Raw genomic sequence first — 84,030 nt, forward strand, 5'->3', positions numbered from 1 at the left:
CCCTCGACGTCGTCACCGACGACCGCGGGCAGCCAGTCGCCGGGGTGCCGGTTCGTCGCGATGATCGGGACGGGCAGTTCGGCCAGACGCGGTGTCCGCGCGGACAGGTGCAGGGAGCTGACGATCAGCCCGTCGACCTGACGAGAGAGCAGGAAGTCCACGGCCTCGAGCTGCGCGCCCATGTCGTCCGGCGGCGTGGTGAGCAGGACCTGGTACCCGGCGGACCGCGCGGCCCCGCACCTGCCGCTGGCGACACGGCGCGGTCTGCGCTACCGTCGGCGCCAGAGGGAAAAAGCCTCCGGTCCCGATCGGCGGCAGCGCGTACGTGACTCGTGGGAGTCGCCACTTCTTCGTCGAAGGAGTGCGCCCGTGTCCGTACCGATCACCCGTCCGGGGTCACCGCAACGCCTGCGTGACGCCTGGGTCGCCCTGGCGGGGCTGTCCGCCGTGTTCCTGTTCGAGATGCTCGACAACTCGGTCCTCACCGTGGCCCTGCCGACCATCGGCCGCGACCTCGGCGCGTCGACGTCCGCGCTGCAGTGAGTCTCCGGCGCGTACTCGCTGGCGTTCGGCGGCCTGATGCTCCTGTTCGGCGCCGTCGCCGACCGGTTCGGTCGCCGCCGGGTCATGCTCGTCGGACTCGTCCTGCTCGCCGGGGTGAGCGTCGCGACCCTCGCCGTCACCTCGGTCGAGGGGCTGGTCGTGGTCCGCGCGCTCACGGGCGTCGCGGCGGCGATGACCACCCCGGGTGCGATGGCCCTCGCGTTCCGCCTGTTCGACGCCGAGGACCTGCGCGTCCGGGCCCTCACCGTGATCTCCACCGCGGGCCTGGTCGGGCTCGCGGTCGGACCGACGGTGGGCGGGCTCGTCCTCGCCGTCGCCCCGTGGCAGGTCCTGCTCGTCGCGAACGCGCCCGTCGCCGTGGTCGCGTTCGTCGGGATCCGCGCCGGCATCACCGCCGACCACGTGACGGACCTGCGGTGGGACCCGGTCGACGTCCTCGGGGCGGTCCTCGGCACAGCCACCGTGGCCGGGGTCCTCGTCACGCCGACCGTCGCGGTCGCGGCCGGCGGGCAGGCCGACGGAGCAGCCGGCGGGCCAGCCGGCAGCCCGCTCCTGTGGTGCATGGTCGCCGCGACGCTCGCCGCCGCGACCGCGTTCGTCGCGCGGCAGCGGACCGCCGCCGCGCCGCTGCTCGACCTCCGGCTCGTCGCGCGTCCGCTCGTCGCGAGCGGACTGCTCTACAAGGCCGCCGCTGGGCTCGCGACCGCTGGCCTCTCCTGGACCGTGACCCTCCAGCTGCAGGTCGTGTGGGGGTGGCCGCCCGCCCTCGCCGCGGTCGGGACCCTGCCGCAGGTGGTCGTCCTGCTCGTGAGCGGACGATTCGTCGGGCCGTTCGTCCGTCGGGTCGGCCTGCGCACGGCAGCCTGGACGAGCTCGGTCGCGATCGTCCTCGGGCTCGCCGTCTCCGTCACCGCGACACCGCTCGGCTACCCCGTGGTCGTCGTGGCGCTCGTGCTCGTCGCAGCGGGCATGCGGGTCGTCGGCGCGGTCGCCGGGGCCGAGGTCCTCGCCGGGCTCCCCGCGGACCGCACCTCGGTCGGTGCCGCGCTCGTCGACACCGCGAGCGAGGTCGCGACCGCCGCGGGGGTCGCCGTCGCGGGGACCGTCCTGGCGGCGCTCGTCCCCGGGGCCGTCGCCGCCGCGCACCTCGACGCGGCCCACCGTGCGGCGGTCGGCGGTGCACTGTCCGTCGCCGGCGTCGCCCTCACCGTGGTCGCCGCCGCACTCGTGGCGGCCGGGATGCTCCGCGCCCGACAGCACGCACCCGACCGCCACCAGCCCGTCACCCCGTCCCGCCACACCGACCAGGAGTCCGCCGATGTCTGAGTCCACCGTCCGCCCGCCGTTCGACCCGGAGCTCGACGTGTTCCTCACCGCCCCGCAGGCCCGGGGTCCGATGGCCCTCACGCCCGAGGCGCTCCCCCGCATGCGTGCCCTCGAGGTCCCAGAGGCCGTGCTCGACGCCCACCTGCACGAACTCGGCTACCACCGGCGGAGCGTCACCGTGCCGGGCCGCCTCGGCGACCCGATCGACCTCGCCGTCATCCGGCGCACCGACTCGACCGGCCCCGTCCCCGCCGTCTACTCGATCCACGGCGGCGGCATGATGTTCGGCCACCACCTCGGGAACCTGGACTCGTTCGACGACTGGCTCCTCCGCGACCACGACGTCGTCCTGGTGAGCGTCGACTACCGGCTGGCCCCCGAGCACCCGGACCCCTACCCGGTCGAGGACGCCTACGCCGGCCTCGTCTGGCTCGCGGAGCACGCCGTCGAGCTCGGCGTCGACCCGACGCGGATCGTCGTCGCCGGGCAGAGCGCCGGTGGCGGGCTGGCAGCAGGCGTCACCCTGCTCGCCCGCGACCGGCAGGGTCCGGCGGTGGCGGCGCAGGTCCTCGTCTCCCCCATGCTCGACGACCGCGACGACACGGTGTCCGGCCGCCAGTTCGACGGGGTCGGCGTCGCCGACCGACAGATGATGCACGTCGCGTGGGACGCGTACCTCGGCGAGCGCCGCGGGACCGACGCCGTCGATCCGTCGGCCGCGCCGGCACGTGCGACGGACCTGTCCGGGCTGCCGCCGACGTACCTGGACTGCGGGAGCGCGGAGGTGTTCCGCGACGAGACCGTCGCGTACGCGAGCGCCCTCTGGGCCGCCGGGGTCGACGCAGAGCTGCACGTCTGGCCGGGTGCCTTCCACGGCTCCACGAGCATGGTCCCGGACGCCGTCCTGTCACGCGCGGCGGTCGCCGCGCTGGCAGGGTGGACCGCCCGCCTGCTGGCGCGCTGACCCGGGTTCCCACCGACGGACGGGAGGCACGGTGCCGGCTGGCACCGTGCCTCCCGTCCGACGGGTGGTGACGGTCGTGACCGGTGCGGACGACCGCACCAGACGATCGTCTGGCGGGGCAGACTGGAGGCGACGTCGCGGACCCGCGACGCGCACCAGGAAAGGAGCGGACCCTGTCCGGACCGACCATCTCCCTGCGCCTCGGCGCCCCCGTGTACGCACAAGCCCTCCGCTACACGGCGATGTTCCACGCCAAGCCGTTCGCCGAGGCCCTGCTGGTCTACCGCGAGGGCGGGACCTACACGATCCTGTCGCCGGGCGAGGACCACCACGGCTGCTACGTGTCCGCGACGCTCCCCCTGGACCCGCCGAGGCGGGTGCAGTTCACGTCGTTGCCGTCGACCGACTGGAGCGACGACGTCGCGACGCACGTCCTCGGGTTCGCGCCGGACACCGGGGGCTTCACGCAGGAGCTCCACCTGCCCGGGGAGCCGGTCCCCCGGGTGCAGCACGGGTTCGCGGCACCGGTCGACGGACCGCGGTCGATCGACACCACCCGAGGCTGGTCGATCCTCCGCACGGAGCACGCGGCGGCCTTCGACCGCGCTCGGGTCCTGGCGGGCGCTGCCGCGCGGTAGCCGTCGGGCACCGGGCCCCCGGCAGGGTGCGGGCAGACCGCCCGAGCGCTTGTTGATAATGATTCTCAACAGGCGCTACAGTTCGGTACGCGGCAGCCAGCCGCGTTCCCCGTTCTCCTCCGTCTCCCCAGAAGTGGACCCCATGCGCCCACCCCTCGTCCTCGGAGCACTGGCCGTCACCGCCGTGCTCACCGGAGCCCTCGCGCTCCACCCCGTCCCGCCGGACGCTCCCCTCCGGCCGCTCGCCGGGTCCGTTCCCCACTGGCCCGCGGGCGTGCAACGCACCGGCACGGCCCGCACCGGCTCCGTCTCGTTCTCGGTCCTCCTGGCTCCCGATCGGCTCGCCGGAGCCCCGTCGATCCGCGGGTGGCTGCAGGACCACGGACTGCACGCGGCACCCGTGCGCCCCGCCGCGGCGTCGATCCCGGTCGAGGGTCCGGTCGACCAGGTCGCCGACGCGTTCCACACCACCTTCGCCCGGTACCGCACCGCACAGGGCACCGTCGTGACCGCACCGGAGCGCCCGCTGTCGGTCCCTCGCGAGCTCGCAGCAGTGACGGGCATCGCCGGGGTCGTGGTCGCGGACACCATCCGCCCGACCGAGGTCGCGAGGGGCACCTCCCCGACCGTGCGGGGCCACGTCCTCGCGGACGACGGGACCTGCGCGGCCTACTGGGGCGAGAAGGTCACGACCGACTGGCCCGCCTCGGTCGTCGTCGATCACCGGTCGAACGCACTGTGCGGCTACGGGCCGGCGCAGCTGCGCGAGGTCCACCACCTGCCCGCGGACGTCACCGGTCGCGGTGCGCGCATCGCGATCGTGGCGGCGTTCGACGACCCCGACGTGGAGCAGGACACCGACACCTACGCCCGGGCGACCGGAACACAGCCCTTCACCGCAGGGCAGTACCGGAACCACGCCCCGGACGCCCCCGACGTGGACCGCTGCGGCGGCCCGGAGGCCTGGACCGAGGAGCAGCACCTGGACGTCCAGGCGGTGCACGCCATGGCGCCGGACGCCACCGTCGACTACTGGGGCGCGGCCGACTGCGGGACGACCGCCATGTACTCGCGCATCCTCGACGCCGTCGAGGACGGCCACGCCGACGTCATCAGCCTGTCCTTCGGGTCGACCGAACAGCTGGACACCGCGGACGACCGCGCCCTCCTGAACAGGGTGCTGGTGGAGGCCGCGAGCCAGGGCATCTCGGTGTTCGCGTCCTCCGGCAACGACGGCGACTACAGCGACGCGGGTGACCACGGTGCAGGGGCCTCCGTCGCCTCGCCGGCCTCCAGCCCGTACGTGACCGCCGTCGGGGGCACGAGCACCGGCCTCGCTGCGGACGGCTCCGTCGCGGTCGAGGCCGGATGGGAGACGCAGACCCGCTTCGCCCGGAACGGCGCCGTGATCCCGCCCGGGTTCGCCTACGGCGCCGGCGGTGGCGAGTCCGGCACCTCCGCCCGACCCACCTGGCAGCGGGACGACATCCGTCGCGGCGGCACCGGGCGCCTCGTCCCGGACGTCGCCTCGATCGCCGATCCCGACACCGGGTTCGTGACCTACGGACCGCACCACGGGCGGACGGAGTACGCGGCGCACGGGGGCACGAGCCTCGCGACGCCGATGGTCGCGTCGATGGTCGCCATGTCGAAGGCCGTCACCGGACGTCGCATCGGCCTCGCGAGCCCCGCGCTCTTCGCGCTCCGCGGCACCGCGGCACTCCGCGACGTCCACCCGACCTCCGCCGCGACGTGGTCGCCGCGCGGCCCCGACGCCGGCGCACTCTGGCCGGAGACGATCGCGATGTGGGACACACGACCGCAGAGTCTGCAGTCGGGTCCTGGCTGGGACGACGTCACCGGCCTCGGCGTCCCGGACGGACGCGCCTTCATCGAGCGGTTCGGTGCGACGGAGGCCGGACGGTGAGCCGGATGACGCATCGTCGCGCGAACCGCAGCGACCGCATCGCCGTCGTCGTCGGCATCGTCGTCGCCGGGCTCCTCGGCATCGGCGTGACCGTCCCCGCGATCGCCGCGGACAGCGCGCCGCTCGCCCGGGCAGCCGGCGTCGAGGTGGTCGACATCGACGGCGGCTCCTTGATCGACCCGACCCCGACCGCCGCCTGGCACGACGGACCCGCGGCGACGGCGGACGCAGCCGGCACCGGTGACGTCCTCAAGCTGAACACCACCCGGACGTCCGGCCTGCACGTCAGCGCTGGGCCAGACGGCGCGGAAGCGACCATCGCTTCGGGGACCTTCACACTCCGGGACCGGCCCGCGGTCACCTTCACCGACCTGCGCGCCACCTGCAGCCCCGACGGCGAACAGACCGTGACGTTCGGCCACCTCGCGATCGGCGGGACCGACGTCACCGCCGCCGCCAGCGGTCACCTCGGATGGAGCACCGATCTGCCGCCGTCGGTGTACGGCGCGACGAAGGTCCTCGTCGGCAGCACCACGACGGACGGTGACGGGTCCAGCACCACGGTCGGGCTCCGCATCGAGGCCGAGGCCGGCGCGTCGGAGATCTGGCGGATCAGGGCCGGGTCGGTGACCTGCGCCGGTGCCGCAGCCTGGCCGACACCGACACCGACACCGACACCGACACCGACACCGGGCGGTGGGTCCGGAGCGCCCGGCGGATCCGGAACAGCGGCCGGCCGGTCCGTCAGCGGCGTGACGGTCACCGCGCCGGACGGCACGGTCCTGATCGACGGGCAGCCCGCCGTCCGCGGCACCGGAACACGGACCGTCGCCACGGCACGGGCATCGGACGGCTCACCCTCCGTCGCGACGGGGGTCACCGTCTCGTCCGACGACGCGGGCGGCTCGGACGTCGCGGTGTCGTCCTTCCAGCAGCTCCCGGGAGCACCCACCGACCCGCTCGCGGAGTACCGGTGGACAGCGCTGCGGATCGCCGGGCTGCACGCACACGTCGACACGTCGGGCGCGATGACCGTGACTTTCGACGACACCGCCGACGCGGTGTTCGCGAACGGCATCTGGGTCAACACCTCCACCGACGTCTACACGGGTCTCGCCCCGGACGGCACCCCGCGCGTGCGCATCGACTTCGGGGAGCGCGTCCGACACGACGACGGCAGCGTGACCCTCACCGCGCTGCACTACCGCGACCTCACCGGCGAGTATCCCGACGTCCGCCTCGGCGTCGTGTCGATCCCGGCGCAGCACAGCGGTGGGACCACCCCGACGCCCACCCCGACCCCCACGTCGACTCCGACCGCCACTCCTGGTGAGGGCGGAGTCGGAACGTGGTCGGCGTACGGTGTCCGGACGACCGGCCCGAGCGACGTCTCTCCGCGGCCCCTCGTGGGCCCCGCGGCCGGGACAGCGGCCACCGACTCAACGACCGCGGTCGTCGGCGACGGCACCCTCGGGCAGGTCAGCGCCAGCGACGCCGAGGTGCACTCGACGCGGGACCGCGGCGAGGCCCGCCTGGCACACCTGGTCCTCTACCCCGGGACACGGGCAGCCGTCGACCTCCGCGACGTCCACGTCGTCGTCACGCCGTCCGCCACCGTCGTCACCACCGCCGGCGGGTCGGTGGCCGGGACCCGTGTCGCCGCCGGCGCCGTGGCGGCCGGGACGAGGATCACGGTCCCGGGCGGCACCGGGACCTTCGTCCTGAACGACCAGCAGACCGGCCCCCGGTCCCTGTCGGTCCGCGCACTGCGGTTCACCGACGTGGCCGGGCTCGGAGCGGACGTCACGGCCGCGGTCGTGACCACCGAGCACGTCCGCGCCGACCCAGGCGGTACGCCGGGAAGCGGCGGGTCGAGCGGCGGGTCGAGCGGCGGTGGTCCGGCGGGCGGAGCCGACCGGTCACCCGGCGCGCTGAGCGGCGACGGATCGAGTCCCACCGGGACCAGCGGGTCCCGCGCCCGCGGACTCGCCTTCACCGGCGCCTCCGTCGGTGCGGGCACGATCGCCGCCGCAGTGCTCCTCGGCGCCGGTGGCCTCGTTCTCACCGTGCGACACCGGCGGCGGCGCGCTCGATGAGCGGTCTGCACCGACCCCCGTGCGGACCGGACGCGCCGGTGCGCGGTGACCGGGAGAACCGCTCGTGGGTCCTGTCGCTGGCTGCTCCCCGACCCCGGTCACGAGAGCGGAACGTGCTCCTCGAGGGTGTGCGTCACGGCATCCGCCACGATGTGTGCGACGTGCGCGTCGGCCAGGGAGTACTCCGCCTCGCGACCGTGTCGGACCACCGCGACCAGCCCGGCAGCCCGGAGCGTCCGGAGGTGCTGGGACACGAGGGGCTGCGAGAGCCCAGCGGCCTCCGCGAGGCCCCCGACCGTCGTCGGGTGGTCCCGGAGCAGGCACAGCAGGTGCAGTCGCGACGCTGACGACAGGACCTTGAAGAGCTCGGCCGCAGGTTCGAGGTTCGCTCGGGGTGTCACACGGAAACAGTAGTCCGCGGACATGCGTCGCCACAGCACGGGCGCCCTCCCGTCCGGGAGAGCGCCCGTGCTGGAACCGGCTCAGTGCTCGTCGTAGTGTCCGTCGTGCTCGGCGTGCTTGTGACCGTCGTGCAGGTAGTCGACGTGATCGTCGTGCTGCACGGCTTCGTGGCCGCAGTCAGCCGCGTGCTGGTGTTCGGCGATGGTGTGCTCGGCGTGGGTCTCGGTCCCTGCCATGGGGTCCTCCTGTGCGTGTGACAACGGTGTGGTGCCATTGAACTCGACACATGCATCGATTGCAATGCTTTCATGTGAGAGCTCGACAAGCTCGTGACACAGGGACCCGCGCGCCTCGATCAACGGCGCTGCTCAGCGGAGGCGTCGAGCCCGTCGCACACCCACGCGAGCGCGTCGTCGGCCGCATGGATCCGCCGTCGACGTGCGAGTGCCGCAGCATGGTCGTCGCGCACGTACCCGAGCGCGTGGACCGCCTGCTGGACGCGAGCCCGCGTGGTGGGGCGGACGTTGGTGGCGCCGTTGAGGACGCGGGACACGGTCTGGTGGGAGACGTGCGCCGCGGCAGCGACGTCGTGGATGGTCGGTGGTCTCGTCACTGCTGGCTCCTCGCGAGGGATCGTGTGCGAGCACCGCCGGTGGACGACGCGACGGTGCCCGCCGCGAGGCCGGTGGATCAGGAACCGGCCTCGCTGCGCCGCCCGTTCACTCGGTGCCCCGGGTCGGGGCCGGGCGGAGGTCTGTCAGGTCAGTGACCGGTGCCGAGGTTGCCGGCGAGGCGGCCGTGGAAGGCCTGGCTGGCGTCGTTCATGCCGCGGATCTCGACCCGCTTGCCGTGCTGGTGGTACTTCGTCTCGATCGAGTCGAGCGCGGCGACGGTGGAGGCGTCCCACACGTGCGACTTCGTCATGTCGATGATCACGAGCTCGGGGTCGCCGGAGTAGTCGAACTGGGTGGTGAGGTCGTTGGAAGAGGCGAAGAACAGCTCACCCTCGACCGCGTAGAGCGCGTGCTGTTCACCGTTCGGGAGCGTCTCGATGCTCCGCGAGACGTTGGTGAAGTGGGAGACGCGGCGGGCGAAGACGATCATCGCGGCGATGACACCGATGATGACGCCGATGGCGAGGTTGTCGGTGGCGACGACGATCACGACGGTGAGGGCCATGACGATCGTCTCGCCGATCGGCATCCGCTTGAGAGTGGAGGGCTTGATGCTGTGCCAGTCGAAGGTGCCGACGGAGACCATCACCATGACGGCGACGAGGGCTGCCATCGGGATGATCGCGACGATGTCACCGAGCCCGACGACGAGGACCAGCAGGAACACGCCGGACAGGAACGTCGAGATGCGGGTGCGGGCGCCGGAGGCCTTGACGTTGATCATCGTCTGGCCGATCATCGCGCAGCCGCCCATCCCACCGAACAGGCCGGAGGCGATGTTCGCGACACCCTGCCCGAGGGCCTCACGGGTCTTGCGGGAGCCGGTGTCGGTGACCTCGTCGACGAGCTTCGCGGTCATCAGCGACTCCAGGAGTCCGACGAGCGCCATGGCGAGGGCGTACGGGGCGATGATCGTGAGGGTCTCGAGGTTCAGCGGGACGTTCGGGATGAACAGGGTGGGGAGGCTGTCGGGCAGCTTGCCCTCGTCGCCGACGGTCGGGACGGCGATCGACGCGAACACGGTCACCAGGGTCAGGACGACGATCGCGACCAGGGGTGCGGGGATCGCCTTTGTGAGGCGTGGCAGCAGGACGATGATCGCGATGCCGGCGGCGGCGATCGGCCAGACCAGCCAGGAGACGCCGATGATGTTCGGCAGCTGCGCGGTGAAGATCAGGATCGCGAGCGCGTTGACGAACCCGACCATCACGGACCGGGGCACGAACCGCATCAGCTTCGCCGCACCCAGTCCGCCGAGGATCAGCTGGAAGATCCCGCCGAGGAGGACGGTCGCGATCAGGTAGTCGAGGCCGTGCTCCTTCATCACGGGGGCGACGACGAGGGCGATGGCTCCGGTGGCACCGGTGATCATCGCAGCGCGGCCGCCGACGAACGAGATGACGACAGCCATCACGAACGCCGAGAACAGCCCGACGCGGGGGTCGACGCCGGCGATGATCGAGAACGAGATCGCTTCGGGGATCAGGGCGAGGGCGACGACGAGGCCGGCGAGGACCTCGCGGAGCAGGATCCTCGGGTTCCGCAGTGCGGACAGGACGGTGGGACTCGGATGTGCCTGCACGGGCACGGACTGCGTGACGGTCGTCACGGTTCTCCTTCGGATGGGGGATGCGGGCGCTGCGCCCGCGAGAGCTGTTCGTGGGGCGCGTCATCGCGCAGGGCCGGCGGCGTCGAAGCGTCCGACCGGTCCCGACTCTTCCGTTGCGGAAAGGTTGGAACGTCCCAACCTTACCGCAACGGAAGGGTTGCTGCGCAAGGGGGTGCTGCGCGCCGCCGGGCACTACGCTCTCCAGGACGCACCACAGCCAGGGGAAGGCACGCACGATGACGGACGACCCGGCACCGACGACGATGCACATCGGCGAGCTCGCCGACCGCACCGGCCTGTCGAACCGCACGATCCGCCACTACGACGAGGTCGGGCTCCTGCGCCCGTCCGGCCGCACCGAGGGCGGCTTCCGCCTCTACACGGAGACCGACCTCGCGCGATTGCTCATCATCCGACGCATGAAGCCCCTCGGGTTCACGCTCGACCAGATGGCCGACCTCCTCGCGGTCGTCGACGCGCTCGAGGACACCGCGGACACCACCGAGCGGGCTCGTCTCCGGACACAGCTCGACGAGTACGTCCGCGACACCGAGGAGCGGCGCGCGCGGCTGCGACAACACCTGGCCATGGCCGACGAATTCCTCGGCATCCTCCGCAGTCGGTAGCGGTCCCGAGCGGCGCCGCGCGCCGCGCCGTCGAGCGGCCGCCTGCTGGCTCGCGTTGGTGGTGATCCCACCACCAACGGACGGGAGGCACGGTGCCGGCTGACACCGTGCCTCCCGTCCGTCCGTGGCCACGTCGGGGCGGACGCCCGTCAGGCGAGGGTGAGGAAGAGCTTCTCGAGTTCGTCGACGGTCAGCCGCTCGGGGGTTTCCTGCCCGCCTGCCTCCGGCGCATCCGTGATGCACTCACGCATGGCGGTGGAGATGATCGCGAAGCCGGCGCGGTCGATGGCGCTGCTGACCGCGGCGAGCTGGGTCACGACGTCGCGGCAGTCGCCGCCGCCCTCCACCGCGGCGATGACCGCCGCGAGCTGGCCCTGGGCGCGCTTGAGCCGGTTCGCGACCTTCCGGACGGCGGCCCCGTCGTGCAGGGAACGGTCCGCGCCGCTCATGCCACGTCCACCGGGTGTCCTGCTGCCCGCCAGGAAGCGGTGCCGCCGGCGACGTCGACCGCGGCGAACCCGGCTGCGGTCAGCACCTCGGAGGCCCGGGCACTGCGGCCACCGGACTGGCAGACGACGTGGACCGGCGCACCGGTCGGGATCTCACCGAGGCGGTCGCCGAGCTGCGCGAGGGGGATGTTCGCGGCGCCGGGCACGTGGCCGGCGCGGTACTCGTCCGGTTCCCGGACATCGATGACATGCGCGCCGGGTGTCGTGGCGAGTTGGTCGACGGTGATCTGCTGCATGGTGTCTCCAGTCTGGTGCGTGGCGGTCGGGAGCACGTCGGGTCAGGCGGCGGCGGTTCCCGCGGTCCAGGTCTTGTAGCCGCCGTCGAGGTTGCGGACGTCGTACCCGAGCTGCGTGAGGAGTCGGGCGGCGGTGTGGCCGCGCTGGCCGACCTGGCAGTGCACGACGACGGGCCCGTCGGGGAGTTTTCCGAGACGGAGGCGGAGCTCGTCGAGCGGGATGTTCACCGAGCCTGGGATCGCGCCGGCGGCGTGCTCGGCGGGGCTGCGGACGTCGACCAGCACCGCACCGTCGTCCAGCGCGGCGGCGAGTTCGTGCCACTGCACGGTGCGGGTGGCGCCGGTGGCGGTGTTCTCGGCGACGTAGCCGAGCATGTTGACCGGGTCCTTTGCGGATCCGTACTGGGGTGCGTACGCGAGCTCGAGGTGGGACAGAGCGGTCGCGGTCAGTCCTGCTGCCATCGCCACGGCGATCACGTCGATTCGCTTGTCGACCCCTTCGCCACCGACGATCTGCGCGCCGAGGATCCGATCGGTCGCCGGGTCAACGAGGAGCTTCATCGCCATGGACTCCGCGCCCGGGTAGTAGGTGGCGTGCAAGGCCGGGTGAGTGTGCACGACGCGGTGGGGCCGTCCCGCCGCGACGAGTCGGCGTTCACTCCAGCCCACGAGCGCGAGCGTCGTCCCGAGCAGGCCCAGGATCGCGGTGCCGAGCGCGGGGACGGCGTCCTCGGGTTCGGTACCGGCGATGTCGTCAGCGACGGCGCGGCCGTGCCGGTTCGCGAGTCCGGCCATCGTCACCAGGGTGGGAGCACCGTCGAGCTGATCCAGTTTCTCGACCCCGTCGCCGACCGCCCACACGTGCGGCTGCGAGGTACGGTGGCGTCCGTCGACCGCGATCCCGCCGGTCGGACCGACGGCGATGCCCGCGGCGTCGGCGAGCGAGCGGTCCGGCCGGACACCACTGGCCTCGACGACGAGCACCGTGTCGATGCTGCTGCCGTCGCTGAGGTGGACGCGCCCCGGCTCTGCCCCGGTGACCGTCGTCCCGAGCCTGACGTCGACGCCAGCACGCCGGAGGGTGCGCAGGACCGGCGCGGCCATCTCGGGGTCGAGCGGCGACAGCACCTGTCGGCCGCGGGAGACCAGGGTCACCTGCGCACCGCGCGCACGGAGGTTCTCGACGGCCTCGAGCCCGACGAACCCGGCGCCGACGACGACCACTCGGGGTTCGGGCCCCGCCTGCTCGAGGACCGCGAGGATACGGTCGACGTCCTCGACGCTCCGGAGCGTGTGCGTGGGGACGTGCTCCGCAGACGGACCCGGCGAGGCCGTGGCGCCGGTCGCGAGCACCAGCTCGTCGTACGCCTCGATCCGCTCGGCGCCCGTCGTGAGGTCACGGACCGTGACGGTCCGTGCCGTCGGGTCGATCGAGACCACCTCGTGGCGCACGCAGACGTCGAGGGCGAACCTGCTGGCCAGCGACTCCGGCGACTGGAGCAGCAGCGACGACCGCTCCGGGATCACCCCACCCACGTGGTACGGCAGGCCGCAGTTGGCGAACGACACGTGCGTGCCCCGCTCGAACACCGTGATCTGCCGGGCCTCGTCGAGGCGTCGGAGCCTCGTCGCGGTGCTCATGCCCGCCGCCACACCACCGATGATGATCGTCCTCATGTCGAGAAAGATACCCCCGGGGGTATATTCCTGCAAGTAGTCGCGCTCGCGACCACGTCGAGACGGATGGAGTGACGATGTGCCGACAGGTGACCTGCAGGACGTGCGGGAAGACGACGTGGGCGGGGTGCGGGCAGCACGTCGACCAGGTGATGCGCGGGGTGCCACGACAGGACCGTTGCGTGGGCCACGAACGGCAGCAGTCCGGCGGCGGGATCTTCGCTCGGCTCTTCGGGCGATGACGGGACGGCGTGGATCACGGCGTGCCGGTCGGCCCGCCGCGATCCACGCCGGGATCACATCGCCGCGAGCATGTCCTGCATCCGGATGATCTGCTCGGTCTGACTCGACACGATCGACCTCGCCATCGCGACCGCCTCGGCGTTCCGGCCCTCGTCGACCTCGGCCTTCGCCATCTCGACGGCGCCCTCGTGGTGCTGGATCATCTGCTCGAGGAACAGCTTCCCGGCGTCCTGCGCAGACGCCTGGTCGAGGTCGGTCATGTCGGAATCGGACATCGTCCCGGACATGGCCTCGCCCGTCCCGGAGTGCTTCGACGCTGTGGGCGCACCCCATGCCCGGAGCCAGCTGGTGAGCTGCTCGATCTCCGGCGACTGTTCGGTCTTGATCTGCTCCGCGAGGGCAGCGACGTCCGGATCGACGCCGTCACCCTTCGCGAGGAGCATGTCGCTCATCTCGATGGCCTGCTCGTGGTGCGGCAGCATCATCTGCGCGAACGTCACGTCATGGTCGTCGTGCGCCGACGCGGCCGGCGTCGACGACGAGGACGAATCGGCCTCGGAGCGGGTGTTGCTGGTGGAGCACCCGGCGAGGGTGAGGCCCAGGGTCAGCGCGGCGGCGATCGCGAAGGTGCGTGTGGTCGTGGTGGTGTGCATGGTCTTCCGTTCCCGTGGATGCGTCAGGTGTTCCGGGCAGGCGGACGCCTCCCGGATCCGGGCACGCGGGAGCCACCCTCCGCGGGTGGGGTCCCGCAGGGCGGATCAGATCCGGATGACCTGCAACGCCGTGGGTGACGGTGGTCTCGGTGCCGCCATGCGGCGTGGCTGCCGGCCGGCCAGCGCGAGCAGCCGCGACAGCAGCGCGAGGACGCCGCCGGTCCGTGCGCGCAGCAGCACCCACGTGAACAGCGTGATCGTCAGCGCGCAGGCCATCCCCATCAGGGAGCACATCAGTGCGCACAGGCCACCGTCGCAGCCGGCGTCGGCGAGGACGGTCATCATCGCGGTCTGGGGCGCCGCGTGCTCGCCGTGCTCGGCGGTCGCGACGTGGCCGTGCTCGGCGGTGGCCATCGGAGCAGCCGTCGAGTGCTCGTGGGCGGCGGTGTGCCCGGCCATCGAGTGCATCAGGACCGTGAACCCGACCAGCAGCAGGAGTGCCAGCGTCGCCGTGGTCTGCAGCAGCAGCCGGCGACGCGGGGAGGCGGTGGTGGTGAGCATCAGTCTTCCGAGCGGACGGATCGGGCGCGCGCTCCCATGGTGCGGCACGACCGCGGGCTGCGGCAACCCACCGTCAGATCATGGTCACCGGTGCTGCACGTGGACGGCGGGCGTGACGGTGAACTCGTCGACGTTGCCCATCACCTCATGCACGTGTTCGGCAGCGTGCTCCGCGATGTGCTCGGCGTCGTGCAGGGACGACGCCGTGACCGCGACCGTGGCGGACCCGGTGAGCCGGTGCCCGACCCAGCGCAGCCTGATGTCCCGGACGGCTTCGACACCGGGAGTGTGCTCCAGCGCGTGCTCTGCCCTGCCGAGGAGCGCGGGATCGATGGCATCCATGAGCCGGGCACCGATCGACTTCACGGTCCCCCAGAGGAGCACCATGATCGAGACGGCGATGAGCAGGCCGATGATCGGGTCAGCGATCGGGAACCCGAGGAGCACACCGATCGCGCCGAGGACGACCGACAGTGACGTGAACCCGTCGAGACGAGCGTGCACCCCGTCGGCGACCAGAGCGGCTGAGCCGATCTTCCGGCCGACGCGGATGCGGTAGATCGCGACCGCTTCGTTGCCGGCGAAGCCGATGAGACCGGCGGCGACGAGCAGCCACGGGTTCTCGATCGGTCGCGGGGTGATGAACCGGTCGATGGCCTGCCACCCTGCGACGACGGCAGAGAGAGCGACGACGAACACGATGAACATGCCTGCGAGGTCTTCCGCGCGGCCGTAGCCGTAGGTGTAGCGGCGGTTCGCGGCCCGCCGGCCGACGACGAACGCGATCCACAGCGGCACCGCGGTCAGGGCGTCGGCGAAGTTGTGGATCGTGTCCGCGAGCAGCGCGATCGATCCGGTGAACGCGACGATCACCGCCTGCAGCACCGTGGTGGCGAGGAGGACGAACAGGCTGATCTTCAGGGCGCGGACGCCGGCGGTGCTGGCCTCCATCGCGTCGTCGATCGAGTCCGCGGAGTCGTGCGTGTGCGGCACGAACAGGTCGTGGAGGAACCCCTTCACCCCACCGTGCGGATGCGAGTGGCCGTCCCCACCGTGGTCGTGGTCGTGGTCGTGTCCGGCGTGGGCCACCGTGCGGTCGTGCCCGCTCATGCGCTCCCCCGCTCTCCACGGTGGTGGTGCGCAGACCCGACGACGTGCTCGGCCTGCTTCACGGCGTCGACCACCAGCTCCGATGCGTGCTCGTCGGTCAGGCGGTAGTAGACCGTGGTCCCGTCGCGACGTGTGGACACCATCCGCGCGAGACGGAGCTTGGCCAGGTGCTGCGACACCCCGGCGGCGCTCTTGTCGACGACCTCGGCCAACCGGTTGACGGACAGCTCCTCGGCGTCGCGCAGCGCGAGGATGATCTTCACGCGGGTGGCGTCGGCGAGCATCGCGAACACCTCGACGGCGAGCTCGACGTACTCGGACTCCGGGCTCAATCCGCAGGGTTGCTTGTCTACGTGCACACGCAGATAGTACACAATGGTGACCGCTCTGGAGCCGGAGGCCCCGGAGGCGAGCCCGTATCCTCGCGGCGTGACCGATCACCTGTGGCACCAGCGCGACCCCATGCAGGCGCGCGGTCCGGCCGGGGCGGGACGGACGTCCGCCGGCTGGTTCGCGCTGGCCCTCGTGCTGGTCTGGTCAGCAGCGATGGCACTCGCGCTGTCGGTCGCGAACAGTGTGTCTGCGGCGGACCTCGCCAGCACCGCGGTGCCGCGGCATCCGCTGGACGACCCTCCCGTACCGGTCGCGCGAGCAGAGTTCCTCGCCGGGCTCATCGGCATCACGGCGCTGCCGAGCGCGCTCGTCGTCATCGGTCTCGGGTACCGAGGCGTCGTCCGGGGCTGGGTCGCGGGGCACCGCGTCGGATGGGTCGCCCTGTGCATCGGCGCGCTCGGCCTGCTCCCGGCGCTCCTCGCGACCATCTTCGGCGTGGTGATCTGCGTGTTCGACGGCGGGGCGCTCACGGCGGGGTGACACCGCATCGGCCTCGGCCAGCGGCGGGACAGGCGGACGGGAGGCGCGGTGCCAGCTGGCACCGCGCCTCCCGTCCGCCCTGTGGTCGGCCGCTCGGGCAGTTCGCTCCACACGAGCACCTCCGGCCATGAGCCGACGCGCCCTCGGCTCAGCCAACGGGCCAGCGATCGCCGACGAGCTCCGTCATGGGCACGTCCCGTCGACTGCTGCGCTCTGGGTCCTTGCCCTCCGCCGTGAACAGCGGCGGGTAGAGCGACATGCCGCGGTCCAGCGCGAGTGCAGCGACCTCCTCGCGCCACCCGTTCCACCGGAACGGCTCGTAGAACTGACCGATCGCATCGGAGAGCATCGCCGCGAGGAACCGGCTGTGCGGGATCTCGAGGTCCTCCCACTCGAGGCTGTCCGGCGCGAAGTAGTGCACGCTGCCGTCACCCGCACCGAGCGCACCGCCGTCGAGTGCGAACACCCCGCCGAGGACGTCGAACGCGACGACGCAGAGCCCGGAGGAGCGCGCGTTGGCTTCGACAACGGACGGGAGGCCCGAACCCGGTCCGCCGAGCAGCCGGAGCCAGCCGTGGTCGACGATGACTCCGCCGGTGTGCGCCACCAGCGCGCCGAGGAATGACCGCTCGGTGAGACCGAGGGAGTCGAGGTCCTCGCTCGACCCGCCCGGCAGGACCTGTGCCGTCGGTGCAGCAGCGAGCGTCTCGGTCAGTTCCGGCCACGCGTCCTGAGCAGCGTTCGTCACGCGAGCGATCGTCCCACGACCCGTGCGGAGCGGTGACCCTCGGCCCGGGATGGCCCCTCCGCACGGTTGTCGTCCTACGCTGGGCAGGTGGGGACGTGGAGCGCAGAACCGGTCGGGAACGACGACGCGGCCGACTTCGTCGCGGAACTCGACGGTCAGCAGCGGTGGACGGTCGTCAAGCGGGCCCTCGCCCGAGCAGAGCGAGCCGGTGAAGGACTCGACAGCGACGACGCCGCCGTCGCCGTGGCTGCGGCAGAGGTCGTCGCGCACGGACTCGGTCGACCGTCGCAGACCGACGCGTACACCGAGGACGTCCAGGACTTCGTCGGCCGCGCACGCAGACCGACGCGTACACCGAGGACGTCCAGGACTTCGTCGGCCGCGCACGCAGACCGAGCCGCCGTCTCGCGGACCGGGCGCTCCGTGCAGTGGCGATCGCCGCGCAGCCCGACGGCGAACTCGCCGAGCTGTGGGCCGAGACCGGGACAACCGAGTGGCAGGACTCGATCGACCGCCTGGTCGCGAACCTCGCGCAGCGCTGACCGAGCAGCCGAACGGGCGAGCCACCGCGGTCGCGTGGTCGGCTCCACGGAGGAGACGGAACCGAACCACTTCTTCCTGCGAACCACGAAGGACTCCGGGACCGCGGCCGCAGCGCACACGACGAAAGCCCCGACGGAACCTGCGTTCCATCGGGGCTTATCGGTCGGGCTGACAGGATTTGAACCTGCGACCCCTTGACCCCCAGTCAAGTGCGCTACCAAGCTGCGCCACAGCCCGTGAGTCCTGACGGACCCGGACCCCATGAGTGGGACCCACCGCCGCGTCCGACCGGAGCGCGAGCAGCCCGTCAAGCATAGCGGACGCCGGACCCCCTCCGCGCCACGGCGCGTCGCGCCGAGGCCCGCCACCCACTGGAACCCACCGTCACCGCCGCCGGACGACCTCCCGCGACGCCGCCAGCCACGGCAGCGCGAACCCGACGAGCAAACCGCCGAGCCCGTCCGCCGCCAGGTCCCCGATCGTGTCGTCGTAGCCGACGAAGATCGCCGAGTCGACGTAGTTGTGCCCGAGCCACTCGCACATCTCCCACACGGCTCCGATCGCGAGCCCCGCGCAGAACACCAGGAGCGCCACGGCCATCCGTCCGGCCTCCGGGGCGTGCGGCACGAGCCGTAGGTCGGCGGCGATCACCGCGAGCAGCGCCGCCAGCAGCCCGGTCAGCACGACGTGCACGACCTTGTCCCACAGGAACACCGACGTGTACCACTCGAGCGCGCTCGACCACCCTGCGAGCAGCACGAGCAGGCAGACGGCCAGGTCGAACGCGGGCCGCAGCCCGAGCGCGCGGGGCACGACGACGCCGAAGAGCGCGAGGGCCATCACCGCGAACGAGGTGCTCCCCCACCCGACGGCGGCGACCGGCACGCTGACGAGCGTCGCAAGCCGCACCACGTCGGCGACGGTGAAGCGCGGCCGCAGGAACGTCGGTCCGAGCGCCGCGATCACGACGCCCACCGCACGACGGCGTGCACGGCCGCGTGGTCGGACGGCCAGACCCCGCCGGGCCTGCGCACGGACACGGCGGCCCGCTCGACGACGGCGTCCTCGGTCACCAGCACCCCGTCGATGCGCCGGCCCCCGACACGCGGACTCCGGTAGTGCGGGTACGTCCCCCACTCCTCGCCGACCAGCCGGGAGGCACGGGGCACGCTGTCGACGACCCCCGCCTCCGCCAGGGCTCGCCACGGCGCGGAGCCCGCAGGACAGTTCCAGTCCGCCATCACGACGGCCGGCAGGCCCCGCTGGCGGACGATCCGGCCGAGGAGCTCCGCCTGCCGCAGGCGCGCCCACGGGGACGCGACGTCGAGGTGCGTCGCGACGGCGAGGAACACGGCGCCGGTCGCGCGGTCCTCGAGGACCGCGCCGACGGCGTGCCGCGGGAACGCGGTCGCCCACGAACGCGACCCGGGTCGCGACGGCGTGCGGGAGAGCGCCCAGGTGCGCCGCTCGACGACCCGGACCCGCTCCCGGTCGAGCAGCAGGCCGACGGCCTCGCCGCCCCCGCGCGCGCCGCGGCCGACGACGACGGGTTCCCAACGCGACCCGAGACGCGACGTGAGGTCCGCGGTCTGCGTGGGCAGCGCCTCCTGGACGGCCAGCACGGTGGGCGCTTCGGAGGTGACGAGCGCGACCACGGCGTCCCGGCGCCGCGCCCACGCGTCCGGGTGGGTCGGCGGTCGCGGGACGCGCCGCCGCAGGTTGAGCGTCATGCAGTGCACGGCGGGAGCCGGGACCGGTCCGATGGTGGGCTGGTCGTCCGGCGGGGCCTGCATGCACCCTGTCTACGAGACGACACCTGTCGGCTTCCCAGGTCGCGCTCCCCATGACCCAGCCATGAAGCGTCCAGCAGTCGGCACAGAGACCGGACAGCGACCGCTCCGGCGACCTACAGTCGAACCCATGCCCTCGACCCGTCCGCTCCTCGCCGCTGCGCTCGTCGCGGTCGTCGCCGGCGTCGGCGTCCTCGGTTGGCACGCCGCCGTCGGACACGAGTCCGTCGCCTCCGCCGCGCGCACCACCGCCGCCGCGAGCCCGACCCCGAGCGCATCGCCCACGCCGACCCCGCCGTCCTTCACGGTGGACAGCGACGTCGTGACGATCGGCGACTCGATCATGGCCGGCTACGGGCTCGACGACTCCGCGGACGCGTGGCCGTCCCTGGTCGGCAAGCAGACCGGCGCGGTCGTGGCGAACGACTCGTGCAGCGGCGCCGGGTTCATCTCGGTCGGCGACTGCGGGACGGACTACGCGGGGCTGATCCAGGGCGCGGTGTCCGCGAAGCCCGAGCTCGTGGTGATCCAGTCGTCGGACAACGACCTCGGCGAGGACCCGACTGCCCTCGCGACGGCCACGATGCAGACCGTGACGCAGCTGCACCAGGCGCTGCCCGACGCGAAGATCGTCGGGTTCAGCACGCTGTGGGACCAGCCGGGCGACGTCCCGGACGAGGTGGCGCAGAGCAGCACCGACCTGCAGCAGGCGCTCGCGACGGTCGGTGGGACGTACATCGACGTCGGCCAGCCGATCGCCGGGCACGCCGACTGGCTGCAGGACGACAGCGAGCACCCGACGGTCGCCGGGCAGCAGCAGCTCGCGGCGGCCTTCCTCGCGGACCTGGAGCGCGCCGGCTTCCACCTCTGAACCGAGCGTTGACGGAGCGTCCAGGTCGCACCCGTGGCCCCCGTTAGGGTGGCCCGATGCGTTCCGGTCGTCCCCTCCGTCCCCTGCTCGCACTCGTCGTCTCCGGGCTCCTGCTCGGTGCCGCCGGGTGCACGGCGGACGCAGCAGACCCGACGGCGACCGAGCTGACCCGTCCCGCCGCCGACGCCGTGCGGGTCGCGGCGTCCGACGACCCCACGACCCGGTCCGTCCAGGTGAGCCGCGCCCTCTTCGCGCATGCACGGGGCGCGGTCGTGGCGCCCGCGGGCGACGAGCGCGCGGTCACCACGGCGGCGAGCGCCGCCCGTCGGGCGCACGTGCCACTGCTGGTGACGCCGTCGGCCGGCCATCCGGCGGCGGCCGAGCGCACTCCGGGCGAGGACGGTTCCTCGCGGGGCGACGCGGCCGTCGCCCCGGAGCTCGCGCGGCTCGGCGCGGACTGGTGCCAGGCCGAGGGCGACGTGTCGGTCGACACCGACGTGCCGGAGCGGGACGCACCGGAGGCGGGCGACGCTGCGGCGGTGGGGCGTGCCTCCCGTCCGGCGACCGTCGTCGTGGCGGACCGCCGGTCGGACGCGCCCGCCGTGGCGACGGCGGAGGCGGCCGGGGCGCACGTGGTCGTGATGCCCGCGGGCGTGACCGACCCCGCGGCGGCGCCGGACGTCGTGTCGACGCTGCACGAGCGCGCGGGGCACCCGACGGTGTTCGCGGGCGCGACGTTCCGCGCGCTGTCGGACCCGGAGTGGACGGTGCGGGCCGCGCAGGGTGGCTGGCAGTTGCCGCACGGCGGGCAGCGGCCGTTCGACGGGCACCGCTGGACGGCGCTGTACGGGGCGCCGGGCGCGCCGGTGCTCGGGGTCCTCGGCGAGCAGGACCCGACGGCGACGGTGCAGCGGGCGGAGCAGCTCGCGGCCTCGTACGACGGCCTCGGCGACGAGCCGGTCTCGCCCGCGCTCGAGGTCATCGCGACCGTCGCGGCCGGCGACCCCGGGGCGGACGGGGACTACTCGCGCGAGCTCCCGGTGTCGACGCTGCAGCCGTACGTCGACGCCGCGCGGCGGGCGGGGATGCCCGTGGTGCTCGACCTGCAGCCCGGGCGCTCGGACTTCCTGTCGCAGGCGAAGCGCTACGAGTCCCTGCTGCGGGAGCCGAACGTGTGGCTCGCGCTCGACCCGGAGTGGCGGCTCGGGCCGGACCAGGTGCCGCTCCGGCAGATCGGGAGCGTCTCGGCGGACGAGGTCGACCGGGTGTCGTCGTGGCTCGCCGCACTCGTCCGTCAGCACGGCCTGCCACCGAAGGCCCTGGTCCTGCACCAGTTCCGGCTGTCGATGATCCAGGACCGGGCGTCGCTGACGCAGCACCCCGAGCTCGACCTGCTCGTGCACGTCGACGGGCAGGGGTCGCAGCCGGACAAGCAGGCGACGTGGAAGGCGCTGCACCAGGACGCGCCGGCGGGGGTGCACTGGGGCTGGAAGAACTTCATCGACGAGGACACGCCCATGCTCACCCCGGAGCAGACGATGGCGGACGTGACGCCGACGCCGTCGCTCATCACCTACCAGTAGCGGGTCGCGTCGCCGGGTTGTCCACAGTCGGGAGGATCGGGGCTGGTTCCGTCGGTCGGTGCTGACAGCATGGGGGCATGGACACGACCACCGCGCAGCCGTCCGCCGCGATCGCCGCCGAGGCACAGCAGGCCCTCGCCGCCCTGACCGGCCGGCCGGACGCGGTCTTCCACCCCGGCCAGCTCGAGGCGATCTCGGCCCTCGTCGAGCACCGGCAGCGTGCGCTCGTCGTGCAGCGCACCGGGTGGGGCAAGTCCGCCGTGTACTTCCTCGCGACGCTGCTGCTCCGGCGTCGGGGCGGTGGGCCGACCGTGCTCGTCTCCCCTCTCCTGGCGCTCATGCGGGACCAGGTCGCCGCGGCCGCCCGGGCCGGGGTGCGTGCCGTGTCGATCAACTCCGTGAACGCGCACGAGTGGGCGGACACGCAGGCTGCCCTCGCCCGGGACGAGGTCGACGTGCTCCTCGTGTCGCCGGAGCGGCTCAACAACCCCCGGTTCCGCGACGAGCAGCTCCCGACGCTCGTGGCGCGGATGGGGATGCTCGTGGTGGACGAGGCGCACTGCATCTCGGACTGGGGCCACGACTTCCGGCCGGACTACCGACGGCTCGCGGAGCTCATCCGCTCCCTGCCGCACGGGGTCCCCGTCCTCGCCACCACCGCCACCGCGAACGAGCGCGTGGTCGAGGACGTCGCCGAGCAGCTCACCGCGGGCCCCGCCGACCCGGTGTTCACCATCCGCGGGTCGCTCGCCCGTGCGTCGCTCCGGCTCGGGGTCCTGACGCTGCCGGACGCCCGACAGCGGCTCGGGTGGTTGCTCGCGCACCTCGCCGAGCTGCCCGGGAGCGGGATCGTCTACACGCTCACGGTCTCCGGGGCCGAGGACATCGCGCGGCTCCTGCGCGAGAACGGGTACGCCGTCCGTGCGTACACGGGGCGCACCGACAACGAGGAGCGCGAACAGCTCGAGCAGCAGCTCAAGGCGAACGAGCTCAAGGCCCTCGTCGCGACCAGCGCGCTCGGGATGGGCTTCGACAAGCCGGACCTCGGGTTCGTCGTGCACGTCGGGGCGCCGTCCTCCCCCGTGGCGTACTACCAGCAGATCGGTCGCGCTGGACGTGCGACCGACAACGCCGACGTCCTGCTCCTGCCCGGGCGCGAGGACCAGGAGATCTGGCAGTACTTCGCCAGCGCCTCCATGCCGACCGAGTCCCGCGCCGCCGCGGTGCTCGGCGCCCTGTCCACCGACACCGCGATGTCCACCGTCGCGCTCGAGGGGCTGGTCGACGTCAAGCGGTCGACGCTCGAACTCCTGCTCAAGGTGCTCGACGTCGACGGGGCCGTGCGCCGCGTCGCCGGGGGCTGGGTGTCCACTGGCCAGCCGTGGCAGTACGACGCCGCCCGGTACGAGCGCGTCGCTGCCGCCCGCGCGGCGGAGGCGTCCTCGATGCTCGCGTACGAGTCGACCACGGCGTGCCGGATGCAGCTGCTGCAGCAGGACCTCGACGACCCGTCGGCCGAGCCGTGCGGTCGGTGCGACAACTGCGCGGGCGTCTGGTACCCGACCGCGGTCTCGGACTCCGACACCTCCGGTGCTGCCGCCGCCCTCGACCGGGTCGGGGTCGAGGTCGCACCGCGCGCCCAGTGGCCGTCGGGCATGTCGGCGCTCGGCGTCCCGGTGAAGGGGCGGATCCCGGCCGGCGAGCTCGTGGAGCCGGGTCGGGCGATCGCCCGGCTGACGGACCTCGGGTGGGGCGGCCCCCTGCGCACGCTCTTCGCGCCGTCGACACCGGACGACCCCGTGTCGAAGGCGCTCGTCGACGGGTGCGTCCGGGCGCTCAAGGACTGGCCGTGGGCCGAGCGGCCGACCGGTGTGGTCGCGATGTCGTCGCGGTCGCGGCCGGAGCTCGTGGCCTCGCTCGCGCAGGCGCTGTCGACGATCGGTCGCCTGCGGTTCCTCGGCACGCTCGGGCGGAGCGGGGGCGAGCCGCGCGGGGACGGTGCGACGAACAGCGCGTACCGGTTGGCCGGGGTCTGGGACACGTTCGTGGTCGACCCCGAGCTCGAGGCTGCGCTGCAGGCGCACGAGGGGCCGGTGCTGCTCGTGGACGACCTGGTGGACAGCCGGTGGACGGTGACGGTCGCGGGGCGGGAGCTCCGGCGGGCGGGGGCGGACGCCGTACTGCCGTTCGCGCTCGCCACGGTCGCCTGACACCGAGTTCGGTCGGCCGGGCTCGGCCGGTCGGGCTCCGGCGGTCGGGCTCCGGCGGTCAGGATCCGGCGGTCATGCGGCGGCGATCGCGTCCAGTTCGGCGAGTGCGTCCGACGGCAGGGTGATGCCTGCGCCGGCGACGTTCGCGCGGAGGTGCTCCACCGACGACGTCCCGGGGATCAGCAGGATGTTCGGCGAGCGCTGCAGCAGCCACGCGAGCGCCACCGACAGCCGCGACTCCCCCAGACGCTCGGCGACGGCGTCGAGGGCGCCGGACTGGATCGGCGAGAAGCCGCCGAGCGGGAAGTAGGGCACGAAGGCGATCCCCTCCGCCGCGGTCAGGTCGACCAGGTCGTCGTCCGCCCGCTGCGCCACGTTGTACATGTTCTGGACGCAGACGACGGGCGCGATGCGGAGCGCCTCGAGGAGCTGCGCGGCGGTGACGGTCGACAGGCCGAGGTGACGGATCAGCCCCTGCTGGCGGAGTTCCGCGAGCGCCTCGAACTGCGGTGCGATGCTCCCGGCCTCCGGGGCGTCGAACCCGCCGACCCGGAGGTTCACGACGTCGAGCTGCTCGAGCCCGAGTCGCTCGAGGTTCGCGTGCACGTCCTCGACCAGCTGCTCGGGCTTCCGCGCCGGCGGCCACTGCCCCTTCGCGTTCCGCCGCGACCCGACCTTCGTCACGATGTGCAGGTCGTCCGCGTACGGGTGCAGTGCCTCGCGGATGATCTCGTTCGTGACGTGCGGGCCGTAGAAGTCCGCCGTGTCGATGTGGGTGATGCCGAGCTCGACCGCCGTGCGGAGCACGCGGACGGCCTCGTCCCGGTCGGCCGGCGGCCCGAACACCTGCGGTCCGGCGAGCTGCATGGCGCCGTACCCGAACCGGGTGACCTCGAGGTCGCCGAGGTCGTACGTGCCGCCGGGGAGCGTGTCGTTCGTCATGCCTCGACGATGCTCCTCGCTCCCCGGTCGTGCCCGGCAGCGCGTACCCCGAGTCTCGGGTTCCGCGACGAGTCTCAGCGCCGGCGGCGCGTGACTCGTCGGTCAGGGTGAGACTCGGCCGCCGCGAGTTCCGTGTCGCGCCGGCTTCGGGAACGTCGCCCGCATGTGGTCGCTCGTCAGCACGTCCCCGATGCCGATCATCAGCAGCGAGAACACGATCTGCTCGATCACCATCCAGAACGGGTACAGCCCCGGGATCGCCGCGACGACGAGCGTCACGACGGGGAAGATCCGGCTGAACAACCGCAGCCGCTGGTACGCCCAGTAGTAGCCGAGCTGCGCCCGCCAGGCGAACACGTACAGCGTCAGGGTGATGAGGAGCACGACGGTGGCGCGGAACCAGACCGCCCACGGGACCGTCTCTCCCGCACGGGTCAGCAGCACGGCCACGACGATCGCCGCCAGGCCGACCACGGTCTCGGCGACGAGCAGCCACCGGATCCACCGGAAGGACCGGACCGTGTCGGGGTGCGCGAGCATGTCCTCGCGGATGACGTAACCGGCCTGACGGCCGCCGGCGAGACGGTCCAGCTGCAGCCGACACCACAGACGGTCGGCGAGGACGGGGAGACGCACGAGTCCATGGTGCCGCATCCGGCGGGGCGGACCCGCACCTCGCCTCCCGGTCGGACCGGCGGGCCGCACGACAGGCGGCACGACATGCGGCACGACCGGCCGCGCGACGGCCAGCAGGACAGGCCGCACGAGCGCCGCGGTCGTCAGGCGGGGAGCAGGACGGCGCGCCCCAGCACGACGCCGCTGGCGGCGTCCGCCACGACGACCGACCGGACGTCCGTCGGGATCCCGGACAGGTCCGACAAAACGATCGGCGAGGACAAGTCGTCGGCGGAGAGCTCGACCAGCGCGTCGGCGACGTCGATGTGTCCCGGCGACGGGCCGTCGCCGTGCACCTGTTGCGAGAGCAGCACGACCACGGACGGGTGTCCAGGAGCGACGACCACGTCACGCAGCGCGATCGTCACCTCGGAGCTCGCGGTCGCCCCGACCCGGACCCGACCGGATGCACCGCCGGCAGCGGGCACGAGGTCGCCCTCGAGCGGCAGCGCCTGCACCACCCAGTCCCGGACGGCGCGCGGAACCGGCGCCGCGGACTGCTGCGGCACGGGCGCACCGAGCGCGTTGCCGACGCGCACGTCCTGCGTCGCCGCAGCGGACGGCTGGGGGACGGACCACGGCTGCACACTGCTGACCCGACCGCCGTCCCGTTCGGACCCGGTCGCGAGGAACACGCCCCCGCTCGCGACGACCCCGACGATCGCGAGCACGACGACGGCGAGCAGGACGGCGACCGTTCCCGGTCCCCGTCGTGCTCGCCGTCGCACCCCCTGCCCCCGCAGTCCCGCTAGGAGCGCTTCCGCCGCTCGCGGACGCGCATGTTGACGTTGATCGGGGTGCCCTCGAAGCCCCACACCTCGCGGAGCCGGCGCGTGATGAAGCGGCGGTACTGCGGGTCGAGGAACGCCGAGGTGAACAGGACGAACGTCGGCGGCTGGCTCGACGCCTGCGTCCCGAACAGGATGCGCGGCTGCTTGCCACCGCGGACCGGGTGCGGGTGCTCCTGCACGAGCTCGGCGATGAAGGCGTTGACCTTGCCGGTCGGGATGCGGGTGTCCCACGACTCGAGCGCGGTCTCGAGCGCCGGGACGAGCTTCTCGAGGTGCCGACCGGTGCGGGCCGAGATGTTCACGCGGGGCGCCCAGGCGACGTGCGCCAGGTCCTGCTCGATCTCGCGCTCCAGGTAGCGGCGACGGTCGTCGTCGAGCAGGTCCCACTTGTTGTAGGCGAGCACGAGTGCACGGCCGGACTCGAGCACCAGGTCGATGATGCGCAGGTCCTGCGTCGAGATCGGCTCGGTGACGTCGAGGACCACGACGGCGACCTCGGCCTTCTCGAGCGCGGCGGTCGTGCGGAGCGACGCGTAGAAGTCGGCGCCCTGCTGCAGGTGCACGCGCTTCCGGATGCCGGCGGTGTCGACGAAGCGCCAGACCTTGCCGCCGAGCTCGATCTGCTCGTCCACCGGGTCGCGCGTGGTCCCGGCGAGGTCGTTGACGACCACGCGCTCCTCGCCCGCCGCTTTGTTGAGCAGCGAGCTCTTGCCGACGTTCGGGCGGCCGAGGATCGCGACGCGGCGGGGCCCGCCGACCTCTTGCTTGGCGACGGCCGAGGTGTCCGGCAGCGTCTTGATGATCAGGTCCATCAGGTCCGCGACGCCGCGGCCGTGCAGCGCGGAGACCGGGTGCGGCTCGCCGAGGCCCAGGTTCCACAGCTCGAAGGCGTCGAGGTCGCGGCGGTCGTCGTCGGCCTTGTTCGCCACGACGATGACCGGACGGTCGGTGCCGCGGAGCATCTTGACGACGTGCTCGTCCGTGGCGGTGATGCCGACGGTGACGTCCACGACGAACAGCACGGCGTCGGCGAGGTCGACCGCGACCTCGGCCTGCGCCGCGACCGAGGCGTTGATGCCCCGGGCGTCGGGCTCCCACCCGCCGGTGTCGACGAGGGTGAAGCGCTTGTCGTTCCACTCGGCCTTGTACGAGACGCGGTCGCGGGTGACACCGGGGACGTCCTGCACGACGGCCTCGCGACGACCGATGATGCGGTTCACGAGCGCCGACTTGCCGACGTTCGGGCGGCCGACGATCGCGAGCACCGGGTACGCCGGCAGGTAGTGGACGCCGTCCTCGCCGAGTTCGCCGGCGTCGAGGAGCGCGACGTCCTCGTCGTCCAGCTCGTACTCGTCGAGTCCGGCACGGAGCGCGTTGGCCCGCTGGTCCGCCTCGGCGTCGTCGAGGCCGGCGAGTCGCTCACCGAGGGCGTCGTCGTACTCCGGGAAGTCGTCGTTGTCGTGGCTGTCCTGCTGGGCCATGTGGTTTCCTCGCGTGCGGCCGGAACCGCGGGTTCGGTGGCCGATGTCGGCCGGGCCGGTCACCCGGCTGTGGGGACCGGACGGGAGCCGTCCGGTCGTGCGTCAGTGCGTGGCCGCGCGGGCCAGGTCGACGACCGCCTGCACGGTCTGGTCGAAGTCGAGGTCGGTGGAGTCGAGCGTCGTGACGCCGTCCGCGGCGTTCATGAAGTCGACGACCTTCGCGTCCGCCGCGTCGCGACGAGCGAGTGCGGCGGAGGTCTCGGCGGCCGACTGGGTCGTGACCTCAGCCGAGCGTCGAGCCATCCTAACCGACTCGTCCGCCGTCAGCAGGATCCGGACCTCGGCATCGGGCGCGACGACCGTGGTGATGTCCCGGCCCTCGGTGATGATCCCCTGCCCGTCGGCCTTCCGCATCACCTGGCGGAAGAGCTGCACGAGCCGCTGGCGGACCTCCGGGAGCTTCGCGATGTGCGCCACCGCGGCGGTGACCTCCGGGGTGCGGATCGCGTCCGTCACGTCGGTGCCGCCGACGCGCACGAAGTAGTCGTCGGGGTCGGTGCCGATCGCGTAGTCGAACGTCTCCCAGCTCGCGAGCACCGCCGCGGCGTCATCGAGGTCGACCCGCTGCTGCAGGGCGTGCCAGGCGAGCGCGCGGTAGGCCGCACCGGTGTCCTGGTACCCGAAGCCGAGCACGCGGGCCGCGGCGCGGGAGACACTCGACTTGCCGCTGCCGGCGGGACCGTCCACCGCGATCACGGTCTTCGCGACGAAGGCGCCCTCGGGCAGTCCGGCGGGGACCGGCGCGCTCGTCGAACCGGGCTCGCCGCCGCCCTGGCCGTCGAGGCCGCCCGCGACGTCGCCGCCGAGGGGGCCGCTGGGGTCGCCGGGGGTCGGCAGGCCGGTGTCCGGTCCGTCCGGACCGCCGGTGACTCCGGACTCGTGCACGGTCGGGGTCGTCTCGTCGTTCAGGCCCATGCTGCTGCGATCCTCCATCCGCGACCGTCGAGCTCGTCGACGAGTCGCTGTTCCTGCTCTGGGACGACCGACACCTCGACGATGCCGATCGGTGCGCCCGGTGAGTGCTCGAGGCGCATGTCCTCGAGGTTGATGCCGATCTCCCCGATGAACGTCAGGAGGGCGGCGAGCTGCCCGGGAGTGTCGTCGATCAGGACGACCACCCGGGCGAAGCGTCTGGTGGTGCCGTGCTTGCCGGGGAGCCGCTCGACCCCGCGGTTGCCGGCGGCGATGGTCTCGGCGATGGTCCGCGGCGACCCCGTACCGTCCGGGTCGTCGAGGGCGTGCATCACGCGGTCCAGGTCGTCGCGGAGGTCCGCGAGCACCGGGCGGATGCGCGCCGCGTTGGCGCCGATGATCTGCACCCAGAGTCCAGGGTCGCTCGCCGCGATCCGCGTGACGTCCCGGACACCGCCGCCGGCGAGGTCGAGCGAGCCCTCCGGTGCGTCCTGCAGCCGCGCGGCCATGAGCGTCGAGACGAGCTGCGGGGCGTGCGAGACGTAGGCGACGGCCTGGTCGTGCGACTCCGGCGCCATCGGCACGACCGTGGCACCGACGTCGAGCGCCAGGTCCTCGACCACGGCGGCGCGCTGGTACGTGATCGCGTCGTGGCCGGCGATCACCCACGGCCGTCCGACGAACAGGTCCGCGCGCGCGGCGGTCGGCCCGGAGCGCTCCCGCCCCGCCATCGGGTGCGACCCGATGTAGCGGGAGACGTCGGCGCCTGCCGCCACGAGCCGGTCGAGCGGTCCGGTCTTCACGCTCGCCACGTCCGTGACGACCGCACGCGGGTAGGCCGCGAGCTCGCGCTCGACGACGGCGGCCACGACGTCCGGCGGCACCGCGACGACGACGAGCTCCGGGTCGTCCCCGTCGGCGGGACGACGACCGGCGCCGTAGTCCACGGCGAGCGCCAGGGCGGCCGGGGACACGTCGTCGAGGACGACGTCGACGCCCTTCTCGCGCAGCGCCAGTCCGATCGATGCCCCGAGGAGCCCGGCGCCGACGACGCGCACGGGTCCGCGGAGCCGCCGGTCGATGTCCGGTTCGGCGAGCGGTGCGGGGGCGTCGGTCACCCGGCAAGCCTACCGACGGTCAGTCGGCGGACTCCTCGTCCGGACCGGCCTGTGCAGAACCCCGGGCCTCACGCGCGATGCGGAGGAGCTTGCCGAGTTCCACGGTGGACAGCTCGCGCGTCTTGCCGACGGGCAGCGACCCGAGGTGCAGCGGACCGAACGACCGACGCACCAGGTCGGTCACCGGGTGGTCGACCGCCTCGAGCATGCGACGGACGATCCGGTTGCGCCCGGAGTGCAGCGTGATCTCGACGAGCGACTCGCCCTTCGCCGACTCGAGCAGCCGGACCTTGTCCGCCGCGATCGGCCCGTCCTCGAGCTCGACGCCGTCGAGCAGGCGCTGGACGGTCCCTGGGTTCACGTTGCCGCGGACCTTCGCGATGTACGTCTTCGTGATGCCGAACGACGGGTGCGCGAGCACGTGCGCCAGGTCGCCGTCGTTCGTCAGCACGAGCAGCCCCGAGGTCTCGGCGTCGAGCCGGCCGACGTTGAACAGGCGCTCCTCGTAGCGGTCGACGAACTCGGACAGGTCGCGCCGGCCCCGTTCGTCCTGCAGGCTCGACACGATCCCGACCGGCTTGTTGAGCAGGACGTACCGCCGCGAGGCGTCGCCCTGCACCGGCACGCCGTCGACCGCGATCTCGTCGGTCGCCGGGTCGACCCGGCGACCGAGCGCGTCGACGACCTCGCCGTTGACCGTCACGCGACCCTCGACGATCAGGTTCTCCGCGACCCGTCGGGACGCCACGCCCGCAGCGGCGATCACCTTCTGCAGGCGCTCACCGTCGGCCTGGAGGCTCGCCCCGGCCCCGCCGGACACGGTCGCCCCCGACGCGTCCCAATCCGGGATCACGGGGCGCTCGGGCGTGCCCTCGAGCGGTGCGCCCTGGGGGTCGCGGGCACCCTCCGGGTGCGGCGTCGTGTCCGCGCGCGGCGCGGTGCCGCGGCTGCCGACGGCACGGTTCCCGGCGCCGCGGTTCCCGACGCCGCGGTTCCCGACGCCACTCGGGCGGTCGGCGTTCCGGGCGGTCGTGGTGCCGCCGACGTAGCGGCGGCCGTTGTGCCAGACGGTGCTCGGGCGACCGTCGGGGCTGCGGCGGTCCTCGCGGGCGGGATCACGGCGGTCGTCGCGCCGGTCGTCGCGGCGGTCGTTGCGCCGGTCGTCTCGGCGTCCGCTGTCGCGGCGGTCTCCCCCGCGTCGGTCGTCATCGCGCCCGCGGTACCCGCCACCGGCGAGGTCGTCGCGCCCGCGGTACCCACCGCCGGCGCGGTCGTCGCGTCCGCGGTACCCGCCGCCGGCGCGGTCGTCGCGGCCACGGGGTGCGCCGCGTTCGTCGTCGCGTCGGACGAGCCCGCCGCGCTCGCTCGCGCGCCGGTCCTCGCCGCGCCCGACGAAGCGGCCGCGGTCCTCCTCGCGCCGGTCGTCGCGGCCGCGGTACCCACCGGCGGGACGCTCGTCCCGCCCGCGGTACCCACCAGCGGGACGCTCGTCCCGCCCGCGGTACCCACCAGCCGGACGCTCGCCCCGCCCGCGGTACCCACCAGCCGGACGCTCGTCCCGCCCGCGGTACCCACCAGCCGGACGCTCGCCCCGCCCGCGGTACCCACCAGCCGGACGCTCGTCACGCCCGCGGTACCCGCCACGGTCCGACCCGCCGCGCTCGTCGCGGCCCCGGTACCCACCGGTACCGCGGTCGTCACGCCCGCGGTACCCACCGCGGTCGTCGCCGGACCGGCCACCCGCGCGACCGGAGCCGGCGGTGCGGTCGCGTGACGCGCCTCCAGGCCGGCTGTCGCGACCGGAACCGGCGCGGTCTCGCGACCCGCCTCGTCGTTCGTCCTCATGTGCGGCCATCGGGGATCCCTTCGTTCTGCTCGAAGCCGCCGGCGCCGTCCTCCAGGAGGGGCGAGATGAGCGGCAGCTCGTCGAGCGAGTTGATGCCGAGCTGCTGCAGGAGCAGGTCGGACGTGACGTAGTTGATGGCGCCGGTCTCCGCGTCCGTGAACGACTCCTCGATGAGGCCGCGCGCCACCAGCGTGCGCACCACCCCGTCGACGTTCACGGCACGGATCGACGCGATCTGCGACCGGGTGATCGGCTGCTTGTAGGCGACGACCGCGAGGGTCTCGAGCGCGGCCTGCGACAGGCGCGCCGGACGCTCGGCCTCGACGAACTGCTCGACCACGGCGTCCAGGTCGGCCCGGACGTAGAAGCGCCAGCCACCGCCCACCTCGCGGAGCTCGAAGCCGCGACGGACGGTCCCGACGAGCCCGTCGAAGTCGGCGACGAGCCGCTCCACCGCCTGGCGGACGACGGGCACGGGTGCGCCGACGGCTGCTGCGAGCGACACGAGCGACTGGGGCTCGTCCGCGATCATCAGGATCGCCTCGATCTGCCGGTCGACGGCGACGTCGAGCGGCGCGGTGTGCGGCGCGGCGTCGAGCTCGTCCGCGCCCCCGGGCTCGGCCCCGGCCCCGCCGTCGTGCGCGACGTGGGCGGCGGTGCGGTGCACGGCGTCATCCGTCATAGTCGGCTCCCAGGTTCGCGAGGCTCTCGTCGGACCAGTCCTCTGCGGTCCACCGGAGTGTGAGCTCCCCGAGCGGTTCGGCCTGCTCGAACGAGATCGACGCGTTCCGGTACAGCTCCAGGATCGCCAGGAAGCGAGCCACCACGATACCCGTCTCCGTGACCCCGGCGACCAGGTCGCGGAACGAGACGTCCTCGTCGGCGCGTGTGCGGAGGATCGAGACCACGATCGCGGCCTGCTCCCGGATGCTCACGAGCGGGGCGTGCAGGTGGTCGAGTCCGACGGTCGGGATCTCCCGCGGCGCGAACGCGAGCATCGCCAGCGCGGCGAAGTCCTGCACCGACAGCGTCCACACGAGCTCCGGCGTCCGGGCACGGAACCGTTCCTCGAGCCGCACGCGACGCACGTGCCGTCGGGACTCCTCCTGCCAGCGTTCCCCGAACCACTCCGCGGCCTGCTTGAACGCCCGGTACTGCAGCAGCCGGGCGAACAGCAGGTCCCGCGCCTCGAGCAGGGCGACGTCCTCGGCGTCGACGAGCTCGCCCTGGGGCAGGAGCCCGACGATCTTCAGGTCGAGCAGCGTCGCCGCGACGACGAGGAACTCGCTCGCCTCGTCGAGCTCGTCGGCGGACTCCGCCTGGCGGACGTAGGCGATGAACTCACCCGTCACGGCGCCGAGCGACACCTCGGTGATGTCCAGCTCGTGCTTCGTGATGAGCGACAGGAGCAGGTCGAACGGGCCGTCGAAGTTCGACAGCCGGACGCGGAACCCGGTGGCGGCCGCCGGGTCAGGCGACGGCGCCACGCTCGACGAGCTCCCGTGCCAGCTGCCGGTACGCGTGGGCGGCGGCGTGGTCCGGGGCCGTCTGCGTGATCGGGCGCGCCGACACCGTGGCGTCCGGGAACTTCACCGTGCGGCCGATCACCGTGTCGAGCACCCGGTCGTCGAAGGTCTCGACGACCCGCTCCATGACCTCGCGCGAGTGCAGCGTCCGCGAGTCGTACATCGTCGCGAGGATGCCGTCGAGCTGCAGTGCCGGGTTCAGCCGGTCCCGCACCTTGTCGATCGTCTCGATGAGCAGCGCGACACCGCGGAGCGCGAAGAACTCGCACTCGAGCGGGATGAGCACGCCGTGCGCGGCCGTCAGCGCGTTCACCGTCAGCAGGCCGAGCGACGGCTGGCAGTCGACGAGGATCACGTCGTAGTCGTTCGCGACCTTGCGGAGGACGCTCGCCAGGATCTGCTCCCGCGCGACCTCGTTCACCAGGTGGACCTCGGCCGCGGACAGGTCGATGTTCGCGGAGATGACGTCCAGCAGCGGGACGTTCGTCGGCTGGATTACCTGGTTCGGGTCCTTCACCGAGCCCATCAGCAGGTCGTAGACCGTGGGGATGTCGTGGGTCCGCACGCCGAGGCCGGCGGACAGGGCGCCCTGCGGGTCGAAGTCGACGGCGAGGACGCGACGGCCGTACTCGGCCAACGTGGCGCCGAGGTTGATCGACGTCGTGGTCTTGCCGACGCCGCCCTTCTGGTTGCAGAGCGCGATGATGCGAGCCGGCCCGTGGCCGTCGAGTTCCTCGGGGACCGGGAACTGCCGCACGGGCCGCCCGGTGGGGCCGACCGGGGTCTCGCCGGTGCCGGGGCTGGTCGTCGGGTTGGTGCTCACCCCGTCATGCTACCGGCGGGCCGCCGACGTCCCGGCGCGACCGGCGGGGCGGGCGCGCCACGGGCCTGCGGGCCTGGAGGCGCGACTCACGCCCGGCGCAGCGCCACCCGCATGCTGTCCACGCGTTCCGCGACGACGGCGTCCGCCGTCCACCGCTGCTGGAGGCGGCCGACGAGGGCCTGGACGTCACCTTGGTCGAGACCGGGGTGGAGCGCGAGGCCCACCGTCAGCTCGGCCCCGGCGAACCGACCGAGCGGGTCCCCCGGAGACAGCTCGACCCGCGCGACCGCCGGTTCGTCGGCCACGGAGTCCGCGAACGCCCGGGCGACCTCCGGGTCCTCGAAGCACGGGGTCCACGGCACGTCCTGGCCGATCGCCCACACGGCCGGTCGGCGCAGCACGAACTCGGTCGGCGCCGTCGGGTCGAGGACCACGAGCTGGGTCTCCTCGCTCGCCGCCGCCATCGCCACGCGCCGCGTCTCCGCCGGCACGGGCCGCGCCGTCGGGTCCCACGACCGCATCGCCTCGGCCGAGGTGAACGCCGGCATGACCGTCCGCCCGTCCGGCCCGGCGACCGTCACGATGGACAGCTCCTGGGTCTTGTCGACGAGCTTGCCCTCGGGCGTGTGGCCGACGTCCCCGGCCTCGGCGACGAGCGGGATGAGGAGCCGCGCGGTCCGGAGCGCGTCCACCACGGCGCGCTGCGAGCCGCCCTGCTGCAGCCCGGTGATCGCGGCGACCACCGCGGGGTCGGCGAGGCCGTCGTCCTCGTCGTAGGCGGTGTCGTGCGCGTCGAACGTCCGTCCGGCCCAGGGGTTGCCCGCGGAGTCGGCGGCACCACCGGGGGTGTGCGCGTCGTCGTCCGTCGGCTCGGGGCCCGTGCCGCGGCCGTTCGAGATGCCCGCCACCGCGCGCTACGCCCCGGCGACGTCGAGGGCGGCCGGGAGCGTGAACGCGCCGGAGTAGAGCGCCTTGCCGATGATCGCGCCCTCGAGTCCGTGCGGGACGAGCTCGCGGAGGGCCCGCAGGTCGTCGAGCGTCGAGATGCCGCCGGAGGCCACGACGGGCTGGTCCGTCCGGTCGCAGACCGCACGGAGGAGCTCCACGTTCGGGCCCTGCAGCGTGCCGTCCTTCGTCACGTCGGTCACCACGTACCGGGCGCACCCGGCGGCCTCGAGCCGGTCGAGGACCTCCCACAGGTCGCCGGCGTCCTCGGTCCACCCGCGGCTCGCGAGGGTCGTCCCGCGCACGTCGAGCCCGACGGCGATCTGCTCGCCGTACTGCTGGATCACCCGGGCGGCCCACTCGGGCTGCTCGAGCGCGGCGGTGCCGAGGTTCACACGGGCGGCGCCGGTCGCGAGGGCGGCCTCGAGCGAGGCGTCGTCGCGGATGCCGCCGGAGAGCTCGACGGAGACCCCCTCGACCTCGTCGATCGCGCGGGCGATCACCTGCCGGTTGTCGCCGCGACCGAACGCCGCGTCGAGGTCGACGAGGTGGATCCACTCGGCGCCCTGCTCCCGCCACGTGCGGGCGGCGGTGACGGGGTCGCCGTACGAGGTCTCGCTGCCGGCCTCGCCCTGGGTGAGGCGGACGGCCTGGCCGTCGACCACGTCGACGGCGGGGAGCAGGACGAGGGGCGGGGTGGCGGTGAGGTCGGTCATGGTCCTGTCGGTACTGGTCTCGGTGGCGGCTTGCTCAGAGTGAGCGGACCCAGTTCCGGAGGAGCTGGATGCCCGGCTCGCCGGACTTCTCGGGGTGGAACTGGGTGGCGGTCAGCGGGCCGTTCTCGACCGCGGCGACGAACCGCTGGCCGTGCTCGGCCCAGGTCAGCCGGGGCGCGCGGAACGGGCCGTAGGCGTCGAGCGGGAAGTCGGTGACGCCGTAGGAGTGCACGAAGTAGAAACGCTCGTCGTGCAGCCCGTCGAACAGGACCGAGTCCTCGGGCGCCTCGACGGTGTTCCACCCCATGTGGGGCAGGACGTCGGCCTCGAGCTGCTCGACCGTCCCGGGCCACTGCGCCAGGCCCTCGACGTCGGCGCCGCGTTCGACTCCGCGCGCGAACATGACCTGCATGCCGACGCAGATGCCGAGCACCGGACGCCCGCCGGCAAGGCGGTGGTCGACGATCTCGCCGCCGTGCACGCCCTCGAGCTGGTCGACGACCGCGGCGAACGCACCCACGCCCGGCACGAGCAGTCCGTCGGCCCGCAGCGCGGTCTGCTTGTCGGCGCTCAGGGTGACGTCCGCGCCGGCGCGCTCGAGGGCCTTCGCGGCGGAGTGCACGTTGCCGGAGCCGTAGTCGAGGACGACCACGTTCGGCCGCGCGCCCGACGGCTCGGTCTCGGGGTCGGTGCCGGGTCGGTCGGTGCCGGGTCGGTCGGTGCCGGGTCCGTCGGTGCCGGTCACAGGGCGCCCTTGGTCGACGGGATGCCGTCGACGCGCGGGTCGAGCTCGACCGCCTTGCGCATCGCCCGGGCGAAGGCCTTGAACTCGGCCTCGGCGATGTGGTGCGGGTCTCGGCCCTCGAGCACGCGGACGTGCACGGTGATGCCGGCGTTGAACGTGATCGCCTCGAACACGTGGCGGACCATCGACCCGGTGAAGTGCCCGCCGATGCGGTGGAACTCGAAGCCGGCTGGCTCCCCCGAGTGCACGAGGAACGGACGGCCGGAGACGTCGACGACCGCCTGTGCCAGCGCCTCGTCGAGGGGCACGAGGGCGTCACCGTACCGGCCGATGCCGGACCGGTCTCCCAGGGCCTGCTTGAGCGCCTGCCCGAGCACGATGCCGGTGTCCTCGACCGTGTGGTGCACGTCGATGTCGGTGTCGCCCGTCGAGCGCACCCGCAGGTCGATGAGCGAGTGCTTGCTGAACGCGGTCAGCATGTGGTCGAAGAACGGCACGCTCGTCGAGACGTCGGACGAGCCGGTGCCGTCCAGGTCGAGCGAGAGCTCGATGCTCGACTCGCTCGTGCTCCTGCTGACGGAGGCGGTACGGGCGGTCATGCGTCCAGCCTAACCGGGGGCTGGTCGGCGGCCACGCGACGCATGGCGTCGAGGAACGCGGTGGTCTCCTCCTCGGTCCCCGCGCTCACCCGGAGGTGGTTCGGGATGCCGAGGTCACGGACGATCACGTCCTGGTCGAGCAGGGCCTCGAACGCGGCGTTCGGGTCCGCGACGCCGCCGAACAGGACGAAGTTCGACCAGGTCTCGTACGTGCGGTACCCCATCGCGCCGAGCTCGGTGACCATGCGGTCGCGCTGTTCCTTGATGTCGTCGACCATCGCGAGCATCTCCGGCGCGTGGCGGAGCGCCGCGACGGCAGCAGCCTGCGTCAGCGCGGACAGGTGGTACGGCAGCCGGACGAGCCGGATCGCGTCGATGACGGCCGGGTCGGCCGCGAGGTACCCGACCCGGGCGCCCGCGAACGCGAACGCCTTGCTCATCGTGCGCGACACCACGAGCCGCTCGCGCCCCGGCAGCAGCGAGACCGCGCTCGGCACGTCGGCGGGCATGAACTCCGCGTAGGCCTCGTCGACCATCACGATGCCGTCGGTGGCTTCGTACGCGGCGCGGACGGTGTCGATCGACAGGGGCGTCCCGGTCGGGTTGTTCGGCCCGCACAGGAAGACGATGTCGGGCTGGTGCTCGCGGATGGCGGCCACGACGGTCTCGGGCGAGATGCGGAACTCGTCGTCGCGCTGCGCCGGGAGCCACGTCGTGCCGGTGCCGGACGCCAGGATCGAGTGCATCGAGTAGGTGGGCGGGAACCCGAGCACGCTCCGGCCGGGACCGCCGAAGGCCTGGAGGAGCTGCTGCAGGACCTCGTTCGACCCGTTCGCCGCCCAGAGCTGCTCGGCGGTCAGACCGTGCCCGAGGTACGCGGCAAGCGACTGGCGCAGCTCGGTGAACTCCCGGTCGGGGTAGCGGTTCACCGTCGTCAGCGCCTGACGGATCGACTCCACGATGTCGTCGGCGACGTCCTGCGGCACCGGATGCGTGTTCTCGTTGACGTTCAGCTGCACCCGCACGTGCTTCTGCGGGGCACCGTAGGGGCTCTGCCCACGGAGGTCGTCGCGGATCGGGAGGTCGTCGAGCGTGGTTGCCACCGATCCATCGTAGGCCGCGCTGCCGTGCGGACGACCGGCCGTCCGGACGGTCGCGGCCACGCGGACGATCGGCAGGTCAGTTACCCGCGGAGTACTTCGCCGGGATCGCGATCTGCTCGCCCGCCTGGAGCGTCGAGCCGTCGAGCGCGTTGAGGCTGACGACGTCCTGCACGAAGTCGCGCGGGTCGGCGTCGGGCGCGGTCTGCTCGGCGAGCGACCACAGGGTCTCGCCCGGCTGCACCGTGACGGTCTCGAAGTGGACGGGAGCCCCGGCACGCGAGGCGTCACCAGCGGAGGCCTGTCCGCCGTTGATGACGGCGAGCAGGATGCCGACAGCGACCGGGAGCGCAGCGAGCGTCGTGAGGACGACCCGTCCACGGCGCGTGAGGCGCAGGCGCGTCCGGACGGCGGGCGTCGCGGTGCGCTGGGTGTCAGCGATGGCGATGGTGCTCATGTCGTTCTGCCTTCCCGTTCGGTGAACCGAAGTCGTGTACCGAACATACTTTCGAACCTGAGGCCGCACAAGTCCCAGGAAGGGATTCGTGCGGGATTTCCTGCCGACACGCTCGAACAGGTGTTTGTCCGGCGTGGGACGGTCGGATACTGTTTCGAGCGACTGGGACGAGTCAAGCGGGTACCACCGACATCCGCGGCGATCACGTCCAGACACCGACGAAGGGCGGCCCGACGTGGCGGACGAACTGCGGAGCCAGAAGCCGCTGACGGCGAAGCAGCAGGCGATCCTCGACGCGATCCGTGCGTCCATCGCCAGCCGGGGCTACCCGCCGAGCATGCGGGAGATCGGCGACGCCGCCGGCCTGTCGTCCCTGTCGAGCGTCTCCCACCAGCTCGGTCAACTCGAGCTCGGCGGCTGGATCCGTCGTGACCCGAACCGTCCCCGCGCGCTCGAGGTCCTGGTCGACGAGCCGAACCCGGACGTCCAGACCCCGGACGTCGACGCCACGACGCTCGTGCCCCTCGTCGGCCGGATCGCCGCCGGTGTGCCGATCACGGCCGAGCAGCACGTCGACGAGATCGTGCCGCTCCCCCGTCAGCTCGTCGGCACGGGCGACCTCTTCATGCTCAAGGTCGTGGGCGAGTCGATGATCGACGCCGCCATCTGCGACGGCGACTGGGTCGTCGTCCGGTCGCAGCAGACCGCGGAGAACGGTGACGTCGTCGCGGCGATGCTCGACGAGGAAGCCACCGTCAAGGTCTTCCGCCAGCGCGACGGCCACACCTGGCTGCTCCCCCGGAACTCGGCGTTCGAGCCGATCCTCGGTGACGCGGCGACGGTCCTCGGCAAGGTCGTCGCGGTGCTCCGCTCGCTCTGACCGCGACCCGCTCTGATCCAGACCCACCGACGGACAGGAGGCACGGTGCCAGCTGGCACCGTGCCTCCTGTCCGTCCCGGTGTGGGTCCGGTGACTAGGCCGTGGTGACGGGCGCAACCACGTAGGGGTCGAGCTCGGCGACCTGCCGCTGGAAGACGCGGACGTGCAGTCGGGTGCCGTCCTCGACGTAGTCGGTCGTCTCGACCGCGCCGGCGTCGTGCAGGGCCGACACCAGGTCGCCGCGGTCGTAGGGGATGACGACCGTCAGGTCGACGTCCGGTTCCGGCAGACGGTCCTCGATCGCCGCCAGGAGCTCGGTGACGCCCTCGCCCGTGCGTGCCGAGACGAAGACGGCGTCCGGGACCAGGCCGACGAGCACGAGTCGCTGCGCGTCGTCGATCAGGTCCGCCTTGTTGAAGGCGACGACCTCGGGGACGTCGCGCGCGCCGACGTCGCCGATCACGTCGCGGACCGTGGCGAGCTGCGCGGCCGGGTCCGGGTGCGATCCGTCCACGACGTGCACGATGACGTCGGCCTGGCCGACCTCCTCGAGCGTGGACCGGAACGCCTCGACCAGCTGGTGCGGCAGGTTGCGCACGAAGCCGACGGTGTCGACGAACGTGAACTCGCGACCCTTGGTGCTCTCGGTGCGGCGGACGGTCGCGTCGAGCGTGGCGAACAGCTGGTTCTGCACCAGCACGCCGGCGCTCGTCAGCCGGTTGAGCAGCGACGACTTGCCGGCGTTGGTGTACCCGGCGATCGCGACGCTCGGCACCTCGTTCCGGGCACGGTCGGCGCGCTTCGCCTCGCGGGCCGGGGTGAAGCCGGCGATCTGGCGCCGGAGCTTCGCCATCCGGGTGTGGATCTTCCGGCGGTCGAGCTCCATCTTGGTCTCACCGGGGCCACGGGAACCCATGCCCGCACCGCCGGAGACCTGGCCACCGGCCTGCCGGGACATCGACTCGCCCCAACCACGGAGGCGCGGGAGCAGGTACTGCAGCTGCGCGAGCTCGACCTGCGCCTTGCCCTCGCGGGTGGAGGCGTGCTGGCTGAAGATGTCGAGGATCACGGCCGTGCGGTCGATCACCTTGACCTTGACGACGTCCTCGAGCGCACGACGCTGCGAGGGTGCGAGCTCGGTGTCGGCGATCACGGTGTCGGCGCCGGTGGCCTTGACGGCCATCGCGAGTTCCTCGGCCTTGCCCTTGCCGAGGTACGTGGAGGGGTCGGGGGTCGGTCGGCGCTGCAGGAGTCCGTCGAGCACCACGGCACCCGCGGTCTCGGCCAGGGCGGCGAGTTCGCGGAGGGAGTTCTCGGCGTCCTGCGCGCTGCCCTGGGGGTAGACGCCGATGAGGACGACCTGCTCGAGCCGGAGCTGCCGGTACTCGACCTCGGTGACGTCCTGGAGTTCGGTGGAGAGGCCGGTGACACGGCGCAGGGCCGCCCGGTCCTCGCGTTCGTACTGGTCGCCGTCGCCGGCCCAGCCGTGCTCGTCGACCGATCGGGTCTGGATCGCCTGCGCCGGGGCGAAGATCGCGGACGATGCCTTCGAGTCAGCGTTGCGGAGGACGCGTTCCACGACACCTTCGGCGCTGTCGTCGGATCGTCCGTCGTTCATGGTGGTTTCCGTCATCTTCTCCACAGGGTACCGCCGCCACGCCCGGGACATACGGGGGTCCCGGTACGGTTCTTCCATGGCGAACGAGCACTACTTCTCCGCGAACCCGTCGTCGGAGACCCGTGCGCGCCAGGTGCACGTCACGCTCGCCGGCAAGCCGCTGACCCTGACCACCGCTGCCGGGGTGTTCAGCCCGGACGGCGTCGATCGCGGCACGCGGGTCCTGCTCGGTTCGGTGCCGCCGCCCTCGTCGTCGGGCGCCCTGCTCGACATCGGCTGCGGTTGGGGTCCGATCGCGATCACCATGGCGCTCGAGTCGCCGGACGCGCACGTGTGGGGCGTGGACGTCAACGAGCGGGTGCTCGGGCTGGCGCGGGACAACGCCGCCGCCGCCGGGGCTGCGAACGTGACGGTCGGCCTGCCGTCGGAGATCCCCGCCGACCTGCGCTTCCGGACGATCTGGTCCAACCCGCCGATCCGTGTCGGGAAGGACGAGCTGCACGAGATCCTGCTCACCTGGATCCCCCGGCTCGAGATCGGGGGCGACGCGTGGCTCGTCGTGTCGAAGGACCTCGGTGGCGACTCGCTGCAGCGCTGGCTCGGGGACACGCTCGGCGCCGGGTTCCGGGTCGCGCGGGCGACGACGGACAAGGGCTTCCGGGTGATCCGGGTGCACCGCGTGGCGGAGGACACAGCCGCAGCCGAGTGAGGCGGGGCTGATTCGTCCTGCTCGCTGGCGGGTCGTGCTGTTCCGGAGTGCCGGCGCGTGCGCCCGGCGGTCCGGACTGCCCGCGCGGCTCGGTGCTCGTTGCGCCGGTGACACCCCGGCGTGCTCGAGACGCCTCCGATCACGCGAAACGCCCGGCGAAGCGGTGGCGTCTCGACGGTGGCGCGGCGTCTCGCGGGCAAGGCGGCGTCTCGCGGGCGCTGCAGTCCCCGTGGGCGTGGTCAATCGTTCCCATCACGCCCGACATGGGAGGACGAACCGCGCGTACTCGGTCAGAACGAACGACCTCCGACGCGCGGAACGGCCTCCAATGAGCGGATCGGCCTCCTTCGCGCAGAACGACCCCCCGCGCCGAGCCACGGCGCCGACAGCCCTCAGACCGTCAGGTCCCCCGAGAACACCAGCTCCGCCGGCCCCGCGAGCGCCACGTGCTCCCCGTCCTCGGCCGCGAACATCCGCACCGTGACGATCCCGCCCGGGACCCGCACGCGCCACGTGTCCGGCGCCGAGGGCCCCGCCCAGTACCGGGTCGCCAGCGCTGCCGCGACCGCGCCGGTCCCGCACGACAGCGTCTCGCCGCTCCCGCGCTCGTGCACCCGCATCGTGATCTCGCCGACGCCGTCCTTGACCAGCGGGTCGCCGGGCAGCACGAACTCGACGTTCGCCCCGGCCGCCGGTGCCGGGTCGAGCACGGGGATCCAGGTCAGGTCGAGTCCGGCGAGCTCGTCCTCGGTCGCGACCGCGACGACGACGTGCGGGTTCCCCACGTCGATGCCCAGGCCGGGTCGCGCGCCGTCGAGCTCCCGCGCCCGGACCATGACGTCGTTCGCGGCGCCGCCCTCGATGCCGAGCCCCCACCGACCCAGGTCCGCCGAGAAGCCGTTCGTGGTCCGCTGGATGTCGACCAGGCCCTTGCGGCTGCCGACGGTCAGCGTCTCCCCCGGTGCGAGGTCGACGAGCCCCGACTCGGTCAGGTACCGCGCGAACACCCGTATGCCGTTGCCGCACATCTCCGCGACCGAGCCGTCGGCGTTGTGGTAGTCCATGAACCAGGTCGCCTCGGGCGCGACCGCGAGGAGCGCCCGCCCCTCCGGGAGCGCCTCGGACCGGACCGCCCGGATCACGCCGTCGCCGCCGACGCCGAACCGACGGTCCGCGATCGCCCGGATCCGCTCGGGGGTCAGGTCGACCGTCGCGTCGGGATCGGCGAACAGGACGAAGTCGTTGCCGGTGCCCTGGCCCTTGGTGAAGTGCAGTTCGGTCACGGGACGATCCTACGGGCCGCCTCCCGCAGGCCCGCGAGGTCCGTCCCGGTCACGTCGAGCACCTCGGCGTCGGCGTACCGCTTGAACCAGGAGACCTGCCGCCGGGCGTACTTGCGGGTCGCCACCGCGGTCGCCTCGACGGCGTCGTCCCGAGTCGCCCGCCCGTGCAGCACGTCGAGCGCCTGCGCGTACCCGATCGCGGCGCGGGCGGTCTTCCCCTGCTCCAGCCCCTGGTCGCGGAGCCCCGCGACCTCGTCGACGAGCCCCCGGTCGAACATCCGCGCGGCACGCTCGTGCAGTGACGCGACGAGTCCGGTGCGTTCGCGGTGCAGGTGCAGGATCCGGGCGGGTCGCCAGGCGCGGGGCGCGGACGGGAGGCTCGGGGTCACGACCTCGGATCGGCTCGCGATCTCGAGTGCGCGGATCAGACGCCGCGGGTTGCGTTGGTCGACGGCGGCCGCGGCGGCGGGGTCGAGCGCCCGGAGCCGCTCGACGAGGACGCCGGGTCCGAGTTCGGCGTGCTCACGCTCGAGCCGTGCGCGCAGTTCGGGGTCCGTGCCCGGGAACGCGAGGTCGAAGAGCACCGACGACACGTAGAGCCCGCTGCCGCCGACGAGGAGCGCGACGGAACCGGAGTCCGTGATCCGTTCGACGTCGGCTCGCGCGTCGCCCTGGTACGCCGCGACGCTCGCCTCGTCGGTCACGTCGAGCACGTCGAGCTGGTGGTGCGGGACCCCTCGGCGTTCCGCGACGCTGAGCTTCGCCGTGCCGATGTCCATGCCTCGGTAGAGCTGCATCGCGTCGGCGTTGACGATCTCCGCAGGACGTCCCGACCGGGCGAGCTGCTCGGCGATCGCCAGGGCGAACTCGGACTTCCCGGTCCCCGTGGCGCCGACGACCGCGATCAGGTCGACCGCGGCAGGGTCCGACGACCGGCCGTCGAGCGCCAGGCCCTCGGGCAACAGGGGCTCAGCGCCCGACACGGAGCGACGGCAGACCGAGCGAGACCGGACGCGGCCCCGCGGCCGCACCGGCGGACGCCGGGGTCGGGACACCGCAGCTCTCGGCCTGCGCACGGTCCCAGGCGTCGCCCGCGCGGGTTCGACGGATCTGCAGGGGCCCGTCGTTGTCGGCGATCAGGAAGTGCGGGGCCGCACGGGTGACCTCGACCGTGACGACGTCACCGGGACGCGGCACGGCGGAGTCGGCCGGGACCGAGAAGTGCACGAGCCGGGAGTCCTCCGCGCGCCCGGACAACCGGTGGGTGGCGTCGTCCTTCTTGCCCTCACCCGTGGCGACGAGCACCTGCACGGTGCAACCGACCTGCTTCGCGTGCTCCTCGGCGGTGATCCGGTCCTGCAGCGCGATGAGTCGCTCGTAGCGTTCCTGGACGACCGCCTTCGGCAGCTGGTCCGGCATCGTCGCCGCCGGGGTGCCGGGGCGGATCGAGTACTGGAAGGTGAAGGCCGACGCGAACCGGGACTGTTCGACGACCCGCAGGGTGTCTTCGAAGTCCTCCTCGGTCTCGCCCGGGAACCCGACGATGATGTCCGTGGAGATCGCCGCGTTCGGGATCTTCGCCCGGACGCGGTCCAGGATCCCGAGGAAGCGCTCGCTCCGGTAGCTCCGACGCATCGCCTTGAGTACGCGGTCGGAACCGGACTGCAGCGGCATGTGCAGCTGTGGCATGACGTTCGGCGTCTCCGCCATCGCGTCGATGACGTCGTCGGTGAACGCCGCCGGGTGCGGGCTCGTGAAGCGGATCCGCTCGAGCCCCTCGATCGCGCCGGCGGCACGGAGGAGCTTGCTGAACGCCTGGCGGTCCCCGAACTCGACGCCGTACGAGTTGACGTTCTGCCCGAGAAGGGTGACCTCGATCGCGCCGTCGTCGACCAGCGCCTGGATCTCGGCGAGGACGTCCCCGGGTCGACGGTCCTTCTCCTTGCCGCGGAGCGAGGGCACGATGCAGAACGTGCAGGTGTTGTTGCAGCCGACGGAGATCGACACCCACCCGCTGTAGGTCGAGTCGCGCTTCGTCGGCAGCGTCGACGGGAACACGTCGAGCGACTCGAGGATCTCGATCTGCGCCTCGTCGTTGTGCCGCGCGCGCTCGAGCAGGGTCGGCAGTGACCCCATGTTGTGCGTCCCGAACACGACGTCGACCCACGGCGCCTTCTCGAGGATGACGTTCTTGTCCTTCTGCGCCAGGCACCCGCCGACGGCGATCTGCATGCCGGGGTGCTCGCGCTTGACGCCCGCCAGGTGCCCGAGGTTGCCGTAGAGCCGGTTGTCCGCGTTCTCGCGCACCGCGCAGGTGTTGATCACGACGACGTCGGCCTGCTCGCCGTCGGCGGCGACGTACCCGGCCGACTGCAGCGAACCGCTGAGGCGCTCGGAGTCGTGCACGTTCATCTGGCACCCGTAGGTGCGGACTTCGTAGGTGCGGGGGCGGGCGTCGACGGTGGCCATGATCGTCCCAGTGTAGGTCGGTGCGGGACTACTCGAAGCGGACGGACCCGCCCCCGGAGGGTGGTCGCCGTCCGCCGCCGTCGAGGGCGCGCTCGACAGCGATCCGCACGACCCCGGAGCCGTAGCCCTTGCGCATGAGGAACCCGCTGAGACGTCGCTCGGCGGTCGCGCGGTCGAGACCGCGGAGCTGCCCGGCGCGCTTCTGGGCGAGCTCGATCGCGCGGACGAACTCGTCGTCCGCGTCGTCCGCCGCCGCCTCGAGCGCAGCGTCGATCGCCGTCTGGTCGATCCCGCGCCGACGGAGCTCCGCGACGACCCCCTGGCGCCCGAGGCCCTTCCGCTCGTGGAGCCGGTCGACCAGGTCCGTCGCCAGTGCCACGTCGTCGAGCAGACCGACCCGGACGAGCCGTGCGACCTCGTGTTCGACGACGTCCGGGTCGAGGTCCTGCTTGGTCAGCACCTGACGCATCTCGGACTCGCTGACGCCCTTGCGCCCGAGCGCCCGCATGCTCACCCGTTCGGCGTCGGCACGCTGCTCGTCGAGCGGTCGCGGGACCTCGTCGGGTTCGAGCTCCTGTCCCCCGCGGATCGAGAACACCGACGCCGTCGCAGCGTCCGCGGTCTCGGTGTCGTACCCGCGCTGAGCCTCGTACCCGGTCCGCTCCGACCGTGCACTCAGGCCGCTGCCGTCCCCGATGACGGGCGACAGCCACTCCGCCTGTGGACGAGCACCGTGCAGCGGCACGGGAGCATCGGCATCAGCCGCACCCGTTGACGCCGCGTCGGACGGCGTCTCCGTGCCCAGCCCGGTCTCGTGCTCAGGTTCGGACTCGGACTCGGACTCGTACCAGCGCTCATCGTCACCGGACGGCGCCGCGGTGCGCGGGAGACCGTCTGGCCGCTCGACCGACGGAACCGAGCGACCACGACGCGACCGCGCACCGAACAGGTCGGTCACCGGCGCGAGGTCTGCGTCGTGGTCGTGCTCGTCCGTCACGCGCCCTTGCGCTCCGCGATCTTCGGCGCGATGGACTCGACCTTGGCGTCGTCGGCGTCGGCCTTGGCGCCACCGACACCGAGCTTCGCGAGGATCTTGCCCTCGATCTCGGCGGCGATGTCGGCGTTCTGGATCAGGAACGAACGCGAGTTCTCCTTGCCCTGCCCCAGCTGGTCGCCGTCGTAGGTGTACCAGGCGCCCGACTTCTTGACGATGCCGTGGTCGACACCGAAGTCGAGCAGCGAGCCCTCGCGCGAGATGCCCGTGCCGTACAGGATGTCGAACTCGGCCTGCTTGAAGGGCGGCGCCATCTTGTTCTTGACGACCTTGACGCGCGTGCGGTTGCCGACCGCGTCGGTGCCGCTCTTCAGGGTCTCGATGCGACGGATGTCGAGACGGACCGACGCGTAGAACTTGAGCGCCTTGCCGCCCGCGGTGGTCTCGGGGCTGCCGAAGAACACACCGATCTTCTCGCGCAGCTGGTTGATGAAGATCATCGTCGTCTGCGTCTGGTTCAGCCCACCCGCGAGCTTGCGGAGCGCCTGCGACATGAGACGTGCCTGCAGACCCACGTGCGAGTCACCCATCTCGCCCTCGATCTCGGCGCGGGGCACGAGCGCCGCGACGGAGTCGACCACGATCAGGTCGATCGAACCCGAACGGACGAGCATGTCGGCGATCTCGAGCGCCTGCTCACCGGTGTCGGGCTGGGACACGAGCAGCGCGTCGATGTCGACGCCGAGCTTCTTCGCGTACTCGGGGTCGAGCGCGTGCTCCGCATCGATGAAGGCCGCGATGCCACCGGCGCGCTGCGCATTCGCGATGGCGTGCAGCGTCAGGGTCGTCTTACCGGACGACTCCGGGCCGTAGATCTCGATGATGCGGCCGCGCGGCAGTCCGCCGATGCCGAGCGCGACGTCGAGCGCAACCGAACCGGTCGGGATGATGGCGACCGGAGCGCGGTCGTCCGACCCGAGGCGCATCACGGTGCCCTTGCCGAACTGGCGGTCGATCTGGGCGAGTGCGGTCTCGAGGGCCTTCTCGCGGTCTGCGGGTGATGGCATGGTGGTGCTCCTTCGTGCTCGGTGTCGGCCGCCTGTAGGCTGTCGCGTCCACCCCGGCCGGTGCTGCAGGGCCGGGACTTGAGCGACAAGGCTTCGGGCTGTTCCCGATGACTCGAACCTAGGGTCGGCCACCGACATCACTGCCGGTCGACGCGCCACCTGTGGACGGACATCCGGAGCAACTCCGATGTGGAGGAACGTAGCATCGATCGAACACGCGTTCGAGCAACACGCCGAACACAGTTTCGGGACGTGCGGACCGGGTCAGTCCCGCGGCTCCGCGAGCCCCTTGCCGTGCCGCTTGTCGAGCGGCACGTCCTGCGAGTCGCACAGCGCCTCCCACACACGACGCGCATCGATCCCGGCGTCGAGCGCGTCCGCCGCGGACCGACCCCCGAGCTCCTCGAGCACGACGTCCCGCGTCACCACTGCGCCGTAGGCCGACCCGAACACCTGGTCCACGGCCCGCCAGAACTCACTCACCCGCATCCGACCAGCGTAACGAGCGCCCCGGACAGCAGGACGCCCCCGCCGACATCGGCGGGGGCGTCCGTGAAACGGTACGGGGTCAGCGCACCGCGAGGTCGTTGTCGAACTCGGCGACGAGGTCGTCGGGCAGGGTGTCGGGGACCGGGGTGAGTCCCTCGACGACCGCGAGCCGGTCGCCGACCTCGCGCATGATGGTCGAGATGGGCGTGTCGAGCGCGTCGGCCACGGAGGCGAGGATCTCGGAGCTGGCCTCCTTCTGACCGCGCTCCACCTCGCTCAGGTACCCGAGAGCAACGCTGGCCTTGGACGCGACCTGACGGAGGGTCCGGCCCTTCTGCAAGCGGAAGTCCCGCAGCACGTCGCCGATCTCCTGACGAACGAGAACCATGAGAACTCCTCCTCTCTGTCGTCTCCGCGCCCGCCTGGTCCGGGTGACCGTGGTCGGGTTCAGCAACAGTAGCGTTGCCGGTTGCAGCATGCTAGCGACGCCGGCTGCCGTCCTGCTGGAGATTGCGTGGGATGTAACCCGGCGGTAACGAGGCCTATTCCCCGCTGCGCACCGTGGCCGACATCCGTGCCAGGAGTTCGGAGACCGTGGCCTGTCGGATTGCCTCACGGTCGCCCTCCAGGTGGAGTTCGTACGCCTCGGCGCGCGACGCGGACGCGATGCCGACGAACACCGTGCCCACGGGCTTGCCGTCCTGCGGGTCCGGGCCGGCGACACCGGTCGTGCTGATCCCCCACGTGGCGGGCACGCCGTCGACCGCGAGCGCGGTGCGGACGCCGCTCGCCATCTGCCGGGCGACCTCGGGGTCGACCGCCCCGTGCTCGGCGAGGAGGTCCGCCGAGACGCCGAGCACGGTGTGCTTGACGGGCGTCGCGTACGCCACGACACCACCGCGGACGACGGCGCTGGCCCCGGGGACCCCGACGAGGGTCGCCACGACGAGGCCGCCCGTGAGCGACTCGGCCACAGCCACGGTCTCGCCACGGGCGGTCAGCACGGCGACGAGCGCGGCGACGTCGGTCACGCGGCGGTCCGGTTGTGCTTCCAGGCCTGCCAGAGGTAGTCGGCCCCGCTGAGCACGGTGGCGAGGAGCGCGGCGGTCATCAGGATGCCGTTCACCCAGTGCGCGAGGTCGCCGACGACGTTCCACCACGGGAACAGCGCGAGCGTGATCGCGACGGCCTGCAGCACGGTCTTGACCTTGCCGCCGCGGCTCGCCGGGATCACCCGGTCGGACAGGACGGCGAACCGGAAGACGGTGATCCCGATCTCGCGGAGCATGATCAGCACGGTCACGATCCAGGGCAGCTCTCCGAGGATCGACAGCGCGACCAGGGCACCGCCGATGAGCACCTTGTCGGCGATCGGGTCGACGAGCTTCCCGAAGTCCGTGACCAGGTTCTGGCGGCGGGCGATGATGCCGTCCGCGCTGTCGGTGACGATCGCCACGACGAAGACGACCGCAGCCCACACCCGCAGCGACGTGTCCTGCCCGCCGTCGGCGAGCAGCATCACGAAGAACAACGGCGCCATCAGGATGCGCACGACGGTGATGACGTTGGCGACGTTCGCGGTCGACGCCGGTCCCTCGCCCTTGCGGAGCAGCCGGCCCCGCCACGGGAACCGGGCCGCCGAGCGGGTGTGCTGCGAGCTGGTCACGTCGTCACTCCCTGCCCGTCAGTGCCCAGGCGTCCTCGTCCGGACCGTCCTCTTCCTCAGGGTACCCGCGCGTCATGTCGGCGACCGGGTCGGCACCGTAGCGGTCCTCGTCCGGCGGCGTCGACGTCGGCGCGGAGGCGACCGGTGCCGCCGGGCCCGGTGCGGGAGCCGCTGCCGGCTCGGCGGGCGGCTCCTCACCGCGGAGCTTCGCGAGGACGGCGGGCAGCTGGTCCGGCGTGACGAGCACGTCGCGGGCCTTCGACCCCTCGGACGGGCCGACGATGTCCCGCGACTCCATGAGGTCCATCAGGCGACCGGCCTTCGCGAACCCGACGCGGAGCTTGCGCTGGAGCATCGACGTCGAGCCGAACTGCGTCGACACGACCTGCTCGACCGCGGCGAGCAGCAGCTCGAGGTCGTCGCCGATGTCCGCGTCGATCTCCTTGCGCTCGACCACGGCGGCGACGTCCTGCCGGTACTCGGGCTGGGCCTGCCGGGTGACGTGCTGGACGACCTCGGCGACCTCGCTCTCCTGCACCCAGGCGCCCTGCACGCGGACGGCCTTCGAGGACCCCATCGGCAGGAACAGCGCGTCGCCCTGGCCGATGAGCTTGTCGGCGCCGGGCTGGTCGAGGATGACGCGCGAATCGGTGACGCTCGTCACCGCGAACGCGATGCGTGACGGCACGTTCGCCTTGATCAGACCGGTGATGACGTCGACCGACGGGCGCTGCGTCGCGAGCACGAGGTGGATGCCGGCAGCGCGGGCGAGCTGGGTGATGCGGACGATCGACTCCTCGACGTCCCGGGGCGCGACGAGCATGAGGTCGGCGAGCTCGTCCACGACGACGAGCAGGTACGGGTAGGGCTTGAGCTTCCGCTCGCTGCCGGCCGGCAGGACGATCTCGTTGTTCTCGATGGCCTTGTTGAAGTCGTCGACGTGGCGGAACCCGAACGACGCCAGGTCGTCGTACCGCATGTCCATCTCCTTCACGACCCACTGCAGCGCCTCGGCCGCCTTCTTGGGGTTCGTGATGATGGGCGTGATGAGGTGCGGGACCCCCGCGTAGATCGACAGCTCGACGCGCTTCGGGTCGACGAGGACCATCCGGACCTCGGACGGCTTCGCGCGCATGAGGAGCGACGTGATCATCGAGTTGATGAACACCGACTTGCCGGAGCCCGTCGAGCCCGCGACGAGCATGTGCGGCATCTTCGCCAGGTTCGCGACGACGAAGCCGCCCTCGACGTCCTTGCCGACGCCTATCGTCATCGGGTGCTTGGACTTCCGCGCCGCGTTCGAGCGCAGGACGTCGCCGAGCGAGACGACCTCGCGGTCGGTGTTCGGGATCTCGACGCCGATCGCGCTCTTGCCGGGGATGGGCGAGAGGATGCGGACCTCGTTCGACGCGACCGCGTACGACAGGTTCTTCGACAGCGCCGTGACCCGCTCGACCTTGACGCCCGGACCGAGCTCGATCTCGTAGCGCGTGACCGTCGGGCCCCGGGAGAAGCCGGTGACCTTCGCGTCGACCTTGAACTCCGTGAGGACCCCGGTGATCGCGGCGACGATGTCGTCGTTCGCCTGGCTGCGCGCGACCGAGGGCGTCCCGGCGCTCAGCGTCGTCGCGGCCGGCAGTCGGTACGGCGCGGACGGGTCCTCGTCCGCGGCGCCTGCGGCGAGCCCCTGCAGGTCGTCCTCGGCAGGTTCGGCGTCCGGCACCGACGCGGGTGCCGAGGCGGACACGACCGGCGAGACGCCGGCGTCCGGGCGCGCGACCGGAGCAACGGCCGACGCAGCAGCCGTGTGGTCCGGCACCGCCACCCCGGCGTCGCGGAGGACGCGCTCGGCGACCTCGAGGTCCTGCTCGATGGAGTCGTTGAGGTTGACCGATCCGGGCTCCGTCGGCGTGTGGTCGACCAGGCCGGCCGCGGCACCCGCGTTCGGGCGCTCCGACGTCGGCGCGGGCGCGGCCGCGGGAAGCACCGGGGTGTCGTACGCGGGGTCCTCCTCACGACCGGACCCGTTGCGCCGCCACCACGGGACGGTGCCGCCCTCGGGCTGGTCGCCGCCGGACTGCTGGTCGCCGCCGGACTGCTGCTCGCCCTCGAAGCCGAGGTCGTCGAAGAGCTGGAAGTCGCCCTCGCCGCCCTGCTGGCGCTTGCGACCGCGGGCCCGCGGGGTGGGAGCGACGGCGTCGGCGGCCGGGTCGGCCTCGGCCGCGGGCGCCGGGGCGCCGAACAGGTAGGCGTAGAGCTCGTGCAGCCGTCGACCGGTCTTGTTCGGCGGCGTCTTGGTGATGATGAAGAGCGAGAGCACGAGCAGCAGCACGGCGACGGGCACCGCGACCCAGACCGTGGCGACCGCGACGAGCCAGCTGATGACGACCCAGCCGAGCACGCCGCCCGCCGCGGCGAGGGCGACCATGCCGTCCGCGGCGCTCGGCTGTCCGCCGAACACGTGGCAGAGCGAGGCGATCGACACGAGCATCAGCCCGAGCCCGATCCCGATCCGGGTGTTGTCGTGCACCGAGGCGGGGTGCCGGAACAGCCACCCGGCGAAGACGATCATGATCACCGGCAACGCGACGGCGAGCCGGCCGAAGAGCCCGCCGAACGTGTACGCGTCGAGCGCGACCGACACCGGGTTCGTCGGGTTGAGCCATTCGACCACGCCGCCCGCGATCGCGAGCACGAACAGCAGGAACGGGAAGCCGTCGCGGCGCTGGTCCTTCTCGAGTGACTCCTTGCCGAGCAGCCGGAAGAGCGCGCCGACCCCGTGGGCCATGCCGAGCCAGGCGCTCACCATCGGGTTCTGCTCGCGGAACACCGGCGTCGGTGCGACCTGCGGCAGCTTCTTCGTGGTCGCCTGCGTGCGCGACGTCCCGCGCGCCCCGCTCCCGCGGGACGACGATGACGCGCGCGAACGCGTGGTCGACTTGGTGCCTCCGGCCATGGGGACGACCCTAATCCCCGCTCGGGACATTCCGCGGTCGCCCCGCCATCAGTACCGGATCGCGTCGATGACCTTGACGCGGACCGCGACGATCGCCGGCAGGAACCCGGCGAGCGCCCCGACGAGCACGGCCGACCCGACCCCGACGAGCGCGGCCTCGACCGGGAACGGTGCCCCGCCCACGTCGACGCCCTGCGTGATGAGGCCGCGGACGGTGTCGTTCCCGAGCAGCGCGGCACCGACCATCACCCCGACGCCGCCCGCGACGAGCGTGCCGAGCACGTTCTCGAGCAGGACCGCGACGAAGATCCGTCCGGCGGTCGCCCCGACGCCCCGTCGCACCCCGATCTCGCGGATGCGCTGGCGGACGCTGACGAGCGACACGTTGAGCAGGCCGAGCCCGCCGAGCACCAGGACCAGGACCGCGACGCCAGCGATCACCCAGCGGAGCGGGCCGAGCGGGTCGCCGTCCACCTGACCGGCGGCGTCGGACCGGTCCGCGGAGACGGTCCACCCTGGGCCGAGGGCGCGCTCGGCGTCGGCGGCGATGCGTTCGGCGACGGCCTTGCCGGAGGCCGCCGGGACCCACGCCTGGAAGGTCCGGGCCGTCCCGAGGTCCGGCGACACCGCGGCGTTCGCGGTCGCGACGGAGTTCGCCAGCTGGTAGAAGGACGGATCGGTGTCGTACTCCGACGACACCACCTGGCCGATCACGACGGCGGTGACGTCGGGCGTCCCCGGGAGTCGCACGACCGGGTGCGTCACGATGTCCGGGCTGCCGATCCGCTCGAGGAACGCCCGGTTGACGACGATCGCGGGGGCGAGGCGGTCCCGGTCCCGCTCGGTGAACCACTCCCCCGACGCGAGCCGCACGCGGTGCATCTCGGCGTACGCGGGGTCGACCGTCGTGCCCTGCACGAGCGCGACCCCGTCCGGGAACTGCACGTCGCGCTGCACGAACGTGGCCTCGGACGCGTACCGGACGTCGTAGCGCTCGGCTCCCGCGCGCAGCTCGCGGTCGAGCGCAGCGGCATCGGCGACGGCCGCCGTCCCCGCGGGGTCCGCGGACCCGGAGCCGGTGGTGGAACCGTTGAACAAGTACGTCGCGGGTCGGCCGCCGTACTGCTCGTTGAACGCGGCGGTGACCCGTTCGGCGAGCGACCCGAAGCCGACGACGACCGCGAGGGACGCCACGGCGATCGTCACGCCGACCAGGCTGAGGACGACGCGGCCGCGGTGCACGCGGAGCTCCTGCCACGACTCGACGAACGTGCCGACGACCGTGGTGAGCAGCCGGTTCACGCGACGCCCCCCACAGCACCGGACGGATCAGCACGGACCAGCGCACCGCCCTCGGCCACGAGCCCGTGGTCGATCCGGTGCACCACGTCGGCCCGGGCGGCGACCGCGGGGTCGTGCGTGATCGTCACCAGGGCCGCACGCGTCTCCGCCGCGACGGTCTCGAGCAGCTCCATCACGACCCGCCCGGTGTCGACGTCGAGCGCCCCGGTCGGCTCGTCGGCCAGGATCAGGCGCGGGGCGCGGACGAGCGCGCGGGCGATCGCCACGCGCTGTTGCTCGCCACCAGAGAGCCGGTGCGGCTGCGTGTCCGCCTTGTCGGCGAGCCCCACCCGGTCGAGCATCTCGAGCGCGAGCCGACGGCGCGACCAGAACGCGCGGCCGCTCGCGTAGAGCAGGGGCACCTCGACGTTCTCGACCGCGGTGCGGCCCTGCAGCAGGTTGAACTGCTGGAAGACGAAGCCGACGTCGGCGCCGCGGATCCGGTCGCGGCGGACGGACCCGGCGCGGCCGACGTCGCGTCCGTCGAACTCGTGCAGCCCGTCGGTCGGGGTGTCGAGCAGCCCGAGGACGTTGAGGAGCGTCGACTTGCCCGATCCGGACCGTCCGACGATGGCGACCCGGCTGTCCGCCTCGACGTCGAGGTCGACCCCGCGCAGGATCTCGAGCGTCGACCCGTCCGGCAGCGGCACGGACTTCCGGAGGTCCCGGACGTGCACCAGGCTCATCCGACGAACACCCCGCCCTCGTCCGTGTCCTCGTCGGACTGCTCCTGCTTGCCGGGTACGAACTGCAGGACCGTGTCGCCCTCGGCGAGCCCGGCCTTCACCTCGACGGTCTCGCCGTCGTTCAGGCCGAGCTCGACGGTCTTCTCGGAGCGCCCGCCGTCGCTGTCGACGACGGTCACGACACCCTTCTGGGCGGTGCCCTCGACCGCGGTGGTCGGGAGCGTCAGGACCCCCTGCGCCGACCCGGCGGACACGGCGAGGGTGACCTCGAGCCCGGGGAACACGGTCACGCCGCCGGGGACGTCGCACCGGAGCTGGGTGCCGCCGGTGCCGCCCCCGGCACCGTCTGCGCCGGTGCCGTCCGAGCCGTCGGAGCCCGTGCCGGACGAGCCGGCCGCGGACGAGCCGGCCCCGGAGCCGTCGGCCCCGGCGCTCGTGAGCGACAGGTTCGTGCACGTGAACGGGGCCGGGCCGTCGGTGATGGTGACGGTGGCCTCGGACGGCCGCGAGGTCAGCCGGTACAGCTGCGCGGCACCGAGCGTCGCGGTCGCCCGGTAGGCCTCCGGTGCGACGCGGGCCACCACGTCGCCGATCGCGACGGGCTGCTTCGCGACGAGGTCCAACCCCGAGACCACCCCGGCGGCGGGCGCGACGACGGTGGCGAAGGTCACCTTCGCGGGCAGCGGCTGCCCGTCCTCCGTCGTGCCGGTCGACGGGGTCTCGACACGGACGTCGACGATCGGGGCGCCCTGCTCGACCGCGGTGCCGTTCCCGACGAACACCTTGTTGATCGTGCCCTCGGCGGTGGCGCGGACCGGGGTCGCGGCGACCGACTCGATGGTCCCCTTCGCCTCGACGTCGTTGACGACGTCCCCCGTGGTGACGGTGACGGTCGGGTCCTCGAGCTGCGCCGTCGGCGTGGTCTCCTGCCCCTCGGGCTGCGCGGCGAAGAACGCGAGACGGACGAGGGACACCGCGATGACGGCGAACACGAGGAACTTCAGGCCGGGCCACACCCAGCGACGCAGGACGGTCACGCTCCGGACGGTAGCGACTGGTATTCCAGATGCGCGTCATCCTGTGGGATGAAACAGGTTGGCCGCCGGGCCGGGACCGTCCAGACCCCGCCGGCCCGTCACGGGGTGCGGAACGGCCTGGAGGCACGGGGCGGGGTCCGTGACGGACCCGCACCGTGCCTCCAGGCCGGTTCTCGCTGCAGCGCTGCGCGCCGCCTACGCCTCGATGACCACCGGGACGATCATCGGACGGCGGCGGTGCTTGGTGTTGACCCAGCGGCCAACCGTGCGCCGCACCACCTGGCTGAACGCGTGCGAGTCGCGCGTGCCGTTGGCGGCCGCCTCGGCGAGCGCCTTGGTGATCTGCGGGCGGACGCTGTCGAAGACCGAGTCGTCCTCGGCGAAGCCGCGCGACTGGATCTCGGGGCCGACGACGCACTGACCGGTCGTGAAGTCGACCGCGCAGAAGACGGAGATGAAGCCCTCTTCGGCGAGGACCCGGCGGTCCTTGAGGTCGGCGTCGGTGATCTCGCCGACGGTGGAGCCGTCGACGTAGACGTAGCCGATGTCCAGCTGGCCGGCGACCGTGACGGCCCCGTCCTTGAGGTCGACGACGATGCCGTCCTGGCCGAGGATGACGTTCCGCGGCGGGACACCCGTCTGGATCGCCAGGTCGGCGTTCGCGTACAGGTGCCGGTGCTCGCCGTGCACGGGGAGCACGTTCTTCGGGCGCAGGATGTTGTAGCAGTACAGCAGCTCGCCGGCCGAGGCGTGCCCGGAGACGTGCACCTTCGCGTTGCCCTTGTGCACGACCTTCGCGCCGAGCTTCGTCAGGCCGTCGATCACGCGGTACACGGCGTTCTCGTTGCCGGGGATCAGGCTCGACGCCAGGATCACGGTGTCGCCCTCGCCGATCTCGATCTGGTGCTCGAGGTTGGCCATGCGCGCGAGGACGGCCATCGGCTCGCCCTGGGACCCGGTCGACATGTAGACGATCTGGTCGTCGGGGACGTTCCTCGCCTTCTTCGTGTCGATCAGCACGTCCTCCGGCACACGCAGGTACCCGAGCTCGGCGGCGATCGTCATGTTGCGGATCATCGAGCGGCCCATGAACGCGACCTTGCGGTTCGCGGCCGCCGCGGCGTCGAGGACCTGCTGCACGCGGTGCACGTGCGACGAGAAGCTCGCGACGACGACCTTCTTGCGGGCGCGCGTGATGACGTTCTCGAGCACGGGTCCGATGTCGCGCTCGGGCGCGGTGAAGCCCGGGACGTCGGCGTTCGTGGAGTCCGGCAGGAACAGGTCGACGCCCGCTTCGCCGAGGCGGGCGAACGCGCGGAGGTCGGTGATCCGGTCGTCGAGCGGCAGCTGGTCCATCTTGAAGTCGCCGGTGTGGAGCACACGGCCGGCGCCGGTCGTGATCGCGACGGCGAGCGCGTCCGGGATGGAGTGGTTCACAGCGACGAACTCGAGGTGGAACGGGCCGAGCTGCTCGGTCTGGTCCTCGGCCACGACGAGCGTGTACGGCTTGATCCGGTGTTCCTTGAGCTTCGCCTCGACGAGCGCGAGGGTCAGGGTGGAGCCGATCAGGGGGATGTCGCCCTTGAGCTTGAGCAGGTAGGGCACTGCGCCGATGTGGTCCTCGTGCCCGTGCGTGAGCACGACACCGAGGACGTCGTCGAGGCGGTCCCGGATCGGCCCGAAGTCCGGCAGGATGAGGTCGACGCCGGGCTGGTGCTCCTCGGGGAAGAGCACGCCGGCGTCGACGACGAGCAGCTTGCCGTCGAACTCGTACACGGTCATGTTGCGACCGATCTCGCCGAGACCCCCGACGGGGATCACGCGGAGGGTGCCGGGTTCGAGCGGCTGCGGTGTGGAGATCTGGGTGGGCATTCGGTCCTGACTGTCGTGCGACGCGCTGGTGCTGCGCCGCGGTCTTCCTAACGTGTGGTGCCTGGCACCTTCGGCAGTGCGCCGCCCGCCGCTGCGTTGCGGTCCGGGCGGAAGTTCGAGAAGTCGGCGCCGGGGATGTCCCGGACCGCTTCGAGGGAGGTCTCGATGGCGTAGGCCTCGGTGTCCTCGGGGCCGACGAGCGGCAGCCGGACGCGCGGGCTGCCGATGCGGCCGAGTCCGTGCAGCACGTACTTCGCCGCGACGGTCCCGGGGACGTGGGTCATGATCGCACGGACCAGGGGTTCGACGCGCTTGTGCTCGGCGGTCGCGGTCGCCAGGTCGCCGCGGTTCACGGCGTCGACGATGGTGCGGTACGGCGTGCTCGTGATGTTCGCGGTGACGCCGATCAGCCCGGTCGCGCCGATCGACAGGTGCGGCAGGACGTTCGTGTCGTCGCCCGAGAAGTACATGAGGTCGGTGTTGTTGAGCACGCGGGACACCTCGGCGAAGTCGCCCTTGGCGTCCTTCACCGCGAGGATGTTCGGGTGGTGCGACGCCCGCACGATGGTTTCGTACGTGATCGGGATGCCCGTGCGGCCGGGGATGTCGTACAGGATGACCGGCAGGTCGGTCGCGTCGGCGATCATCCGGAAGTGCGTGAGGACACCGGCCTGCGTCGGCTTGTTGTAGTACGGCGTGACGATCATCACACCGTCGGCGCCGGCCTTCTCGCTCTGCTTGTACAGGTGGATGGCGTGCGCGGTCTCGTTCGAGCCACCGCCGGTGATGATCTTCGCGCGGCCGGCGGCCACGGACTTGCCGACCTCGACCAGGCGGAGCTTCTCCGGGTCGGTCAGCGTCGACGTCTCGCCGGTCGTCCCGGTGACGACGATGCCGTCGGCGCCGGCGGTGATGCAGCCGTCGATGTGCTGCTCGACGCCGGGCCAGTCGACCTCGCCGTCGGCCGTGAACGGCGTCACGAGGGCGACGAGGACCTGACCGAAGGGATTCTCACGCGGGGACACGCGGACCAGCGTACCGGCCCGGTGCGCCGGGCCGGCAGTCCGCCCGGACGGTGCGCGGCGGACGGACGGTCCGGTGCCGCCCGGCGGGTCCGGGCGCGGCGGCCGTCAGGACCGCTCCGCGCGACGCCACTCCCGGAACCGGTAGCGGGTGGCGTCCACGCGCGACTCCTGCCAGGGGCCGTCCTCGACGAGGGTCCACCCGTCGCCGAGCTCCGGCGCCCGGGTGTCGCCGGGGACGTCCAGGTCGACGATCGTCTCGGACACCCGGTCGGCGAACGGCAGCGCCTCGGCGTACACGGCGCCCCCGCCCATCACCCACACGGGCTCGTCGGTGTCGAGGGCGGCCCCCAGGTCGTGAGCCACCTCGGCCCCGTCGGCCGTCCACGCCGGGTCGCGCGTCAGCACGACGTTCCGGCGTCCGGGCAGCGGACGGAACCGCGGTGGCAGCGAGTCCCACGTGCGACGGCCCATCACGACGACCCCGTCGCCGGTGACCTGCCGGAAGTGCGCGAGGTCCTCGGGCACGTGCCACGGGATGCCGCCGTCGGCGCCGATGACCCCGGACGCGGTGCGCGCCCACACCATGCCGACGCCGCGGACGGGCTCGGTCCACGCCATCAGACGGCGACCGCGGCCTTGATCGCCGGGTGGTGCTCGTACCCGACGACAGTGAAGTCCTCGTACTCGTAGTCGTCGATCGAGTCGCGCGGGGCGAGCTCGAGCGTCGGGTAGGGGTAGGCCGTGCGGGACAGCTGCTCACGCACCTGGTCGACGTGGTTGTCGTAGACGTGGCAGTCGCCGCCGGTCCACACGAAGTCGCCGACCTCGAGCCCGGTCTGCGCCGCGATCATGTGCGTGAGCAGGGCGTAGGACGCGATGTTGAAGGGGACGCCGAGGAACATGTCCGCGCTGCGCTGGTACAGCTGGCACGACAGCTTGCCGTCGTTGACGAAGAACTGGAAGAACGCGTGGCACGGGGCGAGCGCCATGTCCGGCACGTCCGCGACGTTCCAGGCCGACACGATCAGCCGGCGGGAGTCCGGGTTCGTGCGGATCTGCTCGATGACCTGGGCGATCTGGTCGACGTGCTCCCCCGACGGCGTCGGCCACGAGCGCCACTGCACGCCGTACACCGGGCCGAGGTCGCCGTCCTCGTCGGCCCACTCGTTCCAGATGCGGACGCCGTGCTCCTGCAGCCACCGCGCGTTGCCGTCGCCGCGCAGGAACCAGAGCAGCTCGTACGCGACGGACTTGAAGTGCACGCGCTTCGTCGTGACGAGCGGGAAGCCCTGCGACAGGTCGTACCGCAGCTGCGCCCCGAAGATGCTCCGCGTCCCGGTCCCGGTCCGGTCGCCCTTCGGTGCCCCCTCCTCGAGCACCCGCCGCAGCAGGTCCTCGTAAGGGGTGGGGACGGTGGGATCGGGCTGCACGGTCTCGGTCACGACAAGAGCCTACGTCCGATGAGTAGCGTTGCGAGCATGTCGACAGAGCCCCTCTCGATCCTCGTCGCCGGCGCGTCCGGCTTCATCGGGACCCCCCTCGTGCACGCCCTCCGCGAGGCCGGACACCACGTCACGACCCTGACCCGCAGCGAGCCCCGCACCGCGAGCGCGTTCCGCTGGTCCCCCGGCACCCGTCCGCTCGACCCCGCGGTCCTCGACGGCGCGGACGTCGTCATCAACCTCGCCGGAGCGAACATCGGCAAGCTCCCGTGGACCGAGTCCTACAAGCGCGAGATCCTCGAGTCCCGCGTGCAGGCGACGGACACCCTGGTCGAGGCCATGCGCCGTGCCGCGAACCCCCCGGCGCTCTTCCTGTCCGGGTCGGCCTCCGGCGTCTACGGGGACCGCCCGACGGACGTGCTCGACGACGACGCCGTGGCCGGCAGCGGGTTCCTCGCCGACGTCTGCACGAAGTGGGAGGCCGCCGCGACCGCCGCCCCCGAGGGCGTCCGGGTCGTGCTGCTCCGCACCGGCATCGTCGTCGGCCAGGGCGGCGGTGCGCTCGCGCCCCTCGTCCCGCTGACGAAGGCCGGCCTCGGTAGCAAGCTCGGCACGGGCGGTCAGTTCTGGCCGTGGATCGCGCTCGAGGACGAGGTCGGCGCGATCGTCCACCTCGCGACGAGCCCGCACGCCGCGCAGGTGTCCGGCCCGGTGAACCTCGCGGGTCCGGAGCCGGCGGTCGCCGACCGGATCACGAAGCGCGTCGCGCAGGACCTGCACCGGCCGTACCTGCTCGGTGTGCCGGCCTTCGCGCTGCGGCTGGTGCTGCGCCAGGCGGCCGACGAGATGCTCCTGTCGAACCAGCAGATGGTGCCGCGGAAGCTCGAGGAGTCCGGCTACACGTTCCGCCACCGGTACGCCGAGAGCGCGGTCGACGCCGCCTTCTGATCCGCACGGACGTCGCGGCGGTCGCGACCGTCGACCGGACAGGAGGCTCGTGGCGGGCCCGCCACGAGCCTCCTGTCCGTCAGGCCGTCGGTCCGTCCGCCCGTCGGTCGGTGCGCGCGGTGGCGAGCGCCGTCCGCATCGCGGCCCGCGCACGCTTGCGGTCACCCGCGGCGTCGTAGACGACACCGAGCCGGAACCAGGCCCGCCAGTCGTCGGGGTCGGCCTCGACCGCGGCCTTGTACCGCGGGAAGACCTCGTCGGCCGCCGCACGGTCGGGGCGGCCGCTCGGCATGAGCGGCACGACGTCCTGCGGGGTGCCGCCCTCGCGCTCGAGGCGACGACCGAGCCGGGTGATGCGGATCCCGAAGCGGAACTCGAGCACGAGCAGGAGCGCGCCGATCAGGGCCACCACGACCAGCGCGACACCGATGCCGATGCCGATCGGCTGCCCCGTCGCCATGAACGCGACGGCGCGCTGCCCCACGACGACGATGTAGAGCAGGAGCAGGGCGGCCATCAGGGCGGCAGGCCAGAACGGCGAGCGGAACGATCGGAGCACGGCGTGCCGCTCAGCCGACGCCGAGGACGCTGCCGAGCCCGACCGTCAGGCCACGGGCGTCGACCACGTGGGCGAGCGCCGCCCGGATGCCGGCGACGTACGCGACGTCGTCGTTCGTGTCGTGGCGGATCGTGACGGTCTCGCCGGGACCGCTCAGGTGCACGTCCTGGACGGCCTTGACCCCTGGGAGCCGAAGCGAGTGGATCGGGACGCTCGCGACCTGCTGCCCGCGGGCGCGCTGGTCGACGTGCGGGGCGTCGACGGGGCCGACCTCGCGCCGGGCGTCCGCGATGAGCTCCGCGGTCCGCACGGCGGTCCCGGACGGCGAGTCGACCTTGCCGGCGTGGTGCGTCTCGACGATCTCGACCGCGGGGAACCACGGCGCGGCGATCGTGGCGAGGTGCGTCGCGAGCACCGAGCCGATCGAGAAGTTCGGCACGACGAGGACCCCCTGGTCGGGTCGGGCCTCGAGCCCGGCGCGGAGCTTCGCGAGCCGGTCGGACGACCAGCCGGAGGTGCCGACGAGCACGTTCGCGCCGCTCGCGAGGGCGTTGTCGACGATCGCCGGGCTGAGCGCCGGGACGGTCACGTCGACGACGAGTGCGGCGCCGGCGAACACCGACGGCGGTGCCTCGTGCGCGCCGTCCCGCGACGACAGGGATGCGACGAGCTCGAAGCCGTCGAGGGATTCGACCACGGAGGCCACGAGGCCCCCGAGACGACCGGTGGCGCCGACGACGGCGACGGGAGTGACCATGGCTCCCATCCTAGGATCGGACCATGCCGCTCCAGGTCAGGCCCGTGCCCGCCGACGCCCCCGAGGTCGACGCGCTGCTCGACGCGTACCTCGACGAGCGCGAGGCCACGTTCCCGAGCGCGCAGGGGTCCTACTCGCGGAAGCGCACCCCGGCGGCGGAGTTCGTGCCGCCGAACGGCACCTTCGTCGTGGCGTACGACGACGACCGGCCCATCGGGTGCGGCGGGCTCCGCCGGATCGCCGACGACGGGGACGACGTCCGCTTCGAGGTCAAGCACGTGTACGTGACCCCGGTCGGTCGCGGGAAGGGTGTGGCGACCGCGGTGATGGACGCGCTCGAGGACGCTGCCCGCGGGTTCGGGGCGACGAGCGTCGTCCTCGACACGAACGACTCGCTCGTCGCGGCCGGCGCGATGTACCGCGGCCGCGGCTACGAGCGGGTCGCGCCGTTCAACGAGAACCCGAACGCGACGGCCTGGTACCGGCGACCGGTCGGCTGAAGCCCGCCCGGGACGGTCGACGTCCCTAGACCGGCTGGTCGACCGGCAGCCCCGTGCGGAGCTCGACCGGCAGGTGCGCGAGGTCGTTGAGGGTGACGACCTCGGCCGGCTTGGCGGAGCGGATCCGGATGATCGTCAGTGCCGTGTGCGCGACGTTCGTCCCCATCCACCGCCACTCCGGCGCCTGGAACGCCTCGCGCACGAACCAGCCGATGACGGCGTTGTGCGTGATGAGCAGGTCGTGGCGGTCCTCGCGTGCCGGCGTGAACCACTCCGCGACGGCGTCGCCCATCTGCGCCTGGCCCGCGACGATCTCCTCTTCCGTGACGCCGCCGTACCAGCCCTGGTAGGCGTGCGGCATGTCCGGGGTCGGACCGGAGGGGATGCAGTCGAAGAGCAGGGTCGAGGGCTCCGGCTGGATCGACGGCAGACGCTGGGCGAGGAACGCCGCGGTCTCGCTCGGGGCGTCGAGCGGCGAGTGGTACACGCCGTCGAACGGCACCCCGCCGAGCCGGTCGGCCACGAGCATCGCCTGGCGCTTCCCGCGCTCCGAGAGCTTGCCGTCCCGCAGGCCGTGCTCGGCGTCCTGGTGCTCACCGTGCCGGACGAGGTACAGGTAGTGCGACACGTCGGTCACCCCTCGGCGTTGATGGCGGCCGCGAGCTCGTCGCGCTGGACGGCCCCCACGACCGAGGTGATGGTCGGCCGGGTGAGCAGGTCGCGGGCGAGGTCGAGGACGTCCGCCGGGGTCACCCGGTCGACCCGCTGCAGGGCGGTGCCGAGGTCGGTGAACTCGCCGGTGCCGAGCTCGGACCGGCCGAGTCGCGTCATGCGGGCGTCGCTGTCCTCGAGCGAGAGCGTCAGCGCACCCTCGATCTGGCCCTTCGCGCGGCGGAGTTCATCGTCGGTGATGCCGTCGTCGACCATGCGGCGGAACTCGGCGTCGATGATCTCGACGACCCCGGCGACGTTGTCGGGGGCGCAGCCCGCGTAGACCCCGAAGGCTCCGTTGTCCAGGTACGCCGGTGCGAAGGAGGACACCGCGTAGGCGAGCCCCCGGCGCTCACGGACCTCCTGGAAGAGCCGCGAGCTCATCCCGCCACCGAGGACGGCGTTCAGGACGCTGAGCACGGGGCGGCGCTCGTCACGGAGGTCGAGACCCTGCGAGCCGCGGAGCATGCTGACCTGCTCGGTCGGACGGTGCGCGACGGTGAGCTTCGGCACGGCCGGGTCCGCCACGGGCTGCGGCGTCCGCCGGGCCAGCGGCGACGCGTGCGGGGCGTCCCGGAAGACGTGCTCGACGAGTTCGCGGAAGCGGTCGTGGTCGACGGCACCGGCGGCGGTCACCACGATGCCGTTCGGTGCGTAGTGCTCGCGGTAGTGGTCCAGGACCTCGGCGCGCCCGACCGCGCGGATGCTCTCGGGCGTCCCGCCGATCGGTCGGCCGAGCGGGTGCCCGTCGAAGGCCGCGGCGAAGAACGCCTCGCCCGCGACGTCGGCCGGGTCGTCCGCGGCCATCGCGAGCTCCTCGAGGATGACGCCGCGTTCGACGTCGAACGCCTCGGCATCGAGCACCGAACCGGTCACCATGTCCCCGATCACCTCGACCGCCATCGGGACGTCGGTGTCCCGGACGCGGGCGTAGTAGCAGGTGTACTCCTTCGCGGTCGCGGCGTTGTGCTCGCCGCCGACCGAGTCGAAGGAGATCGCGATGTCGAGGGCACTGCGTCGCTCGGTGCCCTTGAAGAGCAGGTGCTCGAGGAAGTGCGTGGAGCCGAACTGGCCCTCGCGTTCGTCGCGGGACCCGACGCCGACCCAGAAGCCGAGGCTCGTGGAACTGGCTCCGGGGACCGACTCGGTGAGGACCCGGACACCGGAGGGCAGCACGGTCCGACGGACGAAGGCACCACCGGACGTCAGGAAGGACGTGTCCGGGGCCTCGAGCGGCAGCGGTACTGGCTGGTTCATCGCAGACGAGCCTACTGACCCTCGGGAGCCGACCGCCCAGTTTCCCCATGCCCACAGCGCGTGCCTCGAACTGGGGTACATCGGATGAGGATAGAAAGACTCGTCTGTCTGTCCTCCCCGTGGTACAGTTCTTGCATCGGGTCGGAAGCCCCCCTAGATTCCGACCCGATGGCTCGGGACATCAGTCCTCGCGCGGCGGAGTCCCCCCACTCCCCCGCGGAGCCGATGAGTCCGAGGAGCAACGCTGTGACGGTCGATTCCCCCCAACCGGCCGTCCAGCGTCTCCCCGGCCCGAGCACGAACCTCGCGTCGCCGGACGGGTCGAGCGTCCCCCCGGCTCCCCGTTCCGGCGGCGCGAAGGTCCGGATCCTCGAGACCGCGACGCGCCTGTTCTACGAAGAGGGCATCCGCGGTGTCGGCGTCGACCGTCTCATCTCCGAGGCGAGCGTCACGAAGGCCACCTTCTACAAGCACTACGGCTCGAAGGACAACCTGATCCTCGCCTACGTGCGCACCCAGCACGAGCGCGTCCGCGCCGGCTTCGAGCAGCTCGTCGCCGACGCCGCCAGCCCCGAGGCCGCGGTCCGCGCCTGGGTCGCCGCCGTCTCCGACGAGGTCGGTCGTGCCGAGTTCCGCGGCTGCGCGTTCCTCAACGCCGCCGCCGAGTACCACGACCCGCGCGACCCCGTGCGCGAGGTCGTCGCCACCCACCGCGACTGGTACACGGACCAGCTCGCCTCGCTCCTGCAGCGCGCCGGGCACCCGCTGCCCGGCGACGGCGCCGACGAGCTCATGCTCGCGCGCGACGGCGCGATGGCCGGCGCGTACGCCGGCGACGCGATCGCCGCGACCGCAGCGCTCGGCCGCGTGGTCGACCGCGTCATCGCGGCCTGACGCCTCGCCTCCGACCCGACCGACGGACTGGAGGATCGTGGCGGGGCCCGCCACGATCCTCCTGTCCGACCCGTCCCACCTCCGCGACAGGAGCCGGGTGTTTGCTGGCGGCATGGCCAACGACCCCAACTGGAACCTCCCCGAGGTCCCCACCTTCACCCTGACGAGCCCCGACTTCTCCGACGGCGACGCACTGCCCGACTGGGCGCGCGGCGCCGACGCCGGTGGCGAGGACCGCTCCCCCGCGCTCGAGTGGTCCGGAGCGCCCGAGGGCACGCAGAGCTACGTCCTCACCGTGTACGACCCGGACGCCCCGACCGGCTCGGGCTTCTGGCACTGGAGCCTGACCGACCTGCCGGCGTCGACGACCTCGCTGCCCCAGGGTGCCGGCACCGACGACGCACTGCTCCCCGCCGAGACGCTCCGCCGCCGCAACGAGTACGGGACCGACACCTTCCTGGGTGCCGCACCGCCCGCCGGCCACGGCCCGCACCGGTACGTGTTCACGCTGAGCGCGCTCGACGTGCCCGTGCTCGAGGCCCCCGCCGACGCCACCCCTGCCGTGGTCGGCTTCCTGCTCCGCGAGCACCTGCTCGGGCGCGCGCAGCTCACCGGCACGCAGGAGACCCCGGCGTCCTGACGCCCCGCTCCCCGAACACGACGACGGCCGTCACTCCCGCGGGAGTGACGGCCGTCGTGGGTCAGCCGGGGATCAACCCTCGGCGTTGTCCTCGGTGTGCTTCTCGTGGCCCTCGCGGCCCTCGGTGTCCACCTCGTCGGCGACGACCGGCGCGAGCGACAGCTTGCCGCGGTCGTCCACCTTGGTGACCTCGACCAGGATCTTCTGGCCGACGCCCAGGACGTCCTCGACGTTCTCCACACGCTTGCCACCGGCGAGCTTGCGGACCTCGGAGACGTGCAGCAGCCCGTCGCGGCCCGGGAGCAGCGACACGAAGGCACCGAAGGTCGCGATCTTGACGACCGTGCCGAGGAACTGGTCCCCGATCTCCGGGTTCGTCGGGTTCGCGATCGCGTTGACCTGCGCACGGGCGGCCTCGGCCGAGGGACCGTCGACGGCGCCGATGTAGACGGTGCCGTCGTCCTCGATCGAGATGTCGGCACCGGTCTCGTCCTGGATGCCGTTGATCGTCTTGCCCTTCGGGCCGATCAGCTCGCCGATCTTGTCGACGGGGATCTGCACCGAGATGACGCGCGGGGCGGTGTCGGCCATCTCGTCGGGGGCGTCGATCGCCTCGGTCAGCACGCCGAGGATCGCGGAGCGCGCTTCCTTGGCCTGCTTGAGCGCGGCGTCGAGGACCGACGAGGGGATACCGTCGAGCTTCGTGTCGAGCTGGATCGCCGTGACGAAGTCGGACGTGCCGGCGACCTTGAAGTCCATGTCACCGAGGGCGTCCTCGGCACCGAGGATGTCGGTCAGCGCCGCGTAGCGGGTCTGGCCGTCGACGGTGTCGGAGACGAGGCCCATCGCGATGCCCGCGACCGGGGCCTTGAGGGGCACACCGGCGTTGAGGAGCGACAGGGTCGAGGCGCAGACGGACCCCATCGACGTCGAACCGTTGGAGCCGAGGGCCTCGGACACCTGACGGATGGCGTAGGGGAACTCCTCGCGCGACGGCAGCACCGGCACGAGGGCGCGCTCGGCGAGGAACCCGTGCCCGATCTCGCGACGCTTCGGCGAACCCACACGGCCGGTCTCACCGGTCGAGTAGGGCGGGAAGTTGTAGTGGTGCAGGTAGCGCTTCTTCGTGACGGGCGACAGCGAGTCGATCTGCTGCTCCATCTTGAGCATGTTCAGCGTGGTGACGCCGAGGATCTGCGTCTCACCGCGCTGGAAGATCGCGGAACCGTGGACGCGCGGGATCACGGCGACCTCGGCGTCGAGCGGACGGATGTCGGCGAGGCCGCGGCCGTCCATGCGGACCTGCTCGGTCAGGATGCGGCCGCGGACGACCTTCTTCGTGACCGACTTGTAGGCGCCGCTGACCTGGCCGTTGGCGGACTCGGGGAGCTCCCCGGCCTCGACCTTGGCCGCGATGGCCTCCTTGACCTTCGCCTTGAGGGCGTCGTCCTTGTCCTGACGCTCGAGCTTGCCAGCGATCTGGTAGACGCCCTTGAGCTCGTCGAGCGCGAGGGCCTCGACCGCGTCGTAGACCTCGGGGGCGTACGGCGGGAAGACCGGGTAGTCCTGGATCTCCTTGGCCGACTGGGCGGCCATCTTCGCCTGCGCCTCGACGAGGACCTTGAGGAACGGCTTCGCCGCCTCGAGGCCCTGCGCGACGACGGCCTCGTCCGGCTTGGTCGCGCCGCCCTGGATGAGGTCCCAGCTGTGCTCGGTGGCCTCGGCCTCGACCATCATGATCGCGACGTCCTCGTTGCCCTGGTCGTCGGTGACGACGCGGCCGGCGACCGTGAGGTCGAAGACGGCCTCGGCGAGCTGCGACGCCTTCGGGAACGCGACCCACTGATCGGAAGAACGAACCGGGGATCTTGCCGGCGGCGTACGAGCGCTCCTCGACGTCGACGGTCAGCGGGAAGAAGTCGAAGCCCTCCCGCGGGTGCTTGCCGGCGCTGGTGGCCGAGAGGAGCATGGTCTCCTCGTCGAGGTACGCGGCGACCGCGCCCTGCGCCTGCTGTGCGAGGCGGCCGGTCTCGAACCGGACGACGCGCTTGCCGAACTTGCCGTTGTCGATGACGGCCTCGGCGAACTTGATCTCGGGACCCTCCAAAAGGGTGCCTCCTTGACGTGTTCGGCAGACCGGGGCGACGGCACCCGACGGTGCGTGCGCGCCGAGGGGGTCGGGACGCATGTCTGGCCAGCAGTAGAAGCACTCGGGACTCCGAACGGCCCGCGAGCCACCACCGATGACCAGCTCCGTGCCGGGTCTGCGCAGTGTTGTGTGCCACGACTGAGCGTGACGCCCGGGGAACGGTCCCCGGACGGTGAGGACTTTACCAGCCCTCAGGCGCAGCGCGGCGAGGCGCCCGTGACACGGGCGTGTCCCCGCTAGCCTGCCGCCATGCGTCTCTCTCCGTCCCGGAGCGTGCTCGTCGCGGCCGCCGTGGTCGTCGGCGCGCTCGTCGTGCCCGCCATGACCGCCGCGCCCGCGAGCGCCACCGACTACCCCACGTGGGCGGACGTGCAGGCCGCGAAGGGCAACGAGCAGGCGAAGCAGGCTGAGATCGGCACCGTGCAGGACGCCCTGCACGCCGCCCAGGCCGACGCCGCCGCCAAGTCGCAGACCGCGCTCGACGCGTCGGCCGCCGCGGACGCCGCCGAGGCGGACCTCAGCGCCGCCACCCAGGCCGCCACGAGCCTCCAGGCCCAGGCCGACGACGCGCAGCAGACGGCCGACCGCGCCCAGGCCCGCGCCGGGCAGCTCGCCGCGAGCCTGTACCGGGACGGCAGCGAGAACGCGATGGCCACCCGGATCGCGACCGCGAAGGACCCGGACGACCTGCTCTACCAGCTCGGCGCGCTCGACCAGCTGACGGGCACGTGGACGGACGTCCTCGACGACGCCTCGGTCGCCGCCCACACCGCGTCGTCGCTGCACGAGCAGGCGACCCGCGCCGAGGACGAGCGGGCGTCGCTCGCGTCGGCTGCCGAGCGGAAGTCCGACGCGGCCGCGGCGGCGTCGAAGACCGCGGCGCAGGCGGTGTCGAGCACCCAGCAGCACAGCGACGAGCTCTACGCGCAGCTCGCCTCGCTGAAGGACACGACCGCGGCGACCGAGCAGCAGTACGCCGTCGGGCAGGCGGTGGCCGCACAGGCGGCGGCGCAGGCACGCGCGGCGCAGGCAGCAGCGGCGGCGCAGGCGCAGGCGCAGGCGACCCCGGGGAGCTCGGGCGCGGCGTCCTCCGGCAACGCGTACCCGAGCACGGACGGCGTCGTGGTCGACCCGGCCGGCGCCCAGGCCTACGCCCGCAGCGCCATCGGGGCGTACGGGTGGGGCTCGGACCAGTTCTCGTGCCTGGTGTCGCTCTGGACGCAGGAGTCCGGGTGGCGCGCGAACGCCCTGAACGTGTCGAGCGGGGCGTACGGCATCCCGCAGTCCCTGCCGGCGAGCAAGATGGGCGTGGCCGGTGCGGACTGGCGGACGAACGCGGCGACGCAGATCAACTGGGGCCTGGCCTACATCCACGACGCGTACGGCTCGCCCTGTGCCGCGTGGAACCACGAGATGAGCGAGAACCCGCACTGGTACTGAGCGGGTGCGCGGCCCGACGACGCCGCTCGTGCGCGCTCGGGTGACGCCGCGCCGCTCGTGCCGGCTCGGGTGACGCCGCGACGCGGGTGCGCGCTCGCGTGACGCAGCGTCGGGCCGGTCAGGCGGCGGCCGCGTCCTCCGCCGGCCAGCCGCCGAGGCGCACGACCGAGCCGTCGGCAGCGACCAGCCGCGCCGCCCGCCCGTTCTGCCGCAGCCAGTCGACGGCGGCGTACCCCCGCACCACGGCGGCGGTCGTCATCGAGTTCGCCGTCACGCAGGACGGTGCCACGACCGTCACGGAGCGCCAGACCGGTTCGGCGGGCAGACCCCACCGCGGGTCGAGGATGTGGTGCCGCGCCCGACCGTCCTGCTCCCAGCGTCGCTTCTGCGTGCTCGACGTCGCGACGGACCAGCCGGCGGCGATCCGCACGTGGTCCACGGGATCGTCGTCGAGGTCCTGCACCCGCACCTGCCAGCCGCCGGACGGGTCCGGGCCGGCGGTGGCGACGTCGCCGCCGAGCGAGACCAGTGCACCGATGCCCAGGCGGGCCGTGATGCTCGCCGCAGCCATGTCCGCCGCGGCGGCCTTCGCGGTCGCGCCGAGGTCGAGCGTGACGCCCTCGGGGACGCGCAGGAACGTGCCGGAGAGCAGGATCCGCTGCCACGCCGGACGGTCGTCGAACGCCCTGGCGAGCAGCTCCGGCGATGCCTCGGGGTCGGACCCGTCGGTCACGAGGGCACCGTCGACGAACGCGGCGTCGTAGCCCAGGCGCACCATCCGGCGGCCGAGCGTCGGGTCGACGTCGCCGTCCGTCAGGCGCGCGGCGTCGACGGCCTGGTGCACGAGCGACGCGAGGAGTGGGGAGACCTCGGTGCCGCGGACGAGTGCGTCGGCGCGGGCGACGAGCTCGGAGTCGGCGCGGAACCGAGTGCACGCGGCGTCGACCGCTGCGGTCACCTCGCGCACGCAGGCCTCGGCTGCGGCGAGGTGCCGACGGTCCCGGCGGTCGAGCACGACCCGGGCGGTGGTGGTCCAGAGGTCCCACTCGGCGGCGGCGCGCACGGTCACGATCCCGTCGTCGTCGCGTCGGAGGCGCCGGACCCGCCGGTGGTCCCCTGCGAGACGCCGTGGTCCGAGGTGCCGGTGCCGGTGCCGCTCGAGCTGGTGCTGCCCGAGTCCGTGGTGCTCGAGCCGGACGTGCTCGTGTCCGTCGTGCTCGAACCGGACGTGGTCGTGCTCGTCGTGCTGGAGTCCGTCGCGCTCGTGCCGGTCGTGGTCGTGGCCTCGTGTCCGATCCACACCCCGGCGCCGGTGAGCCCGGCGACCACCAGTCCCGCCGTGCTCACGATCGCGCTGGTGGTGCGTCGCCCGTTCCTGCGGTTGCCGTCCATGGGTCCTCCTCGTCGTCACGACGAGCCTCGCGGACCGGCCCGGGTGTCCCCGGTGCGTGCGCTGCGGCCGCACCCCGCGGATCCGATGAGGACCCTAAGAGCGCGTCAGTGACCGAGTCCGCCGAGCAGCGACGCGAAGTCCACCGTCTCGGGAAGGGCGTCGGTCCGCTGCGGGGTCCGCCGGGAGGATCGGATCGCCCAGGCCAGGTCGACCCCGGCCCGGCGGATGCGTGCGTCCAGGGCGGCCGCGTCCTCCGGGCTCCCCCAGTCGTCGGTCGCGGCGAAGACGCCCGTCGGCACGACCGCGGCGCGGAGGTACGCGAAGACCGGACGGAGCGCGTGGTCGATCGCGAGCGAGTGGCGCGCCGTGCCACCCGTGGCGGCGAGCAGCACCGGCACGTCGGTCATCGCGTCCTTGTCGAGCACGTCGAGGAAGGACTTCGCCAGGCCGCTGACCCCGGCGGTGAAGACCGGTGTGACGAACACGACGGCGTCGGCCTCGAGGACCGTCGCCTGCGCGGCCGCGAGCCCCGGCGCCGCGAACCCCGTGAGCATCGCGTCGACGATCTCGTGGGCGATCGGACGCAACTCGACGTGGCGGACGTCCACCGAGCCTCCCGGCCGATCCGCCGTGATCGCGGCGACGGCCGACCCGGCGAGGCGATCCGCGAGCAGGCGGGTGGAGCTGGGCTCGGAGAGCCCGGCGGAGACGACGGCGATGGTGGTCATGGCGATTCCCGACTTTCGATGCGTTTGCATGAACATCGTACCGAACCGGCGGACGGGCGCAACCATTCCCCGCCGTCGTGCGCCGGAACGGAGAAGGCCCCGGTCCTCACGAGGAGGACCGGGGCCTTCGGTCGAGCAGTGTCTGCGAGACGACCAGCGGCGCTGACCTTATCGGCGCAGGCCGAGGCGCTCGATGAGCGCACGGTAGCGGCTGATGTCGACGTCGGAGAGGTACCCGAGGAGGCGGCGACGCTGGCCGACCATGAGCAGCAGACCACGACGCGAGTGGTGGTCGTGCTTGTGCTCCTTGAGGTGCTCGTTCAGGTCGTTGATGCGACGCGTCAGAACGGCGACCTGGACCTCGGGGGATCCGGTGTCGCCCGGGTGGGTCGCGTACTCTTCGATGATCTCCTGCTTGACCTTCGCGTCAAGTGCCATGGATGATCCCCTTCCCTGTCCTCTGAACGAGAACTGTCGTTGCGCGGTGCCCGTGCCTGATGCACGAGCGCTCTTTGTCCGCGGCCGTTCGACGGCAACCGGACGAGACTACCAGAGATCAGGCCGTGCGGGCACGCAGGCGGCGGCGGCGCGGGGCCGGCATCAGGCTCCGGACGAGTCCGACGAGCGTCGCGCCGAGCAGGCCACCGAGGCCGTTCGACAGGACGTCCCGCGGGTCCGCGACGCGGTAGGGCAGCCAGGCGGCCTGCGCTGCCTCGATGCCGACGGACAGGCCGACGCCGACGACGGCGCCGAGCAACCACCACCGGCGGGGCAACCACAGCGCCGCGAGCATCCCGACCGGCACGAACATCGCGATGTTCGCGAGGAACTCGACGCGGTCGTAGCCGAACCAGGCGCCGTGCGGCAACTGCTGGAGCCAGGCGATTGCGTGCAGGACGAGCTCGCTCTGGGCGTGCGTGAAGACCTGCGGGGTGAGGGTCATCCGCCAGATCACCCAGGCGTAGCCGACGGTGACGGCGAGGAGCAGGGTCTTCCGGAACATCCGGTCAGTATCGGTGCACGCGGCTGGCAGATCCCGGCGGGCCGGCTGGGCGGACGCCGGGTCGCGGTTCCCCGGAGCGGGCCGGACCTGCCAGCATGGGCGCATGCCGGAGCAGGGGAACCGCAGCCGCCGGGGTGCCGGTCGGCGCCAGTGGACGTGGATCGGGGGCGCCGCCGTCGTGGTCGCGGCCCTCGTCACGACGCTCCTCCTCGTGCTCCCCGCGGGCTATCACCAGGACGGCCGGGACGTGACCGACCGACGCACGGCGGCACAGGCCTTCCCCGGTGGCCTCGCCCAGCAGCCCGCGACCGACAACCAGGCGCTGCGCCGGGAGTCGGACGCCCGGGCCGCCGGCGACACCACCACCGCGTCCCGGCTCGACGTCATCGCGGACCAGCCCGTCGCGACCTGGCTGACCGACCCGTCGCAGGACGCCACCCGCCAGGTCGTCCGTCGTGTCGTACGGGACGCCGAGCAGCAGGACCGGACACCGGTGTTCGTCCTGTACGCGATCCCCGACCGCGACTGCGGCAGCTACTCCGCCGGCGGGACGACCGAGCGCGACTACCTGCCGTGGGTGCGCTCGGCCGTGCGGGCGATGGCCGGATCGCATGCCGTGGTGCTCGTCGAACCCGACTCGATCGCGCAGATCCACGTGTGCAAGCGGCTCGGCGAGGACCGGCTGCACCTGCTGCGGAAGGCCGTCGACGAGCTGACCGGACACGGCCTCACGGTGTACCTGGACGGCGGCAACGAGAACCGCGTCCCCGTCGCGACGATGGCGGGGTGGCTCCGGCAGGCGGGGGTGGACCGGGTGCAGGGGTTCGCCACGAACGTCTCGAACTTCTACCGCGTCGACCAGGAACGTGCGTACGCGGACCGGCTCGCCGACGCGATCGGGGACGACCCGCACTTCGTCATCGACGTCTCGCGCAACGGTCAGGGCTGGAAGGGCACGTGGTGCAACCCGCCGGGCGCCGGACTCGGGCAGGCGCCGCACGTCACCGGCGGCACGACGCGGCTCGACGCTCTGCTCTGGGTGAAGACCCCCGGCCTGAGCGACGGCACCTGCCACGGCGGACCACCGGCCGGACAGTGGTGGGAGTCGTACGCGCTCGCACTGGTCGAGAACCGCAAGCAGGACTGAGTCCCGTCGGCCACCGGTCGGGGGTCGGTGGTTGCATGACGCCATGACCGCGCCCGACCGCATCCGCTCCGTCGTCCCGCCCTACCTGCTCCGCGCCGTCGCCGACGCCGCCGAGCACCCCCGCGCCGCCGCGGCCGCCCGGACGGCCCTGGGCGAGATGACCGCGGTCGCGGCCCCGAAGCGGGAGCACCGCGTCCGCCCGCAGGGCGTCGCCGGCACCGTCGACCGCTCGCCGCAGCGGACGATCGCCGACGCGGCCGGTGGCACGACCCTGCCCGGACGGGTGGTCCGCCGCGAGGGCGAGCCGGACACCGGCGACGCCGCCACGGACGAGGCGTACGCGGGCCTCGGCGCGACGCACGCCTTCTGGCTCGACGTGTTCGGGCGGGCCTCGGTCGACGGCGCGGGACTCCCCCTCGACGCCACGGTGCACTACGGGCAGGACTACGACAACGCGTACTGGGACGGGCAACGGATGGTCTTCGGCGACGGTGACGGCGAGGTGTTCAACCGCTTCACGATCGCCCTCGACGTGATCGGCCACGAGCTCGCGCACGGCGTCACGCAGTACACCGCCGACCTGACGTACGAGGGGCAGTCCGGCGCGCTCAACGAGTCGGTGTCGGACGTCTTCGGCTTGCTCGTCGCGCAGTACACCGCCGGGCAGACCGTCGACCAGGCGAGCTGGCTCATCGGCGAGGGGCTCTTCACGGACGCGGTGCACGGGGTCGCCCTCCGCTCGATGCGGGCGCCGGGGACCGCGTACGACGACCCGGTGCTCGGCAAGGACCCGCAGCCGGCGACGATGGCCGGGTACGTGCAGACCACCGAGGACTCCGGCGGCGTGCACGTCAACTCGGGCATCCCGAACCACGCCTTCTACCTCGCCGCCACGGCCATCGGGGGTCGCGCGTGGGAGGGTGCGGGCGCGGTCTGGTGGGACGCGCTGACCTCGCCGTCGACCACCGCGGGGATCGACTTCGCGGGCTTCGCGGGCGTCACGCTCGACGCAGCGTCGGCCCGCTTCGGTGCCGGGTCGACCGAGTGGACCGCGGTCCGCGACGCCTGGCGGACGGTGGGCGTCCACACCGCGTCGTGACGGCGTACAACCGGGGCATGCAGATCGTCGTCCGTCGCAGTGGTGGCCTCGCCGGCCTGACCCGGGGCTGGCGGGTCGACACCGAGTCGTGCGCCGACCCGGACGCGTGGCACGAACTCGTCGGCGCGCTCCCCCGCGAGTCACCGGGCGCACGTCGCCGCACGGTGCCGGACGACTTCACGTGGACCGTCACGGTCGCGCGGACGACCGTCGAGATCCCGGGCAGCCAGCTCGACGGACCATGGGCCGCGCTCGTCTCACGGGTACGCGACGAGGGCGACCCGGTCTGACCGCGGCCCGACCGCCGGTCCGGCGCCCCGGACCGGCCCGGCCAGGCCGGGGGGACCTCAGTCGGTGACGTCGACGACCACGAGCCGCCGGGTCGGTCGGGTCATCGCGACGTAGACGGCCGCGGCCGCACGTGCCGCGTCGGCCCCGACCCGCTCGGGGTCGACGAGCAGCACGCCGTCGAACTCCAGGCCCTTCGCGTCGGCACCCGTGAGCACCGTGACCGATCCCGGACGCGGCGAGCCGAGCCCCCGGACGTCGGCCTGCGTCGCCGCGAGCCGTTCCCGGACCGCGGCCACCGACGCCTCGGGCACGATCACGCCGACGGTGCCGGAGCCGATCCGGTCGCGCTCGGACAGCACGAGTTCTGCGACCGTGTCGAGCAGCACCGCCCGGGACACCGACACGCGGTCCACCGGGTCGCCGTCGCGCACCGCCTCGGTCCGGGTGACGGCGAGCCCGGCGGCGTCGGCGAACGCGCCGGCGGCCTGGACGATCGACCGCGGCGTGCGGTAGTTCACGGTGAGCTCGGCGATGCGGTGCTCGATCGGCACGAGCGGTGCACGACCCCGGCGACGACGGGCGAGCGCGCCGACGACGTCGTCCCACGAGCGGGCCGCGGCCGGCGACGACCCCTGCGCCATGTCGCCGACGATCGTGAACGACCGGAGCGGGTTGCGGCGGGCGAGCACGCGCCACTGCATCGGCGAGAGCTCCTGCGCCTCGTCGACCACGATGTGCCCGTAGGTCCACTCGCGGTCCTCGGCGGCGCGCTCGGCCGTGGTGCGGGGGTCCCCGCCCTCGGCGAAGGAGCCGGCGACCTGCTCCGCGGTGACGATGCCCTCGACGCCCATGTTCTCGATCGCCTGCCGCGCGTTCTCGACGTCGCGGGCGTGGCTCGCCTTCGCGCGGCGCTTCGCAGCCCCGCCCGTCGGGTCGAACGGGCCGAGGAGCTCTGCCGCCTCATCGAGGAGCGGGACGTCCTCGACCGTGAAGCCCGAGCCGCGCGGGCGTTCGAGCAGCGCGCGCTTCGCCGGGGTCCAGTCCGGCGTGAGCGACGCGAGCCAGTTCGGCCGGGCGTAGAGGTCCTCGAGGAACTTCTCCGGCGGCAGCGGCAGCCACGCGGTGTTGAGCAGCACGCGGGCGTCGTACGAGCTGCGGATGTCCTCGCGCAGGACCTTCTCGTCCGCTTCGTCGACCGTGGTGCCCCGCTCCCGGAGCTGGTCGGCGAGCAGTCGGGTCATCGCGTCGAGGGCGATCTTGTTGAACGTCACCCGGGCGACGTTGTGCGGCTTCCCCCGGTCCTGCGCGCGCTTCATGGCGTCGGCCACGAGCTGCGGCGGGACGGTGAGCCGCTCGCCCTCGACGTCGAGCGTCACCGACGCGGTCGGCACGACCTGGCGCGAGCGGACCGCCCGGCGGAGCAGGGCGGCCATCTGCGCCGAGCCCTTCACCGCGGCGACGTCGCCGTGGTCGTGCGTGGTCGCGTGCAGGCCCGGGTACAGCGACCCGAGCGACGCCATCACGACGCCCGTCTCGCCGAGGGACGGGAGCACCTGCTCGATGTACGTCAGGAACGCCGACGACGGCCCGACCATGAGCACCCCGGAACCGCGCAGGCGCTCGCGGTGCGAGTAGAGCAGGTACGCGGCGCGGTGCAGCGCCACGGCGGTCTTGCCCGTGCCGGGGCCGCCCTGCACGATGAGGACGCCCTCGAGCGGGGAGCGGATGATCCGGTCCTGCTCGCCCTGGATCGTCGCGACGATGTCGGTCATCCGGCCGGTGCGCTCCGCCGTGACCGCCGCGAGAAGCGCGCCCTCGCCCTGCAGGTGCGTGCGCTCGTCGTCGTAGAGCGTCGCGTCGAAGACCTCGTCCTCGACGCCGACGACCGTGCGGCCGTCGAGGGTCAGGTGTCGGCGGGCGCGCATGCCCATCGGGTGCGCCGCGGTCGCCTGGTAGAAGGCGCTCGCCCCGGGGACGCGCCAGTCGAGCAGGAGCGGGCGGTGCTCGTCGTCCCGCAGGCCGACACGGCCGATGTAGCGGAAGGTGTCCTCGTCGTCGTCCGGCTCGGAGACCTCGAGCCGACCGAACACCAGGCGGTCGCCGACCCGGTCGAGCGTCGCGATGGTGTCCTCGTACAGTCGCGCGTACGCGTCACGCTCGCTGCGGCTCTGGTGGTTGCCACCGACCGCCTGTCGGCGGGTCTCGGCGAGCCGCTGCTCGGCCTCCGCCGTCAGCTCGTCGAGCCGCGCGAACAGCCCGTCCACGTAGCCGCGCTCGCGGTCGATCTCGCTCGGTTCGGACACACGCCACCCTTCGGGAAACAGGGGTGTCCAGTGTAGTCCCGCCGGACCGACACTCCGTGCCGCGCAGCAGCGGTCCGGACCGGTGACGGACGGGAGGCACGTGGCGGNCCCGCCACGTGCCTCCCGTCCGTCAGCGCGTCAGCGCTACATCTCCTCGTGCGTGTCCGGGTCGCCGTCCCACAGGCGCCCGCGCTCGAGGCCGGAGATCGCGGCGACCTCGTCGTCGGTCAGCGCGAAGCCGAAGACGTCGAGGTTCTCGCGCTGCCGGTCGGCGTCGCCCGACTTCGGCACCGGTACCGCGCCGAGCTGGACGTGCCAGCGGAGCACGACCTGACCAGGGGTGACCCCGTGCGCCGCGGCCGCGTCGGTGACCGGGCGCTCGGTGAGCAGCTCGGACCGCTTCGCGAGCGGGCTCCAGCTCTCCGTGACGATCCCGTGGTCGGCGTGCACCTTCCGGAGCGCCGCCTGCGGGAAGTACGGGTGCAGCTCGACCTGGTTGACGGCCGGGGCCACACCCGTGGCGTCGATGATGCGCGTCAGGTGCTCCGGCGTGAAGTTCGAGACACCGATCGAGCGGACCTTGCCGCTGTCCCGCAGGTCGACGAACGCCTTCCACGTCTCGACGAACTTGTCGACGGACGGGTTCGGCCAGTGGATCAGGTACAGGTCCACCCGCTCGAGGCCCAGGTTCGCGAGCGTCTCGTCCACCGAGCGGTGCGCCTCGTCGTACCCGTGGTGCCGTCCGGGGAGCTTCGAGGTGACCACGATGTCCTCGCGGTCGACCTCGGCGTCCCGGACGGCGCGACCGACGGCGTCCTCGTTGCCGTAGTTCAGCGCGGTGTCGAGCAGCCGGTAGCCGCCCGCGATCGCCGCGCCCACCGCGGCGGCGCCCTCGTCGCCGTTCAGTCCGTACGTGCCGAGACCGAGCTCCGGGAGACGGTGGCCGTCGTTCAGCTCGATCGTCGGGGCGCCGACCTGCATCAGCGGACCCCGAGCAGGTCGATCACGAAGATCAGGGTCTTGCCGGACAGGAAGTGGCCGCCACCGGCAGGGCCGTAGGCGAGCTCCGGCGGGACGACGAGCTTGCGGCGACCGCCGACCTTCATGCCGGGGATGCCCTCCTGCCAGCCGCGCACGAGCGCCGCGAGCGGGAAGTCGATGGGCTCGCCGCGGTTCCAGGAGCTGTCGAACTCCTCGCCGGTCTCGTACCCGACGCCGGCGTAGTGCACCTTGACGGTCGAGCCCGCGGTGGCCTCGTCGCCGGAGCCCTCGACGATGTCGGTGATCACGAGCTCGGTGGGGGCCGGGCCCTCGGGGGCGTCGAACTCGGGCTTGCTGTTCAGGTCAGTCATGCCGGCCAGTCAACCAGTTCGCGCGGGCATCGCCGTCCAGCCCGCCGAGGCCGCAGAATGGTTCCACCGTGACACGATCCGACACCGCTCCGCGCCGCCGCCTGCTCGCCGACCTCACCCCGCTCCGCCGCTCCCCCGCGTTCGCGCGGCTGTGGGCCGGCACGGCGATCGCCGGCATCGGCACGCAGATGACCACCGTCGCGGTCGGGCTCGAGGTCTACGAGATCACCCACTCCACCTTCGCGGTGGCCCTCGTCGGCGTCATCGCCCTCGTCCCGATGATCGTCGCGGGACTCTACGGCGGCATGCTCGCGGACGCGTTCGACCGGCGGCTCGTCGCCCTGGTGTCCGCGATCGTCGCGTGGGCCGCGGTCGCCCTCATCGCGACGCACGCCTGGCTCGGACTGCACAGCGTCGCACTCCTCTACGTCCTCGCGACCGTGAACGCCGTCGCGGCCACGGTCAGCAACGCGTCCCGGTCCGCGATCGTCCCGCGGCTCGTCGGTACCGACCTGCTCCCCGCGGCGAGCGCCCTCGGCGGCATCGCGTCCGGCTTCCAGGTCACCGTCGGGCCCGCGATCGCCGGCGTGCTGATCGCGAGCGTCGGGTTCGCCCCCACGTACACGATCGACGTCGTCCTGTTCACGTTCGCGTTCCTCGGGGTCTTCACGCTTCCCCGGATGGCGGCGGAGCACGGTGCCTTGAAGCCCGGGCTCGGCTCGCTGATCGAGGGTGCGCGGTTCCTCCGACGCTCCCGCAACATCACCATGACGTTCGTGCTCGACATCGTCGCGATGACGTTCGGGCAGCCTCGCGTGCTCTTCCCCGCGATCGGCGCGCTCGTCATCGGCGGCGGGTCGATCACGGTCGGCACGCTCACCGCCGCGTACGCCGTCGGCGCGTTGCTGTCGAGCGTGTTCTCCGGCCCGCTCGGGCACGTACGCCGCCAGGGCGAGGCCGTCGGTTGGGCGATCACGGCCTACGGCGGCGCGATCGCCGCGTTCGGCGTGGTGATCGCGCTGGCGCACGAGCTCGGCGGCCGGTCGGGCGAGGCGTTCGGCGTCGAGATCCTGCCGGCGCTCGGGCTGGCCGCGCTGTTCCTGGCGCTGGCGGGCGGGGCGGACAACGTCAGCTCGGTCTTCCGCAACACGATCCTGCAGGCGGCGTCGCCGGACGGGATGCGCGGCCGTCTGCAGGGCATCTTCATCGTGGTCGTCACCGGTGGTCCGCGGCTCGGTGACCTGTACGCCGGACTGGTCGTCGCGGCAGGGATCGCGTACCCGCCGGTCGTCGGCGGCGTGCTCATCATCGGCTTGGTCGCGCTGCTGCTCCGGCTCGTGCCGTCCTTCCGCCGCTACGACGCGCTGGACCCGCACGCGAACTGAGGGCGCCGCCCGCGGTGCGACCAGGGGACGGACGGGAGGCGCGTGGCGGGGTCGCCACGATCCTCCAGGCCGGTACGGGGTCGGGTACCGTACATCGCATGCCCGACAGCGCCTCGCGCGACCTGCAGCGGACCGGGGTCCGCGCGGTCGTCCGGCGCACCTACCACTCCGTGATCCGGCACCGCGTCGTGGACGCCGCCGCCTCGCTGACGTTCTTCGCCCTGCTGACGGTGTTCCCGACCGCCCTCGCGGTGGTGTCCGCACTGTCCGTCGTGGACCGGCAGGGTGACAGCCTGACCGACGTCGTGCAGGTGCTCGGGTTCATCGTTCGTCCGGAAACCGCGCAGCACCTCGAGGGACCGCTCCGGCAGCTGTTGACGCTCGACAACCCGTGGCTCGGCTTCTCGATCGGGGTCGTGCTGACGCTGTGGTCGCTGTCCGGGTACGCGACCGCGTTCGGCCGGGCGATGAACACCGCGTACGAGGTCGAGGAGGGGCGGCGGATCTGGAAGTTCCGGTCGATGATGCTCCTCGTCACGCTGCTCGTGATGGTCGGCGGGGCGATCGCGATCGTCATCCTGCTCGGCACCCCCACGATCTCCGCGGCGATCATCCGGCAGCTCGGGTGGGCGCCCTGGATCGACGACGTGTGGAACGTGGCGAAGTGGCCGGTCCTCGCGGTCGACCTCGTCGTGATGGTCGCGGTGCTGTACTACGCGACGCCGAACGTGAAGACGCCGCAGCTGCGCTGGGTGTCCGCCGGCGCCGGGTTCGCGATCGTGACGTGGGCGCTCGCGACCCTGGGCTTCTCGGTCTACGTCGAGACCATCGGCGGGGGTGGGAACCGGGCGTACGGGTGGCTCGGTGGCGCGATCCTGCTGCTCGTCTACCTGTACATCTCGAACTTCGTGCTCGTCGTCGGCGGGGAGCTCGACTCCGAGGTGATCCGGATGCGTCAGCTGCTCGCCGGCATCGAGGCGGACGAGTCGATCCGGCTGCCGCTCCGGGACGTCACGCGGAACTTCACGCTCGCCCGGTGGCGGGACCAGGACATCCGGGCCGCCCAGGACGTCCGGACCGCGGCGCTCGAGCGGGCGGCCGAGGACGACGAGCCCGACCCGGTCGCCGAGCACCTGCGGGCGATGTCCCGGCAGGTCCGGGCCGGCGAGCGTCCCCTGCCGTAGTCCGGGGCCCGGAGACGGGCCAGGCCAGGCCAGGCTCAGCGCTCGCGGTGCACCCGGGCGGCCTCGGCGTCCAACATCTCCTCGGTGATGACCGGGATGGCGCCGGTGGCCAGCTCGATGCCCGACAGGCGCGCCGGGCTCAGGACGCGCTGGACCTGGTCCTCGTCCATCAGCCCCGCCGCGGTGACGAGCGTCGCGATCGGCGTCGAGGTGGTCAGCGCCGTGTGCGCGATCGACGCCGCCGCCGCGTACCCGATGTACGGCGTCAGCGCGGTGACGACGCCGACGTTCGTGTCGACCTGCGCCGCGAGCTTCGCCTCGTTCGCCTGGATCCCGATGACGCAGTTGATCCGGAGCGTCGCGCACCCGCTCGCCATCCACTGCAGCGACTGCAGGATCGAGTGCGCGATGATCGGTTCGAAGGCGTTGAGCTGCAGCTGCCCGCCCTCTGCCGCCATCGTCACGGTGGTGTCCGCCCCGGCGACGGCGAACGCGATCTGGTTCACGACCTCGGGGATGACCGGGTTGACCTTGCCGGGCATGATCGACGACCCCGCCTGGCGTGCCGGGAGCGTGATCTCGCCCAGGCCGGCCTGCGGACCCGAGGCGAGCAGCCGCAGGTCGTTGCAGATCTTCGAGAGCTTGGCGGCGCTGCGCTTCACGGTGCCGGACAGCGTCATGAACGCCCCGGCGTCGCTCGTCGCCTCGATGAGGTCCGGGGCCGTCACGATGTCCAGCCCGCTCGCGACCTGGAGCTGCCGGCGCACCTCGTCCCGGTACTGCGGGTCCGCGGTGATGCCCGTGCCGATCGCCGTCGCCCCCAGGTTCGTCTCCGCGAGCAGCGGCATCACGGTGCGCAGCAGGAGCACGTCCTCCTGGATGGTGTGCGCGAAGCCGGTGAACTCCTGCCCGAGGGTCATCGGCACGGCGTCCTGCAGCTGCGTGCGCCCGATCTTCAGGACGTCGGCGAACGCGTGACCGCGCTCGGCGAACGCGTCGGACAGCAGGGTGAGCTGCTCGACGAGTCGCTGCACGCCGAGGATCATCGCGAGCTTGATGCTCGTCGGGTAGGTGTCGTTCGTCGACTGGCTGCGGTTGACGTGGTCGATCGGGTGCAGGTACCCGTAGTCGCCCTTCTCGCGGCCGAGGAGCTCGAGGGCCCGGTTCGCGAGCACCTCGTTCGTGTTCATGTTCGTCGAGGTCCCGGCACCGCCCTGGACGATGTCGACGACGAACTGGTCACGCAGGGCACCGTCGCGGACCTCCTGTGCGGCCCGGTCGATCGCGTCCGCACGCTCCGCGTCGAGCACGCCGATCGCCTTGTTCGCCCGGGCGGCCGCCTGCTTGACGGTCGCGAGCGCCTCGACCAGGTCCGGGTACACCGCGATCGGCACCGAGGTGATCGGGAAGTTCTCCTTCGCCCGCAGGGTGTTGATGCCCCAGTAGGCGTCGGCGGGGACCTCGCGGGACCCCAGGGAGTCGGTCTCGGTGCGGGTTCGTGGTGCTTCGTTGCCGGTCACCCGTCCGAGGCTAGCCCGTCCGGCCGGTCGGGTCCGGCAGGCTGGTGTGCGCGAGTCACATCGATGG

The 84,030-nt window shown here is 72.6% G+C and carries 84 protein-coding genes, 1 tRNA gene and 5 pseudogenes; 26 read left to right on the forward strand and 64 right to left on the reverse strand.

Annotation, left to right across the window (positions count from 1 at the left end; genetic code table 11):
- Positions 1 to 182 (reverse strand): annotated as a pseudogene (locus HUN59_RS19445) (LacI family DNA-binding transcriptional regulator); the annotation flags it as partial.
- A gap of 187 nt (positions 183 to 369) precedes the next feature.
- On the opposite strand from HUN59_RS19445, the gene HUN59_RS19750 reads away from it, so the two are divergent.
- From HUN59_RS19750 to HUN59_RS12590, 6 genes and pseudogenes are all read left to right on the forward strand, one after another.
- Entirely contained in the window at positions 370 to 543 is a 174-nt protein-coding gene (locus tag HUN59_RS19750; RefSeq protein ID WP_254629872.1) for a hypothetical protein, read from the forward strand.
- A 15-nt stretch (positions 544 to 558) separates the two neighbouring features.
- A pseudogene (locus HUN59_RS12570) lies at positions 559 to 1,890 on the forward strand (MFS transporter); the annotation flags it as partial.
- Entirely contained in the window at positions 1,883 to 2,854 is a 972-nt protein-coding gene (locus tag HUN59_RS12575) for an alpha/beta hydrolase (RefSeq protein WP_174778531.1), read from the forward strand. The pseudogene HUN59_RS12570 and the gene HUN59_RS12575, both read left to right, overlap by 8 nt.
- Before the next feature lie 212 nt (positions 2,855 to 3,066).
- A complete protein-coding gene (locus tag HUN59_RS12580) occupies positions 3,067 to 3,492 on the forward strand; it encodes a hypothetical protein (protein WP_254629874.1) in 426 nt (141 codons plus the stop codon).
- A 142-nt stretch (positions 3,493 to 3,634) separates the two neighbouring features.
- Positions 3,635 to 5,419 carry a S53 family peptidase gene (locus HUN59_RS12585; RefSeq protein ID WP_174778532.1) on the forward strand — a complete coding sequence of 595 codons (1,785 nt, stop codon included), beginning with the start codon at positions 3,635 to 3,637 and terminating at the stop codon, positions 5,417 to 5,419.
- 5 nt (positions 5,420 to 5,424) lie between these two features.
- The gene (locus HUN59_RS12590; RefSeq protein WP_174778533.1) at positions 5,425 to 7,515 is read left to right on the forward strand and encodes a hypothetical protein; all 2,091 of its coding nucleotides are present in this window, start codon (positions 5,425 to 5,427) and stop codon (positions 7,513 to 7,515) included.
- A 98-nt stretch (positions 7,516 to 7,613) separates the two neighbouring features.
- Here HUN59_RS12590 and HUN59_RS12595 read toward each other — a convergent pair whose 3' ends face one another.
- The 4 genes from HUN59_RS12595 to HUN59_RS12610 all read right to left on the reverse strand — a co-directional run bounded on the left by HUN59_RS12595 (position 7,614) and on the right by HUN59_RS12610 (position 10,200).
- Entirely contained in the window at positions 7,614 to 7,916 is a 303-nt protein-coding gene (locus HUN59_RS12595; RefSeq protein ID WP_229666829.1) for an ArsR/SmtB family transcription factor, read from the reverse strand.
- 81 nt (positions 7,917 to 7,997) lie between these two features.
- Entirely contained in the window at positions 7,998 to 8,153 is a 156-nt protein-coding gene (locus tag HUN59_RS12600; RefSeq protein WP_058741442.1) for a hypothetical protein, read from the reverse strand.
- Positions 8,154 to 8,272: 119 nt separating this feature from the next.
- Entirely contained in the window at positions 8,273 to 8,530 is a 258-nt protein-coding gene (locus HUN59_RS12605; protein ID WP_368076162.1) for a LacI family DNA-binding transcriptional regulator, read from the reverse strand.
- Between the two features lie 149 nt (positions 8,531 to 8,679).
- The gene (locus HUN59_RS12610) at positions 8,680 to 10,200 is read right to left on the reverse strand and encodes a SulP family inorganic anion transporter (RefSeq protein ID WP_174778534.1); all 1,521 of its coding nucleotides are present in this window, start codon (positions 10,198 to 10,200) and stop codon (positions 8,680 to 8,682) included.
- Positions 10,201 to 10,436: 236 nt separating this feature from the next.
- On the opposite strand from HUN59_RS12610, the gene HUN59_RS12615 reads away from it, so the two are divergent.
- Entirely contained in the window at positions 10,437 to 10,826 is a 390-nt protein-coding gene (locus HUN59_RS12615) for a MerR family transcriptional regulator (protein WP_174778535.1), read from the forward strand.
- A gap of 149 nt (positions 10,827 to 10,975) precedes the next feature.
- On the opposite strand, the gene HUN59_RS12620 is transcribed toward HUN59_RS12615, so the two are convergent.
- The 7 genes from HUN59_RS12620 to HUN59_RS12650 all read right to left on the reverse strand — a co-directional run bounded on the left by HUN59_RS12620 (position 10,976) and on the right by HUN59_RS12650 (position 16,174).
- Positions 10,976 to 11,275: a metal-sensitive transcriptional regulator gene (locus tag HUN59_RS12620; protein WP_058741446.1), complete on the reverse strand. Its 300-nt coding sequence runs from the start codon at positions 11,273 to 11,275 to the stop codon at positions 10,976 to 10,978.
- A complete protein-coding gene (locus HUN59_RS12625; RefSeq protein WP_174778536.1) occupies positions 11,272 to 11,571 on the reverse strand; it encodes a rhodanese-like domain-containing protein in 300 nt (99 codons plus the stop codon). The genes HUN59_RS12620 and HUN59_RS12625 overlap by 4 nt, the downstream gene beginning before the upstream one ends.
- A gap of 42 nt (positions 11,572 to 11,613) precedes the next feature.
- Positions 11,614 to 13,248 carry an FAD-dependent oxidoreductase gene (locus HUN59_RS12630; RefSeq protein ID WP_174778537.1) on the reverse strand — a complete coding sequence of 545 codons (1,635 nt, stop codon included), beginning with the start codon at positions 13,246 to 13,248 and terminating at the stop codon, positions 11,614 to 11,616.
- Positions 13,249 to 13,544: 296 nt separating this feature from the next.
- Positions 13,545 to 14,144 carry a DUF305 domain-containing protein gene (locus HUN59_RS12635; RefSeq protein WP_174778538.1) on the reverse strand — a complete coding sequence of 200 codons (600 nt, stop codon included), beginning with the start codon at positions 14,142 to 14,144 and terminating at the stop codon, positions 13,545 to 13,547.
- A 105-nt stretch (positions 14,145 to 14,249) separates the two neighbouring features.
- The gene (locus HUN59_RS12640) at positions 14,250 to 14,705 is read right to left on the reverse strand and encodes a hypothetical protein (protein WP_174778539.1); all 456 of its coding nucleotides are present in this window, start codon (positions 14,703 to 14,705) and stop codon (positions 14,250 to 14,252) included.
- An 84-nt stretch (positions 14,706 to 14,789) separates the two neighbouring features.
- Complete coding sequence (locus HUN59_RS12645) at positions 14,790 to 15,815, reverse strand: cation diffusion facilitator family transporter (RefSeq protein ID WP_174778540.1); 1,026 nt, start codon at positions 15,813 to 15,815, stop codon at positions 14,790 to 14,792.
- Entirely contained in the window at positions 15,812 to 16,174 is a 363-nt protein-coding gene (locus HUN59_RS12650; RefSeq protein ID WP_258554756.1) for an ArsR/SmtB family transcription factor, read from the reverse strand. The genes HUN59_RS12645 and HUN59_RS12650 overlap by 4 nt, the downstream gene beginning before the upstream one ends.
- 70 nt (positions 16,175 to 16,244) lie before the next feature.
- Between HUN59_RS12650 and HUN59_RS12655 the strand changes: the two genes are divergently transcribed.
- Entirely contained in the window at positions 16,245 to 16,688 is a 444-nt protein-coding gene (locus HUN59_RS12655; RefSeq protein ID WP_144801980.1) for a hypothetical protein, read from the forward strand.
- A gap of 148 nt (positions 16,689 to 16,836) precedes the next feature.
- Here the strand turns inward: HUN59_RS12655 and HUN59_RS12660 are convergent, their stop codons facing one another.
- Positions 16,837 to 17,436 (reverse strand): DUF2625 family protein, encoded by a 600-nt coding sequence (locus HUN59_RS12660; protein ID WP_174778541.1) that lies wholly within the window; start codon positions 17,434 to 17,436, stop codon positions 16,837 to 16,839.
- A gap of 87 nt (positions 17,437 to 17,523) precedes the next feature.
- Here HUN59_RS12660 and HUN59_RS20110 point away from each other — a divergent pair.
- Both HUN59_RS20110 and HUN59_RS19755 read left to right on the forward strand, forming a co-directional pair.
- Positions 17,524 to 17,718 (forward strand): annotated as a pseudogene (locus HUN59_RS20110) (DUF4259 domain-containing protein); the annotation flags it as partial.
- A 68-nt stretch (positions 17,719 to 17,786) separates the two neighbouring features.
- Positions 17,787 to 17,978: pseudogene (locus HUN59_RS19755) on the forward strand (DUF4259 domain-containing protein); the annotation flags it as partial.
- Positions 17,979 to 18,142: 164 nt separating this feature from the next.
- Here the strand turns inward: HUN59_RS19755 and HUN59_RS12670 are convergent.
- The 3 genes from HUN59_RS12670 to HUN59_RS12680 form a co-directional block, all read right to left on the reverse strand.
- Positions 18,143 to 18,216 (reverse strand) — tRNA-Pro (locus HUN59_RS12670).
- Between the two features lie 147 nt (positions 18,217 to 18,363).
- Positions 18,364 to 18,954 carry a hypothetical protein gene (locus HUN59_RS12675; RefSeq protein ID WP_174778543.1) on the reverse strand — a complete coding sequence of 197 codons (591 nt, stop codon included), beginning with the start codon at positions 18,952 to 18,954 and terminating at the stop codon, positions 18,364 to 18,366.
- The gene (locus HUN59_RS12680; protein ID WP_174778544.1) at positions 18,942 to 19,772 is read right to left on the reverse strand and encodes an endonuclease/exonuclease/phosphatase family protein; all 831 of its coding nucleotides are present in this window, start codon (positions 19,770 to 19,772) and stop codon (positions 18,942 to 18,944) included. Before HUN59_RS12680 ends, HUN59_RS12675 begins: the two co-directional genes overlap by 13 nt.
- Positions 19,773 to 19,899: 127 nt before the next feature.
- Between HUN59_RS12680 and HUN59_RS12685 the strand changes: the two genes are divergently transcribed.
- From HUN59_RS12685 to HUN59_RS12695, 3 genes are all read left to right on the forward strand, one after another.
- A complete protein-coding gene (locus tag HUN59_RS12685) occupies positions 19,900 to 20,640 on the forward strand; it encodes an SGNH/GDSL hydrolase family protein (RefSeq protein WP_174778545.1) in 741 nt (246 codons plus the stop codon).
- Between the two features lie 56 nt (positions 20,641 to 20,696).
- Positions 20,697 to 22,223, forward strand: coding sequence for a hypothetical protein (locus HUN59_RS12690; RefSeq protein ID WP_174778546.1), 1,527 nt, complete (start codon positions 20,697 to 20,699; stop codon positions 22,221 to 22,223).
- A gap of 77 nt (positions 22,224 to 22,300) precedes the next feature.
- The gene (locus HUN59_RS12695) at positions 22,301 to 24,433 is read left to right on the forward strand and encodes a RecQ family ATP-dependent DNA helicase (protein ID WP_174778547.1); all 2,133 of its coding nucleotides are present in this window, start codon (positions 22,301 to 22,303) and stop codon (positions 24,431 to 24,433) included.
- A 72-nt stretch (positions 24,434 to 24,505) separates the two neighbouring features.
- On the opposite strand, the gene HUN59_RS12700 is transcribed toward HUN59_RS12695, so the two are convergent.
- The 7 genes from HUN59_RS12700 to HUN59_RS19760 all read right to left on the reverse strand — a co-directional run bounded on the left by HUN59_RS12700 (position 24,506) and on the right by HUN59_RS19760 (position 31,232).
- On the reverse strand, positions 24,506 to 25,375 hold the full coding sequence (locus tag HUN59_RS12700; protein ID WP_174778548.1) for an oxidoreductase: 870 nt from the start codon (positions 25,373 to 25,375) through the stop codon (positions 24,506 to 24,508).
- Between the two features lie 102 nt (positions 25,376 to 25,477).
- The gene (locus tag HUN59_RS12705) at positions 25,478 to 26,011 is read right to left on the reverse strand and encodes a hypothetical protein (protein WP_231050442.1); all 534 of its coding nucleotides are present in this window, start codon (positions 26,009 to 26,011) and stop codon (positions 25,478 to 25,480) included.
- Between the two features lie 143 nt (positions 26,012 to 26,154).
- A complete protein-coding gene (locus HUN59_RS12710; RefSeq protein WP_174778549.1) occupies positions 26,155 to 26,778 on the reverse strand; it encodes a hypothetical protein in 624 nt (207 codons plus the stop codon).
- Between the two features lie 20 nt (positions 26,779 to 26,798).
- Positions 26,799 to 28,322, reverse strand: coding sequence for a ribosome biogenesis GTPase Der (der, locus tag HUN59_RS12715; protein WP_058743357.1), 1,524 nt, complete (start codon positions 28,320 to 28,322; stop codon positions 26,799 to 26,801).
- Between the two features lie 102 nt (positions 28,323 to 28,424).
- Positions 28,425 to 29,108 carry a (d)CMP kinase gene (gene cmk, locus HUN59_RS12720; RefSeq protein ID WP_254630065.1) on the reverse strand — a complete coding sequence of 228 codons (684 nt, stop codon included), beginning with the start codon at positions 29,106 to 29,108 and terminating at the stop codon, positions 28,425 to 28,427.
- Between the two features lie 179 nt (positions 29,109 to 29,287).
- The gene (locus HUN59_RS12725) at positions 29,288 to 30,412 is read right to left on the reverse strand and encodes a prephenate dehydrogenase (protein WP_174778550.1); all 1,125 of its coding nucleotides are present in this window, start codon (positions 30,410 to 30,412) and stop codon (positions 29,288 to 29,290) included.
- Positions 30,413 to 30,431: 19 nt separating this feature from the next.
- Complete coding sequence (locus HUN59_RS19760; protein WP_141863279.1) at positions 30,432 to 31,232, reverse strand: pseudouridine synthase; 801 nt, start codon at positions 31,230 to 31,232, stop codon at positions 30,432 to 30,434.
- Positions 31,233 to 31,472: 240 nt separating this feature from the next.
- Here HUN59_RS19760 and HUN59_RS19765 point away from each other — a divergent pair, with 240 nt between their 5' ends.
- Positions 31,473 to 32,186: a hypothetical protein gene (locus HUN59_RS19765; protein ID WP_254629875.1), complete on the forward strand. Its 714-nt coding sequence runs from the start codon at positions 31,473 to 31,475 to the stop codon at positions 32,184 to 32,186.
- Between the two features lie 67 nt (positions 32,187 to 32,253).
- Here the strand turns inward: HUN59_RS19765 and scpB are convergent, their stop codons facing one another.
- The 9 genes from scpB to HUN59_RS12775 form a co-directional block, all read right to left on the reverse strand.
- Positions 32,254 to 32,940 carry an SMC-Scp complex subunit ScpB gene (scpB, locus tag HUN59_RS12735; protein WP_174778552.1) on the reverse strand — a complete coding sequence of 229 codons (687 nt, stop codon included), beginning with the start codon at positions 32,938 to 32,940 and terminating at the stop codon, positions 32,254 to 32,256.
- Positions 32,930 to 33,745 carry a segregation and condensation protein A gene (locus HUN59_RS12740; protein WP_058742962.1) on the reverse strand — a complete coding sequence of 272 codons (816 nt, stop codon included), beginning with the start codon at positions 33,743 to 33,745 and terminating at the stop codon, positions 32,930 to 32,932. The genes scpB and HUN59_RS12740 overlap by 11 nt, the downstream gene beginning before the upstream one ends.
- Positions 33,729 to 34,607: a ParA family protein gene (locus tag HUN59_RS12745; RefSeq protein WP_174778553.1), complete on the reverse strand. Its 879-nt coding sequence runs from the start codon at positions 34,605 to 34,607 to the stop codon at positions 33,729 to 33,731. The genes HUN59_RS12740 and HUN59_RS12745 overlap by 17 nt, the downstream gene beginning before the upstream one ends.
- An 86-nt stretch (positions 34,608 to 34,693) precedes the next feature.
- Complete coding sequence (locus HUN59_RS12750) at positions 34,694 to 35,515, reverse strand: SseB family protein (RefSeq protein WP_174778554.1); 822 nt, start codon at positions 35,513 to 35,515, stop codon at positions 34,694 to 34,696.
- 6 nt (positions 35,516 to 35,521) lie between these two features.
- Positions 35,522 to 36,268 (reverse strand): bifunctional 1-(5-phosphoribosyl)-5-((5-phosphoribosylamino)methylideneamino)imidazole-4-carboxamide isomerase/phosphoribosylanthranilate isomerase PriA, encoded by a 747-nt coding sequence (gene priA, locus HUN59_RS12755; protein ID WP_141860838.1) that lies wholly within the window; start codon positions 36,266 to 36,268, stop codon positions 35,522 to 35,524.
- A 34-nt stretch (positions 36,269 to 36,302) separates the two neighbouring features.
- Entirely contained in the window at positions 36,303 to 36,920 is a 618-nt protein-coding gene (gene hisH, locus HUN59_RS12760; RefSeq protein ID WP_231050750.1) for an imidazole glycerol phosphate synthase subunit HisH, read from the reverse strand.
- A gap of 89 nt (positions 36,921 to 37,009) precedes the next feature.
- Positions 37,010 to 37,612, reverse strand: a complete 603-nt coding sequence (hisB, locus tag HUN59_RS12765; protein WP_141860836.1) for an imidazoleglycerol-phosphate dehydratase HisB — start codon at positions 37,610 to 37,612, stop codon at positions 37,010 to 37,012.
- On the reverse strand, positions 37,609 to 38,715 hold the full coding sequence (locus tag HUN59_RS12770) for a histidinol-phosphate transaminase (RefSeq protein ID WP_174778556.1): 1,107 nt from the start codon (positions 38,713 to 38,715) through the stop codon (positions 37,609 to 37,611). The genes hisB and HUN59_RS12770 overlap by 4 nt, the downstream gene beginning before the upstream one ends.
- Before the next feature lie 76 nt (positions 38,716 to 38,791).
- Positions 38,792 to 39,169 carry a LysM peptidoglycan-binding domain-containing protein gene (locus HUN59_RS12775; RefSeq protein WP_141860832.1) on the reverse strand — a complete coding sequence of 126 codons (378 nt, stop codon included), beginning with the start codon at positions 39,167 to 39,169 and terminating at the stop codon, positions 38,792 to 38,794.
- 235 nt (positions 39,170 to 39,404) lie between these two features.
- On the opposite strand from HUN59_RS12775, the gene lexA reads away from it, so the two are divergent.
- Positions 39,405 to 40,049, forward strand: coding sequence for a transcriptional repressor LexA (gene lexA, locus HUN59_RS12780; protein ID WP_058742957.1), 645 nt, complete (start codon positions 39,405 to 39,407; stop codon positions 40,047 to 40,049).
- 94 nt (positions 40,050 to 40,143) lie between these two features.
- On the opposite strand, the gene hflX is transcribed toward lexA, so the two are convergent.
- The gene (gene hflX, locus HUN59_RS12785; protein WP_174778557.1) at positions 40,144 to 41,682 is read right to left on the reverse strand and encodes a GTPase HflX; all 1,539 of its coding nucleotides are present in this window, start codon (positions 41,680 to 41,682) and stop codon (positions 40,144 to 40,146) included.
- A 61-nt stretch (positions 41,683 to 41,743) separates the two neighbouring features.
- Here hflX and HUN59_RS12790 point away from each other — a divergent pair, with 61 nt between their 5' ends.
- Entirely contained in the window at positions 41,744 to 42,376 is a 633-nt protein-coding gene (locus HUN59_RS12790) for a class I SAM-dependent methyltransferase (protein WP_174778558.1), read from the forward strand.
- 392 nt (positions 42,377 to 42,768) lie between these two features.
- Here the strand turns inward: HUN59_RS12790 and dapF are convergent, their stop codons facing one another.
- The 17 genes from dapF to HUN59_RS12875 form a co-directional block, all read right to left on the reverse strand.
- Positions 42,769 to 43,659 carry a diaminopimelate epimerase gene (dapF, locus tag HUN59_RS12795; protein WP_174778559.1) on the reverse strand — a complete coding sequence of 297 codons (891 nt, stop codon included), beginning with the start codon at positions 43,657 to 43,659 and terminating at the stop codon, positions 42,769 to 42,771.
- A complete protein-coding gene (gene miaA / locus HUN59_RS12800; protein ID WP_441307042.1) occupies positions 43,656 to 44,567 on the reverse strand; it encodes a tRNA (adenosine(37)-N6)-dimethylallyltransferase MiaA in 912 nt (303 codons plus the stop codon). The genes dapF and miaA overlap by 4 nt, the downstream gene beginning before the upstream one ends.
- Before the next feature lie 61 nt (positions 44,568 to 44,628).
- A complete protein-coding gene (gene miaB, locus HUN59_RS12805) occupies positions 44,629 to 46,128 on the reverse strand; it encodes a tRNA (N6-isopentenyl adenosine(37)-C2)-methylthiotransferase MiaB (RefSeq protein ID WP_174778560.1) in 1,500 nt (499 codons plus the stop codon).
- Between the two features lie 28 nt (positions 46,129 to 46,156).
- The gene (locus tag HUN59_RS12810) at positions 46,157 to 47,125 is read right to left on the reverse strand and encodes a regulatory protein RecX (RefSeq protein WP_174778561.1); all 969 of its coding nucleotides are present in this window, start codon (positions 47,123 to 47,125) and stop codon (positions 46,157 to 46,159) included.
- The gene (gene recA, locus HUN59_RS12815) at positions 47,122 to 48,189 is read right to left on the reverse strand and encodes a recombinase RecA (protein ID WP_114849117.1); all 1,068 of its coding nucleotides are present in this window, start codon (positions 48,187 to 48,189) and stop codon (positions 47,122 to 47,124) included. The genes HUN59_RS12810 and recA overlap by 4 nt, the downstream gene beginning before the upstream one ends.
- A 264-nt stretch (positions 48,190 to 48,453) precedes the next feature.
- Positions 48,454 to 48,678, reverse strand: coding sequence for a DUF3046 domain-containing protein (locus HUN59_RS12820; protein ID WP_114849116.1), 225 nt, complete (start codon positions 48,676 to 48,678; stop codon positions 48,454 to 48,456).
- Between the two features lie 79 nt (positions 48,679 to 48,757).
- Entirely contained in the window at positions 48,758 to 49,066 is a 309-nt protein-coding gene (locus tag HUN59_RS12825) for a helix-turn-helix domain-containing protein (RefSeq protein ID WP_058742950.1), read from the reverse strand.
- Between the two features lie 154 nt (positions 49,067 to 49,220).
- Positions 49,221 to 49,709: a CinA family protein gene (locus HUN59_RS12830; RefSeq protein ID WP_174778562.1), complete on the reverse strand. Its 489-nt coding sequence runs from the start codon at positions 49,707 to 49,709 to the stop codon at positions 49,221 to 49,223.
- On the reverse strand, positions 49,706 to 50,344 hold the full coding sequence (pgsA, locus tag HUN59_RS12835) for a CDP-diacylglycerol--glycerol-3-phosphate 3-phosphatidyltransferase (RefSeq protein ID WP_144802051.1): 639 nt from the start codon (positions 50,342 to 50,344) through the stop codon (positions 49,706 to 49,708). Before pgsA ends, HUN59_RS12830 begins: the two co-directional genes overlap by 4 nt.
- A gap of 4 nt (positions 50,345 to 50,348) precedes the next feature.
- The gene (locus HUN59_RS12840; protein ID WP_174778563.1) at positions 50,349 to 53,300 is read right to left on the reverse strand and encodes an FtsK/SpoIIIE family DNA translocase; all 2,952 of its coding nucleotides are present in this window, start codon (positions 53,298 to 53,300) and stop codon (positions 50,349 to 50,351) included.
- Between the two features lie 48 nt (positions 53,301 to 53,348).
- Complete coding sequence (locus HUN59_RS12845) at positions 53,349 to 54,602, reverse strand: ABC transporter permease (protein WP_174778564.1); 1,254 nt, start codon at positions 54,600 to 54,602, stop codon at positions 53,349 to 53,351.
- The gene (locus HUN59_RS12850) at positions 54,599 to 55,327 is read right to left on the reverse strand and encodes an ABC transporter ATP-binding protein (RefSeq protein ID WP_174778565.1); all 729 of its coding nucleotides are present in this window, start codon (positions 55,325 to 55,327) and stop codon (positions 54,599 to 54,601) included. Before HUN59_RS12850 ends, HUN59_RS12845 begins: the two co-directional genes overlap by 4 nt.
- Positions 55,324 to 56,364, reverse strand: coding sequence for an HlyD family efflux transporter periplasmic adaptor subunit (locus HUN59_RS12855; RefSeq protein WP_174778566.1), 1,041 nt, complete (start codon positions 56,362 to 56,364; stop codon positions 55,324 to 55,326). Before HUN59_RS12855 ends, HUN59_RS12850 begins: the two co-directional genes overlap by 4 nt.
- A gap of 195 nt (positions 56,365 to 56,559) precedes the next feature.
- Entirely contained in the window at positions 56,560 to 58,236 is a 1,677-nt protein-coding gene (locus tag HUN59_RS12860) for a ribonuclease J (protein WP_058742943.1), read from the reverse strand.
- A 47-nt stretch (positions 58,237 to 58,283) separates the two neighbouring features.
- A complete protein-coding gene (gene dapA / locus HUN59_RS12865; protein ID WP_174778567.1) occupies positions 58,284 to 59,261 on the reverse strand; it encodes a 4-hydroxy-tetrahydrodipicolinate synthase in 978 nt (325 codons plus the stop codon).
- Between the two features lie 105 nt (positions 59,262 to 59,366).
- A complete protein-coding gene (locus tag HUN59_RS12870) occupies positions 59,367 to 59,879 on the reverse strand; it encodes a dihydrofolate reductase (protein WP_058742942.1) in 513 nt (170 codons plus the stop codon).
- A complete protein-coding gene (locus HUN59_RS12875; RefSeq protein WP_231050428.1) occupies positions 59,879 to 60,703 on the reverse strand; it encodes a thymidylate synthase in 825 nt (274 codons plus the stop codon). The genes HUN59_RS12870 and HUN59_RS12875 overlap by 1 nt, the downstream gene beginning before the upstream one ends.
- Before the next feature lie 36 nt (positions 60,704 to 60,739).
- On the opposite strand from HUN59_RS12875, the gene HUN59_RS12880 reads away from it, so the two are divergent.
- Positions 60,740 to 61,651 (forward strand): TIGR01777 family oxidoreductase, encoded by a 912-nt coding sequence (locus tag HUN59_RS12880; RefSeq protein ID WP_254629876.1) that lies wholly within the window; start codon positions 60,740 to 60,742, stop codon positions 61,649 to 61,651.
- A 79-nt stretch (positions 61,652 to 61,730) separates the two neighbouring features.
- Here HUN59_RS12880 and HUN59_RS12885 read toward each other — a convergent pair whose 3' ends face one another.
- On the reverse strand, positions 61,731 to 62,168 hold the full coding sequence (locus HUN59_RS12885) for a tetratricopeptide repeat protein (protein ID WP_058742608.1): 438 nt from the start codon (positions 62,166 to 62,168) through the stop codon (positions 61,731 to 61,733).
- Positions 62,169 to 62,220: 52 nt separating this feature from the next.
- The gene (locus tag HUN59_RS12890) at positions 62,221 to 62,967 is read right to left on the reverse strand and encodes a 4-hydroxy-tetrahydrodipicolinate reductase (protein ID WP_144802067.1); all 747 of its coding nucleotides are present in this window, start codon (positions 62,965 to 62,967) and stop codon (positions 62,221 to 62,223) included.
- 23 nt (positions 62,968 to 62,990) lie between these two features.
- Here HUN59_RS12890 and HUN59_RS12895 point away from each other — a divergent pair, with 23 nt between their 5' ends.
- Entirely contained in the window at positions 62,991 to 63,467 is a 477-nt protein-coding gene (locus tag HUN59_RS12895) for a GNAT family N-acetyltransferase (protein WP_174778569.1), read from the forward strand.
- Between the two features lie 25 nt (positions 63,468 to 63,492).
- Here HUN59_RS12895 and HUN59_RS12900 read toward each other — a convergent pair whose 3' ends face one another.
- Positions 63,493 to 64,095 carry a histidine phosphatase family protein gene (locus tag HUN59_RS12900; RefSeq protein ID WP_111227629.1) on the reverse strand — a complete coding sequence of 201 codons (603 nt, stop codon included), beginning with the start codon at positions 64,093 to 64,095 and terminating at the stop codon, positions 63,493 to 63,495.
- Positions 64,096 to 64,100: 5 nt separating this feature from the next.
- On the reverse strand, positions 64,101 to 65,435 hold the full coding sequence (locus tag HUN59_RS12905) for a M16 family metallopeptidase (RefSeq protein ID WP_174778570.1): 1,335 nt from the start codon (positions 65,433 to 65,435) through the stop codon (positions 64,101 to 64,103).
- 246 nt (positions 65,436 to 65,681) lie between these two features.
- Between HUN59_RS12905 and HUN59_RS12910 the strand changes: the two genes are divergently transcribed.
- Both HUN59_RS12910 and HUN59_RS12915 read left to right on the forward strand, forming a co-directional pair.
- Positions 65,682 to 66,329: a TetR/AcrR family transcriptional regulator gene (locus HUN59_RS12910; RefSeq protein WP_058742598.1), complete on the forward strand. Its 648-nt coding sequence runs from the start codon at positions 65,682 to 65,684 to the stop codon at positions 66,327 to 66,329.
- A gap of 112 nt (positions 66,330 to 66,441) precedes the next feature.
- The gene (locus HUN59_RS12915; protein WP_174778571.1) at positions 66,442 to 66,969 is read left to right on the forward strand and encodes a YbhB/YbcL family Raf kinase inhibitor-like protein; all 528 of its coding nucleotides are present in this window, start codon (positions 66,442 to 66,444) and stop codon (positions 66,967 to 66,969) included.
- A gap of 72 nt (positions 66,970 to 67,041) precedes the next feature.
- Here HUN59_RS12915 and HUN59_RS12920 read toward each other — a convergent pair.
- Positions 67,042 to 69,076, reverse strand: a pseudogene (locus HUN59_RS12920) (polyribonucleotide nucleotidyltransferase).
- Between the two features lie 291 nt (positions 69,077 to 69,367).
- On the opposite strand from HUN59_RS12920, the gene HUN59_RS12925 reads away from it, so the two are divergent.
- Positions 69,368 to 70,558 (forward strand): coiled-coil domain-containing protein, encoded by a 1,191-nt coding sequence (locus HUN59_RS12925; RefSeq protein WP_174778572.1) that lies wholly within the window; start codon positions 69,368 to 69,370, stop codon positions 70,556 to 70,558.
- 118 nt (positions 70,559 to 70,676) lie between these two features.
- Here HUN59_RS12925 and HUN59_RS12930 read toward each other — a convergent pair whose 3' ends face one another.
- The 5 genes from HUN59_RS12930 to HUN59_RS12950 form a co-directional block, all read right to left on the reverse strand.
- Complete coding sequence (locus tag HUN59_RS12930) at positions 70,677 to 71,627, reverse strand: FAD:protein FMN transferase (protein ID WP_217483551.1); 951 nt, start codon at positions 71,625 to 71,627, stop codon at positions 70,677 to 70,679.
- Positions 71,624 to 71,950 carry a hypothetical protein gene (locus HUN59_RS12935; protein WP_174777125.1) on the reverse strand — a complete coding sequence of 109 codons (327 nt, stop codon included), beginning with the start codon at positions 71,948 to 71,950 and terminating at the stop codon, positions 71,624 to 71,626. The genes HUN59_RS12930 and HUN59_RS12935 overlap by 4 nt, the downstream gene beginning before the upstream one ends.
- Before the next feature lie 105 nt (positions 71,951 to 72,055).
- On the reverse strand, positions 72,056 to 72,679 hold the full coding sequence (locus HUN59_RS12940; protein ID WP_058742594.1) for a CE1759 family FMN reductase: 624 nt from the start codon (positions 72,677 to 72,679) through the stop codon (positions 72,056 to 72,058).
- Positions 72,680 to 72,847: 168 nt separating this feature from the next.
- Entirely contained in the window at positions 72,848 to 73,117 is a 270-nt protein-coding gene (gene rpsO / locus HUN59_RS12945; RefSeq protein WP_058742593.1) for a 30S ribosomal protein S15, read from the reverse strand.
- A gap of 118 nt (positions 73,118 to 73,235) precedes the next feature.
- Complete coding sequence (locus tag HUN59_RS12950; RefSeq protein ID WP_174778573.1) at positions 73,236 to 73,682, reverse strand: VanZ family protein; 447 nt, start codon at positions 73,680 to 73,682, stop codon at positions 73,236 to 73,238.
- A gap of 103 nt (positions 73,683 to 73,785) precedes the next feature.
- Between HUN59_RS12950 and HUN59_RS12955 the strand changes: the two genes are divergently transcribed.
- The 3 genes from HUN59_RS12955 to HUN59_RS12965 are packed head-to-tail and all read left to right on the forward strand — an operon-like array spanning position 73,786 to position 76,218.
- On the forward strand, positions 73,786 to 74,829 hold the full coding sequence (locus HUN59_RS12955) for a glycoside hydrolase family 6 protein (RefSeq protein ID WP_174778574.1): 1,044 nt from the start codon (positions 73,786 to 73,788) through the stop codon (positions 74,827 to 74,829).
- 43 nt (positions 74,830 to 74,872) lie between these two features.
- Positions 74,873 to 75,928, forward strand: coding sequence for a M4 family metallopeptidase (locus HUN59_RS12960; RefSeq protein WP_174778575.1), 1,056 nt, complete (start codon positions 74,873 to 74,875; stop codon positions 75,926 to 75,928).
- Between the two features lie 17 nt (positions 75,929 to 75,945).
- Positions 75,946 to 76,218: a protealysin inhibitor emfourin gene (locus tag HUN59_RS12965; RefSeq protein ID WP_058742605.1), complete on the forward strand. Its 273-nt coding sequence runs from the start codon at positions 75,946 to 75,948 to the stop codon at positions 76,216 to 76,218.
- A gap of 57 nt (positions 76,219 to 76,275) precedes the next feature.
- On the opposite strand, the gene HUN59_RS12970 is transcribed toward HUN59_RS12965, so the two are convergent.
- From HUN59_RS12970 to HUN59_RS12980, 3 genes are all read right to left on the reverse strand, one after another.
- On the reverse strand, positions 76,276 to 78,522 hold the full coding sequence (locus HUN59_RS12970) for a HelD family protein (protein ID WP_174778576.1): 2,247 nt from the start codon (positions 78,520 to 78,522) through the stop codon (positions 76,276 to 76,278).
- A gap of 144 nt (positions 78,523 to 78,666) precedes the next feature.
- Positions 78,667 to 79,503 (reverse strand): aldo/keto reductase, encoded by an 837-nt coding sequence (locus tag HUN59_RS12975; protein WP_174778577.1) that lies wholly within the window; start codon positions 79,501 to 79,503, stop codon positions 78,667 to 78,669.
- The gene (locus HUN59_RS12980; RefSeq protein WP_174778578.1) at positions 79,503 to 79,874 is read right to left on the reverse strand and encodes an FKBP-type peptidyl-prolyl cis-trans isomerase; all 372 of its coding nucleotides are present in this window, start codon (positions 79,872 to 79,874) and stop codon (positions 79,503 to 79,505) included. Before HUN59_RS12980 ends, HUN59_RS12975 begins: the two co-directional genes overlap by 1 nt.
- A 68-nt stretch (positions 79,875 to 79,942) precedes the next feature.
- On the opposite strand from HUN59_RS12980, the gene HUN59_RS12985 reads away from it, so the two are divergent.
- Both HUN59_RS12985 and HUN59_RS12990 read left to right on the forward strand, forming a co-directional pair.
- On the forward strand, positions 79,943 to 81,259 hold the full coding sequence (locus HUN59_RS12985; RefSeq protein ID WP_174778579.1) for an MFS transporter: 1,317 nt from the start codon (positions 79,943 to 79,945) through the stop codon (positions 81,257 to 81,259).
- A 98-nt stretch (positions 81,260 to 81,357) separates the two neighbouring features.
- Positions 81,358 to 82,443, forward strand: coding sequence for a YihY/virulence factor BrkB family protein (locus HUN59_RS12990; RefSeq protein ID WP_174778580.1), 1,086 nt, complete (start codon positions 81,358 to 81,360; stop codon positions 82,441 to 82,443).
- A gap of 35 nt (positions 82,444 to 82,478) precedes the next feature.
- Here the strand turns inward: HUN59_RS12990 and HUN59_RS12995 are convergent, their stop codons facing one another.
- Positions 82,479 to 83,963: an aspartate ammonia-lyase gene (locus HUN59_RS12995; protein ID WP_174778581.1), complete on the reverse strand. Its 1,485-nt coding sequence runs from the start codon at positions 83,961 to 83,963 to the stop codon at positions 82,479 to 82,481.
- Positions 83,964 to 84,030: the final 67 nt, after the last annotated feature.

Source organism: Curtobacterium sp. Csp2 (assembly GCF_013347165.1).

What these genes read in the sequence shown, in the direction of transcription:
- HUN59_RS12885 (WP_058742608.1), bottom strand. Translation starts at nt 62,168, where the DNA reads ATGGCCGCCCTGCTCCTGCTCTACATCGTCGTCGTGGGGCAGCGCGCC.
- HUN59_RS12575 (WP_174778531.1), top strand. Translation starts at nt 1,883, where the DNA reads ATGTCTGAGTCCACCGTCCGCCCGCCGTTCGACCCGGAGCTCGACGTG.
- miaB (WP_174778560.1), bottom strand. Translation starts at nt 46,128, where the DNA reads ATGGCCACCGTCGACGCCCGCCCCCGCACCTACGAAGTCCGCACCTAC.
- HUN59_RS12955 (WP_174778574.1), top strand. Translation starts at nt 73,786, where the DNA reads ATGCCGGAGCAGGGGAACCGCAGCCGCCGGGGTGCCGGTCGGCGCCAG.
- scpB (WP_174778552.1), bottom strand. Translation starts at nt 32,940, where the DNA reads ATGACGGATGACGCCGTGCACCGCACCGCCGCCCACGTCGCGCACGAC.
- HUN59_RS12685 (WP_174778545.1), top strand. Translation starts at nt 19,900, where the DNA reads ATGCCCTCGACCCGTCCGCTCCTCGCCGCTGCGCTCGTCGCGGTCGTC.
- HUN59_RS12960 (WP_174778575.1), top strand. Translation starts at nt 74,873, where the DNA reads ATGACCGCGCCCGACCGCATCCGCTCCGTCGTCCCGCCCTACCTGCTC.
- rpsO (WP_058742593.1), bottom strand. Translation starts at nt 73,117, where the DNA reads ATGGCACTTGACGCGAAGGTCAAGCAGGAGATCATCGAAGAGTACGCG.
- HUN59_RS12880 (WP_254629876.1), top strand. Translation starts at nt 60,740, where the DNA reads ATGTCGACAGAGCCCCTCTCGATCCTCGTCGCCGGCGCGTCCGGCTTC.
- HUN59_RS12850 (WP_174778565.1), bottom strand. Translation starts at nt 55,327, where the DNA reads ATGAGCCTGGTGCACGTCCGGGACCTCCGGAAGTCCGTGCCGCTGCCG.
- HUN59_RS12870 (WP_058742942.1), bottom strand. Translation starts at nt 59,879, where the DNA reads ATGGCGTGGACCGAGCCCGTCCGCGGCGTCGGCATGGTGTGGGCGCGC.
- recA (WP_114849117.1), bottom strand. Translation starts at nt 48,189, where the DNA reads ATGCCATCACCCGCAGACCGCGAGAAGGCCCTCGAGACCGCACTCGCC.
- HUN59_RS12790 (WP_174778558.1), top strand. Translation starts at nt 41,744, where the DNA reads ATGGCGAACGAGCACTACTTCTCCGCGAACCCGTCGTCGGAGACCCGT.
- HUN59_RS12940 (WP_058742594.1), bottom strand. Translation starts at nt 72,679, where the DNA reads ATGACCACCATCGCCGTCGTCTCCGCCGGGCTCTCCGAGCCCAGCTCC.
- HUN59_RS12625 (WP_174778536.1), bottom strand. Translation starts at nt 11,571, where the DNA reads ATGCAGCAGATCACCGTCGACCAACTCGCCACGACACCCGGCGCGCAT.
- HUN59_RS12935 (WP_174777125.1), bottom strand. Translation starts at nt 71,950, where the DNA reads ATGGACGGCAACCGCAGGAACGGGCGACGCACCACCAGCGCGATCGTG.
- HUN59_RS12990 (WP_174778580.1), top strand. Translation starts at nt 81,358, where the DNA reads ATGCCCGACAGCGCCTCGCGCGACCTGCAGCGGACCGGGGTCCGCGCG.
- HUN59_RS12840 (WP_174778563.1), bottom strand. Translation starts at nt 53,300, where the DNA reads ATGGCCGGAGGCACCAAGTCGACCACGCGTTCGCGCGCGTCATCGTCG.
- HUN59_RS12585 (WP_174778532.1), top strand. Translation starts at nt 3,635, where the DNA reads ATGCGCCCACCCCTCGTCCTCGGAGCACTGGCCGTCACCGCCGTGCTC.
- HUN59_RS12640 (WP_174778539.1), bottom strand. Translation starts at nt 14,705, where the DNA reads ATGCTCACCACCACCGCCTCCCCGCGTCGCCGGCTGCTGCTGCAGACC.
- HUN59_RS12825 (WP_058742950.1), bottom strand. Translation starts at nt 49,066, where the DNA reads ATGGTTCTCGTTCGTCAGGAGATCGGCGACGTGCTGCGGGACTTCCGC.
- HUN59_RS12695 (WP_174778547.1), top strand. Translation starts at nt 22,301, where the DNA reads ATGGACACGACCACCGCGCAGCCGTCCGCCGCGATCGCCGCCGAGGCA.
- HUN59_RS12915 (WP_174778571.1), top strand. Translation starts at nt 66,442, where the DNA reads ATGGCCAACGACCCCAACTGGAACCTCCCCGAGGTCCCCACCTTCACC.
- HUN59_RS12775 (WP_141860832.1), bottom strand. Translation starts at nt 39,169, where the DNA reads ATGAGCACCATCGCCATCGCTGACACCCAGCGCACCGCGACGCCCGCC.
- HUN59_RS12980 (WP_174778578.1), bottom strand. Translation starts at nt 79,874, where the DNA reads ATGACTGACCTGAACAGCAAGCCCGAGTTCGACGCCCCCGAGGGCCCG.
- HUN59_RS12620 (WP_058741446.1), bottom strand. Translation starts at nt 11,275, where the DNA reads ATGAGCGGCGCGGACCGTTCCCTGCACGACGGGGCCGCCGTCCGGAAG.
- HUN59_RS12700 (WP_174778548.1), bottom strand. Translation starts at nt 25,375, where the DNA reads ATGACGAACGACACGCTCCCCGGCGGCACGTACGACCTCGGCGACCTC.
- HUN59_RS12690 (WP_174778546.1), top strand. Translation starts at nt 20,697, where the DNA reads ATGCGTTCCGGTCGTCCCCTCCGTCCCCTGCTCGCACTCGTCGTCTCC.
- HUN59_RS12680 (WP_174778544.1), bottom strand. Translation starts at nt 19,772, where the DNA reads ATGCAGGCCCCGCCGGACGACCAGCCCACCATCGGACCGGTCCCGGCT.
- HUN59_RS12950 (WP_174778573.1), bottom strand. Translation starts at nt 73,682, where the DNA reads ATGTTCCGGAAGACCCTGCTCCTCGCCGTCACCGTCGGCTACGCCTGG.
- HUN59_RS12890 (WP_144802067.1), bottom strand. Translation starts at nt 62,967, where the DNA reads ATGGTCACTCCCGTCGCCGTCGTCGGCGCCACCGGTCGTCTCGGGGGC.
- HUN59_RS12600 (WP_058741442.1), bottom strand. Translation starts at nt 8,153, where the DNA reads ATGGCAGGGACCGAGACCCACGCCGAGCACACCATCGCCGAACACCAG.
- HUN59_RS12965 (WP_058742605.1), top strand. Translation starts at nt 75,946, where the DNA reads ATGCAGATCGTCGTCCGTCGCAGTGGTGGCCTCGCCGGCCTGACCCGG.
- HUN59_RS12860 (WP_058742943.1), bottom strand. Translation starts at nt 58,236, where the DNA reads ATGCCCACCCAGATCTCCACACCGCAGCCGCTCGAACCCGGCACCCTC.
- HUN59_RS12925 (WP_174778572.1), top strand. Translation starts at nt 69,368, where the DNA reads ATGCGTCTCTCTCCGTCCCGGAGCGTGCTCGTCGCGGCCGCCGTGGTC.
- der (WP_058743357.1), bottom strand. Translation starts at nt 28,322, where the DNA reads ATGGCCCAGCAGGACAGCCACGACAACGACGACTTCCCGGAGTACGAC.
- HUN59_RS12590 (WP_174778533.1), top strand. Translation starts at nt 5,425, where the DNA reads ATGACGCATCGTCGCGCGAACCGCAGCGACCGCATCGCCGTCGTCGTC.
- priA (WP_141860838.1), bottom strand. Translation starts at nt 36,268, where the DNA reads ATGACCGACCTCACCGCCACCCCGCCCCTCGTCCTGCTCCCCGCCGTC.
- hisB (WP_141860836.1), bottom strand. Translation starts at nt 37,612, where the DNA reads ATGACCGCCCGTACCGCCTCCGTCAGCAGGAGCACGAGCGAGTCGAGC.
- HUN59_RS12645 (WP_174778540.1), bottom strand. Translation starts at nt 15,815, where the DNA reads ATGAGCGGGCACGACCGCACGGTGGCCCACGCCGGACACGACCACGAC.
- HUN59_RS12630 (WP_174778537.1), bottom strand. Translation starts at nt 13,248, where the DNA reads ATGAGGACGATCATCATCGGTGGTGTGGCGGCGGGCATGAGCACCGCG.
- HUN59_RS12820 (WP_114849116.1), bottom strand. Translation starts at nt 48,678, where the DNA reads ATGCGGGTGAGTGAGTTCTGGCGGGCCGTGGACCAGGTGTTCGGGTCG.
- HUN59_RS12615 (WP_174778535.1), top strand. Translation starts at nt 10,437, where the DNA reads ATGACGGACGACCCGGCACCGACGACGATGCACATCGGCGAGCTCGCC.
- hflX (WP_174778557.1), bottom strand. Translation starts at nt 41,682, where the DNA reads ATGACGGAAACCACCATGAACGACGGACGATCCGACGACAGCGCCGAA.
- HUN59_RS12905 (WP_174778570.1), bottom strand. Translation starts at nt 65,435, where the DNA reads ATGAACCAGCCAGTACCGCTGCCGCTCGAGGCCCCGGACACGTCCTTC.
- HUN59_RS12975 (WP_174778577.1), bottom strand. Translation starts at nt 79,503, where the DNA reads ATGCAGGTCGGCGCCCCGACGATCGAGCTGAACGACGGCCACCGTCTC.
- HUN59_RS12895 (WP_174778569.1), top strand. Translation starts at nt 62,991, where the DNA reads ATGCCGCTCCAGGTCAGGCCCGTGCCCGCCGACGCCCCCGAGGTCGAC.
- HUN59_RS12635 (WP_174778538.1), bottom strand. Translation starts at nt 14,144, where the DNA reads ATGCACACCACCACGACCACACGCACCTTCGCGATCGCCGCCGCGCTG.